Here is a 115,343-nt window from a genome sequence, read left to right on the forward strand (position 1 = left end):
GAGTGCCTTGTTCTGCAATTTCTCCTTTTTGCAAAACAACAATGTGATCTGCATTTTGAATGGTAGACAGACGGTGCGCTATAACAATGGAAGTTCTGTTTTGCATCATGTGCTCTAAGGCGTCTTGCACCAAACGCTCCGATTCAGTGTCTAAGGCCGAGGTGGCCTCATCCATAACCATAATTGGCGGATTCTTTAAAACGGCTCTGGCGATACTCAGGCGTTGTTTTTGCCCTCCGGAAAGTTTATTACCCGCATCGCCAATATTGGTTTCAACACCCAATGGCAGCTCTTTTACGAATTCCCAGGCATTGGCCACTTCAAGCGCACGATGTACTTCTTCATCCGTAGCGTCTGGTTTTCCCAAGAGTAGGTTACTTTTAATAGTATCGTTGAATAAGATCGAGTCTTGTGTGACCAAGCCCATAAGCCCGCGCAGGGAAGCTTTGGTTAAGTCTCTAATATCCGTGTCATCAATGCTGATGTTACCTTTGTTGACGTCGTAGAATCGCGTCACCAAATTGGCAATGGTAGATTTTCCACTTCCGGATTGCCCTACCAAGGCCACGCTTTGCCCTTTTTTAACCTCTAAAGTGAAGTCTTTTAGCACGTATTCGTCCTCATATTTAAAGGAGATATTGTTTATACTGATGCTTTGCTGGAACTCCTCCTTTTCAATAGCGTTGGGTTTGTCTTCCAGTGACGATTCTGTATTTAAAATCTCCAACACACGCTGAGCCGCTGCGTTTCCGCGTTTTACACTGTAACTCGCCTTGCTGATCGCTTTGGCGGGTGTAAGGATATTATAGGCCAATCCCATATAGGCGATAAAATCACTGCCGTCCAAAGTGCCATCGATCAAAACCATACGTCCACCAAACCAAAGCAGAATAGCGATCACAAAGATCCCTAAGAATTCAGAGGTAGGGGAAGCGAAGTTCTGCCTGTTGAGCAATTTGTTAGAAAAGTTGTAAAAGCGAAGGGTAGAGGCCTGAAACTTTTTACTAAAGGCTCCTTCACCGTTAAATCCTTTGATCACTTTCAATCCGCCCAGGGTTTCTTCCACAATAGAGAGAAAGGTTCCTTGCTCTGCCTGAACGCGATCGGACTTTCGTTTTAAGGACTTACCAATTCGGGAAATGATGAATCCCGATATCGGAATGAAAATAAAGACAAAAATGGTCAACTTACCGCTTATGAGCAACATGGTGATTATTGTGAACACTATGGTCAAAGGCTCTCTTACAATCAGCTCTAAAATAGAGAGGAACGAATGCTGGATCTCCTGAACGTCGTTAGAGATCCTGGCAATGGTGTCTCCTTTGCGTTTTTCAGAATAAAAGGCAATCGGCAATCGCGTGATCTTATCAAACAATGCGTTGCGCAGATCCTTTAATACGCCGTTGCGCAAGAAAGTGATGAAATACATCGCCAAATAATTGAAGATATTCTTAAAGAAGAACATCACGATCACCAGACCAATCACCAAGATCAAAGCCTTTGAAGCATCGTCTTGAGCAAATTGGTCCACCTGATAGGCCATATACTGTTTAAAGTAGTCTACCGTGTCTGCAATGCCTGTATACTCGGGTTTTTGAGCTGATCCTGGCTGGCCGTCAACGAGCTCATTTTTGAAGAGCACGTCCAGCATAGGAATCAAGGTGACAAAGGATAAGGCGCTGAATAGGGCGTAAAAGATGTTACACACTATATTCCCAATAGCATAACGCTTGTAGGGACGCGCGAAAGAGATAATCTGTTTAAAATATTGCACTAGCGCAGATTGAATTGAGCTGCAATGCGGTCCATTTTGTCTAGCAATGCGGCTTGCGTTTTACGATAATTGCCTTCCCAGGGCGCATTGGCACTGAGATAGAATTTGATCTTTGGTTCGGTACCACTCGGGCGGGCAGCCACTTTGGTTCCTTGTTCGGTCCAGTAGATCAAAACGTTCGACTTTGGCATGTCGATGGGGGTTTGAGAACCGTCTGGGTGCGTGCTCACGCTGTGTTGATAGTCATCAACACGCACAACGGCTTCTCCAATAATTTCTTTTAAAGGGGTTTCTCTAAGCGACTTCATCATGGCTTGAATCTCTTCTGCACCAGACTTGCCTGGTTTTACAAAGGAGATCAACTCTTCCTGATAAACTCCGTATTTTTTATATAACTCCACGGCGTAATCCAATAAGGTTTCGCCTTTGGCTTTTTGTTGGGCAGCGATCTCACAGGCTAATAAACTTGCGGTCACAGCGTCTTTATCGCGAACAAAATCGCCTATCATAAATCCAAAACTTTCTTCCCCGCCGCCAATTAAATTGCGTTCAGGCATGTCTTTGACCATTTTGGCAATCCATTTGAACCCAGTCAAGCCCAATTCACACGGCATGCCGTAATCTGCAGCCAAAACGCCCATCATGGGAGTAGAAACAATGGTAGAAGCTATATAATCTTCGGACTGAATTCCGCTGCTGGCCGCTTTTTGAGCCAATAAGAAATGTGTTTTGATCACCATGGCTTGATTACCGTTCAAAATGGTCATCTTGCCATTCTCATCACGCACGGCTATTCCTAAACGGTCCGAATCTGGATCGGTCCCAATCACCATGTCTGCTCCAGTATCCTCGGCTATTTGCATGGCCATAGAAAGGGCTTCTGGCTCTTCTGGGTTGGGTGATTTAACCGTTGGGAAATCTCCGTCTGGTGTCGCTTGCGCTTCTACGATCTGCATTTGTGAATAGCCTGCTCGGGTCAGTACTTCTGGGATCACGGTTACCGAAGTTCCGTGTAAAGGGGTAAAGACCACCTTCAGTGCTGCTCGCTGTTCTGGCGTGGTATCTTTCATCCCGTTCGCTAAAGAAGCAGCTATGAAAGCCTCGTCGAGTTCAGTGTCTATATTGTGAATCAAGTCTGCATTACCTTCAAATTGAATGTCGGTATAAGCCAGCTCGTTGATCACTGCAATGATCTCTTTGTCCTGTGGAGGTACTAATTGGCCTCCGTCTTGCCAGTAAACCTTGTACCCGTTGTATTCTGGTGGATTGTGCGATGCTGTCAAAACAATTCCGCAGTGACAGTTCAAATGCTTTACCGCAAAAGAAAGTTCTGGAGTAGGGCGCAGGTCAGAAAACAAAAACACCTCGATCCCGTTCGCAGAAAATACATTGGCTACTTCTGCAGCCAAACTTTTACTGTTGTGACGACAATCATAAGCAATGGCCACTTTTAACGATTCTCCCGGGAATACCTTTTTTAGATACTGTGAAAGTCCTTGAGTATTCTTGCCTAGGGTGTATTTGTTGATCCGGTTGTCACCTGGTCCCATAATTCCACGCATGCCCCCGGTTCCAAAAGCGAGATTCTTGTAAAAGGAATCTTCCAAGCCTTTAGGGTCGTTGGCGATCATCTCTTTGATCTCCTGTTGTGTAGTTTCATCAAAAAACGGAACCAACCATTGGTTCACGCGCTCTAAAATTTCTGGTGCTATGTAAATCATCGCTATGAATTATTAACAAAGGTACAATAATCGCCCTGTTAGGGGCACTTTTTTAGAAAAGCTTAAAACTCTTGTTGGATTGAATTTGGAGGGGTAAATAGAGTAAACGTCTATCGGATTTACCAAAAATAACACATTCCTTCGGTATTTTCGGGTACCAACCTATGAACAATGAAAAAATTGCTATTCCTAATTGTTGGCGGATTGCTATTTGTGCAATGCTCCGATGATGATAAAGCCATTGATCTCGTTTTTGAAGGCGTGACCAATGGTTCTTTTTTGCGTACCGTAGATTTTGTCCAAGCTGACTTTAATATTAACGATCCCGAAAGTCGATTCAATGCTGTTTTGGAACAGCAAGATGTTGAAGATGGCGATTTGCTACGCGAGATCGAGGTGTACGCCCAATATATAGATCGAGATTCAGACAACGGCAATGTGCCTGATACCGAGGTGCTTTTTGATCTCATTAAAAAAGAAGACATAGAAACAGGTCCGGTGGGATTGCCTAGATTTAATCTGGACTACAGTTTAGATGAGGTTTTGACTGCCTTATCTGTGCCACTGTCTGCTACCAGCTGTGGGGATCAGGTTGTTTTACGCCTATTGATTCGCTTAGAGGATGAACGCACTTTTACAGTAGGTAGCGGCGCGTCTTGTATTATTGCTTTTGAGACCTTTTTTAGTTCGCCATATCGGTATTCCATTCCTTTAGTGGAACCTATTGCGCCAGAATTATTTACCGGAACCTATAGATATACCAGTGTGTTGGACGGTCCTTTTGGGCCTACTTTTGGTCCGCCTCATTTGGTAGAAATTACTACGGGAGCCAATCAAAACGTTAGAGAGATCCGTTTTCCTGGGCCGCCAGAATCTCCCACCAACGGACGTCCGCGTGTGTTCTATTTCACGGTAGGTTGTAATGAATCCTTTTTTTGGGAGAATCAATTGCGCAAGCTCAATGCCAACTGCAGCGAGCGCGCAGACGATATCCTTTTGGGACCGGACAGTGTGAATGCGCCTTTAGATCCACTGGAAGATTCTGTATTCGAATTATGGCTTGTGGAAGGCTATTTAGGATTTGACGGCAGTACCGGAGTAGGCACTGTTCCTTCGCGAATCCGCCTTGATAAACAATAAAAAACCAAATCTGATCCTTATATTTAACCAAAAATTGCACCCTTTGAAACGCGTATTATTACTGAGTTTACTTTTACTCGTGAGCCTGGCTCATGGGCAACGTGAAGCCGCCAATTGGTTTTTTGGCAGCAACGCAGGCTTGGATTTCAATTCGGGAGAACCCGTGCCGCGTTTAGACGGTGTTCTCAACACCGTTGAGGGTTGCGAGACCATTTCTACGCCAGAGGGTAGTTTGTTGTTCTATACAGAAGGACGTAATGTTTGGAACCGCATTCATGAGGTCATGCCTAATGGGGAGGATCTCAATGGTAGCTTTTCGGCGACGCAATCGGCTTTAGTGATTCCGCAGCCAGGCAGCACCAACCTCTATTATATTTTTACTTCTGACGTGGTTCAGGCCTATCAAGACGGTGGCGCTGGAAACGGTTTTAACTATTCTGTGGTCGATATGAATTTGGCCGGAGGATTGGGAGATATCTCCGAAAAGAATGTGAATCTGCTTCCTCAAGGTTCTGAAAAGATCACAGGCGTACGCGCAGCAGATGGAGAGAATTACTGGGTGATCACCCATTTTGAAAATCGCTTTTATTCGTATTTCGTGGATGACACCGGCTTGAATCCAACTCCTGTTATTTCAACCATCGGTCCAAACATCAATGATTTCAATAATATCCGTGGAGCCATAAAGGCTTCTCCAGATGGAGATCAATTGGCAGTTGCCCATTCCATATTTCAACCCAACTTTTCGGGACAGTTCCTCCTCTATGATTTCAATACGGAAACAGGAGTGGTGAGCAATGAAGTGGTTTTAGGAACCGATTTGGTGTTTTACGGCGTAGAATTCTCTGCAGATTCTTCCAAGCTTTATGCCAGCGGAAAGACCATTAATGGCGATACCGGAGCTACAGAGAACATCAACATCATTCAATACGATTTGGAAGCGCCAGATGTAGTGGCTTCACGCTTTACAGTAGCGGACATTCCCAATCCTTTCATTAGTGATCTGGCCGGAAGCCTTCAAATTGCTATTGACAAAAAGATCTACCATTCCATTCCGAATAACAATCTTTCGGTGATCCGAACGCCTAACTTTCCACGGCTTGACAGTGACTTTAGGTTGTACGATACCGATCTGGGTGGGCGATCCACCAAATTTGGTCTGCCGCCTTTTATTCAGTCGTTCTTTGAGAGTATTGTAGATATTGAGAATTTCTGTTTGGGAGACGAGACCGCCTTTACCATTACCGCAGACGATCCAATAGTGGCGGTCAATTGGAACTTTGGAGACCCAGCCAGTGGAGCGGCCAATACTTCTACCTTGATCAACCCCACGCATATTTTTAGTGGCCCAGGGGTCTACACGGTGACATTGGATGTAGAATACGAAACACGCCCTACGCAGCGCTACATTGAATTTGTGGAGATTGGTGATGCACCTATTGTCAACAGTGGCGTACAGTTGGTACAATGTGATATAGACGGTGTAGACGATGGAATCTCTCGATTCAACCTCAATGAAGCTTTGACGGAACTCATAGGAGATCCTCGTGGATTTACCGTGAATTTCTTTAGAACCTTAGCAGATGCTGAGAACAATGAAAATGCGCTACCAGAGATTGGTTACGAAAATGAATTTAATGGGCAGGTAGTTTATGTGCGCGTTTTTGAAAATGCGCTCTGTTTTGCCATTGCGCCGGTAACATTGATCGTAGAGCCTATGGCTTATGCTGGGGATGTCACCTTGGTGGCGTGTAATCGCAGTGACAATCCAGATTTTGAAGCTATTGTGGATCTGGTTGACTTTGAAGCACAGCTTTTGGAATTGTATCCAGGAGCAGAAATAAGCTTTTTTGATACTAGAGATGACGCCTTATTAGAGCTGAATCCGTTGGTGGACCAAGTGCAATTCACCGCTTTTGACACGGAATTAGCGGTGTATTATCGTGTAGAATACAACAATGATTGCGCCTTTATTGGACGAATTATTCCAGACATTAGACCGGTTCCAGAAGCACAGGATATTACCCTGGAGATCTGCCCGGATGAGAATGAGATCATTCTTGATCCTGGAGATTACGCGGGTTACTTATGGGATAACGGGGAAACAACACGCACTATAGCTGTTAGCGATCCGGGTGTTTATGTGGTCGATGTTTTCAATGGGGTTGGTTGTAATACAACCGTTACGGTCAATGTAGTTGCCATTCCTGTGCCTGCTTCCATTACCGTAGTTGTGGCTGATTTCCAAGATCGAAACACCGTAACTGTAGAAATTGAGGAAGAAGGTCCCTGGCAGTATCAATTGGATGGCGGCCTCTTGCAATCAGATAATGTGTTTACCGATGTATTGGCTGGTCCAAGACGTGTAGCTGTCTATGCGGAAGATTGTTTGATCTATGAAGAAGATATTTTTGTAGGTGGCGCACCGAATTATTTTACACCCAATGGAGACGGCTTCCACGATCTATGGCATATCTTCAATGCTCGTGAATTCCCAGGAGCCACCATTAAGATCTTTGACCGTTATGGGAAGATCTTAAAAAACCTGAGACACAATCAATTGGGGTGGGACGGTAATTATCGCGGCAATCCTATGCCGTCTAGTGATTATTGGTATTTGATTGAGTTGCCTGATGGAAGAAGCGCTCGTGGGCACTTCTCGTTGATTCGGCGTTAGATCGTCTCGCTGATGTGGTAGCGGTCCTTTCTGTCACGATTACGAAGTACCATTTCTCCTATGAATCCAGCCATAAAAAACTGAGTTCCCATGATCATCGCAGTCAGCGCAAGGTAGAATTGAGGACGCTCGGTGATCAAGCGTCCAGTTTTATTCAGAAAGAGCTTATCAATTCCCAAATACAAACTAAAGAGAAAACCAATCAGCAGCATTAAAGCTCCAATAGCTCCAAAGAAGTGCATTGGGCGTTTGCCAAAGCGGGATAGGAACCAAATAGTGATCAGGTCCAAAAAGCCATTAATGAAACGTTCCATCCCAAATTTGGTGGTACCGTATTTGCGCGCTTGATGCTTCACCACCTTTTCTCCGATCTTGTGAAAGCCGGCATTTTTAGCCAAAACCGGGATGTATCTATGCATTTCACCAGTAACCTCTATGGTTTTGGTGACGCTGCTGCGATAAGCCTTTAGGCCGCAGTTAAAGTCGTGCAGCTTTACCCCAGAGGTTTTACGCGCTGCAAAGTTGAAGAGTTTTGAAGGCAGGTTTTTAGTTACCGTATTGTCATAGCGTTTTTTCTTCCAGCCAGAAACTAGATCGTAACCGCCTTGTTTGATCATGGTAACCAGTTCAGGGATCTCTTCTGGATTATCCTGAAGGTCCGCATCCATAGTGATGACAATGTCACCTGTAGCCGCTTTAAAACCGGCGTGGAGCGCTTGAGACTTGCCGTAGTTCTGCAAAAAGCGAATCCCTTTAACCTGCGGATTCTTTTCTTGCAGTTGTTTGATAGTTTCCCAGGAACCATCCGTACTTCCGTCATCTATAAACAGAAGTTCATAAGAAAAACGATTGGACTGCATCACGGAAGCAATCCAATCGTGTAATTCGGGTAACGATTCTTTCTCGTTAAGTAAAGGTATTACTACCGATAAGGTCATAAAATCTTATTACGCCATTGGGTTATTGCGCTTCATAATCAAACCAGTGATCAAGGAAGTGATGAATCCCATGAAAAGCGTCCCTACAATACTGATAGTTACCATGATCCATGGCTGAGTAAAGTTTCTGGTCATGTCCATGGCTGCGTCCATCTGCTCTTGGGTCATATCTGGCTGACTTTCCAGCATTTGTACCTGAGCATTTTCAACTACTTGGTCAATAAAACCAGGCTCTACCACAGTGATGAATAGATACATCCAAACCGCACCAATAAGCGAGGCGATAAGGGTAACTCCCATCCCGGTCTTAAGGGCTTCCCCTAGACTCATATAACCACCATTTTGTGAGAGAAATGCTCTGTAGGCCATGACAATTGCTCCGATCATGATTGCAACTCCCAATACCGTAGACCACCAAGGTCTATCCATATAGGTGTTGGTGACATAAGTAAGAACGCCAATAATGATTGAACCTAGACCCCAAAGGGCACCGTAGTTCAACGCAATGTTTTTAACCGAAGGTTGAGGATTTTCCATACGAAGAAGTGTTTAGTTTGGTTGGTTAGTACACAAAGATAAGAATTCGTTACATTTCAAATTCTTTTGAAATCGAGATTAAAAAATAAAAAAGAAAGCTTGTACATTGATAAAAGATGATTAAATTTGCAACCTCAAAAATGTGAAGTTTAAGATATAACGAGATGAAAAAAGGAATTCACCCAGAAAACTACAGATTTGTCGCTTTTAAGGACATGTCAAACGATGACGTCTTTATTACCAAGTCTACAGCCAATACCAAAGAAACAATCGAGGTAGACGGAAAAGAGTACCCATTGGTGAAGTTGGAGATTTCTAGAACTTCACATCCTTACTACACTGGTAAGTCTAAATTAGTTGATACTGCTGGTCGTATTGATAAGTTCAAGAACAAATACGCCAAGTACAAGAAATAAACGAAACGTTATTATTTTGCAAGGAGCCTTCGAGAGATCGGAGGCTTTTTTTGTTAGTTTTACTCTCAGAAAAAAGTCTTTATGAACTATATACTCTTTGACGGCTCCGTGCGTGATCAATTATTGCCATTCACCTTTACGCGGCCTGTAGCAGATATACGCGTCGGAATCCTTACGATCCGTGAAAAATGGGAACATGTATTGGGTTATACCACGACAACCGTTACAGAGGATTATTTGTCAGATAAGTTTCCCATGGTGGAGATGGAGGCCAATATTCTGATCAATGGCTCCTTTTTACCCTCAGACAATCTCGCGACTATTGTAAAAGGTTTGCAACCAGGACAAGCTTTATTCTATGATGACGAGCCTTTGGCATTCTTCGCGGCTGAGGGAGAGGAAGTAGATTTTGACGCCGCTGAGGTGATTCAGTATAGCTATGATGATGTGATTCGCATTGCCAACACCTGGGACATCTTTAAGCACAATGGCGCTGCCATAGCCCGAGATTTTGCTTGGCTTACTCAGGATAAGCAATCCCAGGCTTTAGGAGACGGAGTTCATGTTATAGGCGACCCTGATTTGGTATTTGTTGAGGAAGGTGCCAAGGTGTATCTCGCCTCATTGAATACTACTGACGGACCAATTTACATAGGAAAAGACGCAGAGGTCATGGAAGCTTGTGCTATTCGTGGGCCCTTTGCGCTTTGCGAACATGCTACCTTGAAAATGGGGGCTAAGATCTATGGCGGAACCACGGTAGGACCACACTGTAAAGTTGGAGGAGAGGTAAATAATTCTGTTCTCTTTGCTTACAGCAATAAAGGACATGACGGTTTTTTAGGTAATTCCGTTTTAGGAGAATGGTGCAATATGGGTGCAGATTCTAACAACTCCAATTTAAAGAATAACTACGCTCCTGTGCGCCTTTGGGATTACAGTACTGAAGGCTTTGCCAAAACAGGGCTGCAATTTTGTGGCCTGATGATGGGAGATCACTCCAAATGTGGTATCAATACCATGTTTAACACAGGAACTGTCGTAGGAGTTAGTGCTAATATCTATGGCGGAGGTTTTCCGCGTAATTTTATTCCGAGTTACAGCTGGGGCGGTTCTTCAGGCATGGTGACCTACAAGACCAACAAGGCTTTTGAAACTGCTAAAGCCATGATGGGACGTAGAAATGTAGAGTTCACAGAAGCGGACCAAAAGATCATGGAAGAAGTCTTTCAACAGACCGCCAAATGGCGCCGGGATTAGGTTTTTTGCTTACGTAAGCCAACAGGATAATGCTTGGTTATTAGACCATTATACTGCATTTGAATATAATTAGCCATGAGTAGATATTCATTTTTAATAGTACTGTTAATTACGGTTAGTTGCGGTAAAAGAGTTTATCCAGTTTTAGAAAACAAGACTCTTGTCGATATTACGAATGAATTACAAGAAGATGTTTTGCTAGGAGAAAATATTAACTTTTTCTTTCTTAAATGTGAGGATTCTTTTGTTGAAAACTACGGAATAGCGGCTATTTATGCTAATACTTTAAACGACCTAAAAACGGGTGATTATTATATTAATTCACCAATTTATCTTTCATGGATATACAGCTTTCCACCGAGCTATTACTTCATTTATAAAGATAAGCCAGTTCTGGTATATGCCAGAAAGGAGGGTTTTGCTAATCCAAATTTGTACACTCAAGCGCAAACAGAATTATTTGCAAAATATCTTATGGATGATTGGAATTACTATTATCAGTCAACTGAGAAGTCTCAGTATCCTTTAGAGTCTTGGGATGGCTGGTATCGAGGCAATACCGATTTTATTATGAGACACCCAGATAAAGTAAAAGTGAAAAAGAATATTCCACAAGTGATAAAATACTTTGAATTTGACGCTTATGACTATACTCAGCCAAATGAGAATTACAATTTTTATCAAGATCTTAAAATCGAAGAATTAAGACTGAGAAAGGCAGATACTATATTTTTAAAGTAATCAAAGCTAAGAGCAAGTCACCATCTCAATTTAATTTCTAGCGAATTTATAGGGATAAACGGATTTCTTGTATTCAAATAATCACTTCATTGGATTTATAAACACGTGGCAAAAGTTTTTTTAAGGCAGAAATAAATGCACTAATTTTAATTGGGGAGGGGTTGGAAACCCCCGTATTTTTTTTGGTTTCTATTTCAAAACCAAAAGCCGCTATTAACCTTGTTATCATCCAAAAAATGTAAGTCTAGCGCACAAACATCATATAATAGAAAAAGCCTAGAATCACTGAAAAGATCACACTAAAGACAAACAACTGTTTTAAAAATAGCTTTCTGCGAGCTTCTTTGACCTTCTTTGTAAAGGCCTCCATCTGTGCTGGAGTGAATTTTTTATGATCCTCAAACTTGCCGTAGGTGCCGGGCTTATACACCTGTCCGTCATCAAATCGAGACTTGCGTTCCCGTTTGTTGTTTTTCAAAGAGGTAATCATGGCCTGAACGGCACCACCAAAAAAAGCCATAGGCAAGCAATTATATTATCTCAATTCTTTCTAACCCGCTTCAATACTAAGAAGTTCTGCGGGTTGATTCCTAAGCCTTCCACGTCTTTACTGACAAAGCGCAAGGCCATATCGTAATATAAGGGTACTACAGGAGCCTGATTTGTTACAATAGAATCCAGTTTTTTGTAGAGTATCTGCCGATCCGCGATCTCTGGAACATTCAATGCCACTTGATACAAACTGTCAAAAACAACACTCTTAAAGTGGGTGTAATTAGGGCCGTTGGGTGTGAAGTTTTTACTGTAGAAGAGGGAGAGGTAATTTTCGGCATCTGGGTAATCCGCGATCCAACTGGCTCTAAAAATGTTGAGTTCTCCACTGGACTTCATTTGGCGTAGGGTAGAGGGTGGCATCACTTCTATTTTGACACCTATGCCAATTTTCTCCAATTCGCGTTGAATGTATTCACAAAAGTCCAAATACTGGCTGTTAGTTCCAATAGTGATCTTGGGCTGCATATCACCCGTCTCCTTCTTGTATTGCTCCAAAAGCTCCAAAGCCTTTTCTGGGTTGTAGTTGTAGCCTATTGCTTCGTTATAACCTGCAAGACCCTTGGGAATAAAGCCGTGTTCCGCGGGAATACCAACACCATTGCGCAGATAAGTGATCATTTTTTGACGATCAAACCCGTAATTTATCGCCTGTCTAAGCACTTTTGATTGTAATATACTCGTGCTGTCCCCCATGAACAGGCCCAAATATTCCGTATTTAAAAATGGACTCTTCAGCAGGGTAACGCGATCTTCATATTTAGGGCGGAGTTTACCATCAGCAGTGAGGATTTCATCCTTATAGGAATTATCCAAACTGTTCACCATATCCAAATTTCCTTGCACAAACTGTAGGAACTCACTTTGCTTGTCAGGCAAAAAAGTAATGGCCACAGCCTCTAGGTAGGGCAGCTTATTCCCTGTGCTGTCGGTTTCAAAGTAATTCGGGTTTTTACGCAAAACCAATTTCACATTCTCCTCCCAGAGTTTGAAGGTAAAGGGTCCCGTTCCAACCGGATGTTTTCTAAAGTCGTTTTGATAATAGTCTATCGCCTCTTTTGGAACTACTGAAAAGTAGCGCATCCCCAGCATTCCTAAAAAAGGAGGAAAGGCTTCTTTGAGTTTTATATTGACCACTGTATCGTTGATGGCACTGATCTCATCTACAGGGTTCATTACCCAACGCCCTGGAGAGGCGATCGTTGGATCAATGAGTCGATTAAAACTGTAAACAAAGTCTGATGCCACAACCGCTCTGGTCTTTTTTGAGCCAAAAGCGGCATCCTCATGGAAATAAACATCAGATCGCAGTGTAAAGCTATAGGTGAAGGTACTGTCGTTATAGGTCCAAGATTTGGCAATATCCGGTTGAATATTCAAAGCATCATCCAGCTGTATCAACCCATTGAACAATTGGTTAGCGGGCCAAATATTGGCGGGATTCCTTGCAAAAGCAGGATCTAAGGAAGAAATATTGCTGTGCTCGTTGTAGCGAAAAACAAGATGATCACGGTTAGAATCAGCTTCTGAACTGCATCCCAACACACTAAAAATCAGCAGTAAAACACTCAAAACATAAAGTGCAGATATCCCGACCTTTAATTTTAAGTTCCTGTAATTTAGTTGTAATTTTGCCCGCTGAATCTGCATATGCATATGCCGATAAAGATAATAAATAGCCTGTTGATTTGTCTTTAAAAGTTGCACATAAAAAGAAGCCGAAAGTAGCTTTTCACACCCTAGGTTGTAAGTTGAACTTCTCAGAAACCTCGACTATTGCTCGTGGTTTTGTCCAAGAGGGGTTTGAGCGTGTGGACTTTGGTGAATCTGCAGATATCTATGTGATTAATACCTGTTCGGTTACTGAGAATGCAGACAAGCGCTTTAAAACCATTGTCAAGCAAGCTCAGAAATCCAACCCTGAAGCCTTTGTGGCAGCCATAGGTTGTTATGCGCAATTGAAGCCACGAGAATTAGCCGATGTTCACGGTGTAGACTTGGTTCTCGGGGCTACGGAGAAATTCAAACTGTTGGATTATATCAATGATCTCAGCAAGAACGATTACGGTCAAGTGCATTCCTGTGAGATCAACGAGGCAGATTTTTATGTAGGTTCATATGCCATAGGCGATAGAACCCGTGCTTTTCTGAAAGTACAGGACGGCTGTGATTATAAGTGTACCTATTGCACCATTCCTTTAGCAAGAGGGATTTCTAGAAGTGATACCCTTGAAAACGTTTTGAACAATGCTGCGGAGATCGCCTCCAAAGACATTAAAGAAATTGTTTTGACTGGGGTAAACGTCGGTGATTATGGCAAGGGAGAGTTTGGCAATAAGAAGCACGAGCACACCTTTTTGGATCTGGTGAAGGCCTTGGATGAGGTTCCCGGAATTCACCGATTGCGTATTTCTTCCATCGAGCCAAACTTGCTTAAGAACGAGACCATAGACTTTGTGGCGCGTTCTAATAGCTTTGTGCCGCATTTCCACATTCCATTGCAAAGCGGTAGCGATGCGCTTTTAAAACGCATGAAAAGACGTTATCTAACGCCTTTGTATACGGAACGTGTGGCGCGAATTCGCGAGGTGATGCCAGATGCCTGTATTGGGGTGGATGTCATTGTTGGTTTCCCTGGGGAGACTGAGGAGCACTTCTTGGAGACCTACAACTACTTGAATGAGTTAGATATTTCTTATTTGCACGTATTTACTTATTCGGAGCGTGACAATACGGAAGCGGCTAGCATGTCAGATCCAGTGCCGAAAAAGATTCGCTCTAAACGATCACGCATGTTGCGTGGTCTTTCGGTAAAGAAGCGTCGGGCGTTTTATGAATCTCAATTGGGAACTTCTAGAACTGTTTTGTTTGAAGGCGAGAATAAATCAGGCTATATCCACGGTTTTACAGAAAACTACGTAAAGGTCCGCATGCCTTGGGATCCGGCACTAGTCAACACCTTGCATCAGGTTCAGCTGAGCGAGATTGATGAAGAAGGATTTGTGCGTTTTGAGTTACTCCGAGAGGCCGGCGTGGGTTAGATGGATATTCCTACGGGGAGTAGATCTTTGTAGATTCTTCTGTTTTTTCGCATAAAAGATGCGATCTCAGGACTTGTTGGAACCAAGCGGATATTTCGGTCTTCCACTTCTTTAAAAACAGCTTTGATAAAAATATCTCGGAAACCTTGTTCCTCCATATCTTCAGGCATATAGTATTTGGTAAGGAAGATTTTTCTCTCCTGAAGAGAATATTCAATTCTAGCCATATTATCACCAACCTCAAGTTCAAACTGTCTTAAAAATTCATTGTCGTGGATTTCTACGTCTTCAATCATCATTTCAATTTTTTTAGATTACCAGATGGTCTCGCTGAAACTCTCCAGAGATTTCAGTACCGCTTAGTTTAAGTAAAATTTGGGTTGGTTGCAGATCTCACACCGTTTTTCAATTTATCCGCTGATAATTAGCTAGTTAGTTAGTCTGTCGTTTGGTGTTAAATCTGTGGTAAAAGCTAGCAAAACTCATTAGAAATATTACTAATTTTACAGCGCAAAGGTACGAAATATCTTTGTTTCTACCCTGATTTTTAACGAGAAACCGCAGATGCATCAAACGCATATACACGTCTACTTGATCCCTGGTATGGCGGCTGGACCAGAGATCTTTGAAAACATCCATTTGCCAGCAGATCGCTTTAAGGTCACCATTTTGGAGTGGATGATCCCTGAGGATGATGAATCCTTAGAAGCCTATGCCAAGCGTATGGCTGATCGCGTTGATGACCCAGCCGGTTATTTAGTTGGTGTTTCTTTTGGTGGAGTAATGGCACAAGAGATGAAGGCCTTTTTGCCAGATGCCAAGGTGATCATTATATCTAGTGTAAAGTCCAGAGCAGAATTGCCCATGCGATTTTCTTTGGCTAAGAAAAGCAAGATCTATCAGGTGTTACCTACAGGCTTAGTGGTGAACAGCAGGAATTTAAGGCGATTTGCAATTGGTCCACGTTCCAAAAAGCGCCTAGAGCTCTATGATAAGTTCCTCTCTGTAAGAAACAAGCAATACTTAGATTGGGCCATAAAAATGATGATCTGTTGGCCTAGAGAGACCGCAGATCCTGATGTAGCTCATATTCATGGGGATAAGGACATAGTATTCCCTATAAAACACATCGAGGGAGCGGCTGCCATTGCGGGAGGCACGCACGCTATGGTCATTTACAAGGCAAAATCCGTTACAGAACAATTAATTAAGCTGTTAAACAAAGGTGAAGTATTGGGCTAAATGCCGGTATTTGCTATCTTTATTCTGGGAAAATTAGTGAATCATGAAGAAGTATTACAAAGCAATAATGTTGGTGTTGGTGGTCTGCTGTGCAGGTCTTATGATCAATGCAGTTCAAGACGCTCCAACCGATGAGAATTTAGAGGTTAAAATTGTAAACGATTACAATATCTACGCCTTGCCATTGCCCGATAAAATGAGTTTTGCTGGGGAGGAGGTTCCTCTAAGTGATCCCGATATACGCGAGCGTATGGACCGGGAGCTTTTGGTCAATACCTATTGGCAGTCCAACGGGCTCTTGATCATGAAACGCGCCAAGCGCTATTTCCCGGTAATTGAACCCCTATTGAAAAAATACGGTCTTCCGGACGATTTCAAATACCTCGCTGTGGCAGAGAGCGCATTACAAAACAATCGGTCTCCTGCAGGAGCAGCGGGCTTTTGGCACTTTTTGAAATCCACGGGTCGTGAGTACGGTCTGGAGATCAATGATTATGTGGACGAACGCTACAACTTGGAGCTTTCCACCAAAGTTGCCGCAGAGTACTTGAAAAAATCCAAAGAGCGTTTTGGAAGTTGGACCTTGGCTGCTGCTGCGTACAATGCCGGTAATGCGGGGATCAGCAAACAACAAAAGCGTCAAGATGCTTTTGGCAGCTATTACGATCTCTTACTTAATGATGAGACGAGCCGTTATCTGTTTAGAATTTTGGCCTTTAAAGAGATCATGAGTAATCCTAAGAAATACGGATTCAATTTTAGAGAGCAAGACCTGTATCAGCCGATCCCGACTTACGAGGTGGTGATTGATACGGCCATTACAGATATGCCTGCTTTTGCTAAGAAATTCAACATTAATTACAAGATCTTAAAGTTGCACAACCCTTGGCTTAGAGATACTTATCTCAAGAATGCTTCACGAAAGAAGTACACCATCACCATTCCTAAAGAGGGCGTGTACAGTATGGGGCAGTAACCTTAATTCTGACCTAACAATGAGTTTGGGTAAGGAGCTTCCTCTTCAGTGAATAAGAGGGCTATCCCTTTTAAAAAGGAGTCGTAATTCAAGGAGTAGGAGACCTCGTATTCCTCAGAATAAGGATGAAGTACACCGCGACGCACATCTAGAATCTGTTTGTTGGAAGAAATAAAGAAAGAGGTTGGAAAGCCTAAACTGTGCTTCATACTAATGATCACGTGATCGTGGATATTCTCTGTCTCGTCAATGTACACCACGTCCATTTTAGGATGGTATTCTTTGGCCACGGCTTTCACTTGAGCTTTTGTGTTCCAGAATAAGATCACGAAATCAATATAGGGGTGGTATTGTTCCACAACCTTATTGAGTGCTGGGATTTCACCGTTTCCAGGCGTACACCAAGATGCATAGGTCATCAAAAAGACAGGCTTCTCGTAATCGTGAAAGTAAACGGTACGCCCTGACAGTTTCTTGAACTTAAAATTGTCCATATAACTGTTGATCACCACGTGTTTGACCAGAGAATCGAAAAGGAATGCGCCCCGCTCATAGTCTTTGAGTTCGTAGGCATTGTCTGCGTTTATAGCGTATTCTTTGAGCTGTTCTTTAACTTTATAAGAAAATAAGCGTCTTGGGTCTGTCCCTTGAGAGAAGGCCTTTAAACACAATAAAAGAAGCACTAGGTGTATTAGTTTCACCATAGGCAGTTAGGGGTAGATTCGTGGGGCAAATTAAGTAAAATCCCTTGATTACCAAATTTTTAGCCCTAGAAAAGAAGTATTTTTCTTACTTCTAGCGTCTGCGCCCGCCGCGTTGGAACTGCTGTCTAGGCTGTCCGCCTTTCTTCATTTGCTGCTGCATCATCTTGAGTTGATCCCCCAACATATTGTGCTTGTCTAGCTTTTTGGCCTCGGTAAGTAAAGCCTGAGCTTCTCTTCTGCGATTCTTGGTCATCGCAATTCCTGCCAAGTTCATTTTGGCAACCGCCAGATCTGTATCGAGGTTTAGTCCTAGGCTTATGGCCTTCTTGAAATATTTCTCTGCCTCATTCATATTGGTCTGAGAGACCATCATTCCGTTGAGGTAATTATAATATCCTTGTTGCTTTCTAACCAAAGCAGCCTCAGGATTCTTGATCTTATCCAACCATTTTTTTGCGCCGGGAAAATCTTGCTTGCGCAGTCTTAAAAAGGCGAGCAGAATGAGTTCGTTCTTAAAGTAAAGAAATACAAAGACTCCGGCTAAGAGGATCAACATGATCCCATTACCTATGTAGTCTTCAGTCATTTGCCAAACGGCGGCAGCTACAAGAGCACCGGCCAATACGAGTTTGATATACTTATTAAACATTACTTATTAATGGTATAGTCTGTAATAGTTGTGATTGAGGTTGGGATGGCTTCGTCTCCTAAAGCTTCTGCAAAGGATTCTCCATCTGCAGTAGATTCTGAGTGATAACTGGTGATAAAACCGTGTGCTGAGTCTACCACGATCTGTGTAGTCTGTGTCCCTTCACATTGAATCTTAGTGGTTCCTGAATCAATATTCATTTGAATTTCGGCGGTTCCTGCAATGTTTACAATGTTGCGATTAAAGGATTCCAAAGTCCAGACATGCTGCGCCTTTAGATCACCGTCAATTTCGGTTTTCCAAGTGTCTCCTTTAGTTTTTTTAGATTCTGGATAGATATAGGTGAATTGCTCAAATCCAGCTGCGATCTTTTGTCCTCCGTATTCTTTCTCCATGCCTTGACGCATAGCGGCCAATTGCATTTCATCTTCAATACCCGATTTCTTCAACATATTGTCAATCAATGCATCGCCCCCCGTAATGTCAATGATGCGTCCTGTTTTAAGCATCTCAAAGGTCATAGGAACATTGAGTAAACCTCTAAAGATGGTCTGGGTGATATCGGTTTCATCATACTCCTCATTAGCGGTATCTACGGAGAGCATAGGTCCCATAGTTTCGGAACGCATTTCATAGGCGAAATTCGTGAACTCAAATTCAATCATATAGGAATCCTTAGTAACATCCACCACAGTGAGCAAAAACTCCGCTTGGATATCGTTAACGAGCTCTATGTTCATCCCCGTAATACTCTGTTTGATGGTTTGTAGGGATTTTTGGGTTAGGTTGAATTGATCTCCTTTTTTAAGATTGTATCCCAATTTTTGCTGACCAAAGGCTGTAGCGGCCGAAATAAGTAAGAAAAACAGGGTTGTTTTGAAGAATTTCATTACACGAAGTATTAGGGTGCAAAGAAACTAATTTTTTAAGGAAAAAAAGTTTTTCAGCTTGCCTTTGTGAAAGAAAAAAATGATTGTATATTTGCAGCCGACTTTGAGAGAGGTCATAAGAATTCAATTCAAGAAGATACTAAAGTAAACAGACGATGAAAAGAACTTTTCAGCCATCGAAACGTAAAAGAAGAAACAAGCACGGGTTTAGAGAGCGCATGGCGTCTGTAAATGGCCGTAAGGTATTGGCCTCAAGACGTGCTAAAGGCCGTAAGAAATTAACCGTGTCTTCTGAAGCACGTCACAAAAAATAATGTTGATAATCTGTATATAAAAAGGTGTTGTTTCTTTAAACAACACCTTTTTTTTATGCCTACATAGCCGTAATTTTATACGATTTTTAAACCAGCGAGAATTCATGCCAAAAAACGAAAAAATCAAGTCCATCCTTATCATAGGCTCAGGGCCGATTATCATCGGTCAGGCCTGTGAATTTGATTATTCAGGATCACAAGCACTTCGCTCCTTGCGCGAAGACGGAATCGAAACTATTCTGATCAACTCCAACCCGGCAACCATCATGACGGATCCATCCATGGCCGATCATGTGTATCTCTTGCCGCTCAACACAAAATCCATTGTAAAAATACTCAAAGAGCATCCACAGATCGATGCGGTATTGCCAACCATGGGAGGGCAAACTGCATTGAATCTTTGTATTGAGGCAGATGAGAAAGGTATTTGGAAGGATTTTGATGTAGATATCATTGGAGTGAATATTGATGCCATCAATATTACTGAAGACCGTGAGCAGTTCCGTAACCTGATGACTGAGATCGGTGTTGGTATGGCACCGCAAGAGACAGCAACCTCCTTTTTGAGAGGAAAAGAAATTGCCCAGGAGTTTGGATTCCCGCTTTGTATTAGAGCTTCCTTTACCCTTGGTGGAGCAGGAGCTTCTATCGTTTACGATGAAAAGGAATTCGATGAGGCACTCAGTCGCGGTTTGGAGATCTCACCTATCCACGAGGTGATGATTGATAAGGCCATGATGGGCTGGAAGGAATACGAATTGGAGCTGCTTAGAGACAGTAACGACAATGTGGTGATCATCTGTACCATTGAGAATATGGACCCTATGGGAATTCACACAGGTGATTCCATTACTGTGGCTCCAGCCATGACGCTTTCTGATAGGACTTTCCAGAAGATGCGTGATATGGCGATCCACATGATGCGTTCTATTGGAGATTTCGCTGGTGGATGTAATGTGCAGTTTGCCGTTAGCCCAGACGATGAGGAAGAGATCATCGCCATTGAGATCAATCCAAGGGTTTCGCGTTCATCAGCCTTGGCATCTAAAGCGACAGGATATCCTATTGCAAAGATCGCGGCGAAGTTGGCTATGGGTTATCACTTGGATGAATTGGAGAACCAGATCACCAAGACCACTTCGGCTTTGTTTGAGCCAACCTTAGACTACGTGATCGTAAAGATCCCACGTTGGAACTTCGATAAGTTTGAAGGTTCTGACCGTACTTTAGGATTGCAGATGAAAGCCGTTGGAGAAGTGATGGGAATTGGACGTTCGTTCCAAGAAGCCTTGCATAAAGCAACTCAGTCTTTAGAGATCAAAAGAAACGGTCTAGGAGCTGACGGAAAAGGTTACACCAACTACGATCAGATCATCGATAAATTGACGCACGCCAGTTGGGACCGTGTTTTTGTGATCTATGATGCGATTCAGTTGGGGATTCCACTTAAGCGTATTCACGAGATTACGAAGATTGATATGTGGTTCCTCAAGCAATACGAGGAATTGTATCAACTCGAAAAAGAAATTTCAAACTTCACTATTGATTCCTTAAGCAGAGATCTGCTTTTGGAGGCGAAGCAAAAGGGTTATGGAGATCGTCAGATCGCGCATATGCTGGGTTGTTTAGAGAGTGAAGTATACAACAAACGTGAAGAATTGAACATTCGTCGCGTATATAAATTAGTAGATACCTGTGCTGCGGAATTCCAAGCCCAGACACCATACTATTACTCCACCTTTGAGAACACCATGACTTCTCCAGAAGGGGAGACCTATGTAGAGAATGACAGTCCTGCTACAGACAGAAAGAAGATCATTGTACTTGGCTCCGGACCTAACCGTATCGGTCAAGGTATTGAATTTGACTACTGTTGTGTGCACGGAGTATTGGCGGCTGCAGAAGCAGGTTATGAGACCATCATGATCAACTGTAACCCAGAGACGGTATCTACAGACTTTGATGTAGCAGATAAACTTTACTTTGAACCGGTATTCTGGGAGCATATTTATGACATTATTCGTCATGAAAAGCCAGAAGGTGTCATCGTACAGCTAGGAGGGCAAACAGCGCTTAAACTCGCTGAAAAGCTGGATCGCTATGGAATCAAGATCATGGGAACCAGTTATAAGTCACTTGACTTGGCGGAAGATCGCGGAAGCTTCTCTACCTTGCTTAAAGAGAACAATATTCCTTATCCTAAGTTTGGTGTGGCTGAGACTGCTGATGAAGCCCTTGACTTGGCCGATGAATTGGACTTCCCACTATTGGTACGTCCGTCATACGTACTTGGAGGTCAGGGAATGAAGATCGTGATCAACAAGCAAGACCTGGAAGCACACGTAGTAGACCTCTTGCGCAAGATCCCGAACAATAAATTGCTTTTAGACCACTATTTAGATGGAGCTATTGAAGCAGAAGCAGACGCGATCTGTGATGGTGAAAACGTCTACATCATTGGTATTATGGAGCATATTGAGCCTTGTGGAATCCACTCCGGAGACTCCAATGCAACCTTACCACCTTTTAACCTGGGTGAGTTCGTGATGCAGCAGATCAAGGATCACACCAAGAAGATCGCTTTAGCTTTGAATACCGTTGGATTGATCAACATTCAATTCGCCATTAAAGATGATAAAGTTTACATCATTGAGGCCAACCCACGAGCTTCTCGTACGGTTCCTTTCATCGCAAAGGCTTATGGAGAGCCTTATGTGAACTATGCGACCAAACTCATGCTTGGCGATAAAAAACTGTCGGACTTTAAATTCAATCCGCAGCTAGAAGGATACGCTATCAAGCAACCGGTTTTCTCTTTCAACAAATTCCCGAATGTGAATAAACAATTGGGGCCAGAAATGAAGAGTACTGGAGAATCGATTTTGTTCATTGAAAGTCTTAAGGACGATGCGTTCTATGAATTGTATTCACGACGCAAAATGTACCTTACCAAGTAATTCAACCCTGTTCAATAAAAAAGGCGCAGTTAATCTGCGCCTTTTTTATTGTCTTTATAACTGAGCTGTTAAGTAAAGTCTCCTTTGCGATACTCGCGTATCTTTTGAATGGTTATATAGCTTAGCACTGTGGCAATGATCAGGGCAATAATGCCAAAGACGGTCATGGCTCCACCATAAGAGTCAATTACCGATTGCATCTTCTTACCCATTAAGGTGCTGATACCAGCCCACCACATGACTATGCTAAACAAGCCGTAGCCCATGATCTCCATGATCTTAATCAGTTTCATCAGACTCTGCGCGTTTTAGCAAGTTTTCATTGAGGTGCTTGGTTTGTTTGATCCCAAGCTTTTTGATCTTCTCCACACGGGTGATCAAATTGCCGCGTCCTGTCAACTTTTTCATGCTGGTCTCATAAGTGCCCGTGACGGTTTGCAGCTGTTTGCCGACTTTTAATAGATCATCCGTTAAGTTGACAAACTGATCGTAAAGCGCGCCAGCCTGTTTGGCTATTTCCAAGGCATTTTGTTGCTGCTTTTCATTGTTCCACATGCTGTCAATAGTACGTAAAGTAGCCAATAGGGTAGTCGGGGTCACAATGACAATATTCTTTTCAAACGCCCAATTGTAGAGGGTGGGTTCTGCTTGAGTAGCCAGTGCAAATGCGGGTTCTATAGGCACAAAGAGCAATACAAAATCTGGACTCTCTATCTGATACAGGTTTTGATAATTCTTCTCGCTCAGCTGATCCACATGGCGCTTTAGCGATCCAATATGCTCCTTGAGCAATGCTGGACGCTGCGATTCATCTTCTTCACTAGCAAAGCGCTCATAGGCCGTAAGGGTTACTTTAGAGTCTATGATCATCTTCTTGCCTTCCGGCAAATGTATGATCACATCGGGCAGCACGCGTTTGCCGTCTTCTGTAGTGAAACTATTTTGTACCGAATATTCTCGGTCTTTTTCTAGCCCAGATTTCTCCAAAACGCGTTCTAAGACCAATTCCCCCCAGTTCCCTTGCATTTTGCTGTCACCCTTCAAGGCTTTGGTAAGGTTGGTGGCCTCCTTGCTCATTTGCTCGTTGAGCTCCATAAGACCTTTGATTTGCTGCTTGAGTTCGGTGTGCTTTACGATGTTTTCCTTATTGGTATCTTCTACCTTTTTTTCGAAGGTTTTGATCTTTTCTTGTAGTGGATTCAAGATGGTCTCAATGCTCTCTTTGTTTCTATGGGTGAGCTTTTTAGAGTTTTCATCGAAGATCTTGTTGGCGAGATTCTCAAATTCCTTGGCGAATTTCTCCTGAAGTTTTTCTACTTCTTCCTGCTGCTCTTGACTGCGTTGTTTTAAATGATCATAAGCCGCGTTCTGCTTGGTGAGTTCATTGCCTAGGAATTCTTTTTCTTCACGCAAGCTCTCCTTGTCCAGCAAGGCGCGCTTGAACTGTTCGTCCAATTTTTCGATCTGTAAATGCTCTTGATGCAATCGTTCTTCTAAGGCCGCAGTTCTGGCGTTGAATTTAAGTCGTGCCAGTCTATTGCCTATAAATGCACCAAAGACCATGCATAGAATCGCTAATAAAACAAATAAAAATACTTCGCTCGTCATAGTTTGATAAAGATAGGGAAGCCTTTTGAACTTTCTTAGTTTTTAAGCTTCGGATAGGTGGATTTTATAAATCCTTATTTATTGAGAAAGAAGCGCTTGTTAGAGGCATCAAATTTAACGGTCTGTTCTGGAAACAGTTGCCCAATAATACCTGTCTCAACTGCCGATTCAGGAGTGTGCATAACGATCTGAGTCCCTTGAAAGATCAGGAGTTCATCACAGAGGTCCAAGGCCTGCTCTAAATCGTGCGTAGCGTAAATAATGGTCTTGCCTTCTGCCGCCAATTCATCCATCAATTTGAGCATTTTAAACTTGTGATGCATATCTAAATGAGTCGTAGGTTCATCCAGAATGATCAAAGGTGTATGCTGCGCAATGGCACGAGCTAATAAAGCGCGTTGTAACTGCCCGTCGCTAAGCTCAAAACACTTGCGGTCTTTGAGTTCCAACAGATCGGTTTTTAATAGTGCATCTTCTACGGCTTGCTTGTCTTGCTCGCGGAGCACCCCCATCCAATTGGTATACGGATGTCTTCCCAGAGCGATGAGCTCATAACAGCTCAGATTTAAAGAAATCGGAGACTTGGTCAGTACCACACTGAACAGCTTGGCACGCTCCGTCGGGCTTAAGGATTTCAACTGTTGCTTGTCAAACCAGACCTTTCCCTGCAATGGATTCAAGCTCCCATTCAAAGTTTTGATCAAAGTGGATTTACCAGCGCCATTGATCCCTATCAAACCATACAAACCACCGGTTTTAATGGTCAAGTCTATGTCTTTAGCAACTACGGTCTGCGTTTTGCCTTTACCATATCCAATGGATAGATCCTGAAGTGTGATCGCTGCCGACTTTTCCATCAGAATAAAAGTTTGCGTTTACGTACCAACAACCAAATGACCACCGGAGCTCCAAAAAGTGAAGTTACTGCGTTAATGGGTAAGGTAAATTCAGAGTAGGGAAGTTGTGCTATTACATCACAGATCAGCATCAAGATTCCTCCCGTTAAGGCTACTGCGGGTACCAGGACTCTATGATCAGAAGTATTTAAGAACAAACGGGTCAAATGCGGCACCGCCAAACCGATAAAAGCGATCGGTCCTGCAAAAGCGGTGATGGCTCCTGCCAAAATACAAGTAGCCAAAATGATCCAAAGGGTGGCGCGTTTTAATTGGACGCCTATGCTTTGTGCATAATCAGGGCCTAACAAAAGGGCATTTAAAGCTTTAATATTGAACAGGCTCATCACTATACCTATAGCAAAACACAGTCCCAATACACCTACGCTTCCCCAGGAATTTCCGCCCAGACTTCCAAAAGACCAAAAAACATAGCGTTGGAGATCTTCTGCGGGACTAAAAAAGGCCATTACCGCTACCACAGCAGCGGTGAGCGAACCAAACATGAGTCCAATGATCAAGATGGCCATGGTATCTTTTATGCGTGTGGTCACCGTCAATACAGCAAGCAATACTAAGAAACTTCCCAAGCTTGCGGCGGCAACAATGCCCCAGCTTTTAAAAGCCATTGTGGCTAAGCTTCCTCCAAAGATACCGGCACCTAAAACCAGTAATGCCACTCCCAAACTAGCCCCGCTACTAATTCCTAGCACAAAAGGACCGGCCAATGGATTTCTAAAAAGAGTTTGCATCATAAGTCCTGCAATGGCTAATCCACTTCCAACCATTAAAGCGGTGAGGGCTTTGGGCAATCTATAATTTAAAACGATATACTCCCAACTGCTGTTGCTGCTTTCTGCTCCTCCCAAAATGCTCAAAGTTTCACCTAGAGGTATACCTACAGATCCCAAACTGAGATTAAGCACAAAGAAAGCCAGTGTAAGCACGCCGCCTAATAGGAAAAACCGGAGGATGTGCTTTTGACTCATTTTATTTTAGTTGGGTAAAGAAGTAGAGTTTGTGTTCTGGGATTAGTTCAGGATGCAAAATACGAATAAGGTCTTTGAGGACCAGATCGGGTCTGTTGGGAGCCAATTCGTAATAGATCACGCCACCGGTTGGTCCTTTTAGCGTGGTAAAACTAAACACCTTTTGGTTCTTGAAGGCCTCAAATTCTGCATAGGCCGCATTGGCTTGCTCCATTTGATCCAGGGAGGTGAACTGCCCAGGGCCGATCCAAAACTCTGCAGATTGCCCTTTTTCCAGCACAGCCTCTAAACTCAAGGCCAGACTACCTTTGCCGTCTGTGTCTCCGTAGCGGTATTCGGCCTTGGCATCTTTGAGGAATTGTCCCGCCCAACTGGTTCCGTTGGGTAAATACCACACATCCTTATACATGGCACCGCTCAACACAGAAGGTGAATCGGTGGTTTCTTGCGCCAATGCTTTTACTCGGTTGTATTCGGATTCAATTTCTGTAAAAGCCTGTGTTGCCTCGGCATTCTTGCCCAAAAGGGCTCCAAAGAATTTGATCCACTCTGCTTTTCCCAAAGGATCTTGTTCCACCCAATCGCCATTATAAACCACAGGAATCCCAGATTCCTGCACACGATCTAAGGTCTTATTATCTCCATCAACTCCAAAGCCAACCACCACGTCGGGTGCAGCGGCTATGAGCAACTCTAAATTCAAATCTTGTGTACCACCGAGTTCTTTTACTTTACCAGAATCTATCAACGCTCGGGTCTTTGGACTGGAGATATAATCGGTTTGTGGAAAGCCTACGAGTTTGGTTTCTCCGCCTAGCGCTTCCAATGACGGTATATGCGTGGTAGAGGTCACTACCAAACTCTTTACTGGAACCGTTAAAATAGCGTCAAAGTTGTCCTCGGCATCCTGTAAAGGCATAGAGCGTTCTGTGTAGAGCAAGTATCTAAAGGTCTTGTCTGCATCTGGCCAGGGATCATCAACCTCTAAAATACTGTAGTCGGAATACTCAAAAAGGCGGAATCCCTGCGCATGCGTTACTGTGTTATCAACGCTCTGACGCTCAGAGGTGTCGGTAATATTTTCTTCGGAAGAGCTATTCTTGCAGGCTACTAAAGCGAGCAGAGCAAAAACAATAGAGAGGGTTTTACGCATGTTCAAAAATAATATTATTTGTCCTTTACTAAGCTCGCAGGATTTAATTTGTTTAATTTTGCGCCGTATTAGGTGGACATGGCCTTTGCTGGTTATGTTCTTAAAAGGGAATCTTGTGAAAGTCAAGAACTGTTCCCGCAACTGTAAGCGATGCCGTTGGCATTAGGAAGTTGTTAAAGCGCCACTGTTTCTCTAGAAATGGGAAGGCCAGCTTCCGCAGCAAGTCAGGAGACCTGCCTAAAACGATCATTATTAGTTAAACTTTCGGGATAAAAGTTTTGCATGCTGATTCAGTCCACAGAGGACTGAGCATACTTGCCACATCTTTTATTCCAGTAAACATCTTTTAAAATGAAGAAGATTCTTTGTATTACTGGAATGGTGTTGGGTTTTGCCACTGTCGGATTTTCACAGACCGATGGACGTGAGCAGGCCTTAGACACTGTTTTTTTAGATTCCAAAACACCTTTGACCTCTGCCAATAGCGGAAAGATCATCACCACGATCTCTGCGGAGCAGATCGCTCAAGAACCCAACAGTTCTGTAGCACAATTGCTCAATCGCGCGGCGGGGATTGAGATTAACGGAAGTCGTTCTAATGGAGGGCAGAACCTCGGTTATTTTGTTCGCGGCGGTAGAAACCGTCAGGTTGTTGTTTTGATCGATGGCGTTCAAGTGAACGATCCTTCGCAGATCGCCAATGATTTTGATCTGCGTTTGTTGCCTGCCTCGGCCTTTGAAAAAATTGAAGTGCTCAAAGGCGCTTCTAGTGTGCTTTACGGTTCAGGGGCTGCAACAGCAGTGATTTCCTTGACCAGTAAAAAGAATCATGACAAAGTATTTGGCGTGCAAGCCAGTACCAGCTTATCTACAGAAAACTCAAGTGAGAACACCGGTTTTGGAATTCAAACCTTCAATAATTCGGCGCGTTTAGGCGGATCTTATAAAGGTTGGTCGTACCAAATGCAGATTGATCATCAATCACGTACAGGACTTTCTGCGGTAGCTGCGCCAGAAGGGGAGCCAGCTTTTGAGAATGATCCATTCAATTCCTATTCTGCGACTGCAACTGTTGGTTATGCGTTTAATAATGGATTGAGTATTAGCAGAAGCTTTACTAATGCTCGTTTTAAAGCAGCCTTTGACAATTTTGACTATTCCGACGCAAATAATTTAAGCACGACCCAATTGGAACAGTTGCGTGGTAATTTGACCTACCGTTACCAAAAAGGACGTGTAGTGGTAAACGATGCCTACAGTTGGACAGAGCGCGATATTGAGTCTTCTTTTCCATCGCGTTTTGACAGCCGTTTCTTTGCCGTGGATGGTTTTTGGAATCACCAGTGGAGTAAGCAATTTAGCACCGTGGTTGGGGTAAATGCGCAATTCAGTGATTTTAACAGCTTCTCCATTCCATTTGGACAGACCGAGTTTAACCAAGACATCAACGACCAAACTGCAGACTTTGATATCATTGACCCTTATTTGAATGTGGTGTATCAAAGCGATTTTGGATTGAACCTGAATGCGGGAGTGCGTTTAAATACACACAGCAATTATGACAACGCCGTAGTTTATCACATCAATCCTTCTTATAATACCCAGTTAGGAGATCTTAACGCCAAGGTTTTAGCGAGCTATAGCACTGCCTATATTACACCGAGTCTGTTCCAATTGTTTGATCCTAGCTTTGGAAATTTGGAGTTAGATCCTGAGAACAATCGCACTATAGAAGCTGGTTTGGCTGTGGGGAAAGCAGAATCTTTCCAGGTGAGTGTTGTTTATTTTAACCGTTTGGAAGAAGACTTTATTGACTTTGTTACGGTAGATCCAGATCTTTTCATCTTCCAGTATCAAAACATTACGGAGGATTTCACGGCCAGTGGAATTGAAGTAGAGGGACAGTTCACAACAGGTCAATTCCGCTTTAACGCTAATTATACCTACACCAAACCAGACGAACGCTTCAACCTGCGTATTCCGGAGCACAAATTAAATGCGAATCTAAACTACCAATGGACACAGAAGTTCAACACTGGTTTGCAATATCAATACAACGCCGAACGTGAGGATGCCTTTTTCAATTCTGTGAGTTTTGAGAATGAGGCGGTAACCCTAGATGCCTTTGGAATCTTGGATTGGTACGGGCAATATCGCTTAAACGACGCTATTCAATTCACAGCACGCATAAACAACCTACTCAATGAAGAGTACGAGGAATTGTTTCGTTTTCAGACTTTGGGCAGAAACTTCAGCCTGGGAATGAATATTAACTTATAAGCCTATTTAAAGTTACCTGTGAATTTAGGTAAGGGAAGATCGTAGATCATCTCATTAAAAAATGGCAACTGCTCTTTGCGGCCTGAGACTTCTTTAAGTTCTGGGCCGCTTGTTTTTGGCGCAGCGCCAAATCCGGCTCCGGTGATCTGATTCAAGGCCTCTGCCAATAAAGGTTCGTTCACATCTCCTAAGGTCCCCAAATTGCTGTAATCTTCTCTCAGTTCCGTGTCTGGAACCAAGCCGTCAAAATAATCCGTTACGCCATCTGCATTGAGTGATTTTAGGATCAAAGGCTGCATGGCATAAGTGTGATCTGGATTTGCCCCCGTACGCCCAAAGTTCTCCGAGTCATATAGGGTAGTGGAGGCGGTAAACTTTCCAGTAGTGGTCCCGCCGATCTGAACCACATTGATCCACGGATCCAAGCCGTTGATCACCAATTCACTGGCTGAGGCCGATCTGCGGGTGGTCAAAATATAAACGTTGGTCAAGTTCAAGCTGTTCAAGCTCGTTCCGTTACGGGTATCGTTTCTAAAGCGATTCACCAAGCGCTCTGGGTCATTGGCTTCAAAGAAAGCTTGATTGTCATTGTTCCACTGTTCTGTGGTAAAGATCTCTCCGGTGAATTGCCCTGTGATCATGCTGGAAAGACTGATTGCACTTAGCACTGAACCTCCTGGGTTGTAGCGCAGGTCTAAAACCAGGTCAGTAATGCCATTGGCAGCAAACTGTCCAAAGGCATCATTGAGTTGCTCATCAAAATTAGAAGTGAAGCCGTTGTACATCAAGTAGCCGATGTTCTGTCCACTTACATTTAAAGTCTCTGCTACTAGAATAGGGTTCTCCGTATATTCTGCCTTAGTGAGGGTTACTTCTTCTCCGGTTGGTGTAACCGTATCGCCATCAAAAGTGGCTAAACCAATGGTGTAAGTGTCGGCACTAAAAAGACCTCTAAAGTTATCGTTGTTGATCTGCTGCCCGTTGACGGTATTGAAGACTACACCGCGGGTCAAACCTTCTGCTTCTGCGCTAGTCCCTGGCAGCACATAACGCACATAGCCAAAGATCTCAAATTCGCTATCTGGGTAGAAAACCAAACCGAACTCCATGCCGTTATTCTTGGTGATCCCTTGAAACTGCTGTTCTAAAGCGATATAATCATCCACTAAAAAGCTAAATCGATCTACAGTCCCAGGTTGAAATAACAGATCGTCAAAAATGGCTTCTGGACTTGGGTATGAGGCTGTAAAGGCTGATTTCTCTTCAACGGTTGCAAAACGATCGTTGGCCAGATTAGGCACATCATCCTTATAGAGATAAAAGGCATTGAGGCCATTCCAAATAAAGTCGTTTATGGTAAAGGCAACGTTTCCGTTAATATTGGTCAGGTTATCGTCTTGATCTTCAAAACAGGCAACGGTAGTAAATACCAAGAGCACCGCCGCGCTAAGTAGGGATAATTTTCGCATAGCTTTTTTTAATAAAGGCAACATGAACTGTGCCATTTCCTATTGAGTCGATAAAACTTTTAGTTCCTTGCTAGACAGGGCTAAAACACAGCTTCCTTGCGAATTTAAACTTTTTTTGTAACAAAAAATTGCCTGGTTCGTCCTAACTTCAGAAGCGCATAATTGCCAACCATCAGAAAATGAAACAACAGGAGTTCTTAAACATAGTATTGCCCTTTAGGGATAAGATGTATCGTTTAGCGCGAAGAATCCTAGTTTCTTCTGATGAGGCAGAAGATGCGGTTCAGGAAGTTCTTTTAAAGTTGTGGAAGGGAAAAGAACGCATGAGCAACTATAATAATCCAGAGGCTTTTGCGATGACCATGACCAAAAACTATTGTTTGGACCGATTGAAATCCAAACAAGCCGGGCACTTGAAGATCGTGCACAGCAACTACCAATCACCTCACGCCAGATTGCAAGATCAGGTAGAGGCCAATGACGGAGTTCGCATGGTCTTTGAGATCATGGAAACCTTACCCGAGCAACAAAAGATGATTATTCAGCTGCGTGATGTAGAACAATATGAATTTGATGAGATCGCAGAAATATTAGGAATGAAACCCACTGCCATTCGTGTGGCCTTGAGCCGAGCGCGTAAAACAGTACGGGAAGCATTGATAAAAAAATACAATTATGGAGTTAGCTAAGATAGAATCCCTATTGGAGCAGTATTTTGAGGGAAACACCACCCTAGAGCAAGAAGCTCAATTACAGCAGTACTTTGCTACTGCAGACCTGCCGGACCATTTGGCCCCGTACAAAGACCTCTTTGCAGGCTTTGGGTATATGCGTCAGCAGAAATCAGAAACAGAATTCGTGGTGCCACAAGTCAAAAGACGCAATCCAATTTGGGGTTATGCCGCCGCAGCACTAATTGGAGTGTTATTGAGTGTTGGAGTCTTTATGAACAACAACGCAGACGACGCACCGACCTTGACCGCCGAACAACAAGAGGCTTTGGAAGCCTTTGAAGAAGCTAAGAAGGCCTTGCAAATGTTGTCTGGGAATCTCAATGACGGAATTGAGGGGATGGCCTACCTGAATGAATTTGACAAGGCCGCAGAACAGATTTTTAAGTAAGATTAATCAATCAAAAAACAACGTATGAATTGAGCGTAGTTTTCTTTGGAAGACTATGTCAAAACAAGACGGAACCAGATAAAGTGTTGAAGGAACCGCTTGTTTAACCTAAATCACAAATTAAGAAAGATGAAACGAGTTATAATTTTAGTAATGGCATTTGTAGTAACGGCAACCGGATTTGCTCAAGATGTTTTTGACAAATACGAGACCAACGGAAAAGTAACTTCCTTTGTTGCTACCGCCAAGATGTTTAAGTTGATCAGAGATATCGACTTTGAAACCGATGATCCAGAAGCGCAAGCTTACAAAGACCTTATTGACAATATTGACAATATCCGTGTTTTTGTAACAGAAGATGAAGCCACCCGTAACGATATGAACACAACGGTGACTAATTACCTAAAGAGCAATTCCAAACTGGAAGAGTTGATGCGCGTAAGCAGTGACGGAAAGCGTGTTCGTTTTTATTCTCAAGACGGAGAGAGTGAAGGTTTTGTAAAAGAACTTCTCATGCACGTTACCGGTGATATTGACGGCAAGCAAATGTCCGTGATCATGAGCCTTACTGGAGATTTGAACTTGAGTCAGATCTCGCAACTCACTAAAGATTTAAAGTTGCCAGGTAGCGAAGAGCTCAAGAACATCGATAACAAAAACTAACCCTATTGAAACATTTATTAGCATTATTTAGCTTAAGTATTCTCCTCGCTGCAACCTTAGTAAGTTGCAACGAGGAGCCTACTTTACAGTCCTACTTTGTAGACAAACAAGAAGACAGCCGTTTTGTGAAATTTGATCTGCCTTCCAGCCTGATCACAGAAGACAGCGATCTGCTCAACGCAGAACAAAAAGAAGTGATGCAGTCTGTGCGTAAGCTGAACATTATGGCTTATCCTATTAAAGAAGGAGATTCTTTGAAGGCAGAGTATCAGATCGAAAAGCAAAACGTGATTGATATCTTGGCTAGAGAACAGTATCAGACCTTGATCAGTTTTGGTTCTCCAACCCAAGGTGCTTCTTTGAAGTTTGTTGGTGAGACGGACGCCATTGACGAATTGGTGATCTTTGCCAGCGATGAAGAACGCGGTTTTGCAATCTTTAGACTGACTGGGAACGATATGGATCCGGAGAAGTTTGTCAATATGATGCGTTCCATAGAAACCGGAGATCTAGATGTGAGCCAAATGAACGGATTGGGACAACTCTTTGATACCAGTGAAGAAGACTATGACGATTCTTGGGAAGACCAAGAAGGTTGGGTAGACGACGAGCAAAATCAAACCCAATTGGATTCCATCATCGACGAGATCGAGGACTAAGCAAGATTAAAACATTATGGGATATTAAATCCCCGTATAGGATGCTGGTGTAATAGCCAGCATTTCTTGTTTTAAGGCGTCAGATACATCCAAAGATTTAATAAAAGCGGCCATGGTCTGCTGGGTAATGGCTTCATTGGTCCGCGTAAGTCCTTTTAAGGCCTCATACGGATTTGGGTAGGCTTCGCGACGCAGAATCGTCTGAACCGCCTCAGCAACTACTGCCCAATTGTTTTCAAGATCATCAGCGAGGGCTTGCTCATTCAATAATAGTTTGCCCAAACCTTTGAGCGTGGCTTGCATGGCAATTACCGTATGCGCTAACGGCACTCCGATATTTCGCATCACCGTAGAATCCGTGAGGTCACGTTGCAATCGGCTTACAGGAAGCTTTGCAGCCAAATGTTCAAACAAGGCATTGGCAATTCCCAAATTCCCTTCTGAATTCTCGAAGTCAATAGGGTTCACTTTATGTGGCATAGCCGATGAACCTACTTCACCTTTTTTGATCTTCTGCTTGAAGTAATCCATAGAGATGTACGTCCAAAAATCACGATCCATATCCAGGATGATCGTATTGATGCGCTTTAGGCCATCAAATAGTGCAGCCATGTGGTCGTAATGCTCAATTTGTGTGGTTGGGAAGGAGTGGTGAAGTCCGAGTTTTTCCTGCACGAAATCCGTAGCAAAACCTTTCCAATCAATTTGTGGATAGGCCACTTGATGTGCGTTGAAGTTACCCGTAGCTCCTCCAAACTTAGCAGCACTTTTTACATCATTCAAAAGGTCTAATTGCTCCTTTAAACGAACCACATAAACATCGATCTCTTTCCCCAAACGGGTAGGAGAGGCCGGTTGTCCGTGCGTACGCGCTAACATAGGAATGTCCTTCCAGGCTTCAACAAGACTTTCTAATTTCTGGATCAGCTCTAAAAAGACAGGAATGTATACATCATTTACAGCTTCTTTTAAAGACAAAGGCACTGCCGTGTTGTTGATGTCTTGAGAGGTGAGTCCAAAGTGAATGAATTCCTTTTGAGCGCCAATTCCCAAACGATCAAATCCTTCTTTGATGAAATACTCCACGGCTTTTACATCGTGGTTGGTAACCCCTTCAATTTCTTTGACGCGCTGGGCGTCTTCTGAACTGAAGTCGGTATAGATCTTTCGCAGAGCATCGAATTGGCTGTGGTCAAAATCAGCGAGCTGAGGCAAGGGCAATTCACACAAGGCAATGAAGTATTCCACTTCTACCTGAATGCGGTATTTGATCAAGGCTTCTTCCGAAAAATAATCGGCTAAGGCACTTGTTTTACTCGCGTAGCGTCCATCAATGGGTGAAATTGCACGAAGGGCCGTATTGCTCATCTTGGCTGATTTTTAAGAAAGGGCTAAGATACGTTTTAAAACGAAATTTTAAGGGGTCTTTCCAGCCTGAAATTTCTCGATCTTGGCCAAAAAGGTTCGGGTGCGGGCTTTGTAGCCTGCGGAGTGTTTGGCGTAACCTTCTTGCAGGATCATTTGTAGCTCTGGGTGGACCCAATCGAACTCAGTTCCCAAATAATACAAACTTTGGATGCTATAGGCCTTGCAAGCTACCTTTTCTTCATTGATGACCCAGTCAAAACAAGCTGCAGTCAAGGCTTCCCGATGTTCTCGATTTAAAGAAGATCGCACGGCGTCATTAATATCTTTGTAGTATGCCAGACAAAGCAGTTCTGTGATCTTGGCAAAAGGTCTTTTAGCTTGATCTTTTTTGAGCTCGGGAACAATAGTACAGTACAGATCCAAATGCGGCAGTAAGAGTTCCATACGCGCCTTACAGACAAATTCCAATACCCAGGCAGCCTTGTGAGAACGATCGGTTGACTCGTCTGCACAGAATTTCAAGAGGTCCTCAAAGGAGTCTGGATTTTTCAGGACCCAATCTGCCGCCTGCTGCCTACTAGCTCGGTAGGCCTTAGCGTAATTTAACGTTTCTTCAAGAGCTTCTCGCGACAATTTGTTATACTTTGATCGTTCAACTAACTGGGACATGAAGATACTTAAAAAAGTCCTCACCTTGGCTTTGGTAGCCTTTGTGGTGATGCAGTTCTTTCGCGTAGAGAAGAACGAGGCACAAGGAGATTATTTAGAAGCATTTGTTGCAGAGACCAATCCGCCTACTGAAGTCATGGAAACGCTTAAAACGGCCTGTTTGGATTGTCACAGTAATAATACGCGTTACCCTTGGTACGCTGAGATCGCTCCGATCTCCTTTTGGTTGGATGATCACATTCGTCACGGCAAAGGCGAACTAAACTTCTCGGAATGGGGAAGCTATGCTAAAGGCCGTAAAGATCATAAGATGCAAGAGATCATTGAGCAGGTAGAGAACCGTTGGATGCCCATGACCTCTTACACCAAGGTGCATAAAGATGCTATTTTGACTGAGGAGCAGATCACAAGTATAGTGTCTTGGGCCGGGCAATATCGGGCTCTGATCAACTTAGGAGATCGACCACAGTAGGGATGCCTTTTGTAGCGGTCTGATCGATTACCTGAATGCGCCCTCCAGAAGCAATAGCGGGATTGGGGTCTACAAAAAAGATAGGCGTATCCACAGGTGCATAATTTAAAAGCCCAGCTGCAGGATACACTTGCATAGAGGTGCCCACAATGATCAGCGCCTCACAGCGGCTTACCATTTCTACTGCTTTTGGGATCAGTGGGACGTCTTCTCCAAACCACACAATATGCGGCCTGAGCTGATGTCCGTTTTTACTTAAGTCTCCCAGATTTACATCTTTTTTCCAAAGCTTGATATCATCATGGTATTTGCTGCAACGAACCTTTAAGAGTTCGCCGTGTAGGTGCATCACCATGGAACTCCCGCCGCGTTCGTGAAGATCATCCACATTTTGGGTGATGATATCAACCTCATGACTAGCTTCAAGAGCAGCAAGAGCCTTGTGGGCAGTGTTGGGTTCAACCTCTAAAAGTTGTCTTCTGCGCTGGTTGTAAAAATCAAGAACCAGTTCTGGATTGGCCCGCCATCCCTGCGGAGAGGCTACTTCCATAACATCGTGACCTTCCCAAAGGCCATTGGAATCTCTAAAGGTTTTTAATCCACTTTCTGCGCTGATACCAGCACCACTGAGTACGGTGATCTTCATTTGATTGGTGAGCTTGAGAATATTTACTAATTTACAAATTATGGACGCCGATCTATTTGCTTATTTAGAGGATTTTTTAACCCCGAGAAGGCGGGAATTGTTCAAGGATATCCTCGCCCGTAGAACCAAACACATTACGGTAGTTACAGAAGGGGTTTACCAGCTTCATAATACATCTGCCGTGGTGCGTAGCTGTGATATTTTTGGTATTCAGGAGTTACACGTCATTGAAGAGATAGAAGGCCGTCGTATTGATAAAGAGATCGCTATGGGTGCTCAGAAATGGGTGGATGTGATTCGCTATGATTCTGTGGAGTCGTGTATTGCGACCTTACGTGATCAAGGATATAAGATCATTGCAACCACACCTCATGGAGAGGCCGTGGGGCCTAAAAAGCTCAACATTACCCAAAAGATCGCCTTGTTCTTTGGCAAAGAAGGTGACGGCCTGAGTGACTATGTGATGCAGCACGCCGACGCACATTTGACCATACCGATGTATGGTTTTACCGAGAGTTTGAATATTTCTGTAGCGGCTGCTATTAGCCTTTATGAATTGTCGGGCAGACTTCGGTCAGAGGGTATCAATTGGGAACTAACTGCTGATGAGATCAAGCAAAAGCGCATTGATTGGACGCTTAAAAGCATAAAGAATGCGGATCAGATTATAGATCGGTTTTTAGAAGATCGAAATAATGGTTAGCTTTAATGACTAACTAAACTTCTTTCGATATGATTGTCCTCTATATTTTAGGCGGACTGGTAGCGCTTATAGCCCTATTGGCCCTTATCGCCCCAAAGAGTTATCACGTAGAACGTACTATCGTTATCAATAAGCCCAAAGATGAGGTTTTTGAGTATTTGAAGTACATTAAGAATCAAGACCATTGGTCGCCTTGGAAGGCCAAAGACCCGAATATGAAGCAAGAATTCGTAGGTGAAGACGCTACGGTCGGTTTTATTTCTAAATGGGAAGGTAACAAAGATGTGGGTGTCGGGGAACAGGAGATCAAAAAGATCGATGAGGGCCACCGTTTGGACACTGAGCTTAGATTCTTCAAACCTTGGAAGTCACAAAGCGATGCCTACATTCAAACTGAGGATCACCAGGACGGGACTAAAGTCAGCTGGGGGTTTACAGGAAATAACCCGGTGCCCATGAATATCATGATGCTCTTTTTCAATTTTGATAAGGCGGTCGGGAAAGATTTTGAAGAAGGCTTGAGTAAACTCAAAAGCATTTTGGAATCATGAGCAGTGTTGTAGCCAATTGGTTTGAGATTCCCACTACAGATATTAATCGAGCCAAGTCTTTTTATGAGTCTATCTTGCAGTGTGAGATGCAGCTGGTCAATACAGGCGGATTTGATATGTGTTTTTTTCCAGGCGATGGAGCCCAAGGCGCTACTGGAGCTTTGATCAATCATGAACAATATACGCCCAGTCATGCAGGAACTTTGGTCTATTTAATGACTCAGGATGTTGCTGAGCCGCTGATTCGCGTGGTGGAGGCTGGTGGTAAGATATTGCGAGAAAAGACCTTGATCGCTCCAGAGCACGGTTATATGGGAGTGTTTGAAGATACTGAAGGCAACCGCGTAGCACTTCATTCCAATCAATAAAAAAACCGCGCCAGAGGCACGGTTTGTCGTAAAAGTGTATGTCTTAGATCAATTTGAATTAAGCCAAGCGAACATTAACTGCGTTCATACCTTTTTTTCCTTCTTTTAATTCAAATGATACTTTATCGCCTTCTTTAACTTCATCAGCTAGTCCGGAAATGTGAACAAAGTAATCCGTGTTTGAATCATCTTCAGTGATAAAGCCATAGCCTTTATCATCGATGAAGAACTTTACGGTTCCGTGTAACATAAAAAATAATTAATAATACTTAGTTGCAAAGGTAAGGCTTAATACAAGGCGGAATTCAATAAAACTGAATTAATCCACAGAAATTGTTAAAATTAATTTAGCGGTAACACTCTCTTAGCTTTGTAATGACAGATAAACAGCGAAGAAATGACAGATTGTTCCTCCTAAAACAAAGACGTGAAATATTGCGTGATTGAACCTCAAATTGGGTAAACTGTACAAAACTGCGCCTACAGTGTAGGAAATTCCTCCTGCTAAGAGGTACCACAGTGAGACGGAATCCAAATTGTTGATCATGGGTTTTACTGCAAATATGACCATCCATCCCATAGCTACATAGAGTATGGTAGACAGCTTATCGTAGCGCCCGGTAAAAAAGAGTTTAAGTACAACTCCGCCTATGGCCAGTCCCCAAGTAATCCCAAACAAAATCCAGCCAACAGTGCCGTTCAAGGTGGTGAGTGTAAACGGAGTATAGGTGCCCGCGATCAATAAATAGATCGCGGCATGATCAAAAATTCTAAAGCGCCTCCTTAGTTTAGGTTTTTTGCTCCAGTGATATAAGGTAGACGCCGCGTATAGAATGATCATACTCCCTCCAAATACACTCCAACTCACAATATGCCATGTAGAACCTTGGGTGCTGGCCTTTACTACCAATAGGGGTAGTGCCGCCACAGCCAAGAGAAATCCAATTCCGTGTGACCAGATATTGAGCTTTTCCTCCATAGCGGAGTAGGTAACCAGATCGTGATGTTGGGGCGCGGAATCTTCCATATCAATATTTAGCTGACTTGCCTTTGTTGGTCGTTTTTAAAATAAAGGCACGCAGATCATTATTAGCTGCCTCAAGGTCTTGTCGGCGTAGATACATCATGTGTCCCGAGCGATATCCTTTAAATTCAAAACGGTCTTTCATACGTCCGCTTGGGTCAATTTGCCACATGGTATACTTAGCATTGAAATAGGTAGTGGCGCCGTCGTAATAACCCGATTGCACCAAAACGTTCAAATAAGGATTCTCTGCCATGGCGGCACGCAAATCGTCGCGAACATTGTTATTTCTATTGTCCCAAGGTCTCACAGGGCCGAACATATTGTATTTCAAATCGGTTTTAAAGTTGAGGTGTTCTCTTATGTAGTAATTGATCGCAGGAGTAAACGAGTGCAGCCAAGAGGTGATCTCAGAATTGTAATCTGGTCTTTCTCCAGCGATGGTCTTATCCAAACCTAAATAACGAGAATCCAAGCGGCCAACCGTATACCCGCTGCGTTCACGTAAGAGATCTTTCCAAAAATAATCCGTTGGTACGTCTAAATTCAAGTCTAGGATCGTCTTTTTACTAAGCCCTGAATAATAACTCATTTTGGTCGCAATGGCATCTTTCTCAGCATCCGAAATAAATCCGCCTTTAGCTAAGGCAGGCATGAGTTCATCAACGGCAAAAGCTTCTGCTTCTGGCAATACCTCTAAAAGGTCTTTGCTCTGCAAATCTGCAGGCAATACCTTGTGATGCCAAGCGGTAGCCGTGTAATAGGGGAGGTTTAGTGCAGATTCTACGGGTACATCACTATTGAAAACCAAATAGTCTGCCGGGGATACCATGATCACCCCGTTTAAATACATCCATTGAGCTCCTTGAAGCTCCTTGGCCAAGCCCATCACGCGCGTTCCACCATAGCTCTCTCCAATGATATATTTTGGAGATCGCCAACGGTTGTTGCGAGTCACAAAGGTATTGAGCCATTCGGCCAGGTATTCAATATCGGCATTGATCCCAAAGAACTTGGATTTGTCTACCTCTTTGCCCATGGCAGGAATGGTTCTGGAATATCCCGTATTGGCAGGATTTATAAATACAATATCAGCCACATCCAAGATAGAGAAGGGATTCTCTTGTACTCCATAAGGCTGTACGGGATAGCCTTCATCATCAATCTTCAAGGTTTTTGGCCCTGTATAGGCCACATGCATCCAAACAGAAGCAGAACCCGGTCCGCCGTTAAAGGACATGATCAAAGGTCGCGCTTCTTTACTGCCCACATCTGTGCGTTGGTAGTAGGTGTAGAACAAACTTGCAATGGGGTTCCCGTTTTCATCCCAAACGGGTTGTGTTCCCGTAGTTGCAGAATAGCTTACTGCTTTGCCCATGATCGTGGTCTTGTGATTGGTGACCACTGTAGTGTCAATGGGGAGTTCTACTTGTTGTGCGAATCCCACACTTGATAAAAATACCGCTACTAGTGCTACAAAGAAATGTTTGGTTGTTTGCATGATTTAAAGGTTGGTTTGGTTTTTAGCGTATAAAAGTTACTAATTCTGCGAGGATTACAGATTTGAAAAATCATTTTTATAGGCCAAAGCTTGTTTGATATGTCCTAAGTGATGGCGGCAATGCCAGTCATAATGCCCCAATGCTTCCCCTAGCGGGACCAAGGCTTGCTGATCCGGATGAAAGTAAGGCCGCTCAAAATCCCGAGGGGTCAACTTACTCACACAGGTGAACCAACGCGCGTGGATGCCCTCTAGCATCTTAATACTTGGGGTGAGATCGTTATCCGTCGCGTCCGCAAATTCTGCCCAAAGTGCCTCTTTATAAGGTTTGATCACCGGGTTTTCTTCTGTTAAGGCCAATTTGAAGCGAGTAAGCGCATTCATATGCGAATCTGCGCAATGGTGCACCACTTGTTTGATGTTCCATCCTTCAGGGCGATAGATATAACTCAATTCTGCTGAATTCAAGTCGTCTACCAACTCCTTGAGGAGCCAAGGGAAATCGCGAATGGTAGCGATCCACTCGGCATAATTCATCATATTGATCTTTTCCGGAAGTTGATCCTTTCCGATGGGATATCGAAGTTCGTCTAAAGTCATTCTTTAGGAATTTAAAGCTTCTTTATAAGTGCTAATTGCGCGCTCTCGTGCCATTTTGTGCTCTACCATGGGTTCGGGATAATCATCCGATTGATATTCGGGCACCCAGGTATCGAGATATTCACGTTGCTTGTCAAACTTATCGATCTGGGTGGTGGGGTTAAATACTCTAAAGTAGGGAGCAGCGTCACAGCCTGTTCCCGCAGCCCATTGCCAGTTCCCGTTGTTGCTGGCCAATTCATAATCCAGAAGTTTCTCGGCAAAATAGGCTTCCCCCCAACGCCAATCGATCAGTAAGTGTTTACACAAAAATCCTGCGGTGATCATGCGCACTCTGTTGTGCATATAACCCGTATTGTTGAGTTCTCTCATTCCGGCATCTACCATAGGGTAACCGGTATTGCCCTCACACCACTTTTTAAAATCCTCTTTATTGTTGCGCCAAGGCACAGCATCGTATTTTTCTCTGAAGTTATTATTGACCACTTTGGGGAAATGATAGAGGATCTGCATAAAGAATTCACGCCAAATGAGTTCGCTCAAAAAAGTGCCCTCCTCATCTTTTACTTTCTGTACCAACTTCCGGATCCCAACCGTTCCAAAGCGCAAATGAGGTCCCAAGCGACTCGTCCCGTCTTTTGCTGGGAAGTTTCTGGTGTCTTTGTAATTTGGGACTACATCTAAGTCATATTCCGGAACTTTGATCTCAGATTCTTTAAATCCGAGTTGATCCATGCTTGGAAATTCCTCAGAGGATGCGGCAAATGCTTCAACACCTACCTCAGGATAGGGCTGGTGTTCATTCGGATTAAAGTGTTCCAACCACTTGTTCTTAAAAGGCGTGTACACCACATAGGGGTCACCGTCATCCTTGAGTACTTCTTGCGGTTCAAAGATCACCTGATCTTTGTAACGGTTAAAAACAATATCTTCTGATTTGGCCCATTTTGCAACGCTCTTGTCGCGTTTACGGGCATAAGGTTCGTAATCGCGATTGGTGTGAATGGCCGCAATCTTATATTGTTTAGCCAATTCTTTAAGGACCTCCAAAGGTTTTCCTTTACGAATACAAAAGCCAGCATTTCCTTCTTTTAAAGTTTGCTGCATTTTAGACAGGCTGTCATAAATAAAATTAACCCGCGCATCATCTGCTGGCAATTCATCCAGTATATTCTCATCGAAAATAAATAGCGGGAGGATCTTGTATTCCCCATCGGCAGCTGCATAAAGCCCAGCATTGTCATGAAGTCTCAGGTCTCTTCGAAACCAAAATACTGCAATTTCTTCGTTCTCTTTCATAGCGTAATCTTATTGCTTGGTGCACTTTAAGGCATACACCAATGGAATTTTATTATCAAAGGGTTTGAGTTGAAACTTTTCAGGGGCAACTTCCACCGTGTGGGCAAAACAATCGTAAGGCGAATAGTCAAATTCTTGAAAAACCGCAAGGCTAAGCTTTTGGTCCAAGAGGGCAGTCAGTACTTCACTCAAAGGGTGGTTCCAAGTCACATAATCTGCTTCAAAATCGTGATCGGTGTCGGTATAACTTCCCGATGAGGTCTCTTTAATAGGACCGTCATTGAAGTAATTGTAGATCACGCCTTTAAAATCGTCATCGTACATCCATACCACAGGATGAAACTCCGCCATAATAAATTCACCACCAGGTTTTAAAAATCTATTGACAACACTTGCCCAGCGATCCAAGTTTGGAAGCCAGCCAATGGTGCCGTAGCTAGTAAAGACAATATCATACTGCTTATTCAAATGCTCGGGTAGTTCATAAAGATCACAACAAATAAATTCGGCATCTAAACCCAAAGAGCTGTTGAGCTCTCGTGCCTTGTCAATAGCAGCGTCTGAGAGGTCTACGCCAGTTACTTTAGCACCCATGCGCGCCAAGGAAAGACTGTCTTGTCCAAAGTGACATTGTAAATGCAAAATTGACTTTGATTTTACCTCACCAAGCAGCTCTAATTCTATGCTGTTTAATGAATTCTTCCCTTTTAAGAATCCGGGAAGGTCGTAAAACTCCGAGGTGACATGAGCCGCCGTGCGCGTGTTCCAACTGGCTTTATTTATTGCTTTGTAATCCATCTTTAAGCGACTTCATGGCCTAATTTTGCCTCGTAAATTCTAAACCAGTGCTCGTCGCTTAGATTAATTTCTTGGGCACGGACGGCAGCTTTTAAACGTTCAATTTTTCCACTTCCAACTATAGGCATGATCCCAACAGGATGCTTAAGCAGCCAGGCGTACATGATCGTGGCAATGTCTGTATTGAGTTCTCCTGCAATGTTGTGGATCACTTCGAGCAAGGGCACACGGTCCTTGTTGGCAGCGGAGAAGAGTTTCCCTCCTGCCAAAGGCGACCACGCCATAGGATGCATGCGCTTTTCCAGCAGATAATCAATATTGCCGTTGTCAAAATGTTCTAAACAGTTCACAGAGATCTCAATTTGATTGGTGATCAAATCTTGGTCCAAGTAAGACTGTAAGGTTTGCGTTTGTTGCGGGGTGAAGTTAGACACTCCAAAGTAGCGAACCTTTCCGCTTTGCTTTAAATGATCAAAGGCACGAGCAACTTCACCCGGATCATAGAGTGGCGAAGGCCTGTGCAAAAGCAAAACGTCCAAATAATCTGTTTGCAAGTTTTTCAAGGATTGCTCCGTGCTACCCACAATGTGATCATAGCTCAGGTCATAAGATTTCACAGAGCGCTCCGGATATTTTTCAGAAAGCAATTTGATGCCACATTTGCTGACCAGTTCCAATTGGCTTCTTAAGCTTGATTTGTTCGCCAAGGCCTTGCCAAAAAGGGTTTCACACTCGTAGTCTCCATAAATATCAGCGTGGTCAATGGTAGTTATTCCCAGGTCCAATCCTTGTTGGAGCAAATTCAAAATTTCGTCTTGAGAATACTCCCAATCTTTCAAGCGCCAATAGCCGTGAATGAAGGTGGAGAAGCTGAGGTCTTTAGTGAGTTGTTTTCTGCCGGATTGCATACTTAGAATTTAATGGTTCTTATGTTCGTAACGCCTTGTTTTAAAAGGTCAGCGATCTTTAAGGCGCGATCGATCTGTTTGTCTGTATTGTTTACTGCGGCCACTGTTGCTAAAATGCTTCGTTGCCCGCCAGGAGTGAGTTTTTCAAAGATGGCTTCTGCCTCCGGGTCTGTCCGGATCACCTCTGCAAAGGTCTCAGGTACTTCAAATTGGTACTTGGTATCGTCTATTTTTACCGTGGCCTGTACTTCGCTGCCCAATTCCAGATCAAGGGCCTTCATATGCTTTTTGCTCAGCATGATAAAATGTCCAAAGGCTTTTCTAAAAAGTATGGCCGCGTGCACTTTATAATCTTTACTCAGGTGAACAATTACGCGTTTGTTTCCGCCTTCCTTTAAAGCGTCAATATGCGCCTCAGGCAAGGGCAGGTAGCAAGACCAGCCTTTCCCTTGCTGTTTAACGGTGGTTGTATAGGAATAGCTTGCTGCCAATTATTTCAATCCTAAGGTGTCTCTTAAAACACTGTCGCTATTGCTATTTCTGCGCCAGTAATCAGAACGAATGCTCTTGATCAAGGTTCCAGTAGTAGTGATCGTATCACTGCTGCCAAAGCCTTTGGGGTGACTTTCTTCCCAGCCTAAAATTTTATGTGGAAAAGCGGTTTGAAAATCAATTTTAATGGTGCGCTTTAGTTCAGGGTACTTTAGGGTATAACTGCTGATACTATCTGCGCTGCTTAACTCCGCTACGGCCTTATACGCCTGCGCTTTTACATGTTTTAATCTCAGATAGAAAAAGCTCGGGATCATTTCTAGATCTCCTTGCGGTAAATTATCGTTTTGTAGTCGAATCATAGACCAGAGGTCATCTTCTAACAAGGACTTGCTCAAACGCAATCCTTCTTGGCCCTCTCCTTGAAAGTAGGAGTTAATGTCTATCTCAAACTGATCTGTATTTTTGAGCTCCATATAAACATGACCGCACCATTCTTGTACAGAAGTGGCGATCTTTAAACTGTGCTGTCCATCCTCAAAAGGGAAGAAGCTAGAATTGATCATGGAATAAGGATAGATCCCAGTATTGAAATTCTTGGTGAAATTCAGTTTAAGCACCGACGGATCTGCCGCTGTGGGATTATCTGCCTTAGTGAAGCTGCTTTTCGAGAAAGGCTCGGTCACAAAGATCATTGCCGCTTGGCCTTCTCTCAATTCTCCGTAACGCGCTTGAGAAAGGGCATAACTAGAAATTTCTGCCGTTCCGTTGAACCAGTAATCCTTGTGTTGTTGCGAAGGGGTGTATTTGAAATCGTTCGCTGAGGATTCCTGCGGACTTACTGCTCCGATCTCCGTTGTTTCTTTACAACTGATCACTGTCAGCATTAAAAAAAGAATAGTGAATAAGTTTCTCATCGCTAAATGCCTTTAGGTCTGAGGTGCTTTTCTGGTCTTAGATCCTTCCTTTTTCTGCCAATTCGTTAAGCATTTTGGTGTGCACCTCGTGTATTCCTTCAAAGGTACGAATGCATAAGCGGTTGTCAAAGAGAGATTCGCCTCTTTCCTTTTGATCTTTTAGTTTTTCTGGAGTGATGTATTGATCTTTATCGCCATAGATATAATAGACAGGAGTTGCCGGATCTAAATAGTCAAAATCAGCTTTGGTCAATTCTACAGGAATGCCACCTGAATGCAAAACCAGCATTTTGGGTTGAATCTTTCTGCTAGCCATCCAACGGCAAACTACAGATACACCTTGAGAATAACCCATCAGAATCAATTTAGAAAGGTCCAAGGATTCTGCCTCAAAGACCGCATCTATATAGTTGAGCACGTTTTGAGTTTCTGCAGCAGTGTCCTCCCGAGTGAGCCAACTTGCCCCTACGTGTTTAAAATCAGGGCCTTGATAGTATTTGCTCGGCGCTTGCGGTGCAACAATATAATTGGACAGTGGATCCATGGCTTTGAAATACTTCAAAAAGTATCGGCTCAAATAGCCCATTCCGTGAAAGGCAAACCATAGATTTTGATCAGTCCCCTGGCGTTCGTTTAGGGTTTCATAGCTGTTTGAGTTTTGATAAATAACCCGTTTTGTAGTCATAAATGCTGCGGCCTAATTTTGTATATTTACAAAGTAAACGATTCAAATGGAGTATACCAAAGAAGAACTTTTAGCGCGTTGCAATCAGATGTGCAAAAACACACTAATGGAAACGCTCAATATTGAATTTGTTGACTTTAATGATCATTCTATCACTGCAAAAATGCCCGTGAACTCTAGAGTCCATCAACCCGATGGCGTGCTTCACGGAGGCGCTTCGGTGGCACTGGCAGAAAGTGTAGGGAGCGCAGCGGCCTTTATCTTTCTCGGAAAGAAAGATGTACAGGTCAGGGGAATTGAAATTGCAGCCAATCACGTAAAATCCATTCGGGAAGGAGCGGTTTTCGCCAAGGCGGAGATCATGCACAAGGGAAGAACCACACAACTTTGGCAGATCCGAATTACCGATGAACAAAATAACTTAATCTCACTCGTAAAACTAACAACACTAACGCTCTATAAGGAACAACCATGACACTCTTAGATTTTACTCCCCAAGTTGAATCGCATTTTAAAAACAACCTTCCTTTTGTAATTTATAACGAACCCAACAGCCTCAATGTCCATGCTTTATTGCAGCATAGTGACAAGCAACATCTGGTCAAAAATCTCACGCGAACCGGTTTTGTGTTTATGCCTTATTCCAGTAAGAATCGGGCTATTTTGATTCCCGATGAGCATGCTGATGCCTTAACTGTAGCTTTGGATGCCGATTATTTTCGCGATCTGGACCCTCGGGTTGCTGCAACGGATGTGCCTATTGTTGGGGTCAATTACGAGCAGATGCTGAGTGAGGCTATTGAGCAGATCAGCAAAGGAAACCTGCTTAAAGTGGTTTGCAGTAGAAAAGACGTAGTGCCGGGTAGTTTTGACCCGATAGCACTTTTTCTAGCTACCTTAAAACATTATAAAGATGCCTTTGTGTATGCCTTTTATCACCCTAAAGTTGGATTTTGGATCGGAGCAACTCCAGAGACCTTCATCAAGGTAGATGGAACCACTTTTAAAACGATGGCCTTGGCTGGCACCCAAAAAGTATATCCCGATGTAAAGCCGCAGTGGACACCTAAAGAGGTCAATGAACAGAGTTTTGTCACTAAGGCCATAACCGAAAGCCTAGAGTCCTTAGCCAAGGTTATTGTTGTCTCTAAAACCTACAACAAACAAGCCGGGACCTTATGGCACATCTGCAATGATATTTCGGGAACCCTAAAGAACAAAAAAGAAATGCTACATCGCGTTTTGGAAGCTTTGCATCCAACTCCTGCAGTTTGTGGTTTGCCGCGTACAAAGGCCAAGAATTTCATCAGCAAACACGAAAATTACGATCGTGAGTACTATACCGGTTATTTAGGTAGGGTAACTGCTGGTTTAAATACACAACTATACGTAAATTTGCGTTGTATGAAAATTACGGACAAAGCGGCCGAGATTTTTGTCGGTGGAGGTGTTACAGAGGGCTCTAACATTTTTGATGAATGGGTAGAGACCGTCAACAAAGCCGAAACCATGAAGCAAATTTTGCGCTTGCCGGTTCCGTCATAGCACAATGGCCCAAAACCTAGAAGAGAAGACATATTCCAGTATACCTTTAGCGCAACTTGCTGTTGCTGCTTGCAAGGCACATGGAATCTCTCGGGTAATTATTTCTCCGGGTTCCAGAAACGCTCCCCTTACTTTAGGTTTTACCAATGACCCGTATTTTGCTTGCTATTCTATAGTAGATGAACGCGTAGCGGCATTCTTTGGTCTGGGAATGAGTCAGTTCGATGGAGTGCCGACAGTCTTGATCTGTACTTCTGGCTCTGCGGTCTTAAATTATTTCCCTGCTATAGCCGAAGCCTATTACAGCAGGATCCCCTTGGTAGTGCTTTCTGCGGATCGTCCCGCACACAAGATCGATATCGGAGATGGTCAGACCATTAAGCAGCAGGGTGTTTTTGGAGATCACGTGAGCTTTTCGGCCCAGTGTATTGAGGACTGCGGAGCAGATTCTGTCAATCATCAATATTTTCAGCGGGCGCTGAATACTGCTATTAAGCAGAAGCGCCCAGTGCATCTCAACCTACCCTTTGAAGAACCCTTGTATCAATTGGTGGATGGTCCTTCAGTTCACTACATGGCAGAGACCCTAGTAGAGGAGAAAGCAGCTTTTGAACTACCTCTTGACTTTTTGGAGGATTTTGATCGCGCAAAACGAATCATGGTCATTGCCGGTGTAATGCCTCCAGGTGCGGTAGAAACGCAAGCGCTCGACAAACTGCTCAATGATCCTCGAGTTTTGATGCTCACAGAGACGACCTCTAATTTGCATCACTCCAAACTTGTCAGTGGTATTGATCAATTGATAGCAGCTTTAGATCCTGAGGAGTTAGCCGCTTTAAAGCCTGATCTTTTGATCTCCTTTGGCGGCATGGTGGTATCCAAGAAGATCAAAGCCTTTTTGAGGGGTCATGCACCCAAATGGCATTGGCACATAGATCCTTTAGAAGCCAATGACACTTACTTTGCCTTAAAGGGGCATTTAGAGACAACCGTTACAGATTTCTTAGAGCGATTGCCAGAATCTAAATGGAAGCAGGAAGCTTCTTATCAAAAGGATTGGTTGCAGTTGCGTGATGCTTTTAGAAAGAACCACCACCGCTATTTAGCAGCCATTCCCTTTTCTGACCTCAAAGCTTACGGTGTCGTTTTTGATGCACTGCCTGCGGGAATTACAATACAGGTTGCCAACAGTGCTGCCATACGCTATGCACAGTTGTTTGAATTGCCCGAAAGTGTTGCGGTTTATTGCAACAGAGGTACTAGTGGTATAGACGGTTCTACCAGTACGGCCTTGGGACATGCTGTGGTTTGTGATGATCCGGTGCTATTTGTAACAGGAGATCTGAGTTTCTTCTATGACAGCAACGCCCTTTGGAACAATCACACTCCGGCTAACTTTAGAATCATTTTGATCAATAATTCGGGCGGCGGAATCTTTAGAATCCTACCTGGAGACAAATCAAAAGACAATTTTACCACCTATTTTGAGACGGTGCACGGGCTCAATGCTTCCTCTTTAGCAGAAATGTACGGATGGGATTACAGCAGTGTAACTTCATTTTCCGATCTACATCAGCATTTGGAGGAATCTTTTTGGCAAGGTGATAAACCAGCAATATTAGAGGTCTTCACGCCTAGAGAAGAAAACGATCAGCTTCTTTTGGACTATTTCAAAGCGGTTAAGCAGGGTCTATAATAGACTTACTCCATTCATTAGCACTTTTAATATCGTCAAAAACAGCGAAGGCTTTAGTGAAGAATTTTGATTCCAACATGGCATTTGCCGCGCTCACAGAGTCCTTGGCAACAATAGCGATTCCCTTTAGGTTGGGTACGCGTTCTAGATATTTATAGTCGTTGGGCTGCACGGAATAACTGTTGATCCTGTTGGAGATCATAGTAAAAGGCTTAGGGCCAATATATTTCAGACACTCCATGAGCAATTGAATACCCGTGACGTAAGAGATGTTCACGCCCTCGTTAAATTCAGTAATGACTATTTGATCATAGAAATAGATATTCCCTAGTGCGGAATACTGCACATGTCTCGGCGATCTGCCGTCATCAAAATGGGTGTGGGGAGTGAGGTTCATAAGGAAGGCCTAAAATACTCAAACCCGCCCACCCTCACAAATTAAAAACAGTTGTTTTTAGCATCACTCTAAGTTGTACATTTGCCGCATGGAATTGGGTCAATACAATACACTTACCATCTTAAGGGAGACAGATCCTGGACTTTACTTAGGAGATACCGAAGAAAATGAGGTTTTACTTCCCCACAAATACAAACCCCAGCAATACGCCATTGGTGACGCTATAGAGGTTTTTGTTTACCGGGATAATGAAGCGCGACTGATCGCTACAACCTTAATACCCAAAGCAGTTGTGGGTGAATTTGCTTATTTGCGCTGTTCTCAGCAAACCCCTCACGGTGCTTTTATGGAATGGGGAATTGAGAAGGACTTATTTGTGCCTTTTAAAGAACAAGCCCGAAAAATGACCCCGGGAAGTTGGTATACCGTGTACATCTACATAGATCCTAAGACAGAGCGCTTGGTAGGTTCATCTAAAACTAAGAAATACCTCTCCAACGATAACATCACCTTGAAGAAATACGACAAGGTGGATATTTTGATCACCCACATTACCGAGCGCGGCGCAAACGCTATTGTAAACGGTCAGCATGATGGATTGATTTACATTGAGAATATCTTTGAGGATATCAGAAGCGGGGACAGATTGCCTGCTTACGTTAAAAAGATACGCCCGGACAACAAGATAGATCTACTACTACAGCAAGAAGGCTATCGCAGCATTGAACCCAATGCAGAATTCCTCCTGGAAGAACTAGAGATGGCTGGCGGCTTTTTAGGGGTCACGGATAAAAGTGATCCGGATACCATCAAAGAATTGCTCGGAATGAGCAAAAAGAGTTTTAAAAAGGCTTTAGGATCCTTGTATAAGGCCAGAAAGGTAAAGATAGAAGACGACGGAATCAGTCTTATCTAAAAAAACGATTCCCACTGTAGGGTGAGCAACGCCAGCAAAAACCTCTTGTTGTTAGCGGGTCAAAGAATTGCAAACCGCGCATTTCTGTGTAAACCGTATTGGTCACCTTAGACTGTTTGTCATTGGCGTAAGGGCTTTGCACGGTAAACCCTAAGGATTTTACCCGAATCGGTCTAATAGACATAGCGCGTACCCGGTCTTGATTGGTTTTATTAATTGCTGCCGACATGTCCACAGGCTCCCAAAAAGAACCTGCCTCTGTGTTGAAACTGATCGGGGTTAATGGATACGACCCGATGTAGACAAAGTTGTACTCCTCAGAAAATATATCCGGTTCATCCTCCAAAACAAAAGCGCCAAAATCAATAGTGAAAGTGTCTGGCTCTTGCGCCCAAATAGACACCGACCCGATCATCAGCAGTAACAGGATATAAATTCTTGGCCTTCTCATAGCTGTAGCTAAAATAGCAAAAATCGCACCAAAAATATACTAGTAGTATGTTAACGCTTGTATTTGGAAATGCGATGCTGAGGCAATAAAAGCGCATCTAGAGCCTGAATCAATTGCTCGTGTGCAACGATGGGGATGGGGGCGAAAAGCGACTCAAGTTCTAGATGACTTTTGCTTGGACTTTCATAAAACACAACGTGATAGGACTGCATGGCCGGAAAGAGTTCTAAAAACCATTTGAGATCAACGGGATTGATGCTGTAATCGTGTATGCGATTGGAAATATAATGGAACGGCTTATCCTCAGGATAGAAATTGGAGATCGCAAATATGATGCTGTAGGCTGCATCTCGGTCATAAACTGAGGCTTCATGCATCTGCGAGATCACAAAATCATCAAAAAAGAACAGATCGGTGCATTCTAAATTGACTTCTTTCTTGCAAAATTTATAGATAACTGAACGTTCAACTCTCATCCCCTAGAATTTTTGTACAAAGCTAGGGGTGGTATATGAGAAGCGATTCAAATCACTCTTCTGAAAATCAGTGTTTTAGACAAACGGACAATAAACTCGATAAACGACCCTAAGCCTTAGAGATTCAGTTTCTTAGCTGTGTTTTTTGGCACTGCATCCTTATGTACCATAATGCTGATGCTCTTCAGGCGCATATAAGCCTCGGAGAAATAAACGTAACCGCCAAAGGCAGTTCGGTCTTCTGCCGTGCCCCAGCTGTTCTTTACCTTGTAGTAGCGATTGCCCTGCTGATCTTTAACGATACCAGTAATATGCATCAAGTGATCGTCTGTAGTACTAAAGCTTTCAAAACGCTCTTGACGTAAATCTTGATCTACCGTGAGTTCTGGATAGATCGCAGTCCAGGCCTTTGGAGTGAGACTCGCATCTTCAGGAACTACAGCCACTCCATTTTTAGAAGAGAATCCGCGCTCGCTGACATCACAGTCCAGCTCTACGGTGTAACCATTTTCTAAGGCATTATCAATGGTTTGCATCAGCTCGTCCAAGGAGACATTGTAAAAACTCCCGTTAGAGAAATTATCTGGAATGTCTAATATACTTTGAGCGTACATCGGCATGTGGGAGAAAGAAGTAATGCTGACATAAGCATCCGGATCCAAGCCCGTCATTTTTAAAAAGGACTGCGGCGTATAGCTCTTCCCCTCGTATTTGAACTGCTCTGGAATGCTCCCTAAATACACATCCAAAACGCCCGCAACAGCCATTTGCCAATTGGCACTCAAATTGCGCCCTGGATTTTCAATATAGGTGTTGAGCATGGATTTGATCACAGCCACCATTTCTGCATGGTTGTGCCTGTCAGCTCCTGCTTCCAAACCAGTATAGACGCTATTGGGTACCAAACCGTAATCACGCACCGAGTTGATCACATCATGGGCTAATCCACCCTCACTGAATTGTGCCTTTCCTTGGCGCATCATGTAATTCCACGCCTTTTTAGGATAGGTCATTCGCACATTATACATCTCAGATAGATCGATCTGTTGTCCTGAGATCCGCATGATCTCAGACTCTAAAAAAGAAGAGGTTGAAAAGCTCCAGCAAGTTCCCGTTACGCCTTGGCTAATTACAGGTGTTGCTTCAAGATCAATTAGGGTTGTGAATTGATAGGGTTCCTGTGCTTGGTTGGTAAAAACAAAGGAGAATAAGAGTGTCAGAGTGGTGACAATACGACGCATAACTGGATGAGTTTAAGAGTGGCTCAGCTAAAAAAGCCTTATTTTTACACGAAAATAGTGAATATGTCTCAAGCAAATTGGATCACCGCCAAAACCTATACCGATATCACCTATAAAAAGTGTGATGGAGTGGCGCGTATTGCCTTCAACAGACCGGAAGTGCGCAACGCGTTCCGCCCAAAGACGACCAGCGAATTACTCGATGCCTTTCACGATGCCCAAGAAGACACCTCGATAGGTGTGGTGCTTTTAAGCGCTGAGGGGCCTTCACCCAAGGATGGTGTTTACAGTTTTTGTAGTGGAGGAGATCAAAAGGCGCGAGGCCATCAGGGATACGTTGGTGAAGACGGATACCACCGCTTGAATATCTTGGAAGTTCAGCGCTTGATCCGTTTTATGCCTAAGGCTGTCATAGCTGTGGTACCTGGATGGGCCGTAGGGGGTGGACACAGTCTGCACGTAGTTTGTGATATGACCTTGGCCAGTAAAGAGCATGCTATTTTTAAACAGACCGACGCTGATGTGACCAGTTTTGACGGCGGATATGGATCGGCCTACCTCGCTAAGATGGTTGGGCAGAAAAAGGCTAGAGAGATTTTCTTCTTGGGTCGAAATTACTCTGCCGATGAGGCTTTTCAGATGGGAATGGTCAATGCTGTTGTCCCGCATGATGAATTAGAGGACACGGCCTTTGAGTGGGCTCAAGAGGTATTGGCTAAGTCTCCAACCTCTATCAAGATGCTCAAGTTCGCCATGAACCTGACCGATGATGGTATGGTAGGCCAGCAAGTATTTGCGGGTGAAGCTACACGCTTAGCCTATATGACCGATGAAGCCAAAGAAGGAAGGGATGCCTTTTTAGAGAAGCGCAAACCCAACTTTGACAAAAAATGGCTCCCATAATTCAACTAAGGGCATTTCAATCGCTTTTTTAACGCTTTTATTGCGAATATCATATCTACTAAAACGATTTCGTTGCGAATATCGCATTGAAAAATATGCAGTATTTGGTGCTTATTGCGGTTTTAAATTATGGAATCCGCAGGCACAGCACAATCTGTTGCAAGATTGATAATCCTTTTCAACTTATTCCTTTTTGCCCTTGTTGGCCTGTCTAAATTGTCCATTTTTAGAGCTTAAATTTTTTTGAAAAATGCGAGCATACATCAAGGGAACAGGTTCTTATACCCCAGACAAGGTAGTCCCCAACAGTTTTTTTGAAGCCGTTGGATCATCAGATGAGTGGATCCACAACCGATTAGGAATAAAAGAGCGACGCGTAGTGACCGATCAAACCACCAGCGATCTTGCTGCAGAAGCAGCAAAACGCGCTTTGGCAGATGCTGAGCTCTCGCCAAGCGATATTCAACTCATAGTGGTTGCAACCGCAACTCCAGATAGGCCAGCGCCTTCATGCGCTTGTTTTGTGCAAGAAAAGCTCGGAGCCTTTAATGCAGTGGCTTTTGATATCTCTGCAGTTTGTTCTGGAGCTCTGTTTGCCTTGGCCACAGGAGCGCAATACATCAGCTCAGGCATGTTCAAAAGAGTTATGGTCATCGGGGCCGATACCTTCTCCAACATTACTGATTGGAATCGTAGAGATTCGGTTTTCTTTGGCGATGGAGCAGGGGCTATTGTATTAGAGGCAACGGAGGAAGACAAAGGTTTTGTTGACTTTTTGTTGCATACGGACGGTCGCGGAAAAGATGGTTTCACCGTTTATGCTGGAGGATCAGAGCAACCTGCATCCGAAGAAACACTCAGTAATGGCGGACATTATTTTACCATGGATGGTAAAGCTGTCTATGAGACCGCTACGGCTGTGGTACCCAAAAGCATCAATGCTTTACTTGAGCGCAACACCACCAGCGTTGATCAGCTAAAGTTTATGCTTCCACATCAACCGAGCATTGGTATTCTCAAAACCATTGCAGAAAAAATTGGTTTGCCTTTTGAAAAGGTAAAAACCAATATGGACAAATATGCCAATACCTCGGGTGGAACCATCCCCATCGTATTGGATGAAACTTTGAAAAACGAACCTCCAACTCCGGGTGATCTGTTGTTGTTTGCAGCAGTAGGTGCCGGATGGACATGGGGGACAGCCTTATATAAATGGTAAATCAAACAGCTATGTTAGCAGGTAAGACATTTTTGATCACAGGAATAGCAGATGAACAATCTTTGGCCATGTATACAGCCAAAGAGATCATTAAAATGGGTGGACAGGTAGTCTGTACTGCCTTAGGAGTAAGTAGTCATCACGGTGACTTGTCAGACAGAGCAAAAGCCTATTTGAACAAGAACTTTGAAGATTTTCAGCAAGCTGTAGAAAGCGCTTTGGGAAAGGACGTTAAGACAGCGGTGCTTGATGTAACCTTAGAGGAGAACGTGGCCGATTTTGCCAAAGGATTAAAAGAAGAAGGAATTGAATTAGACGGTCTTTTACACGCTATTGCCATGGATAAGACCATTAGGAACAAGCAAGTGAAGCCCTTATTGGAGGTTACGCGTGATGAGTTCTGTGACACCTTAGATGTTTCTGCCTATTCTTTAATTCGATTGACACATCACTTGCTGCATGCTGAGGTCTTGCAGCGCGGAGCTTCCATTTGCTCGATCAGCTATATCGCAGCAGAAAAGGTAACTTTCCATCCATACAGAAACATGAGTATCGCTAAAGCTGCTTTGGAACGTATTACTGTAGAATTGGCCGACGAGCTAGGGCGCAGTCATGCCATGCGCGTGAATGCCGTTCGATTCTCCCCTTATATGGGAAGTAAAGCGGGAACGGCAACATTAATGCCAGAAGACGTGACCACCTCAGATAAAATGAGTCCCCTAGGGAATGCTACCCCAGAGGACTTGGCTAAAGAGATTGTTCATCTGTTTCGTCCAGATGTCCGCATCACGGGTGAGATCAGACATGTGGATGGCGGTTATCACGTGACGGGCTAGTAGGCCTGTTCGTGTACATTGGCTACCGCGCGACCGCTCGGGTCGTTCTGGTTTTTAAAACTTTCATCCCATTCTAAGGCTACTGGTGAGCTACAAGCTACTGACGGCACAGAAGGAACGCTCCATGCGGCAGTTTCGCTAGGGAAGTGCTCTTCAAAAATGCTGCGGTAGTAAAACTCTTCTTTAGAAGTTGGTGGTTGCACCGGAAATCTAAAGTGGGCATTGGCCAATTGTTCATCGCTGACCAATTCTTCTACTTGTGCTTTAAGCGTGTCGATCCAATTGTAGCCTACACCATCACTGAATTGTTCTTTTTGTCTCCAAGCTACTTCTTCCGGTAACATATCTTCAAAGGCCTTGCGCAAGATCCATTTTTCAATTCGGCCTTCTTTGATCATTTTGTCTTCTGGGTTGAGGCGCATAGCCACATCCATGAATTCTTTATCCAAGAAAGGCACACGCCCTTCAATGCCCCAAGCCGCTAAGGACTTGTTGGCTCTTAAGCAATCGTATTGGTGCAAGGTGCTCAGCTTGCGAACAGTCTCTTTGTGGAATTCTTCAGCGCTAGGCGCTTTGTGGAAGTACAAATAACCGCCAAAGATCTCGTCACTACCTTCTCCAGATAGCACCATTTTGATTCCCATAGCTTTGATAGCTCGAGCCATCAGATACATAGGGGTAGAGGCACGCACTGTAGTAATATCATAGGTTTCCAAATGATAAATTACGTCGCGAATAGCATCGAGTCCTTCTTGAATGGTAAATTTTACCTCGTGATGCACCGTGTCTAAATGATCGGCAACTTTTTGGGCTGCAGCCAGGTCTGGTGAGCCTTCTAAACCAATAGCAAAGGAGTGCAGCTGCGGCCACCAAGCCGATTCCTTATCTCCAGATTCAATCCTTTTGTCTGCGTAACGCTTCGCTAGAGCAGAAGTGACAGAAGAATCCAATCCGCCAGAAAGTAATACTCCATAAGGCACATCAGACATCAATTGACGCTTGACTGCTGCATCTAATGCTTCACGAAGTTCCTCAACACTACTTTCGTTGTCCTTCACAGCTTCATAATCCATCCAGTCTCTGCTGTACCATTTTTTGAGCTCCTCATCTTTACTGTAGAGGTAATGCCCCGGAGGAAACAACTCGATCTTGGTGCAGACGCCTTCCAGTGCTTTAAGTTCTGAGGCCACATAAAAAGTACCGTCCTTATCCCAGCCCATATACAAAGGGATTATTCCCATATGGTCTCTGGCAATCAGATAGGCGTCCTGCTCCACGTCATACAACGCAAAACCAAACATACCGTTCAGATCATCAATGAAATCGGCTCCTTTTTCCTTATACAATGCCAAAATCACTTCACAGTCTGATTTAGTCTGAAAATTATAGCTGCCTTCAAATTGTTTGCGCCAATATTGATGATTGTAAATCTCTCCATTTGCAGCCAATACTAAATTCCCATCCTCACTAAAAAGCGGTTGTTTTCCAGAAGTAGGATCAACGATCGCCAAACGCTCATGCGCCAAGATCGCTTTGGGGTGATCAAAGATTCCGCTCCAATCGGGTCCGCGATGCCTGAGGCATTTAGCCATGGTTAATAATTGAGGTCGCAACTGCTGAGCAGGCTGCTTAAGGTCAAAGGCGCATACAATTCCACACATAATTTTGTTGTTTAGTTTAAATCAAAAAAAAAGCCCGTCAAGTACAAAAACCTGACGGGCAATATCTTAGCGACAAGTTTCTGCTAGGGCATCCTGTTATTATTATTGTTATTGAAATTGAAAGTAGCCATATTGTCTAACTTAACTTGTCTGTTGTTATCTGGTGTAAATGTTCGAATTATTTTTTTAATATCAAAATCCGAATTGAAAAAATCGCACAGGAAAAACCCTCTAAAGTGTTGGGAAGTCCTGTGGATTCGCCTCATGCATGATACTGTAAACTTTTTCAAAAATATCTTCAACAGACGGTTTTGAGAAGTAATCTCCATCAGATCCGTAAGCTGGACGGTGTGGTTGAGCCGATAGTGTTTGTGGTTTACTGTCCAAATGCTGCCATACGTTTTGCTTCTCCAAGATCTCTTGCAATAAATAGGCTGAAGTTCCACCAGGCATATCCTCATCGATCACTAAAAGACGATTGGTCTTAGCCACACTTTTAGCTACGTCTTGACTGAGGTCAAAAGGCAATAATGACTGCGCATCGATCACCTCGGCATCAATACCAACCTGTAACAAAGATTTTGCAGCTTGTTCTACCAATCGCAGGGTAGAGCCGTAAGAAACAAGCGTGATGTCACTCCCTTCCTTCACGGTTTCTACAACACCAATCGGCGTTCTGAATTCCCCTAAATTGCTCGGCATTTTTTCTTTTAGACGATAACCATTCAAGCACTCTACAATGAGTCCGGGTTCGTCACTTTCTAGGAGTGTATTGTAAAAACCGGCGGCTTTGGTCATGTTGCGCGGTACTAAGATGTACATGCCTCGCAGCAGGTGAATTAAGGCGGCCATTTGAGATCCGCTGTGCCAAATTCCTTCTAAACGGTGTCCACGAGTTCTAACAATAAGCGGTGCTTTTTGCATGCCGTGGGTTCGGTAACGCACGGTAGCCAAATCATCACTCATGATCTGAATACAGTATAGGATGTAGTCCAAATACTGGATCTCTGCAATAGGGCGTAGCCCGCGCATAGCCATTCCGATTCCTTGTCCAAGAATAGTGGCTTCACGAATTCCCGCATCAGCAACACGTAAATCACCAAACTTTTCCTGAAGACCTTCTAAACCTTGGTTAACGTCTCCAATTTTACCAGAATCTTCCCCAAAGATCAAGGTCTCTGGTTTGGTTCTAAAAATGTGTTCAAAGTTGTCACGAACCACAACGCGTCCGTCAACTTCTTCCGCGCTGTTGTCATAAACTGGCAGCACCTCTGCAATGGCAGTGGCTTTTCCATCGTGCTCACTGTATAGATGAGCGCTGTATTTAGGTTGGATACGCGCTTTATAGCTGGCGATCCATTGGTGCAGTTTTGTTTTTGCTTCGGATTTTTCTCCGACCAAGTAGGGCAATACGGAGCGTGTGGCCTTTAATATGTCGCTTCTAAACGGTTCTGTATTGGCTGCTAAATTCTCACGGATAGGCTTAATGAAACTACCGTTAGCGCTAGCTGCTTCTACCTCCGCTAACAACTGAAGTGCTTCTTTTTGTTCTTGCAACTGCCCGCTTAAATAAGCATTCCAGGCTGCTTTCTTGCCTTCACGAACTTCCTTTTTGATGCCTTTCTCAAGAGTAACGAGGTCTTCTTCTGTGGCGATATTGTTTGCCAACATCCACTCGCGCATCTTGAGGTTGCAATCGTGCTCTTGTTCCCACTGTAAGCGCTCTGGAGATTTGTAACGCTCGTGTGAACCACTGGTAGAGTGACCTTGAGGTTGGGTGAGCTCTTGAACGTGGATCAAGACCGGTACATGTTCTTCACGAGCCAAACGTCCGGCTTGTTGATAGGTATTGATCAGTGTGGCGTAATCCCAACCTTTCACGGTCATGATCTCATAACCGTCTTCTTCGCTATTGCGTTGGAATCCGCTGAGTACAGCAGAGATGTTCTCTTTAGTGGTCTGGTCTTTGGCGTGTACAGAGATTCCGTATTCGTCGTCCCAAACACTCACTACCATTGGTACTTGCAAAACTCCGGCGGCATTGATGGTCTCCCAAAAGTGTCCTTCACTGGTTGAAGCGTTTCCTATGGTTCCCCATGCAACTTCATCACCACCTTTGGAGAATTGTGTATGTCCTGAGAGTTCCTTGACATTTCTAAAGATCTTAGAGGCTTGTGCTAAACCTAAGAGCCTAGGCATTTGACTCGCCGTAGGAGAGACGTCAGAGCTGCTGTTCTTTTGGTCCGTTAGGCGTTTCCATTGTCCATTGGCGTCAACACTGTGTGTGGCAAAGTGTCCACCCATTTGACGTCCGGCAGACATTGGGTCGTGTTCTAGGTCTGTATGCGCATAAAGCCCCGCAAAGAACTGTTGAATGTTCAAAGCGCCTATGGCCATCATAAAAGTCTGGTCACGGTAGTATCCGCTGCGCCAATCTCCGTTTTTGAAGGCCTTTGCCCAAGCGAGTTGAGGCACTTCTTTTCCGTCGCCAAAAATCCCAAACTTGGCTTTTCCGGTAAGTACTTCACGACGTCCCAATAAACTGCATTCGCGACTGGTCACGGCTATGCGATAATCATTAAGTACTTGAGCCTTAAAATCTTCGAAACTGATCTCGGTTTCTGATTGCGGATGTGTTTGCATAGTGGGATACTTTTTGCGCGAACACAAAATTAGCGAAAATCGTCGGATTGGGCAATAGTGCTATGGGACGAAATATTAACAAATTCACATCTAATGTCTGTTTTGATTGCGAATAATTAAATTAAAACCGCTAATCTGGAATTCTGTTAAATATTTATCAATGAAAATGCAGAACCTAGTACCACTCTCTGGTAAAGAGCCTAAAGAGGGTTTGTGGGCTTAGCGTTACGATAAATCGGATGCGTTGATCGTAGTTGCCCAAGCTCGGTTCCCAACCCAAATTGGAGTAGAGCGGAAGGAAGACCTCAAAATAATCAGCTACCAAACTCAGACGAATTCCAGAGTCAAAAACGGCCTGAGTACCTCGATCTCTGTTGTGGATCAGCCCGGCGTCGCCATAAGCATAGATCCACTTCCAAATATTGGTGCTGGCATTGACGGTGGCTATCCAACTGTTGGAGAATGCAGGTTCTAGCTGAGATTTAAATCCACCTTCAGCAATAATGATCTGTTGAGAGAAGATCCCAGAATCGTCACTACGGCCGTAGTAATCGTAATCAAAGAGGTAATCTGTAGGGCGGTCCAAGGCAAAACTGAAGAAGTCATCATCCCTCGGGGTATCGTTAAAGAGAAAGACTCCCGCAAAGAATCGCAGGTTCAACTGCCTGTTACTCAAAAACAGCTTGCGGTATTCCAACGTAGTGGTCACCTTGCTGAACTGATCAGAAAGTTCATAACTGAAGGTTCCCTTATAAAAGTCGATCAGGTTGTTGTCTGAATAGGTGTATTGCAGGTTGAATACACTGTAGTTCGGCGTCTCCAAAGGAACATTGGGATCCTCATCACGGTCAATATTGATGTTTCTCAAACTGATGGTCTGGCGCATATTGCTGCGCAAATTGTCCGGATCTCTAAACGAGAAGGTGATAAACGGCGTGTAGCGTCTAAAATTCAATCCGACGTTATACGAACTCGTTCCTCCAGAGAACCCATAACGCATCGCATATAAGGAGCGGTTTTGTATAAAGTCTGTATAAACCACAGAAGCACTACCTACAATTTGATTCGACTTTAGGGCATAACGCGGCTGAATGCGGTAATTCCAATTTTTAGGAAGCACCGTTTTATTGTAGAGTTTAGGCCCAATAGAAAGTCCGTCATAGACATTAAAATCAAAGACAGGCATGACAAAACTCTGATTGTATTGCGGATCCTCAACATCTAAAAACAGTCGGAATTCTATGGGCTTGTTAAAGATCCCTTTGAGGTTTTTATAGTTGTTTCTGTTGTTGATCTCTGGCACTACGCGGTTGTAGTTCAAAGCCAATTGTCTGATCCCTTCACGAGGAATAGTGATCGTGGTCAAACTGTCTACTGGTGCTAACCATTTGGTGTAAACAATAGAATCTTTATGCAGGCCGTACAAGGGAACCGGTACCTTAACCCCAGTTTTATTTTTGATGGTCACGCGCAGGGAATCTCCCATGCGCTTCACCCGTTTAATCTTAAAGTCGATAGGGACGTTGGTCTCCACATACTCATCAAAGAACCAATCCACAGGCAATTCTGCATTTTCCTTCACCAAGTCTGCAAAGGCCTCAGAGGTAGTTGGTTTCAACACGTTTTGCTCATAGAAACTGCGGATGGATTCGTCTAAAGCATCAGAATCCAAATAGTCCTTTAAAAACTTAAAACCGACCCCGGCTTTATAACTGGAGGCAATATTCTTATTGAACTTTACCAAAGAATCTTTAGATGTGGTCAGGGATTGATCCAAGTTTCTACGAACCATGTTCATATACAACAGTTCGTACTGATCGTTGAACTCCAGATCACTGGCATGAGACCATTTGATCACCCAAAGGTTACTCAGACTCCCAATGATCTTCATGTCTGGATAGTACAGATCGGTATACTTCATCATCAGATACACTTGAATCCCTCCATAAAGCCAATGATCCTTACGCGGATCCAGCATCAAGGTATTCTTGAGGTATTTGGCCGTGATGGTCTTGAGTTGTTCAATATCGTATTGGAAACCGTCGGGAAAAGGACTGATGAAATCCGGCAACTGATTCAAACCGTAAACAGGACTCATTTTGTAATCCTCTCTAGAGATGATCATCTTTTCCAGCGGATAGGGACCGAGTTCCTTTTTCAAGAATTGAATGATCCGATCAATATTCAAAGCCTTCAGCGGCGGACTGATCTTGTTGTCGTCTAGATTAGTAATTACTTCGAATTCGTCAGTGATAACAGATTCGAAATCAAAGTTCTTGGTAATATAAAGCGGTATCTCCGTCCGATTGTCACCCGTAAGCACTGTAGTAGTGACCTCTGCGGTATTTCGTGATGAGATGGTGTTGAGGTTGCTGATCACTTTGTAATTCGTCGGAGCAGTGAAATTCACCTTGACGTGGAAAGGATCTGTGTAAAAATCGTTGAGATTTTTGTTGCTGTAGGCTTTCCAGCCCTTATTGTAGACGGCAGGAGCCATGTACCAATAGCGCAACTTTAGGTTGTTGTCATTATCATAACCAAAACGCGTAAAGCGGTCATTGGGCAAAAGGATACGGTAACTGAGTTTAAGTTTTTTGCTGTCCCCGGGAGCCAAGCCTTGCGGCAAAGCAATTTGGATCAAATCTACCTTGGGTCGTGTGTATTCTAAAGTGGAATCAGCCTCGTCGGTCAGCGAATTGAGTTGGGTCTTTCCGCGGTTCTTATCCTGTTCAAAATAAAAGCGGTTGTTGAAATTCTCCGCAAAGCGTATCCCGAGGTCTGAAGTCTTGGTAGAAAAACTATTGGCCCAGTCCAAAAGATAGATCTCGTGGAGGGTATCTTCACTGCTGTTGTAGTAAATGATCTCTTGCTCAACGTCTATATAGTGTCCAACAGGATCTGCCTCCGCCTTAATGAGCAACTGATTGGTTTGCCCGAAACCGAGACTGCTCAGCAATGCGCTAAGCAAGAAAGCTATGCCAATGCCACGATGCATTAACGTTTGATGAATTTGAGAGTTTCGCCCTTTTCAGAACGCAAAAGATAAAGACCGCTGGGTAAATTCTCCGTTGGAATTTCCAAGGTGCTTCCTGTTTCAAAATTATAATGACCTAAGAATTGCCCAAGACTATTGTAAAGTCCCAAACGTTGATTATCGGTTGTTATGCTTCCTGCCACATATATACGAGAGCTAACGATGTTTCCATTCGGGAAATAAAGGTCATTATTGGCGCTAAACTCATTTACGCTGAGCAAGGGCTCATCAGTCTCTATGGTGATGCTTAAAGGCAGGTGATCACTTATGTTCCAAAGGGCATCGCGGAGTTCCTCGCTGTAAAACCCATCACATAAACTGTTATTAACACTGCGGTTATAGCAGTTTCCGTTGTTTCCTATGGTAAGGTAAGAGTCTTCTACATAGCGCAAAGTGCTGCTAGCGTCTAAAAGGTTCTCAGAGACTAGGATATGGTCAAAACGATCATCCATTCCTCCACCGGCACCGGCCCCTCCAAAAGGGGCAGAGCTACTGCGTGTGCTTTGCGTAAAGAGATCTTCGTAGGCTGTATTGTTGCTCCAGTTTCCGCTGCGGTTCAGAGGATCTTTAAAGACGATGGGATTAGAAACGGCCGTCAGCTCTAAGTAGGCCAGTTCCGCACCCGTATATAAATTGAGATCTCCGGCAAAGACTACAAAGGAGTCCGGGTCTAAATCGTCTAAAGTGTCTGTAAAGGCTTGGATCATCTCAAAGCGTTTGAGCTCATTAGCACTTCCTGTACTGGCTTTTAAGTGTGATGAATAAACTAAAAGCGTAATTGGGTCCGTATCTTGATTGGCTGTTTTAAGCACCAATTCATAACCGTTAATATCGCGCACTGTGGTTGGAATAACCGTAAAATCTAAGAGTTCAAATTTATCTGCACGGTAGTATACCAATTGCTGCAAATTGGCTGTACTTGAGGTGTTGAACACAAATTCAGCTGCTTCATACAAGGCTTCATCTGCGTTGAGCACATTGTCCAGCAGGTTGTCTGCTCCGCTTGGAGATTCCAATTCACAAACTAAAAGGATATCCGGAGGATAGGTTTCAAAAAGGGTTTGCAAATGACTGTCTCTGTCTGCAGGAGGCGCTGATGGATAATCAAGTAGGTTGTAGAACATTACGGTAAAGTCATTTTGACCAAACGCAATTCCGCTCAGCAACAATAGCAATAGGGTGCAATATTGTTTCAACATAGGGGTAGGAGTAGTTCAGCAGAACTTAGAAGTTCGGGCTTAAATTGTATTTCGAATAGAAGTTATTAAGAATTTCCAATACCTCGTCTTCTGTATCCACAATGTGGAACAGGTCAATGTCTTCCGGGCTAATATTCCCGTTGTCTTCCAAAAGCGTCTGTTTGATCCAATCGATGAGTCCAGACCAGAAGCTGCTGCCCACCAAAATGATTGGGAAACGCTCTATTTTGTGGGTTTGGATCAAGGTCATCGCTTCAAAAAGCTCATCCAAAGTTCCAAATCCGCCAGGCATAACCACAAAACCTTGAGAGTACTTTACAAACATCACTTTTCGTACAAAAAAGTAATCAAAGTTGATGCTCTTGTCGCTGTCAATGTATGGGTTGTCGTGCTGTTCAAAAGGTAGGTCAATATTCAGACCCACAGAAGTTCCGCCGGCGATATGCGCTCCTTTGTTACCCGCTTCCATAATACCTGGACCACCACCGGTGATGACTCCGTAACCGTGGTCGGTGATCTTTTGGGCAATGCGCTCCGCAAGCTTGTAATACGGATGGTCCGGTTTGGTTCGTGCAGATCCGAAGATAGAAACACAGGGTCCAATAAGACTCAGTTTCTCATAACCGTTGACAAACTCTCCCATGATCTTAAAGATCGCCCAGGAGTCGTTGGTCTTTACTTCATTCCAACCTTTTGGATTGTTATTAGCTTTCATTTATTTGATAATTTTTTTAGGCTGTTAATCAAGCAAATAAAAATTATCTGCATAAATCAACCGCTTCGCTTTCGCACAAAAAATTTAATTATTTCAATGGCATGATTCTAATTAAATTTCTTTGTGCTCATTTCATTTACATTTTTATTTCTTTACCGTTTCCAGTTCGCGCTTTAAAAAAGCTGCGGTATGGCTCGATTTTACTTTCACAATTTCTTCTGGGGTTCCTTCGGCGACAACTTTTCCTCCGCCTTTACCACCTTCTGGTCCTATGTCTATCAAATAGTCTACCATTTTTACAACATCGAGGTTGTGTTCAATGATCAGAACCGTATTTCCTTTGTCTACCAATTTGTTCAAAACCAACATCAAAACCCGAATATCTTCAAAATGCAAACCAGTAGTGGGCTCATCTAAGATATAAAAAGTGTTGCCGGTATCACGCTTGGAAAGCTCTGTTGCCAGTTTAATTCGCTGGGCTTCTCCTCCGGAAAGGGTTGTTGATTGTTGCCCTAGGGTGATGTACCCGAGGCCTACATCTCTGATAGTCTTGAGCTTGCGATAGATCTTTGGAATGTGTTCAAAGAAATCACAGGCCTCATTGATGGTCATTTCAAGAACATCAAAAATGGATTTCCCCTTATAGCGAATCTCTAAAGTTTCACGATTGAAGCGTTTTCCTTGGCAGGTTTCACATTCTACATAAACATCCGGAAGGAAGTTCATCTCAATGACTTTTAGACCGCCTCCTTTACAGGTTTCGCAACGTCCACCGGCCACGTTGAAGCTAAATCGTCCCGGTTTGTAACCGCGAATAGCCGCCTCTGGAACCTTCGCGAAAAGCGAACGTATTTCTGAAAACACTCCGGTATAAGTTGCAGGATTGGAACGCGGAGTGCGCCCAATTGGACTTTGATTGATGTCGATCACCTTGTCAATATGCTCCAAACCGCTGATCTTCTTATACGGTAGCGGTTTTTTAACACCGTTGAAAAAGTGCGCATTCAAAATAGGATACAGGGTTTCATTGATCAAAGTGGACTTTCCACTACCCGATACTCCGGTAACCCCAATCATTTTACCCAGCGGCAGATCAATGCTAACGTTCTTTAAGTTGTGCCCTGTGGCTCCAGTAAGGCTTAAGGTTTTGCCGTTACCTTCACGGCGTTTGGCCGGCACTTCGATCATTTTGGTGCCTTTGAGATACTCCGCCGTTAGTGTCGGATGTTCCAAGATCTCTTCGGGAGCACCTTTAGAAACGATCTCTCCTCCGTGCTTTCCAGCGGCAGGACCTATGTCGATCACATAATCTGCGTGCTCTATCATGTCCTTGTCGTGCTCCACAACCAAGACGGAATTTCCAAGCTCTTTGAGTTTTACCAGAGAGTCTATTAGTTTCGCATTGTCTCTTTGGTGGAGTCCAATACTCGGTTCGTCCAAGATATAGAGTACTCCAACTAACTGAGAACCGATCTGTGTTGCCAGGCGGATGCGTTGGGCTTCCCCACCGGAGAGGGATTTAGAACTGCGGTTCAGGGAGAGGTAGGTAAGGCCTACATCCACCAAGAATTGCAAACGCGCTTTAATTTCTTTGATCACTTCTGAGGCGATCTTCTTTTGCGACTCGCTGAGTTTGTCGTCAATGGAGGAGAACCACTCCAAGAGTTCTACCACGTCCATTTTAGCGAGATCTGCAATACTTTTCTCAGCTACTTTAAAGTAAAGCGATTCTTTTCTCAAGCGGGATCCCCCACAATCCGGACATTCCACATGGTCCATATATTCTTTGGCCCAGCGCTGCAAAGAAGCCGAGTCGTTGTTGTGGTAGGTATTCTCTATAAAGTTCGCGATCCCTTCAAAATCGATCTTATATGTACGAGTTATTCCCAATGTTTTAGAAGCGACTTCGAACTTTTCGTTTCCACCGTAAAGAATGATATCCACGGCTTCCTTCGGAATATCTTCAAAAGGATCACTGAGTTTAAAGTTATAGCGTTCTGCAATTAACTCCAGTTGTTTAAAGATCCAGTTGGATTTCTGCGGACCTTGCGGGGCTAGCGCTCCTTGTTTGATGGACATCTTTTTGTCCGGAACAATCTTATCCACATTGATCTCATACATATGCCCCAAACCTTTACAGCTCGGGCACATACCCTTAGGAGAGTTGAACGAGAAGTTGTTAGGCTCCGGGTTCGGATAAGAAATACCGCTGGTAGGACACATGAGCGTTCTACTAAAGTAACGCGTGTCTCCAGTCTCGTTGTCAATGACCATCAACACGTCATCTCCGTGGTACATGGCGGTTTTAATGGTCTCTGCCAAGCGGTTGTCCAAAAGGGCAGAGGCGTCTACCAAAAGACGGTCAATCACAATTTCAATATCGTGGATCTTGTATCGATCCACTTTCATTCCGCTTACCAGATCCAGGATCTCGCCGTCTACGCGTACTTTAATAAAGCCTTGTTTACCGATCTGTTCAAAGAGTTCGCGGTAATGACCTTTTCTGGAACGAATCACGGGAGAAAGCACAGAAACTTTGCGGCCTTCAAATTCTTTTAGGATCAACTCCTGAATTTGCTCATCGCTGTAAGAGACCATTTTTTCACCCGTTTCATAGCTGTAGGCGTCACTGGCGCGGGCGTAAAGCAGACGTAAAAAGTCGTAGATCTCCGTGATGGTTCCCACGGTAGAGCGCGGAGATTTGCTCGTAGTTTTTTGTTCAATGGCAATTACAGGAGACAGACCGTCTATTTTGTCCACATCGGGGCGTTCCAATCCTCCCAGGAATTGTCGGGCATAAGCCGAGAAGGTCTCTATGTAGCGACGTTGTCCTTCCGCATAAATAGTATCAAAAGCTAGGGATGATTTTCCACTGCCAGAAAGTCCTGTGATCACCACTAGATTTTCCCTAGGAATACGAACATCTATATTCTTGAGATTGTGCACTCGAGCCCCTAAAACTTCGATAAAATCGTCCTGATTTGCCATAGTTTGCAAAGGTACTGATTTGACCGCTAAAAACTCAGGGACTTAAGAAGCTTTTATCAACCTTGCATACGGGTGGATTCGCTTATCAGAAATTGGTACAAGGAAGTAGCGATAAAAAACACCAAGGCGATGATCACCGATACACTAACTATGCTAAAAATCATAGATAGTTGCAGCAAGGAAGCCACTATAGGTAGTAGCACTCCAAAAATGATTAGCACAGCAAAAATGGCGTATAGGTAACGAACCATCCTTGGCAGTTTTTTATCGAATCCTTCCTGAAATTGATAGAGCTTGGGCAGAATCTCATTAGACATATATTCTCCAAGCTTAGAGAGGAATACTTCATTGAATGAAGAGTCCTCAAAGGCCTCGTTATCAATAGACAAGGCCAGTTTCATTATTTTATCCTGATGGCGCTCATAAACATTGTTCAAATTGAGCGCTTCTTTGTAGGTACTGTATTTGTATCCGAAGTAATACCAAAGCCCTGACCCACATTTATGTTCCAGCCAACGCTCTAATAAACGCTTGTCATAGATCTTCGGATGGGTAACATTCTCATTGATGCGTTTGTCTCGAGCAGAATTGTAGAGCAGTGATTTAAGCTCTAAATACAGGTTCTCTGTGTCTTCATAGTTGTGCGATTCCTGCAAGAACTCAATGGCTAGCTTGGACTTTCCTTTGTAGAATTCCTTTACCTCAAAGAAGGTGAGGCCTTCATACTCATCGTCTATATATTCTTTAAGACCAGGAAGCCACATCTTAGAGCGCAAAAGCAGCTCTACGATCTCTCTAAAATTGTTCATCTTATCGGTAACTCGACGCAATTCTGAGAGCAAATTATTGCGATTGGTTTTAACCGTAAGCACATTGGCGGCCAGATACACCATTATCACAGCGCCAAAGATGGCACTGATGTAAGTTAGCGTGGTGTTGATGTTTTGCAGCAGGGGAGCGAACTCCGGGTCGGTCTGGCTTTTTTGCCACAAGAGAAAAAACAGGCCAATACAAAGCAGCCCACTGAAGATCAGCGGTATTATATTGAGTATATCCTTTTTATAGGATTTGGCCATATTTTGCACTTTTGATAGCGCTATGGCAGCAGGTCAAGCACGTTTTTAGACCCGAACACAGCTAAGTGTGCAACGGCCCAGAAACGGCGTTGTAGATTCGTTTTAAAGTAAATTTAAACTATAAGTATCTAAAAATCAATTAAATATAATAGCCCCAAGTATAAAAATTTGTAGCTCCTGCTGCAACATAGAGTTACCTAATCTGCCGTAAAAATAGAAAAATATCTTAAAATGTAGTACAAATCTTACTTTTTGTAAGAAAATACATCGTGTAAGTACCTAGTAACCAACGGCAGTATCATCGCCTCTTCGGTCAGCTCCGCCTTCCAATCTACCGTCAGGTAAAACCAGAATTCCGTCCACTTTACCGATGATGGGTGAGTTGTTAGAATTGGGCAAATAGCCTTTAGTTTTTAGACTGTCCAAAACCGCTTGATCAAAACCTTCCGGCTCAAACAAGATCACGTCTGGCAGCCATTGATGATGGAAACGCGGTGCATTAACGGCTTCCTGCATACTCATATCAAACTCATATACATTGAGCACGGTTTGTAAAACTGAGGTAATGATCGTAGAACCACCGGGGGTTCCCACGGTCATCCAGAATTCGCCGTCCTTTTCAATAAGGGTTGGGGTCATGGAGCTGAGCATACGCTTTTGCGGAGCGATGGAGTTGGCTTCGGCACCTATGAGTCCGAACATATTAGGTACGCCGGGCTTGGCACTAAAGTCATCCATTTCATTGTTCAGAAAGAATCCGAGCTCTGGGACATAAAGTTTAGAACCATAAGCTCCGTTGAGTGTTGTGGTGACTGCAATAGCGTTTCCAAAGGCGTCTACAATAGAGTAGTGGGTAGTTTCCATAGATTCTACAACCTCTACTTCTCCGTAGTTGATGCTTGATGAAGGCGTGGCCGCATCAAAACTAAAATCACTCATACGACCGCTCAGGTAAGAGTCGCTGGTTAAAATCTCCGTTGGAATATCCACAAAGTCAGGATCACCGAGATAATAACTTCTATCGGCATAAGCACGGCGTTCCGCCTCGGTGATGACTTGAATGGCTTTTAAACTATTGTGCCCATAACTGCTGAGATCATAGGGTTCAATCATTTTCATGATCTGCGCCAAACAAATTCCTCCAGATGACGGTGGTGACATAGAAATGACTCGTAAATCTTTATAATCGAATACTACCGGTTCACGCCACTGGGCTTCGTAAGCTTTTAAGTCTTCTATGGTGATGATTCCATCGTGCTTGTTGAGGTAACTTACCAATTGCTCTCCCAGAACGCCGCCGTAAAACGCAGAGCGCCCTTCCGTTTGTAAGGTCTTTAAACTATAGGCGAGTGCTGGATTCTTCACCGTATCTCCTGCCTTAAAACCTTGACTGTAAAGTGTTTTTTGCTTGTTGATAGAATCAAAGAGGGCTGCGTAATGGTCAAAACGCGCTTGTTGCTTTTCGGTCACCACATAACCGCGCTCGGCCAATTGAATTACAGGCTCCAACAAGGTTTCCATGGGTAGAGAACCCAATTTTTCATGTACTGCAAAAATACCGGCCACAGTGCCGGGAACCCCTACTGCCAGTCCACCGATCTTGCTCTTCGCAGAAATCACGTCGCCATTTTCATCCAAATACATGTCCTTAAAAGCAGCCATGGGCGCTTTTTCACGATAATCCAAGCCGCCTAATTCTCCGTATTTGGTGCGGTACACCATAAAACCTCCACCGCCTAAATTCCCGGCAAAGGGATAACTCACGGCTAGCGCCATCTCCGTGGCGATCATAGCGTCAAAGGCGTTCCCACCCATTTTTAGAATTTCCGTTCCGATACGGGAGGCCTCTTCTCTGGCAGAGACCACCATGGCCTTTTCGGTAATTAATCCTTGCTTAGACGGAGCTGCTACTGCAGTAGTCTCGGGTTCATTCTTGCAACTTACAAGCAGTAGAATTGCAAACAGGCTGGCTAGTGTTTTGGTCATAGGGTTTTTAGTTTTTCAGCGCTGTAGGTCATGAGTTCGGCAAAAAAAGTGGTGAACTCTTCATAGAATTCCTCATAATGCGCTTCGAGCTCTAAGATAGCGAAATTCATCTTGGATCGGTTCTTGGTTCTGCGGTTCATTTGGAAGAGGATCTTGCCAATTCCTTCCACCGTGGCATAACTCAAGAGCCAATTGTTGGCAAACATAATCGGCATGATCTTTTGAATGCGCTCCGGTACAATGTCATGATGCGCTTCTAATAAGTGGTAAAAGTCTTGAACATATTGATCCAGCGGTTGGTCGCTGTAATCGCTCCAATTGGCTGCAAGGAAGTGATCGTAGAGAATGTCTACAATGACTCCGCTATAATGCCCGTATTTTTTGTGCAGGCGTTTGCTGCTCTGTTTTACAATGGGGTGACTATCGGTAAAGGTGTCTATGGCGCGGTGTAGAATGATGCCTCTTTGAATACCTTCGGAATAATTCAGGTAGTTTTTTCCTTTGACGGCATCGGCCATAAAGTTGCCCACGGTTACTTCCGGATCACCTCCGGAGAGATAAATATGAGCGAGATAATTCATGTCTCGAATTTACAAAATCTACGGACTAGAGCCTCTGAAGAAATGCTATCTTTGCCAAAATTTATTGAGCATGACCCTAATCAAATCTATTTCTGGAATTCGAGGAACTATCGGCGGAAGCGCCGGGGATAATTTAACTCCTATTGATGCAGTGACCTATGCAGCAGCCTATGGCACTTGGATCAAGCAGCAACGTGAAAAGACCAACTACAAAGTGGTGGTGGGTCGCGATGCGCGAATTTCAGGACCGATGATCCAAGAGTTGGTCATGCAGACTTTAATCGGCATGGGGATCAATGTTGTGGATTTGGAACTCTCTACCACACCAACTGTTGAGGTAGCTGTTCCTATGGAGCATGCGGACGGAGGCATTATCCTTACGGCTAGTCACAATCCCAAACAATGGAATGCCTTAAAACTCCTAAATGCCAAAGGAGAATTCTTAGATGCTGCGGCCGGACAGGAGATCTTAGACATTGCCAGCAATCAAGATTTTGATTTTGCAGCAGTTGATGATCTGGGCGAGATCAATAAGAACCAAGCCTATATGGATCTGCATATTGATGAGATCCTTGATTTGGATCTGGTAGATGCCGAGGCTATCAAAAAAGCAGGCTTTAAAGTGGTTGTTGACGGCGTGAATTCTAGTGGAGGAGTGGCTGTTCCTTTGTTATTAGACCGTTTGGGTGTACAAACTGTAAAATTATTCTGCGAGCCGACCGGGCATTTCCCACACAATCCAGAGCCGCTAAAGGAGCACTTAGGAGATATTATGAAAGCCGTTATTGACGAGCGTGCTGATTTTGGTATCGTTGTGGACCCCGATGTAGACCGATTGGCTTTTATCTCAGAAGACGGCAGCATGTTTGGGGAGGAGTACACCCTGGTTGCTGTTGCGGATTATATTTTGAGCAGAGTTCCTGGAAATACGGTTTCTAATTTATCATCTTCTCGAGCTTTGCGCGATATCACTGAAAAGCACGGCGGACAGTATTTTGCCAGCGCAGTAGGCGAGGTCAATGTCGTGACCATGATGAAAGAGAAGAACGCCGTTATTGGCGGTGAAGGTAATGGTGGAATCATCTATCCAGAGCTGCATTACGGGCGTGATTCCTTAGTAGGAATCGCTTTGTTCTTGACCCATTTGGCCTATCAAACCAAAACGGTGAGCGAGCTTCGCGCGAGCTATCCGAGTTACTTTATGAGTAAAAAGAAAATTCAATTGACTCCGGAATTGGACGTCGATGGTATCTTGGCTGGAATCCACAGCAAATACGCTGCAGAGAACCCATCGACCATTGATGGGGTAAAGATCGACTTCGCAGATTCTTGGGTTCATTTACGCAAATCGAATACAGAACCGATCATTCGTATTTACACAGAAGCTCCGTCCGCTGAGGCTGCAGATGCTCTTGCAGATCGATTTATTGGGGAGCTAAGCGAGTTGGCCGGGCTCTAAGCCTCTTTGCGATACTTCCAACGTTTGTGGGACCAGAGGTAGAATTCTGGCGCTTGTTTGATCTGTGATTCCAGAGCATTCAAAAAGCTACGGGTGATTGGATATTCATTCGCCTCAGCAGGATGTAAAGGAACCAGAGTAGCCTCGTAATAGCCGCGTTTTACCTTTTCCACATGCAAATAAAGATGAACCAAATCTAACCTGCGACCGAGTTCTTCTCCACCAGTAAATACGGGTACTTCTATGCCCATAAAGGGTTCCCAGTGTTTAGCCACGGTAGGTCTTGGGGTTTGATCGCTCAGCATCAATGTCATGGAAGCAATGCCTTCTTTTTTGTTTCTGAAGAGGGTAGAAACGATCTGTTTATTGTTCACAATGATGCCGCCAAATCGCCCGCGTATCTTGCGTACCATGGCGTCAAAAGATGGGTCCTCTAACTTTTTATAGACTGCGTAACCTTGAACAGGGATGGACTTTTGTAAAATTCCACTCCATTCCCAAGAAGCGTAATGGCCACACCACAAAAGCACCGATCGGTTATTGTTGAATACGGGTTTAAGGATCTCGACGTTCTTATAGACGAAGCGTTTCTCAGCCTGCTCTTGACTTATGGTGTAACTTTTTATGGTCTCCAAAACAAAGTCACAGAAGTGACGGTAGAATGCTTTTCGGGTCTTTTTGATCTTTGTTTCATCCCAATCCGGGAATGCGAGTTGAAGGTTGTAGTAAACGACCTTTTTTCTGTAGCCAATGAGGTAATAGGTCAGCAGGAATAGAAAATCGGCTAAGGCGTAAAGCGCCCAGAACGGGAGTTTAGAGATGGCCCAGACCAGTGATTTAACTAGAAAATAAACTGCTTTACGCATCAAAAAAATTTAAGCAAAACTAACTAAAATTAATTCATTAATTTGGTCTTCAAAGCGCAATTATGTTAGATATAGCCCCGGTTACCATACTGCTTATTGGAGCCAACATTCTGTTTTCCTCCAAAGGATTCCAGGACTTTTCATTTTTTGAGAAATACAAATTCAACGTCGGCGCGATTCGTCGCGGAGAATACATACGTTATTTATCCTCTGGATTTCTGCATGCAGATTGGACGCATTTGTTGGTCAATATGCTAACCCTTTACTTTTTTGCCGGAGCCATTATGAACCGCTTGGGCTTGTTTCCTTTTTTGATCATTTACTTTGCGAGTCTGCTGGTTGGGAATTTCTTGTCGTATGCTTTTCATAAGAATGAATATCACTACAGCGCCATTGGTGCCAGTGGTGCAGTCTCTGGAGTGGTTTTTGCCTTTGTGCTGTTGTATCCAAATCAAAACTTGTATCTCTTCTTTGCGATACCTATAAAGGCGTGGCTTTTTGGAATACTATACTTGGTTTATTCCATCTACGGCATGCGAAACCAATTGGGTAATATTGGTCATGACGCTCACTTTGGTGGCGCAGTAGCGGGATATGCGCTAACCCTTTTATTTGAACCTTATCTGCTGGAATCTCGCACGGAAATAGTTGTGCTGATGGCGGTTCCAATTGTGGCACTGTTTGTGCTTATCAAACAAAAACGAATATGAGAACACTTTTTTTATTTATCAGTCTAACTATTATGAGTACAAGCATATATGCCCAAACAGAGGCTTTTCCTTCCCGCGTTGATGTTACAGGAACTGGGATGGTCAAGATCACGCCAGATCAGGTTTTAATAAGTCTGCGTGTGGAGAATACGGGACAGGAGGCTGCTACCGTGAAGAAACAAAATGATCAGGTAGTCGCAGCTGTGTTACGCTTTTTAAAGGATTCAGGAATCCCAGATGCCGACGTGCAAACGGAATATATCAGACTCAATAAGAATTACAACTACAATTCCAAGACTTACAATTATCAGGCGAATCAAGCCATTAATGTATTGCTCAAAGATCTCAGCAAGTATGAATCAGTAATGAATGGCTTGATCAGTTCTGGAGTCAACCGCATTGACAATATCACCTTTGGGAGTTCACAGCGAGTCAGCTTAGAAGCCGAGGCGCGCAAGAAAGCGGTACAGCACGCGCAACAAAAAGCACGTGAATATGCCGGTGCCTTAGGACAAGAGATCGGTAGGGCGGTAAAGATCAGTGAACAAACGGCAACGGTTATGCCTGCGGTGAACATGCGGTCTTTTGCAGTAGCAGACGCTGCGGAAAGTGAACCGACAATTGCTCCAGGAGAACTAGAGATCCGTGTTAATGTGCAAGTGAGTTTTCTGCTTTTGGCAGACGATTAATTGTCAAATAACTGAGCCAGTTTAGCTTCTAGCTGCGGTCCTCTCAGGTTTTTGGCAATGATCACTCCGTTTTCATCTAAAAGAAATGAGGCAGGAATAGCGTGTACATTGTACATACGCGCAATAGGATCTTGCCAGAATTGCAAATTAGAGATCTGTGGCCAAGGCAGGCCGTCGTCTTCGATGGCTTTGATCCAACGGGCCTTTCCGTTAGGTTGATCCAGTGAAACTCCAATGATGTTGAAGCCTTTGTCGTGGTAGGCTTCATAGGCTTTTACCAAGTTAGGGTTTTCAACACGGCAAGGCTTACACCAAGAGGCCCAAAAGTCAATAAGGGTGACTTTTCCTTTGACATCTTTTAGAGAAACAACCTCTCCCGCTGGATTCGGCGCTTCAAACTTTGGAGCGATACCACCGATCTCCACGTTCTTCATGGCTTCTAAGGATTCCTTCACGGTTTTTCCGATCAGGGTGTTTAATACCTCTGGACTAGTGTTCTCAACGATCTCACGAGCTTCATCTGCAGTGATGTCCTTTTTGTTGATCAATTCAGAAAGGATGATCATGGTAAAGAGCGAGTTCGGATTCTCTTGCACGAACTGCTTTTTAAAAGCGCGTTCTGCAGACATGAGTTCTTTGTTCTCTTCTTGTAAGATGTTGATCATAATACCATCCTGCTCTTGACGCGCCTGCTTATAAGCCTCGGCTTTCTCCTTTTTTAGGACCGCGTATTGGCGCAGGGTTTGGTTGTATTCTGCATAAAGATCATTGCTGCGTCCTCCGCTGGCGCGAGAGGCTTGCATGCTGTCCTTGTACATGGTGATCTTAATGTCTTGGTTTTCATTAAAGACAATCATATTCTTACGCCCAACAGGTTCTGTGATCAAACGCAGTTCTGCTCCTTCTACAGATTCCAAGTCAATACTGACCTTTCCACCTTGAACGATAAGGGTGTCCAAAATGACCGGTTGGTTATTCTCATCGATGCTTTGCCAATAGAGTTTGGTGCCTTCGGCAAAACCCAAAGCAGTTCCGGTTAATTTTTTTTGTCCGCTATCGCCTCCACAGGCTGTTAAAATTGCGGCGATTGCCGTAACGAATAATAATCTCATACGTCTAAAGAGTGTAAAGGGCAAAAATAGCGATTCGCGGCAATAAATTTTGTTAAGATTATATTATTGTATCTTTGCAATACAAGCCGGTCAGAAGGCTTCTAAGTAATTGATTTCTAGGAATGAACCTGAGTGACGACAACTTTCCATTAACCATAAAAATTGGCTTTGGAAAACTCTTTGAACACTACAAAGAGCATATTAATAGCACGGACTCCTTAGTTCAAGAGCGCGCAAAGGCGGTACTTGAATTGGCGGAGAAGCATCCGGAGTTGACCACTGGTTTGGAATCTCCAGAAGATGTGGAGCGTTTTAAACCACAGATCGACTTTATTTTGAGCGATCTGTTCTCTCCTGTATTGCAACGCAATGAGATCAAGATTGCGACCATTCCTTTTAGAGATTATATCTTTAAATCGACCCAGCGCTTTGAGAACATTCTCAAGAATGCGGAGGGGAATTACGACCTGAGTTTTACCAATTTTACCGACGACGAGTTTTACGTGATGGCGTGTAGTGTGATCTTAGGAGCGCATTACGGCAAGCGTATGGACTTTAGACGTCCGTTCCACTTTGCTATTCCGGATACCAATAAAATCACCAGAAACTACCGCGTGCTTTACAATGGAGATTTCATTGAGATGAAACCTACAGAAAGAGCTTTAGAACTCACCGAGGAAGACATCGCGGAGCTCATAGATAATTACGACAATATTGAACTTTGGAAATCTAAGTTCCCTCCACAGAGCTGGGAATTCAACGGTTTTGTGATCGGCAATATGTACGACGCAACAGTTGATGTAGCCTTGTCTGACCTAAAAGCGACCTTACTGCGTCAAAACGACGAGAAGGTAGATGAGGACATTGAGGAGTTCCAAACCATCCTGCAGGCTATCTTTAATCTGCCTGAGATCAAAATGGGATTCGCGGTTTACAACGAAGAGGATCATCGGTTTGAGCCCATCCCGCAAGGAAAGAATATCCACAGTTATATCTTAAACGGACAGATGGCTGCCTCATGCGACAAGGCTTTATGCCCGCATTCTTACGAGGCGCTTTTTATCTCTAACGAATACTATTGCGTCTCAGACGTAGCGCGATTCCACAAGATGTATCCGAAGAATCCGCTGTACAAAAAATTAAACGATCAGAAGGCGGGAAGCGCAATTTTGGCGGCAGTACGCGATGAGGGTAAAGTGCTGGGTGTCTTGGAGTTGATCTCTCCAAATCCTCAGGAACTCAACTCCATCAACGCCAACAAACTCAATGATATGATGCCTTATATCATTGACTCGGTGCGCAGCTCCAAGCGCAGAGAAGAAAATGAGATCGAACTTTTGATTCAGCATGAGTGTACTTCTATCCACCCCAGTGTGCACTGGAAGTTTGTTCAAGAATCCAAACGAGTTTTAGCCAAGCGATATGCAGGAGAGGATGTAGGTTTTAGAGAGATCGTTTTTGACAATGTTTATCCGCTCTTTGGGCAGATCGACATCAAAGGGTCTTCTGTGGCGCGTAATCACGCCATTCAGGCCGATCTAATTTTGCAGTTAGCAGCGATCAAAGATGTGATAAAACTCGGCTTAGAGACCGAACCCATGCCCATTTACGAGCAATACATCCATCGAATTGATACCTATCTGGAAGTGATTCACAAAGACCTAAAGGTAGACAGCGAGCAAAAGATCCGCTCCTTTATCAAGGACAATATAAAACCGCTGTTTGTTCATTTCAATAAGTTGTCACCAGAGCTAGCAACAGCGATAAAGGGCTATCGCGAACAGTTGGATCCAAACCTGAACTTGATCTACAAGCACAGAAAGGATTACGACAATTCCATCACCCTGATCAATAAAAAGATGTCAGAACTGCTGGATAAAAAGCAGGCTAAGGCCCAAGCGATGTATCCGCATTATTTTGAACGCTTCAAAACCGATGGGGTAGAGCACAATATGTATATCGGAGAATCCATTACCAAACAGGACAGCTTTAACAAGGTATACCTTTACAATTTGCGTCTGTGGCAATTGCAGGTCATGTGTGAGATGGAGAACGCCTATTACAATATGAAGCCTAAGCTTCCTTTGGATTTGGACGTGGCTTCCATGATCTTGGTGTTCAACGCTGCGCTATCTGTGCGTTTCCGTATGGATGAAAAGCGTTTTGATGTTGATGGTACTTACAACGCCCGTTATGAGGTAGTTAAAAAGCGTGTGGATAAAGCCTATATTAAAGGCACTAACAAACGCGTTACCGAAAAGGGAAAGATCACCATAGTTTATTCTCAGCGCAGTGATGAACAAGAATACCTGCGTTATATCAAGTTCTTACAGTCTAAAAACGTGCTCAGTGATAACGTAGAGGTTGTGGAATTGGAGGATCTACAAGGCGTAACAGGTCTAAAAGCGATCCGTGTGGACGTGCTTTACAAGACCAAAAAGAACGATAAGCAGTTCTATACCTATGAAGATCTGATGAAAGAGATCAAGAATTAAGTTCCCATTGCTTCGCGAATGCCGGCAGACCATTGAAAAGCAATGGCAAAGGCAATCACCGAAACTATTATGCCTACAATGAATACCGTATAGGTCAAACGGAGGATCTTGTATTTTCTGTCCAGAACAATCCCTAGGAAATAAAGGTCTTTGGTCATGGCAGAGTAGATATAGTCTTTATCGTTGAGCATTTGATTGATCGCCCAATCAAATTCCTTGTATTCCATTTTGTGGAAATTTCCAAAGAACAAGAGGTTCACACGTTTTTGCTCCACGTCTTCTCGAGTGAACTTTCCGCGCGTCACATTTGGGCGTGTTGCGAGTACCGATAAGATCATCGACGCTACGCTAAAGATCACAAACACCACCGTTGGAATGATCAAATAGGCGTTTGACGGATTGTCCAATTTTGGAATTAAGTTGGATAAGGCCAGAGAAATGATGATCGCGTTTACAGAAAGCAAAATATTCGCTTTGGTATCGGCAATATCACTGAGTTTGATGTGATTCCTCAAGGTGACACGATACATGGACTGAATGGCCTTTTCAGGACTTTCATCCTTGAGCTTTGCTTTGAGTTTAGCGAGCTTGGCCTTCTTTTTCTTTTCTTTCTGAGCGGCGCTTTCTTCCTTGAGCATCTTGAGGTTCAGCTTCTTCTGAGGCTGCCATTGCTCTTTGGCATAGTCCGTATACCACTCATGGGTCTTGGAAAACATATCAATATTCACCAAGGTCCATTTGCGCGCGGAATAATCGTGAATTCCCAAATTCTTTAATTCTTCTCGCAGATACTCAGAAGCTTCTAAATAGTAGTCCTTGGCAAAATGAGAAGCATCTGCATCTCTAATGATAAATTCCAATTCATCCTCGGGAGTGTATTCCATTTTGGTGGCCAAAATGCATCGCTTCACCGTGTCAATCTGCTCTTGTGGAACCTCTTGAGAAGCCAAATACTCTTGAGCCATGTTCGCGCTGATCTCCTCATGACCGTCCCATTGCTCTATATAGCCCACGTCATGGAGCAAAGCGGCAAGCTGAAGTGCCTCGGCATCTTTCTCGCTTACGGAACTGTGTTCCAAAATTTCTTTCGTACTTTTAAATACGCGTTTGGTATGGAGTAGATTGTGGTAGACGATCTCGGGAGGTAGTTTCTCTTCTAAGAGTTTAGAAACGTACTCGTGAGTATTTTGGATAAGGGAATTCATCTGTTCGATTATTACGCCAAATTACTAAATTATCATTACTTCTTATGTCGAAATTTAAACTCGTCCTTTCTTTGGCGCTCGCTTTTATTGTTCTGAGTTGTGCTACCTACTCAACCAAGATCGCTGAAGACTCGACCTACACCCAACCCCCGTCGACAGCAAAAAAGACACATTCTATTTTTCTTTTAGGCGATGCTGGATTTGCCAGCCAAGATCCAGACAAGTACTCTATTGCAGGCTTTAAGGATATTTTAGAAGCCGAAGGCCAAGAGGATGATATTGCCATTTTCTTGGGCGATAATATCTACCCCAAAGGCTTGCCGCCAAAGTCCAATAAGGGGTACGAGGCGGCTAAGGGGTATTTAGATGCCCAAGTTGCTGCTATTGCCAACTTTAAAGGAAAGTCCTATTTCATTCCTGGGAATCACGATTGGTACAGCCGCGGACTACCGGGCCTAAAAAGGCAAGAAGATTATCTGGAGAAGGTCACCGATAACAATGAGATTTTCCAGCCAGAGAAAGGCTGTCCTATTAGAACCAAGTCTATCAATGATGATTTGGAGATCATTTTTATTGACACCCAATGGTTTTTAGTGGATTGGGACAAACATCCAACCATGAATGACGATTGTGACATCAAGTCGAGAAACGATTTTTTCTTGGAACTAGAAGGGGAGCTTAAAAAGAATAATGAAAAGACCATCATCATCGCAACGCATCACCCCGCAATGACCTATGGTCCTCACGGTGGTTATTTTTCAGCACGTCAACACCTTTTTCCATCAGGCAGTAAGATTCCACTGCCCATTTTAGGATCCTTTGTAGCCTTAGCGCGCTCTCAAGGTGGAGTGACCAATCAAGACCGCTACAACATGCGCTACGATGAGCTTATGGATCGCTTGACTACTATGGTGACCGCTTCAGACCGCGCCATCATTGTCTCTGGGCATGAGCATACCTTACAGTTTATCGATTTAGATAATATCAAGCAGATCGTCTCTGGAGCAGGGTCTAAGAAGAGTCCTGTTGCGATGGGGCCGGGAGCACAATTCGTATCGAGCTCTAGAGGATTTGCAGTATTGGACCTCTATGATGATCGTTCTAGTAAGGTGCGTTTTTATACTATGGAGGGAGCTGAAGCAACCTTAGTACACACTGCGGATGTCCATCCGGCAGAAGCACCTTACGATACCTCTGGGCTAGCGAGTAGTTTTGAAGATACTACCAATGCGAAAGCCTATACAGAAGGGACTGATAGAACTGACGGCTATCGCTGGTTTTGGGGAGATCACTACCGCTATATCTATGGGACGGATATCAAGGTGCCTGTGGTCACTCTAGATGAGTTCATGGGAGGCTTTACCATTGAACGAAAAGGGGGAGGTCACCAGACCCGATCTTTGCGTCTCATTGACAGTCAGGGAAGGAATTTTGCCCTTAGAGCTGTGAAAAAGAGTGCCGTGCAATTCCTTCAAACAGTGGCGTTTAAAGATAATTATGTAGAAAAAGACTTTAAGGAGACCCTCACAGAAGATGTATTGCTTGACTTCTACACTTCTAGCCATCCTTTTGCCAGCTTTACGGTAGGGCCGCTTTCTGATGCCATCGGACTATTTCATACCAATCCGCAATTGGTTTATATGCCTAAACACCCTTATTTGGGCAAGTATAATGAAGAGTTTGGAGATGAGCTTTACATCATTGAAGAGCGCCCAGATGACGGTTTTCTAGATGTGGTTTCCTTTGGAACTCCGGATGATATTGAAAGCACCTCAGACATGTTAGCCAACTTGCGCGCCGATGAAAAATATCAAATTGATGAGGCCAGCTATATTAAGGCGCGCTTGTTTGATATGTTGGTGGGAGATTGGGATCGCCACCAGGATCAATGGCGTTGGTCTCGTTTTGATATTTCTGACGACCAGAAGATCTACCGACCCATTCCGCGGGATCGAGATCAAGTATACTCCAACTATGACGGCGCACTTTTAGATTTCTTAAAGGCGATCATACCTTCGACCCGTCAATTCCAAGAATTTGACTACGAGCAAAAAGACATCAAATGGATCAACTCCGCAGGGATTAAATTAGATCGAGCCCTTACCCAAGACAGCAACTTGAATGTTTGGTTGGAGCAGGCTGCCTATATCCGTCAGCAGATCACCGATGAGGTCATTGATGATGCTTTTTCTAAACTGCCTCCAGAAATTCAGGATGAAACTGCAGAAGAGATCAAAGCCAAACTCAAGGCTCGCCTTTTGGATCTGGATGAATTAGCGCAACGCTATTATACCTATTTGAGCAAGTTAGTGATCATCACGGCCACAGATAAGGACGATTTGATCAACATTGAACGCGGCCGCGGAGAAACGCGAATCACTGTGAGTCGTATCAAAGACGGAGTGGCGCAAGCACCCTTTAAAACAAGAACGGTAAAGAGCTCAGAAACCAAAGAGGTTTGGATCTATGCCTTAGATGACGATGATAGAATTACCGCTAGTGGAGGCGGAAAAAACCCCGTGTTCATCCGTGTTATTGGAGGACAGAACAACGACATCTATGACCTGGAGGACGGGAGGCAGATAAAGATTTATGATCATGCCTCTAAACCGAACACCGTGGTAAATACCGGTGGCGCAGAACTGCGTTTAAAGGATATCTATTCCAACAATGTTTACGACTTCGATAAATACATCAACCGTATCAATATGATCGTGCCGACCATCGGATTTAATCCCGATGATGGCATTAAGATTGGTGCGACCAATACGTATACGGTAAAAGGCTTTAAGAATGATCCCTATCACAGAAAGCACGTGGTTAGCGCAGGTTATTTCTTTGCGACCCAAGGCTTTGATTTGAAATATCAAGGAAATTTTGCCAACACCTTTGGCAATTGGGATCTGGTTGCGGGAGCGCGATTCACCAGTGAGAATTTCGCTTTGAATTTCTTCGGATTCGGAAACGATACGGAAAATTTTGATGATGACCTCGGCTTGGATTTCAATAGAGTGAAAACAGGAATCCTTCAAGGGTCTATTGGCGTTCAGAAGATAGGAGATGCGGGGAGTAGTTTTGCAGTTTCGCTTCGGGCAGAGCGCATTGAAGTGGATCCTACAGCAGATCGATTCGTCACCCAGTTTTTTGATCCGAATGATCCGATACTTACAGATTCCAAGACTTTTGGAACTGTTTTGTTTCATTACAATTATACAGGAGCGGATAACAGAGCCTATCCCACTCGTGGAATTTTCTTTGATTTTTCTGCAGGAGCAACAGCCAATCTAAAAGAAAGTGATAGGAACTTCGCCTTTGTGAAACCCTCTCTGGAATTTTACAGCGCCTTGATCGGAACTCGTAAACTCGTTCTGCGCACACAGATTCAAGGACAGTTCAATATTGGAGATAATTTTGAGTTTTATCAGGGAGCCGTTTTAGGCGCCAATACAGGACTGAGAGGCTATCGTTTGCAGCGATTCACGGGCGAGAGTGCTCTGGCAATGTCTGCAGATTTACGCCTGCAACTCACAAAATTTAAAACAGGATTATTGCCTTTAAAACTCGGTGTTTTTGGCGGATATGATTTGGGACGTGTATGGGTGGATGGAGAAGACTCAAACACTTGGCACGACAGTGTCGGCGGAGGTTTATTGCTGACTGCGGTAGATGCGATCTCCGGTCAATTTGGCCTGTTTAACAGTGATGACGGCTTGCGATTCTCCTTCGGATTTGGAATTTCACTCTAAGATCTAGTCTCTTAGTTTTAAGGAGTAGAGCCATTGACGGCCTTTGTTGCGTTCTTCGCTGATCAACAACTCATCAGCATTTATAAAGCAGATTCCCTCTTTTTGAGACTCGTCGTCAAATTCGTAACGTTTTAGCGTAATAGAATCAAGTGCATTCGGGTCAAAATCTGGGATCAACCAAACGTTCTTATGACTGAGTAAGGCCAATTGACCGCTGGATTGGTGAAAGGCAGCACCGGTGATCTTACAATTGTCTTCCTTGCCACACAACGGAATGAATCCGCAGAAACGAGCTGTTTGTGTTCCGTTTTTTGCAGCAACTTCAAACACGGCCGTTCGATCTTTGAACTTATTGCGAAAGGTCTTGGTGAATAAATAAAAAGACCCGTTGCGGTAGATTAAAGCCTCTACATCATATTTGATCTTGCCCTTTTTAGTGGTATAATCCTCAGGAAACTCAATGGTAGTGGTCAATACGTTTTCTGGGCTATTGGGATCTGGAATCACGCCATAAATAGTCACGCTTTTACGGGAAAAATCATTGTTTCCAGTATCGCTGATGTAGACAATACCGTCATCGCCAATGGCCAGATCTTCCCAATCTTCATTATAGGTCCCCGGAGGAAAGACTTTTTTAGTGATGGTCCCGTCATTAGTGTCAATGCCATAAAGAACATCTCTATTGCCACTGTCGTTATGCGTCCACAGAACTGCTCCATCAAAGGCTAAGCCGCTAGATTCACTAACCTCATTAGACAGTTGAGTCAGTCCTTTTAGCTGCCCGAACGTTAAAGCCGGGATTATCAATAAAACGAAGGTAAAGGTAAATTTGAATTTTCTCACCCTGTAAAGTTACGAAGAAGTATGCTTTTTGGTACTCTTGATAGGTAGATTCCCACCGTGTTCATTTCTCCCAAAGACTTGCGGAAAAACTAGTGTTATTGGCTATATTTTATATATTTGCGCAAGTTTTGAGGGCGGCTTTTTTGAGTCCTTGAGAATATCAATTTATCGACCACATGATTACATTTAAGTTTGTGAAGCAAATATCTCTAATCGCAATGTTTTTGTTTGCATTAGGGATTCAACAAACAACAGCTCAGGGCACAGTGTCTGGAGGCGATCTTAGCAACCTGACAGATTCCGAACTTTTGGAATACTGGGAGCAACTCCACGCTCAGGGTTATACCATTGATCAAGTTAAAGCAGTTGCTCGGGCTAGAGGAATCTCTCCACAGCAAATCGCGGCCTTAGAAGAACGACTTATGTTGCTCGATGGTCAGACGGCTTCTGATGTTTACGATACTACCGCGAACCCCTTGACTTTAAGCACACCTGCTACTACAACTACAGCCGGTACGTGGGGAAGAGCAGTGGTTAAGGATTCCCTCTTCGGGTTTGATTTCTTCGCCAATGACAATATCTCTTTTGCGCCAAACCAAAACCTAGCTACTCCAGAATCTTATGTTTTGGGGCCTGGAGATGAATTGGTGATCAGTGTCTGGGGAGCGGCAGAAAGTAATTATCTGGTTGAAGTTGATCGTGAAGGTGCCTTGCGCATTCCGAACATCGGCCCAATCTATGTCAGCGGCATGGCAATTAAAGATGCCAAACTAAAAATTAGAAGCGCATTAAAGCGCGTTTATGCAGGACTCTCTGCGCCAGCGAGCAGTCCTTATCGAGTAAACCTAGATATTGCCATCTCCAACGTTCGTACCGTTCAGGTCAATATAATCGGAGAGGTTAAAGTTCCGGGTAGTTATAATTTGAGCGCGCTCTCTACAGTACTCAATGCCCTTTACGCGAGTGGAGGACCTACACGAGAAGGTACTTTTAGAAATATTAAGTTGGTTCGCAACGGGGAAGACGTTGCTGTTTTTGACGTTTACCAATACTTAGTTCGCGGTGCCCAAGACGGAAACTTGACCTTACGTGACGGAGACGTCCTTTTGGTTGGTCCTTATGAGACGCGAGTGACTGTGAGCGGCCCTGTAAAGCGACCTGGGATCTATGAGTTGAAAGAAAATGAAACGTTTGCAGATCTTTTTGTGTATACAAGCGGATTTAAGAGCAATGCCTATAAAGAACTCGTTGTTTTAGAGCGTATTGAGAACGATCGCCGCAAAGTAGTGGAGATTCCACTTTCTGAAATGCGAAGCGCCCAACCTAAGGATGGAGACCGCATTCGTGTTCAAGGAATCATCAATAAATTTGAGAATGCCGTAAGCATTGAAGGAGCTGTATACCGACCAGGTACTTATGAGTTTCAAGACGGTCTTACTTTAAAAGGATTAATTGAAAAGGCGAGCGGTGTGGATGAAACCGCATTTATGCAACGAGGTATTTTGATCAGCAGCATTGATGGAGTTCAAAAGACTTCCCGATCATTTTCAGTAGCGGAGGTGATCAATGGACAAAACGATATTAGCTTACAGCCCAATGATGAGGTTCGCATTTACAATAAATACAGTCTTACGGAGCAACCAACCTTAACGATTGATGGCGCGGTGAATAATCCGGACAGCTATCCTTTCATAGAGAATCTAACGGTAGAGGATCTTATTTTAATTGCCGGTGGATTACGTGCAGGAGCTAATCCTATGGTTATTGACGTTTACCGCAGGATCAATGACGACAGTTTTGAAACCTTGACCGAAAGCTTTTCTGTAAGTGCCGATGAAACCCTTAGTCAAAGTACAGGTGGTTTTGTTTTACAACCTTTTGATCGTGTAGCGGTCCGTTATATGCAAGGGTATGGAGATTACAAAACAGTACAAATTGGCGGAGAGATTATTCGTCCTGGATCTTACAGCTTAGCTCAGAAAGACGAGCGTATTTCAGATCTAGTGGATCGTTCTGGTGGGGTATCTCCCTACGCCTTTGTGGAAGGGGCTTATTTGATCAGAAAGAATCCTTACTACAATGAAGAGATTCAAAATGCAGTGCGCGTGGATCTACAGGACAGCACAGCAACTAACCTAGATTTGCGCAATCGCAGTGAATTCAAGGTGGGTATTGATCTTCAAAAAATATTGAGCGCAGACGGAAGAGGTTCTAAATACGATCTCATTTTGGAAAACGGAGATGAGCTTTTTATCCCATCCACTAAACAAACCATCAAAGTAGAAGGAGAAGTACTTTCTCCGAGCATGGTTCGTTTTGATGAGAACTATACACTTTTAGATTATATCAACCGTTCGGGTGGTTTTTCTACTAATGCCAAGCAGGGTAAAGTTTATGTGGTCTACGCCAACGGTGATATTGCATCGACCAAACGATTTTTGTTCTTTAGATCATTCCCGAAATTAAAACCGGGGGCTATTATTTTGGTGCCGGCTAAACCAGACAGACGTCCATTAACGGTACAAGAAGGAGTGGGTATTACCACAGGATTGGTAACCGTAGGGCTTTTAATTGATAGACTTCTAAGATAAGCGATCATGAGTAGCATCAATTTATTTGAACTTTTAGGATTAATCTGGAAGAAAAGACGCTTCGTGATCAAGGTCATGGTTGTCTTTTTGATCTTTGGGGCGTTGATCGCCGTTTTTTCTCCGAAGCAGTTTTCATCCAAAACCATCATTCTTCCTCAAATTAGCGGGAGTCAAGGTTTAGGGAAGAAGCTTGGTGGATTTGCAAAGCTTGTAGGGCTTAATTTAGACGATAACGGAAAGAATGAGATCTTTCCAACACTCTATCCAATCATCGCCACGAGTATTCCTTTTCAGAAAGAAATACTGAGTGCGCCCATCAAGGATGAGAAAACAGGGGAAATGATCCCGCTGACGGAGTATTTAAACTCGATTGATCTCAAGGAGCCCACAGATTATGTCAAAGAGTATACGGTAGGTTTACCTGGAAAAGTGATTGGACTTTTTAGAAGCGGAGAGGAGAAATCGTATCAGCTGCAAGACACCACCATTGTTGTGCTTTCCAGAGCAGAAAAGGAGCAGATCGCGTATTTGGAGAATCACGTTAAGGTGGCCTTCAACGATTTGGAAGGATTCGTAGAGGTCTCAGCCACGCTTCCGGACCCATCGGTTTCAGCTCAGCTTACCAAGCACGTGCAAATTTTATTGCAGGACTACATCATCGAGTTCAATATCTCTAAGGCTCAAGAAGAATTGGAATATCTCATGGAAAGACATGAAGAGGCCCGTGAGATCTATGAGGAGAAAAGAAATCGTTTAGGGCAGTTCCGAGACCGAAACAAGAACTACATCAGTTCAATCAGTGAAAACCGTTACGAACAACTCAAGACCGAGAATGACTTGGCCTTCAATGTCTATTCTCAGCTGGCAAATCAGCTAGAATCTGCCAAACTACAGGTTAAGAGAGATACACCGGTCTTTACCATTTTAAAACCAGTTTCTATTCCATTAGAGCCTGCAGGACCCAGTAAGATCGGGATCATTATTCTGTACGTATTCTTCGGATTGATCCTAGGTACTTTTATAGTATTGGCACGAAAGTTCATTCCTGAACTCAAAGAGCTGATCACTGCTCCAAAGACTCAATAGCCCTTAATCATGGAAAACAATAAGCACTTGTTAACGGCTGTAAAAGCAGCTTTAGATGCAGGACGAGTCATCATGGAGGTTTATGAAGCTCCTTTTGATGTCGAAATCAAAGATGATAATTCACCTTTGACCATTGCAGACAAAAAGGCAAACGATGTCATCAACAGCTACCTGCAGCCAACAGGCATTCCCATCATCAGTGAAGAGAACAAGCAATTGGATTATTCAGAGCGTAAGCATTGGGAGCAGTGTTGGATCGTTGATCCTTTAGACGGGACCAAGGAGTTTATTAAGCGCAATGGAGAATTTACCGTTAATATTGCTTTGACGCATTTGGGAGTTCCCAAGTTAGGCGTGATCTATGCGCCCTATACAAGAGAGTTGTATTTTGCTCAAACTGAAGCAGAGAAGGCCTATAAGGTAGTGGTTCCTGAAAATGAGCAACACCAGGCCGAAGCATTGATGGAAGCCGCCCAGCCCATCCATCCAAGTCCTGATGAAAAGCAAATGCGCATTGTCGGATCTCGATCCCATTTGAACGATGATACTAAGGCCTATATTGACGGTCTTACAACAGCAAAGGAGAAAGAAATTGTCTCTAAAGGAAGTTCCTTGAAGTTTTGTTTGGTTGCGGAAGGTAAAGCGGATGTTTATCCGAGATTTGCCCCTACAATGGAGTGGGACACTGCTGCCGGACAAGCGATCTGTGAAGCCGTTGGAGTTCATGTTGTCGCCTTACCTGCCAACAGTCCGATGCGTTATAATCGAGAAGATCTTTTGAATCCTTGGTTCTTGGTAACCAAGGAAATTTAAGTCATGCCGAATTTTAAACAAGAGTCTCATTACCGAAGCCTGATTAAAGGAATCACTTGGCGTATAGTGGCTACAACAGACACTATCCTGGTGGTTTTGCTGGTGACCTGTTTGGCAGATCAATGCAGCCTTGAGGATGGATTGAAGATCGGATTTATTGAGTTCTTCTTGAAATTGGGGATCTACTACGTACACGAAAGAATTTGGCAAAAGATCCTTTTTGGTCAACGCATTACCAAAAAACGGACCTTATTTAAAACCTTGTCCTGGCGTTTAGTAGCCACAACAACGACCTTCATCATTGCCGGTGCAGTGTTGAATGAGTTTGATGAAATTGCACTATACATTGCTTTGACGGAATTGTTTACAAAATTCATCTTGTACTATTTTCACGAGCGCATGTGGTTAAAACTGCCATTGGGACGCGTACGGAACTACCTTAAAAACTTAAAGAAATAGGCATGCAGGAAAACGTAATTCCACACCAATTCGGCGTAAACAGAGAAAACCGCGAATCGCTCAATGGGCATAAAAGTTTCTTGATCTGGTTCACGGGGCTTTCTGGTTCTGGAAAATCTACGGTGGCTAATGCGGTAGAGGAAGCGCTTCACAAGCAAGGCGTGCATACCTACACCTTAGATGGGGATAATATCAGAAAAGGAATCAATTCCGATCTGACTTTTGCTCCAGAGGATCGATCCGAAAACATTCGCAGAATAGCAGAGATCGCCAACTTGTTTGTCGATGCCGGAACCGTTGTGCTGGCCGCCTTTGTTTCGCCTTACAAAAAGGACCGAGAAATGGTGAAAAGTGTGGTTAAAGATTATAACTTTGTCGAAGTTTTTGTGGACACCTCTATTGAGGAGTGTGAACGCCGAGATGTCAAAGGTTTATACGCCAAAGCGCGTCAAGGTTTGATCAAAGATTTTACAGGTGTAAATGCACCTTATGAAGCTCCGGAAAATCCGGATTTGCGTATCGATACTACGCAGACCGATATTAATGAATCTGCTGCCCTTGTTTTACAAGCGGTGGCGTCGAAGTTAGAACTCAACAACTAGCATGAGCAAATATTATTTAAACTATCTAGACGAGTTAGAATCAGAAGCGATTTTTATCCTGCGCGAAGTTTGGGCGCAGTTTCAAAATCCGGTAATTCTATTCTCAGGAGGGAAAGATTCCATCGTGGTGACCCATTTGGCAAAGAAAGCATTTCATCCTGCCAAGATCCCATTTCCTTTAATGCACGTAGATACCGGACACAACTTTCCGGAGACCATTGCCTTTAGAGATTCTTTGGTGAAAGAATTTGGAGCTCAACTTTTGGTTGGCTCTGTTCAGGAATCAATTGATCAGGGGCGCGTAGCGGAAGAGCGCGGAAAGAACGCCACGCGAAACGCTTTGCAGATCACTACCTTGCTCGATGCTATTGAAACACACAAAGTGGATTGTGCTATTGGTGGAGGTCGCCGTGATGAAGAGAAAGCCCGTGCAAAAGAGCGTTTCTTCTCACACCGTGATGACTTTGGTCAATGGGATCCTAAAAACCAGCGCCCGGAGTTGTGGAACATTTTAAACGGCCGCCATTTTGAAGGGGAGCACTTTAGAGCATTCCCGATCAGTAACTGGACAGAAATGGACGTTTGGAATTACATCCAAAGAGAAAATATTCAAATTCCTTCCTTGTACTTTGCACACGAACGCGAAGTTGTTTGGAGAAGCAATTCATGGATTCCGGTTTCTGAATTCTTGAAATTGGAGGAAGGTGAAAAGATCGAAAAGAAAAAGATCCGATTCAGAACGCTTGGAGATATTACCATCACTGGTGGTATTGAATCCGACGCAGACACCGTTGAAAAGATCGCAATGGAAGTTTCTGCAATGAAACAGACAGAACGCGGAAATCGCTCCGACGACAAACGAAGCGAAACGGCTATGGAAGATCGTAAACGTCAAGGATACTTTTAATCAGAAAGAACTTATGGAAATCAGCAACAATCAACTGCTAAGATTTACAACAGCCGGTAGTGTAGACGATGGTAAAAGTACCTTAATTGGACGTCTGCTCTACGATAGTAAGGCAATTTTTGAAGACCAATTGGAAGCGGTGAGCAACACCAGTAAGCGCAAGGGACACGAAGGTGTAGACTTGGCTTTATTCACAGACGGTCTTCGCGATGAGCGTGAACAAGGGATCACCATTGACGTGGCCTATCGTTATTTTACCACACCTAAGCGTAAATTCATCATTGCAGATACTCCAGGGCACATTCAATACACCAGAAACATGGTGACTGGAGCTTCTACCGCCAATGCTGCCTTGATTTTGATCGATGCACGCCACGGAGTTATAGAGCAAACCAAAAGACACGCCTTTATCGCTTCTTTATTGCAAATTCCACACGTGATCGTTTGTGTGAATAAGATGGATCTTGTGGAGTACAAAGAAGAGACCTTTACCAAAATCATCAGTCAGTTTGAGGAGTTCTCCTCTAAATTACTAGTAAAGGATATTCGTTTTATCCCAATCAGTGCCTTGAATGGTGACAATGTGGTGAATCGCAGCGAGAATATGGATTGGTACAAGGGAGCACCTTTGCTTCACGTATTGGAGAACATGCATATTTCTAGTGATCTCAATAAGATCGATGCGAGATTCCCTGTACAGACCGTAATCCGTCCGCAGCGTGACGGGTTTATCGACTACAGAGGATACGCCGGACGTGTTGCCAGCGGTATTTTAAGACCAGGTGATGAAGTAACAGTAATGCCTTCTGGTTTTACTTCTAAGATCAAATCTATAGATACGTTCAACGGAGCGGTGGATGAGGCCTTTGCGCCCATGTCTGTTACCGTGACCTTGGAGGATGATATTGACGTGAGTCGTGGGGACATGATCGTAAAAACTAACAACAAGCCAGAATCCAAGCAGGAATTTGACGCGATGATCTGTTGGTTGCACAACAATCCGGCAAGACCGCGCACCAAATATACCTTGATGCATACCTCTAACGAGCCTAAAGCGATGATCAAGAACGTATTGTATAAGATCGATATCAATACTTACAATCGCGAGGAAGAGGACAAAGAGCTCAAAATGAATGATATTGGCCGTATTACCATCCGTACAACACGACCGATCATGTTGGATGAGTATCGAGACAATCGCATCACAGGAAGTTTTGTGTTAATTGACGATGCAACTCATGAGACCGTTGCAGCTGGAATGATATTATAAAACGACTTGAGTCAAGACAGTGAAAATATAACTTATGACCTTCTGGTCATTGGCGCTGGAATCGTAGGATTGGCCTCAGCTTATACCTTTTTGCAAAAGTATCCCAATAAAAAGGTGCTTGTGTTGGAAAAGGAACAAGCGGTGGGTAAACACCAATCTGGGAATAACAGCGGTGTAATTCACAGTGGGGTTTATTACAAACCGGGAAGCAGTAAGGCGATCAATTGCCGAAAAGGCTATAAAATGCTGTTGGAGTTTGCCCAGGAGCATAACATCAAGCATGAGGTTTGCGGTAAGATCATTGTGGCTGTGAAGCAAGAGGAACTGCCTTTGTTAGATACCATTTATCAACGCGGTGTTGAAAATGGTTTGGAAGGATTGCGTTTTTTGAACTCGGAAGAAATCAAAGAGATCGAACCTCATGTACGAGGCATTAAAGCTATACACGTGCCACAAGCGGGAATCATAGATTACCCAGGGATGTGTATTAAACTGGAAGAATTGATCCGCGAGAAGGGCGGAAGCTTGCTTTTTGAGCAGCAAGTACAAAATATAACTCCCGCTGGGGATCAGGTAAGGGTCGATACCGCTAACGAAAGTTATACCGCCACAAAGGTGGTTTCTTGCGCGGGCTTGTTTTCCGATCGTGTTTCTAATATGACCAGTGAAGAAGAAGATCTTCGGATCATTCCATTCCGCGGGGAATATTACAAACTTAAGCCGGAAAGCCAAGGCCTGGTCAAACACTTGATCTATCCGGTGCCGGATCCTAATTTCCCATTCCTCGGTGTACATTTTACACGAATGATCGAGGGGGGAATTGAAGCTGGTCCTAATGCTGTACTCGCTTTTAAGCGTGAGGGCTATAAATTCTTTGACGTGAATCTAAAGGATCTCGCAGCCACCTTGCGTTGGCCAGGTTTTTGGAAAATAGTCGGGAAATATGGTAAAACGGGTACTAAAGAAATGTACCGATCGCTATCCAAGCGTCAATTCACTAAGGCTTTACAGGGGTTGATCCCAGAAGTGAAGATGAGTGATCTGGAGCCTGGAGGCGCTGGTGTACGAGCCCAAGCTTGTGATCGTGAGGGCAAATTGCTGGATGATTTTGATATTAAACGGCAAGGAAATGTGATGCATGTGCGCAATGCGCCATCTCCTGCAGCAACCTCCTCTTTGGCGATTGGGGATTATATTATAAACGAACTAATTAGTGAAAATTAAAGGATAATGGAACAAATAAGATTTGGTTTAGTGGGATGCGGACGAATCGCAAACAGACATGCCGAGCATATTTCAAATAATGGAAAACTCGTTGCAGTCTGCGATATTGTAAAAGAGAAGGCCGATACCCTTGGAGGTCAATACGACGCCAAAGCCTACTATTCCATCGAAGAGTTGATAGAGAACCACAAAGACGATATTGACGTTCTTGCTATTTGTTCTCCTAACGGACTGCACGCACAACACTCTATTCAAGGTTTGAAAGGTGGATATCACGTGCTTTGTGAGAAGCCAATGGCTATCAATGTACACGACTGTGGAGAGATGATCAAGACCGCAGAGGCCATGAACAAGCGTCTGTTTGCTATTAAGCAGAATCGTTTCAATCCACCGGTAGCAGAAGTAAAGAAGCTTATTGATCAAGGTGTTTTAGGAAAGATCTACAGCGTTCAATTGAGTTGTTTCTGGAACCGTAACTTTGATTACTATAAAAACTCTTGGAAGGGTACTAAAGACTTGGACGGAGGAACACTTTACACCCAGTTCAGTCACTTTGTAGATTTGCTGTATTGGATGATCGGTGATGTAAAAGCTGCCAAAGGAATGTCCAACAACTATGCACATGAAGGTGTTATTGAATTTGAAGATACTGGAGTAGTGGCCTTGGAATTCTACAACGGAGCCATTGGAACCATTAACTACACCGTGAACAGCTATGGACAGAACATGGAAGGCTCACTGACCATCTTCGCAGAGAAAGGTACCGTAAAGATCGGTGGACAGTATCTCAATGAGATGGAGTATCAAAACATTGAGGGATATAAGATCGAAAACCTTCCAGAAGGCAATTCCGCAAATAACTACGGAAAGTACACCGGGTCTATGTCCAACCACGACAAGGTTTATGAAAACCTCATTGATGTATTGAAGAATGGAAGTTCTATCAATACCAGTTCCTTTGAAGGATTAAAGACCGTGGAGATCATTGATAAGATCTACCGCTCATTCGAATAAAATGAACAAGAACGAACCCATAATTTTTGAAGCGGGCATCAAGGATGTTGATTTTGGCGAAAATGTCAAAGTAGTCCATCCGTCCAATATCTACGGCTGTAAAATAGGAGACAACTCCTTCATTGGTCCCTTTGTAGAGATTCAAAAAGATGTGACCATCGGTGCGCAAACCAAGATCCAATCCCACAGTTTTATCTGTGAGTTGGTGGATATTGGCGACCGTTGTTTTATTGGTCACGGGGTGATGTTCATCAACGATTTGTTTGCCAAAGGCGGACCTGCTCAGGGCGACAAAAGCCTTTGGAAATCCACCAAAATAGGAAACAACGTTTCTATTGGTAGCAACGCGACCATCTTGCCTGTATCCATCTGTGATAAAGTAGTTATAGGCGCAGGCGCCGTGGTAACTAAAGACATTACCAAATCCGGAGTATATGCCGGTAACCCCGCAAAATTTTTAAAAGACTTTGAACAATGAACATACCTTTTGTAGACTTAAAGGCCCAGTACTTAACCATTAAGGATGAGGTTAAGGAAGGCATCGACTATGTATTAGAAAACACCATGTTCATTGGTGGTAAGCCTGTGGATGATTTTAAGCGTGGTTTTGAAGAGCTTTACGGCGTGGATCATTGTGTTCCTTGCGCGAACGGTACCGATGCCATTTTTATCGTGATGAAAATGATGGGTATAGGAGCAGGAGATGAAGTGATCACCACAGCTTCTTCTTGGATCAGTACGTCTGAGACCATCACTCAAACTGGCGCGAAGCCCGTTTTTGTTGACATTGATGATTATTACACCATTGATACTTCAAAGATAGAAGCGGCCATTACACCAAACACCAAGGCGATCATTCCCGTTCACCTTTACGGGCAAATGGCAGACATGCCAGCCATCATGGAGATCGCAAAGAAGCACAACCTCAAGGTAATTGAAGACTGCGCGCAGTCACACTTCTCAGAGATTGATGGAAAACGCGCCGGGCTTTATGGAGACGCTGCTACTTTCAGTTTCTATCCTGGAAAGAATTTAGGTGCCTATGGAGACTCCGGATGCATCATTACCAATGATGGAGATCTGGCCGAAAAATGCACCATGTACGCCAAGCACGGAGCCTTGGTAAAGCACCACCACATCATTGAAGGAATTAACAGTAGGTTAGACACCATCCAGGCAGCAGTTTTAAATGTAAAGCTGAAGTATATTCTAGATTGGACTGCCTCTAGACAACGTATTGCTGCACGTTATGATGCTGCTTTACAAGGAGTAGGAGATTTGGTAACACCTAAATTGAGAGCTAACGGAAAGCATACCTATCACGTTTATGCCATTAGAACAGCCAGACGTGATGAATTGAAGGAATATTTAAAAGGCCGCGGAGTGAACACACAAATTCACTATCCGAATGCCATGCCTTTTATGCCAGCATATGATTACTTGAACTTGGATAAGAGCCAATACGCAATGGCTAAAGCGCATCAAGAGCAAGAATTATCCTTGCCGATCTATCCAGAAATGACGGATGAGCAAGTGGATTATACGGTAAGCTGTCTAAAAGATTTCTTTGAAGCTTAAGCCTAACCGGTTTGACTTTAGATTGGGGGGAATTCAGTTGTGAGCCCCCGCCAGCTGCTTGAATTGCTTTAAGTAAGTTTTGTACCCTTCATATTTTTTGGAGGTAGATCATAGTGAATGAAGTTTCCTTTAAAAAATACAAACACCAAGAATGTTTTCTTGCTTATTGGGAGTATAGTTCTCAGTAAGGGCTTGGTGCTGATTTGTACACCCTTCATCACCCGTTTATACGATCCTTATCTTTTTGGTATACTCGCATTTATCTTGAGTTTTGGAAGAATTTTAGGAGTCATTTTCTCCATGCGCTACGAGTTGAAGTTTTTGAATGTAGACAACGAGAACCGCTTTGACCTTCTCAAATTCTTGAACGCACATGTGTACAGGCTCTTTTTATTATCTGCAGCCGTCACCTTTTTAATTGTCTTTGGGTTGGATCTACCCAAACAGTATTTACTCATTCCGTTTTTTGCCTTGCTGACCTGTTTGTATGAGGTAAACCGAATGTATAATGTTGCAGATAAGAAGTTCAATCAAATCGCCGTATCAGAAGTAGTACGTGGGATCAACCAAGGTCTGGTGCCGCTCATTGCGTTTTTTTCTGCCTTATTTGTGCCTATCGGACTAGTGGTTTCTGAGTTGAGTGCGTTGATCGGATCCATTTTTTCAATGGCGGGACTCAAAAGACTTACATCACTGCAAAGTTTTACCCAATACAAGACCTCTTTAAAGGGAGCTTATCGAGAAATGATGCTCACAGGGCCTGCAAAACTGATGAATGTCTCTACCAATGAGATCATCCCGTTGGGCATAGGGTTTTTATACAATAATGAACTTTTAGGACTTTATTTTGTCGCGCGCAAGATCATGGCCGTACCCTTGAGTTTTATCACTAAAGCCCTGGGTGATGTACTAAACAATTCTTTGAGTGAGCTCTTTTTAAAGTCAGGTGTAGCTCGTGCGAGAACTTACCTTTTTAAACAATTCAGATTATTGCTTGTCGCTGGTTTGGTTTTTGGAGCTGGAGTTTATCTTTTGATCGATTGGGCTATTGACATCTTCTTGGATGAGAGTTATGAGCGCGTCAGTCAGATCATCAAATTGAGCTTACTGTACTACTGCAGTTTACTCATTGTAGTGCCTGTAAGTAACTATTTCAATATCATTGGTCGCTTCAGTGTCAACCTGATGTGGGACGCTATCCGCTTTGGATTGGTGCTTTTATCCTTTGCAATTGGATGGTTTTTTGATTTCGATTTTGATAGTTTTATCTTATTGCTTTCCTCTTGCCTTTTCCTCGGGTACTTGGTTTTCGTACTTTTGCTCGTGTTTTATAGAAAAGAATGAACCTAGAAGTTCTACTTCATATCATCAATGGCCTTATTTTGTTAAACGTCTCCAGACGTTTTTCACTCTATCATCCGGTTAAGGTTTGGATGTTGTTTCAGGTGCTTTTCTATTTTGGAACCATCTACATTACAGATTTTACCCGTGAAGTAGAGGTGAGCCACCTGCGGATGTATGCCGTTTTTGCTTTGGTCACCTATCTCACGGCGCTCTTATTACCTAAGGATAAGGAAGATTTTAAAGTACAGATCACAGATGTTCATATTCGGTTTGTCTACATTTCCTTTTATGTTTCCATCATTATGTGTTCCATATATTTTACGCTCGCTGGAGGTAATTTATTTGTGCAGAATATTAAGTCTTTGGTCAGTCTGGGGTCTACTTTAGATTTCGTCGGTAGTCGTCGTTTGGAATTCTATGCGGGTCAGAATTATTATGCCCCAGGATTTTTTAACCTCTTTAAGAACTTCTTATTACCGGCTTCCTTTTACGCCCTCTTGTTTTTGCACATCAAAGGATATAAGCGCCGTCCTAAATGGTTTATCGCTGGCGCATTGGTAGCTTATTTGATCTTTATATTAGGAACAGGACAACGCGGTGCGCTTGTCTTGTCTATCTTATTTGGTGTGGTGTATTGCTACCATTTTCTGGGTAAGAAAAGAACCTATCGCATCGGCTTATACGGCGGAGTTGGCTTTTTTGTCCTTTTTGTGGTCGCTACCTTTTTTCTGAGCCGCGCAAAACTTCAAGGCCTCAATTCACTAGATGATTATCTACTCTTAGTTGAGGTGTCCATGGAACGATTCTTTGTGACCAATCAGCGCGCGGGTCTGATTGCCTATCAGTATATTTTAACTTATGAAGAGATCACTTATGGCTATGACTGGCTGATGAGTTTGGAACAGTTCCTTCCTGGACAATCCACCCACATTAACTTAGCCAATAAGGTATTCGCCTATAGATACGGCTCTACCCGGGGAACCTCTCCACCGACACTGATGGTGAGTGTGTTCTACAACTTTGGTTATTTTGGAGTGGTGGTTTTTCCAATTTTATTCCTAGGCTTTTTACAAGGCTTATACAGCTATTTTAGGTCGCGTTATAAAGGATTCCTAGACCTTTTTGTGTATTCCTTTTTGTATTTTGGTTTGGCTACATGGGCAACAGGTTCTTTGAGCTTTCCTATTCTTAACGGAGGCTTATTGTTTATACTGCTTTATTTCATCAAGAAAGTCAAGATTTGAAAAAGATCGTTTACATAAGACCGGGAGATATCTACGTAACGCCTGCCTTTAGTCGAATCGTGGAGGCGAGTCAATTGTTGGATGATCCTTCGGTGAAGATTTATGTGATTCAATGGCTCAATGACGAGCAGTCAAAATCGGAAGATGGAATTACCTATTTGAATTTTACCAAGAAACGCGGTGCTTTAGGAATGCTTGGGTGGTTTTGGTTCATTCTTAGCAAGCTCTTGAGCATTGCACCCCGTTATGTACATAATTTTTCGTTTCACAGTTGGACGCCAATTCTGATCTATAAAATCTTTTATCCCAAACGGATTGATCTTTTCTATGATTGTCGAGATTACTTCGGATGGAGTTTTTCCCTGAGCCCACTGACCAAAAGGTTCTCCATTTGGGCCGATCGCAGAATTGCACGAATCTGCAAACAGATCATTTTTCCCGATCGCAATGGGTTTGTGTATTTCAACACGCAAGCAGATAAGTATACTGCTATTCCCAATACCGTGACTGATTTTTTGGCTGGCCAAGAAATTAATCGTCCAGACACTGGGAAGAATATTCGCCTGTTCTATGCAGGTTATCTGTCTAATGATAGAAACATTAAGGCCATCATTGAGGCCGTAAAGACTTATCAGCATTTAGAGCTGCACATTGCGGCCAATTTCATTTCTAATCAGTTTGATCAATCGCTCTTAGAGGATCCTCGTTTTGTCTATCACGGAAAACTCTCCCATCAACGGGTGATTGAACTTATGTTGGAGTGTGATTATTGTTTGATCATGTATAATGCTGCTCTTGAGAACTACAGGTTGATCCAACCTACAAAGTTTTACGACTCCCTAATGAGCAACACGCCATATATCTGTGCAGAAGGAATGACCGCCTTAAAGGAGAACTGTGGTCCAGAGTGGCCCAATTTATGCCTTGCCTATAACAGTGTTGAGGCTTTTGCCGATCTAAAGAAACCCGTGCTGAACAACAAGAACAGAAGTCTGTATACCAGTACTTATGAGTACACTAAGGTATTGGGTGATATCGCGAAGGTTTATGATAAATATTTAACACCCTAGTATGCGTTTAAGGCTGTGGTTTGCTTTATTTCTATTGATGAACGCGGTTGTTGGTTTGGCCCAAGAGGTTCCCAATGCCAGTTTTGATCTAGAAACTTCAACCAATCCCAGTCTACCCGCAAATTACCGAGCACGCGCCACCACATTGGCTTATCACGGGATAGATAAGACCGTCGGGAATGAAAGCCTAGGGGCAGGGGTTTTCAATACTTTGGGTAAAGAAAACGCAACGGGATACTTTTACGGATGCTACGATCAGAATGGAAAAAACCCCAACTACTTAAAGGTCAACCCAGGGGAGGTTTATGAGTTTTCGGTTCATTATCGAATGGACGCCGCATTTCACCAAAGTAAGGGAAGTGCTGTTTATTTGCAGGCTTTGTTCTTTGATGGTGCCCAGGAGATTCGGCCACTGGCGCAAATAGACTCCAAACGCAGTGCTGAGTTCGACCCAAAAAGGCCAGAAGAATGGTATGAGCTGCGCTACAGCTTTGAAGTTCCTAAAGAGGTCTCTCACCTTGGAACTGCGGTCTATTTTAAGGGTAATGGAAAGGTCTGGGTAGATGACCTGAATCTCAAACAAGCAGGTGATGATCAGATCACGGATTCAAACCTCACAAAAGATTATGCCATTGATCAGGTTCCGTTTTCACCTTTTGTGCAAATTGTTTCTAATCAACAAGGGCGATTGCAAGAAGCTGTTGCCAACTATGAGATGCTCAACAAAGCCAACAACAGCAGGCTAAAGGATAGTTTATGGACACTGCGGGAGGCCAACTGCCATCCTCAACTAAGGCTAACTGCCAATATTGCTTCGGCTATTTTAAACAGTAGATCTTTATACCCACCTGAGAGTTATATGCATCAAAAGGCCTTGAATGCATTAGACTGGTTGATCAGCACGCAACAAGAAGACGGTGCGTTCTACTGGTATCCTGCGCAACCCTGTGATACTCCAGTGAAAGATGCGGGGTCCACCATGTATGAAGGCAGCATAGTGATGATCGCCCTGCGCGATGGATATCTGCGAGCCACTGATCCTCAACGCAAGAATGCCTATTACCAGGCCGCTAAACGTTTTTGTGACTATTTGCTCAAAAGCAAACCACAGGCCAATACCAACTTCAATGGATTTACCCTTTGGGCTCTGAGTAACTTTATTACCCTCAATCCGGACGCTCAAAATCGAGTGGTCTATGCTGAGAAAGCCTGGGAGTTTTTCCGCCACATAGAAAAGCAACAGACCAAGACCGGTAATTGGCCGGATTTTCACAATAAGCATGTTTATTATCACGCCATCATAACAAGGGGTATTTCTAGTTTGTACTTGGCTCAAAGTAAAATGAAGCTTTACGATACTAAACGAGAATTACAATTACAAAGATCTGCTTACCGAGCGCTTAATTATTTGCTAGCTCAGATCACCTCTGCAAAAGGAGATCTGCTCAAACACCCGGAGCTTGATACCCAAACCGTAAAAAGTCCTTTTGCTTTAGAAGTTGTACTTTTAGCTTCAAAGTTTCCGGAGTTGAACCCGGCAGAACAGCGTCATTTAGAAGCTTTATCTGGACTTTTGACCAATTTTGAGATCATGGGGACTCAAGGTCATCAAATCGCTGCTCTGGGGCGATATCTGTATTTTAAAGACAACTAGCTTGAGTAAAAAAGTACTCATCACATCTATTGGCAGAACGGCTACTTTGAGTCTTACTCAATGGTTAAATCAAATCTCTGGAGTACAGGCGTATCACGAAAGAGGCAAAGAAGATCCCTTTTTTTTGTACTTATCACAGTTCAAGGCTTACACTGAATTTACGCAGCAGTATTTATCTCAGCGCGACGCTTTGAGTGAGCAGTCAGCAGAAGAAATCTATGTGGAAGTCAATCCATACTTTCGTTTTGCAGATCGAGATTTCTTGAAAGACCTGGGCTGGATCAAGCTCTTTTTGGTCAGACACCCGAGGACTTATTTAGAAAGTGTATATCGGCGCAAGCTTTTTACGACTGCGGATACCTCATTTCAGAAACTCCCAGAGCCCAATGATGATATGTATAAACAGTGGAAAGAGTCCAGTCGGTTTCAAAAACTCTGTTGGTACTATACGCAGGTGCATCAGTACGTTCTAAAGGAGCAATACACTTATTTTAGAAGTGAAGCCCTTATTAAGAATAGACCTGTGCAAGAGGAATTCTTGAATGCCATTGGTCTAGAACATCAAACGGAAATTCCCGATTTTCCGCATCTCAACCAATCAAACTCTGGGATGCGTGGAGAGACCTTGGATTGGAGCGCTTTGACTTCTAATGATCTGGAAACCTATGAAGAGCTTTGTAAGCCATTAATCGTTAAATTGGGCTATGAACTTTCGTGATTCAGCACTATATCAACGCTTGTATTTACCACGGATTCGTAAAAGACTTCTGAATCGATACTTAGATGATATTCGTCAAGACAAGAAGCCCGTTTTTATCCATATCAACAAAACGGCGGGTTCATCTATAGCGCAAAGTCTTGGGATCACTGCAGGTCATTATACTTTGAATGAATTAGAATTGGCTTATCAAAACCGATTCAAAGAACTGCTACCTCGTGAAGTTCCTGTGTATACAGTGATTCGCAATCCCTTTGATAAGGTTGTTTCTCAGTACAGCTATCGTAAACAGACCAATCAGAACAATCTAGCCACAAATCCATTGAGTTTTCGGGATTGGGTAGAAGCAGCCTTTGAACGTAAAGACCCAGCGTATAGAGATCGGGAACTCATGTTCATTCCACAGACAGAATGGGTGCAGTCAGAACGTTTCAAAGAGATCAATTATATCCGTTTTGAACACTTGCAGGAGCAGGTTCAACCTTTGCTTGAAAAATACGGCAACCAAGGCTTGGAGTGGAAAAAACGCTCCGATCATGCACATTACAGAACGTATTACGATCAATTCACGCAAGAAGTTATTCAGCAGGAATTCGCGAGTGATTTAAAAACATTTAATTACGAGTTCTAATGCTGATCCCAGAACATAAAGGCCTATTTATCCACATTCCAAAAACGGCGGGTCAATCCGTGGAGGACTATTTTCTCAATACAATGGGTAGGGATCGAACGGAGGATAATTCCAAGTATTTGCTGGGGATCAATACCAATCAAGAAGGGCCGAGGAGATTGGCGCATTTGACTGCAAAAGAGCACGTAGCGCTAGGCCATATAGATAGCCAAGACTTTGAGAGTTATTTCAAATTCAGTTTTGTTCGTAACCCATGGGAACGATTGGTTTCCTTGTATCGCTTTCGCGGATTTTCCAGTGTCTGCAGTTTTGCGGTCTTTGTGGATCGTTATTTGGAGTACTACTTAGCGCATGAAAATTGGTTTTTTAAGCCACAGGTAGATTTTATCTATGATGAAAATGACCACTTGCTTTGTGATTTTGTTGGTCGCATGGAAAACTTGCAGCAAGACTTTGATACGATTTTAGCGCGTTTATCACTGCCGCAGGGAATGTTACCGCATCACAATAAGTCTAAAGAAAAATGGCTGTCAGTAAAGACTTTCAAGCTTTATCTAAAACATCCGTCTTTGCTATATCAAGGCCAACGGCCGCCGCGAGTGCGTGATTATCGCGATCATTATTCGGCCAAGACACTAGCACAGGTGCATCGTCTTTATGAGCGAGACATCAGATTGTTGAATTATCAATTTTAGCTGCGCTTTGATCATTTCACATAAACATAAATTCGTCTTCATTAAAACCCGTAAAACAGCGGGTACGGCCTTGGAAATTGCCCTGAGCTCCATTTGCGGACCGGATGATGTCTTAACCCCGTTATCTGGTGAAGATGAGAACCTGCGCAGGCAGCTTAGTGGTAGATCTGCTCAAAATTATCGCCTTCCATGGGGGCAATACACAGTGCAGGATTACTTCAGAATGATAAAAAAGGGAAGTAGACTAGCGTATAAAAATCACCAAAGCGCAAAATTAATTCAGGAGCGATTAGGGCCCAGCATTTGGGATAACTACTTCACCTTCTGTGTAGAACGCGCTCCAGAAGCTAAACTGATCTCTCATTACCAATGGTTAAAGATGCAGGGAGCCTGTAAAAACCCATTGGATTATATAGAAAAAAACTATTTTCGCAAAATCCTAGGAAGTTTGGCTTATGCTGATTCCTCCGGATCGATTTTAGTGGACAAGGTCTATAAAATGGAACAACTGCCTGAAGCAATTCAGGAACTCAGCGATCGTTTTGACCTTTCTACAGACGCACTGCAACTTCCCCACAACAGTGTGAAAAAAAGCGCTCCGGTATCAACCGCAGAACAAGAACACCTTCTTGAATTGTATCAAGAGAGGTTGCTGGACTTTTTTGGTCTGGAAAGAGCATTTTACGAAGATTAAATGTTCGTTTTTATCGAAGAACGTTGTGATTTACGGCCTTTGATAAAATTTAATTCGGTTTTTCAGGAATTAGTCTTAATTTTCAATTAGAACTGACCAATTTCTGCCTGATATTATCATAAGTGACAGAGAAGTTAAACAAATCCATAAGTTATAAGGCCCTCCAAACAGTAGGATTCACCTTGTATTCTATGTTGCTTATTCCCTTACTGATTCGGTTCTGGGACAAAGAGACTTACGGTACCTGGATTGCCATTTATGCCTTATACAATTTGGTTCAGGTTGTGGAGTTTGGTCATAACACCTTTGTGGGTAATGCCTTCAACGCGATGGTTCATACCGATAAGGAAGGAGCCAAATCCTTATTGGGTTCCGCATTTAGAATTAATTTTCTATCGGGGCTCATTCAAATGTCGGTCATTGGAATCATTTACAAGCTGGGGGCTTTTAGTTTTTTCATAACCAATGACATGCCCGATGGTGACATTGCCATCATTTTATTCATACTATTCCTTTATCGCCTACTTATTGGTTCCTATAGAGGCCTTTTAGTTAAGATCCTAAATCCTTTTGGGTACATCTATAAATCCTATCAGTTCTCCATCTTTGAACGCCTTATAGAGTTTACGGTTTTGGTGGCCGCAGCGGTTTACGGTATTTCACTGATCAATATGGCGCTCCTGTGGTTGATCTTTAAGAGTTGTTATTCCCTGGGGATTCTTTTTTACCTCAGAAAACTACTGCCAGAATATTTTCCGTGGTGGCAAAAGGGCAGTCTGGCCTTGGGTTGGCAGAACTACAAGAAATCTTTGCCCTACATAGGTAGTTCGCTGCTTGATAGGACTGCTTCTGACGGGGTTGTTCTTTTGATCTCGGTGCTATTAGGCTCTACTTTCTTGCCCTTATTCATCGCTATCCGAACCTTGGTAAACTTCGGAACCAAAGTATCAGATATTTTCTTAAGCCCCATAACTCCAGAACTGATCAATCTGTATGCGAAGCAGCAAAAAGAACGTTTATTGCAAGTCATTGGTTCGTATTGGTTGATCACAGGAGGTATTCTGATCATTGGTTTCATGCTGTCCATTTGGTTGATTGAACCCATTTTTGAGATCTGGACCAACGGCAGATTGACCTTTAGGCCTCTGGTGTATTACGGCTTGATCTTGGTAATGATCACCCAAAACGTCGGCAGTATTATGGACGCCTTTTTACGAGGGATCAACAGGACCAATTTGGTCTTTCAGACCTCTTTTATTCGCACGGCCATGATCCTCATTGGTATTTACGTCTTTTATACGATGAGCATTAAAGGGGTTATTCTGGCCCTGGGAATAGCAGAGTTCTTTAAAAGTATCATTTGGTTGCCCTATTGGTGTTCTAAGGAGCTTTCTGCGGATTTCAAAAAGGTCGGGATGCTTTGGCTCAACCCGCTGCTTATTGGGCTGAGTGTCTTGTTTTATTTCATCGAATTCCGTGAGCCACCCATATGGGTGCTGCTAGGGATCATCGTATTGGTTTTCCTACTATTGTTGTGGCAATACCGACAAATGTCGCCAGCTGTGCTGCGCCTTTTACAGCGCAAATATGCCTTTTTAGGACTCATTGCAAAAAAGAATAAGAATGGGTAAGCAACCGGTATATCTGGTCTTTAGAAAAGCGAACCCAGGCAATTTCAGCATTGAATCGATTTATCGCGGTTTGCTCAACTTTTGGAGGCAGTCCAAGCAGACTCAATTCGATTTTAAAACCATAAGCCTAAATCACAATTTTGATCTTTTCAATTTTGTAAAATATTTTCTGCGGAGCCTATTTGTGCGAGGGCAGATCATTCATGTGACCGGAGGAGTCAATTATATGATCATGGCCTTTCCATTTCAGAAACGGGTATTGACCATTCATGATTTTTATTATTTAAAGGCTGAGAAAAAATCAGCGGTCTATCGTTGGCTTTACTATCAATTGCCTTTGCGCTATGCAACCAAGGTTGTTGTGGTTTCTAAGGCGACAAAATCCGACTTGCAACAGTTGTTCCCATCCGCAACGGATAAAGCCGTTGTGATAAACAATCCTTTGACGGTTCCGCTTGCGGCTCCTGAGATCGCCTTAAACCGAACGCCATCCAAGCCTATACACATTCTGCAAATAGGGGGTAAAGCGTTGAAAAACTACGATCGTCTTTTAGAGGCTTGCCGCGAATTAGAAGTAAAACTGACCTTGGTTCACGCGCGCCCCCATGGTTTAGAAGAAAAGCTAAAGGCTTGTGGATTGACGGCTCGCGCTCGGGTTTTGTCTACAATAAGTTCTGAGCAGTTACAAGAGCTTTATCAGCAGGCAGATCTGCTGTATTTTGCCTCATTAGAGGAAGGATTTGGCTTGCCTATTTTGGAAGCTCAAGCAAACGGTTTGCCCATATTGACCTCCAATCGTTCACCCATGAAGGATCTTGCGCCAGAGGCTTTCTTGGTAGATCCTTTAGATACTGCTGCGATCCGTGCGGCAATCCTCCAATTTATCAAAGAAGGTTACAGTCGTGAAAAACGAGTATCGGCTTATGAACGTCTGGACCAGTTTTCCTATGAGCACATTGCGCAGCAATACAGCGCGCTATATGCCGAATTATAGCCTGTAATTGCTAAATATTTAGTTTCTTTGCCAGCGCTGGGAAAGCCCTAAAATTCCAGCATTAGATGCACTAATGGTAATTGTTGTTACTCCACAAATTCGATCAGTTTCTGTTCAAGACGGACCCAATAAGTCCTTGGTTGGAATTTGCTCTCTTCTGGAGTCTCATGAGATTCCTTATAAGGTTTTGGCTTTGACAGATCCACTGGGAGCTCAACAGAGCAATACAGCAATAAATCCCAAGGTGGATTATATGGATGGGGTGTCCGCAGCCGATCTAAAAAAGAGGTTTGAAGGCGGAACAGTCATTTGGCTGAACACCTTGTACAACTGGAATTTTACCGTTAAGCCGCTGCTGGCGCTTCGCAAACGTCCAGACCTTAAGGTCATTGTCAGTCCTAGAGGGCAACTGCTCAAAGGCGCTTTAAACCTTAAAAAGCGTCTTTACTTAAAGCTTTTGACCCTTTATTTGAAGAGTCTGAAGAACAAGGTGTGGATCCATTATGCCAATACTCAAGAAAAGGCGGCCTCTTTGGCTCTTTTTGAAGGATATCCAGAATTGATCTTCAACAATCCTATTTCTGGAACGATCCAAGCTGCTCAGCGTCCTGCTGGCAGAGAAGAATTTGTGCTTGGATATTTTGGGAGAGTGTCCCCAATTAAGAACATTGAATTTGTGATCAAACAATTGCCAAAACTTCCCAAAGAGGTGCGATTGGAAATACACGGAACCATTGTGGATCCCATCTATCAGCAAAAGTTAATGGCGCTGATTGAAAAACTGCAATTAAAAGCGCGCGTAGGTTTTCACGATACCTACAATAATTTTAATTTCGCAAAGAAATCTGCGGGAGTGGATCTGGTGATCATTCCGTCGCGATCTGAAAGCTTTTGCCATGTTTTTTTTGAAGCCATTGAAGCTGGAAAATTGGTCTTGGCAAGCACCGGCTTACCTTGGGAAAAGGTAAATGCCTCAGTGCCCAAGACGCTTTTGCCTCTTAAAGGAAAGCAGTGGAGACAACGGATTACAGAAGTGCTAGAAATGACCGATGCTGGTTACGATCAGCAACACAAAGAACTTGTAAATTACTATAACAACATATACACCGAGTCCAATACCAATATTGTAAGGGCGGTAAAAACAGTTTTAGACCATGAAACTCAAGAATAAAAAACTACTCATCACCGGAGGAACCGGATCATTCGGAAACGCCGTATTGGCGAGATTTCTGGACACAGATCATTTCTCGGAGATCCGTATTTTTTCACGTGATGAAAAAAAGCAAGACGATCTCAGAAGAAAGTTGTCCAATCCAAAGGTCAAATTCTACATTGGTGACGTACGCGATTACACTGCTGTTTTCAACGCCATGCGCGGTGTGGATTATGTGTTCCATGCGGCAGCTTTAAAGCAAGTTCCATCTTGTGAGTTTTTCCCGGTTGAAGCTGTAAAGACCAATGTCTTGGGTACAGAGAATGTATTAGAGGCAGCTATTTCTAACAATGTAGCTAACGTGGTAGTGTTGAGTACCGATAAGGCAGTTTACCCGATCAACGCCATGGGAATTTCTAAAGCCATGATGGAAAAGGTTTTGGTAGCAAAATCCAGAAATGCGGGTAATACCGTGATCAGTGGAACGCGCTACGGAAACGTAATGGCGTCAAGAGGTTCTGTGATTCCATTATTTGTGGAGCAGATCCAGCAGGGCGCTCCTTTGACCCTTACCGATCCCAACATGACCCGTTTTATGATGACCTTAGAAGATGCAGTAGACCTTGTGCTCTTTGCATTCAACAATGCGCGTCCTGGAGATATGTTTGTACAAAAGGCTCCAGCAGCTACCATAGAAGTATTGGCCAAGGCGGTTAAGGAACTTTATAAAAGTGATTCAGAGATCAAGGTTATTGGAACGCGTCACGGAGAAAAACTCTACGAATCGCTGCTTACCCGAGAAGAGGTGATCAAGGCAGAGGATCTTGGGGAATATTACCGCATTCCGGCAGACAATCGTGATCTCAACTACGCCAACTATTTCTCTAAAGGAGAGGTTGATATGAGTAAAGTGGAGGATTATCATTCGCACAATACAGATCGTCTGGATGTTGAGGGCATGAAGCAGTTGTTACTCAAATTGGAGTTCATAAGAGAAGACGTTGCTAATCAGTAAATATTATGATTCGAGTTGGTATTACCGGGCAAGCCGGTTTCATTGGGCAGCATCTGTACAACTTCTTAGGAACCAAAGCGGAGCAAGTAAGTCGTAGCGATTTTCAGCGTGATATGTTTGATAACCCGGAGGCTCTTACAGATTGGGTAGCGAGCTGTGATGTGATCGTTCACATAGCTGCGATGAATCGACACGAAGATCCGCAGGTCATTTATGATACTAATGTCGGTCTTGTTCAAAAGTTGATCGATGCCTGTAAATCCGCTGCAGTAACACCAAAGATCATTTTTAGTTCTTCCACGCAAGAAGAGCAGGACAATCTCTACGGACAGTCCAAACGCGACGGTAGACAACTCCTAGAAACCTGGGCCCAAGAGGAGGGAGGCAGCGTGACCTCACTATTGATCCCGAATGTCTTTGGACCTTTTGGAAAGCCCTTCTACAATTCATTTATAGCGACCTTTTGTCACCTTTTGAATACTGGTGGCGCTCCAGAAGTGCATCAAGATGCTGAAGTTTCTTTGATCTACGTAAATGCTTTGGTAGCACATTTTTATGCGGCCATCATAAGCGAGGAGTCAGGTGTGGTCTTTAAAGCCATTGAAGCTCCGTATAAAGCCAAGGTGACCGAAGTATTACAAAAGCTAGAGCACTTCAAGACAAGCTATGTGGAACAAGGTCAAGTCCCTGATATTAGTCAGGCTTTTGATATTGACCTATTCAACACTTTTACATCTTACATACCTAAGGACTATTTTCCTAGAAAGTTTGTGAAGCACACAGACAATCGCGGAGCATTTGTAGAGATCATGCGTGCTGGGACATCAGGACAATCTTCGTATTCCACCACAGTGCCTGGAATCACTCGCGGAAACCACTACCACACGCGTAAAGTGGAGCGTTTTGCTGTGATCAGTGGTAAGGCGTCCATCAAACTGAGAAAAGTTAATACCGATAAGGTCTATGAGTATATTCTCGATGGCAGCGAGCCTGCTTATGTAGACATGCCTATTTGGTACACTCACAACATCACCAATATAGGTGATGAGGAATTGATCACCCTGTTTTGGATCAATGAACCCTATGATCCGGCAGACCCAGATACCTATTTCGAATCTGTAGATTAATTGCTACAAATTGTAAAGATTAACCGCTATTTTTGCCACAGAAAAACCAACAGCGATGAAGCAGCTCAAAGTAGTAACCGTAGTAGGCACAAGGCCAGAGATCATCAGGCTTGCCTGTGTAATGAAAGCCTTAGATGCCAATCCCGCCATAGAACACATCTTGGTGCATACTGGTCAAAATTACGATTACGAACTCAACGAGATCTTCTTTGAGGATTTAGGCATTAGAAAGCCGGATCACTTTTTAGGAGCTGCCGGAAAGAACGCCACAGAAACTGTTGGACGAATTTTAATTGGGATAGACCCACTTTTAGAAGAAATTCAGCCCGACGCCTTTTTAGTCTTGGGTGATACGAACTCTTGCCTTTGTGCAATTCCAGCGAAAAAGCGTAAGATCCCTGTATTCCACATGGAAGCCGGTAACCGTTGTTTTGATCAGCGCGTTCCAGAAGAAACCAACAGAAAGATCGTAGATCATGTTGCCGATATTAACATGACCTACAGTGATATTGCCAGAGAGTATTTGTTGCGTGAGGGATTGTCTCCAGATCGTGTCATCAAGACGGGAAGCCCCATGTTTGAGGTTCTGAATCAATTTGAGGCCAAAATAGCGGCTTCTGATGTTTTAGATCGATTGGAACTTAAGAAACACGAATACTTCGTGGTTTCTGCACACCGTGAGGAAAACATCAGCAATCCAAGGAATTTTGAAGGACTGATCACTTCTTTGAATACCATCGCAGAGCAATACGATTACCCGGTAATTGTATCAACCCACCCGAGAACCCGCAATATGCTAGAGGCTAAAGAGGTTAAGGCGCACAAGAACATTCAGTTTTTAAAGCCCTTAGGGTTTAGTGACTACAATGCCTTACAGGTAAACTCCTTTGCGGTGCTATCAGATAGTGGAACGATCTCTGAAGAGTCTTCCATTTTAAACTTTCACGCCTTGAACATTCGTGAAGCGCACGAGCGCCCTGAGGCTATGGAAGAAGCATCCGTAATGATGGTTGGTTTGCAGCCGGAGCGAATTTTGCAAGGGTTGGCAGCTTTAAGTGTTCAAAAACGAGCTCCAGAGCGCAATTTTAGGCCCGTTGCCGATTACAGCATGCCTAATGTCTCTGAAAAAGTAGTGCGAATCATCATATCCTACACGGACTATATCAACCGGGTAGTTTGGTCTAAGTGATCGCCATGCGTATCCTAATTGTAAAACAACTCTTTAATCCGGAACCCACTGCTAAGAGCCTTGATTTTGCCAAAGAATTGGTATGGCGCGGCCATGAGGTAGAGGTGTTGACCGGGTTTCCTTCCTATCCGATAGGAAAAATATATCCTGGCTTTAAACAGCGCTTGTACAAACGCGAACAAATGGAAGGGGTGAACTTGATCCGTGTGCCAATCTATCCCGATCACAGTGCATCTGGGTTCAAACGTTTTTTGCACTATTTGAGCTATGCGCTTAGCGCGACTTTTATTGGACTGTGGCTCGTTAAAAAGCCCGATGTCTGTTTTGTGTACCAAGGGGCTATCCCGGTAGCTGTTCCCGCAATTGTGCTCAAAAAGTTGCGCGGGGTACGTTTTGTATATGATATCAACGACCTCTGGCCAGAGACTGTTGCCACCTCAGGCATGCTTACCAATCCTAAAGCACTGAAGATTATCAACGCATGGTGTAATTGGAATTACCGCAATGCAGGCTTCATTACCGTTTGTACCCCGGGTTTCAAGAAAAAATTGACCGCCAAAGGCGTACCGGCAGAGAAAATGCAATTTGTGAGTAATTGGTCTCGTGATCGTATTGATGATACTCCTTTGGACAAGCAACGTTACGAACAGTATTTTAAGACAGATGCTGTGAATCTGCTCTATGCAGGTAACTTAGGAATCGTACAGGCTTTAGATGTGGTTTTAGAAGCTGCGAAGGTCTTTCAAGATAAAGGCGATAAACGCATAAACTTTATCCTGTTGGGCGGAGGAGCTGATGAAACGCGCCTCAAAGAAAAAGCTACGAGCATGGGCTTAAATAATTTGCAGTTCATCCCTCGGGTACAATCTGAAGAGGTGAGTATGTTCTTAAATGCTGCGGATGTACTTTTGGTTCACTTAAAAAAGGACCCACTCTTTGAGATCACCATTCCATCTAAGATATTGGCCTATTTAAAATCAGGAAAACCTATTCTGATGGGCTTAAAAGGAGATGCCAAAGAGATCTTAGAAGCCGCTGATGCAGGTTTTGCCTTTGAACCCGATAGCACCGAGGACTTTATACGCGCTATTCACGCCTTTTTAGATTTGGATGCCGATAAACGAAAAGCGCTTGGAGTACAAGGCGCGGCTTATTATCGAAAAGCACTGTCGCTAGAATCTAGTGTTGATGCTATAGAAGAAAAACTCAAAATGTTATGCCAAAAGAATTAAACCATACACCAGTAATTATCATTGGTGCTGGTAGAACCGGAACCAATATGCTGCGCGATGTGATCTGTTCCATCGATGGTTTTGGAACCTGGGATTGTGACGAGATCAATCCGGTTTGGAGGTATGGCAATCGTTTTAAGCCTACCGATATTTTGAGTCCAGAATTGGCTCGTCCCAAGGTTAAGAACTACATTCGAGGGCGATTCAATCAGCTCAAGAAAGTACAGAACTTGGAATATGTAGTGGAGAAGACCTGCGCAAACTCCTTGCGATTGGCCTTTGTTCACGAGGTTTTTCCAGAGGCCAAATACATTTTGATCAACAGAGATGGGCGCGATGTGGCACCAAGTGCTAAGATCCGTTGGACGGCTCCCTTCGAACTCAATTACACCTTAAAAAAGCTCAAGCAAACGCCTTTGCGCGATCTGCCGTATTATATCTGGAAGTTTGGAATTAATCGTTTAAAACAAGCTTTTGGCGCGGATAGACTTTCTTTTTGGGGTCCTGTATATCCGGGAATTGATGCGGATTTCAAAAACAAGAGCCTTTTGGAGGTTTGTGCCCTGCAATGGCAAGCCTGCGTCCAGGCTACTCAAGCCGATAAGGACAAATTAGCCGCTGATCAATTCATTGAGGTGAAATACGAGCGATTTGTCAACAATCCGCAGGATGAACTAAAAACCATTCTAGATTTTTTAGGGAAGAATGGAGCCAAGTCAGAAGAAATTGCCAAGGCCGTTGCAAGGGTCTCTAATCGCAGCGTTGGCTCGCACAAAAAGCTCAGCGCAGAAGAGCAAGAGGCTTTGAATGAAATTTGTGAACCAACCTTACTAGCCTTAAATTACAGCAATGTCTCCAGCCAATAAGTTTATTAAACGTGTCTTTGATCTGCTGGTCTCAACCATTGGGCTCGTGCTTTTTGGTTGGTTGATCTTGATCTGTGCCGTTTTGGCCAGATTAGATACGGGTTTATCCGGCTTTTTTAAACAAACACGGGTGGGTAAAGATGCTAAACTCTTTAAAGTATATAAACTACGTTCCATGCGCAATATCGAAGGCGTAACCACAACGGTGAGCACCAGCAAAGACCCGCGTATTACCAAGATGGGAGCTTTTTGGAGAAAATCTAAGTTGGATGAATTGCCACAGTTGATCAATGTTTTTAAAGGCGAGATGAGCTTTGTAGGGCCACGTCCTGATGTTCCCGGTTTTATGGATAAACTAGAAGGAGAAGACCGCGTTTTACTCGATATCCGACCGGGTATCACGGGTCCCGCTTCTATTTACTTTAAAGACGAAGAAGCCCTTTTAGCAGCCCAAGACGATCCAGAAAAATACAATGCTGAGGTGATCTGGCCAAAAAAGGTCGAACTGAACAAAGAATACATAGAGAACTACAGTATCTTTAAAGATATTGGCTATATCATAAAAACTGTTTTATGAGCGAACTACCCAAAATATGGCTGTCTTCTCCGCACATGGGAGGAACAGAACAGAATTATGTCAACGAGGCCTTTGCCCAGAATTGGATTGCTCCTTTGGGACCCAACGTAAATGGTTTTGAACAGGCGATTGAAGATTATTTAGGTCCTGGAAATCACGCGGCCTGTTTATCATCAGGTACTGCTGCAATTCACTTGGCGCTATTGCATGCTGGCGTTGGAGCAGGAGATGAAGTGCTCTGCCAATCGTTCACCTTCTGCGGTACGTCAAACCCTATCATTTATCAAGGGGCAACCCCTGTATTTGTAGATTCAGAGGCCACGACTTGGAATATGAGTCCGGAACATTTGGAGACCGCCATTAAGGCAAGGATGGCAGCGGGTGTCAAGCCCAAGGCAGTATTGATGGTGCACCTTTACGGGATGCCGGCTCAAATTGATAAGATCGAGGCCATCTGTAAGCAGTACGGCATCTTTTTGATAGAAGATGCTGCAGAGGCACTAGGTTCTAGTTATAAGGGTCGCAAGTGCGGTACTTTTGGGGATCTTTCCATTTTATCATTCAACGGAAACAAGATCATCACTACCTCTGGTGGAGGCGCTTTAGTGTGCCGTACAGAAGCGCAAAAGCAAAAAACTGTGTTCTGGGCCACTCAAGCCAGAGATCAAGCACCGCATTATCAACACTCGGAGATCGGCTATAATTACCGCATGAGTAATATCGTTGCGGGTATTGGTAGAGGGCAGATGGAGGTTTTGGACAAACACGTTGCCTTGCGCAGAAAGAACAACGAATTTTACCGCGATCTGTTCAAAGATTCAGACTTGGTGGAAGTCCTGGAGGAATCCTCAGAAGATGCCTACAGCAACCACTGGTTGTCCGCTATAATCTTTAAAAAATCCGATGAT

The 115,343-nt window shown here is 43.6% G+C and carries 106 protein-coding genes and 1 riboswitch (1 of these 107 only partly in view); of the genes, 60 read left to right on the forward strand and 46 right to left on the reverse strand.

The features are described 5' to 3' along the window. On the reverse strand, nt 1–1,774 hold a 1,774-nt coding region (locus tag POW22_RS13500; protein WP_272833286.1), incomplete at its 3' end, for an ABC transporter ATP-binding protein. Next, a complete protein-coding gene (locus tag POW22_RS13505) occupies nt 1,774–3,495 on the reverse strand; it encodes a phospho-sugar mutase (protein WP_272833287.1) in 1,722 nt (573 codons plus the stop codon). The genes POW22_RS13505 and POW22_RS13500, both read right to left, overlap by 1 nt. 171 nt (nt 3,496–3,666) lie before the next feature. On the opposite strand from POW22_RS13505, the gene POW22_RS13510 reads away from it, so the two are divergent. Together POW22_RS13510 and POW22_RS13515 are read left to right on the forward strand one after the other, a co-directional pair. Next, nucleotides 3,667–4,635 carry a hypothetical protein gene (locus tag POW22_RS13510; protein WP_272833288.1) on the forward strand — a complete coding sequence of 323 codons (969 nt, stop codon included), beginning with the start codon at nt 3,667–3,669 and terminating at the stop codon, nt 4,633–4,635. Between the two features lie 43 nt (nt 4,636–4,678). Continuing rightward, nucleotides 4,679–7,312: a T9SS type B sorting domain-containing protein gene (locus tag POW22_RS13515; protein WP_272833289.1), complete on the forward strand. Its 2,634-nt coding sequence runs from the start codon at nt 4,679–4,681 to the stop codon at nt 7,310–7,312. Here POW22_RS13515 and POW22_RS13520 read toward each other — a convergent pair. After that, nucleotides 7,309–8,250 (reverse strand): glycosyltransferase family 2 protein, encoded by a 942-nt coding sequence (locus POW22_RS13520; protein WP_272833290.1) that lies wholly within the window; start codon nt 8,248–8,250, stop codon nt 7,309–7,311. The two genes, POW22_RS13515 and POW22_RS13520, sit on opposite strands and share 4 nt — an antisense overlap. A 9-nt stretch (nt 8,251–8,259) precedes the next feature. After that, a complete protein-coding gene (locus POW22_RS13525; protein ID WP_272833291.1) occupies nt 8,260–8,787 on the reverse strand; it encodes a DUF4199 domain-containing protein in 528 nt (175 codons plus the stop codon). Between the two features lie 164 nt (nt 8,788–8,951). On the opposite strand from POW22_RS13525, the gene POW22_RS13530 reads away from it, so the two are divergent. From POW22_RS13530 to POW22_RS13540, 3 genes are all read left to right on the forward strand, one after another. Further along, entirely contained in the window at nt 8,952–9,203 is a 252-nt protein-coding gene (locus tag POW22_RS13530) for a type B 50S ribosomal protein L31 (RefSeq protein ID WP_272833292.1), read from the forward strand. Nucleotides 9,204–9,284: 81 nt separating this feature from the next. Beyond that, on the forward strand, nt 9,285–10,463 hold the full coding sequence (locus tag POW22_RS13535) for a GlmU family protein (RefSeq protein WP_272833293.1): 1,179 nt from the start codon (nt 9,285–9,287) through the stop codon (nt 10,461–10,463). A gap of 75 nt (nt 10,464–10,538) precedes the next feature. Continuing rightward, on the forward strand, nt 10,539–11,204 hold the full coding sequence (locus tag POW22_RS13540) for a hypothetical protein (RefSeq protein WP_272833294.1): 666 nt from the start codon (nt 10,539–10,541) through the stop codon (nt 11,202–11,204). 244 nt (nt 11,205–11,448) lie between these two features. Here the strand turns inward: POW22_RS13540 and POW22_RS13545 are convergent, their stop codons facing one another. Continuing rightward, nucleotides 11,449–11,724, reverse strand: coding sequence for a hypothetical protein (locus POW22_RS13545; RefSeq protein ID WP_272833295.1), 276 nt, complete (start codon nt 11,722–11,724; stop codon nt 11,449–11,451). Between the two features lie 20 nt (nt 11,725–11,744). Beyond that, nucleotides 11,745–13,328 carry an ABC transporter substrate-binding protein gene (locus POW22_RS13550; RefSeq protein ID WP_419181003.1) on the reverse strand — a complete coding sequence of 528 codons (1,584 nt, stop codon included), beginning with the start codon at nt 13,326–13,328 and terminating at the stop codon, nt 11,745–11,747. A 116-nt stretch (nt 13,329–13,444) separates the two neighbouring features. Here POW22_RS13550 and mtaB point away from each other — a divergent pair, with 116 nt between their 5' ends. Continuing rightward, nucleotides 13,445–14,797: a tRNA (N(6)-L-threonylcarbamoyladenosine(37)-C(2))-methylthiotransferase MtaB gene (gene mtaB / locus POW22_RS13555; protein ID WP_272833296.1), complete on the forward strand. Its 1,353-nt coding sequence runs from the start codon at nt 13,445–13,447 to the stop codon at nt 14,795–14,797. Here the strand turns inward: mtaB and POW22_RS13560 are convergent. Next, on the reverse strand, nt 14,794–15,093 hold the full coding sequence (locus POW22_RS13560; protein WP_272833426.1) for a GNAT family N-acetyltransferase: 300 nt from the start codon (nt 15,091–15,093) through the stop codon (nt 14,794–14,796). The genes mtaB and POW22_RS13560 overlap by 4 nt on opposite strands. 268 nt (nt 15,094–15,361) lie before the next feature. Between POW22_RS13560 and POW22_RS13565 the strand changes: the two genes are divergently transcribed. Together POW22_RS13565 and POW22_RS13570 are read left to right on the forward strand one after the other, a co-directional pair. Beyond that, on the forward strand, nt 15,362–16,039 hold the full coding sequence (locus POW22_RS13565) for an alpha/beta hydrolase family protein (RefSeq protein ID WP_272833297.1): 678 nt from the start codon (nt 15,362–15,364) through the stop codon (nt 16,037–16,039). Nucleotides 16,040–16,082: 43 nt separating this feature from the next. Then, nucleotides 16,083–17,015: a lytic transglycosylase domain-containing protein gene (locus tag POW22_RS13570; RefSeq protein WP_272833298.1), complete on the forward strand. Its 933-nt coding sequence runs from the start codon at nt 16,083–16,085 to the stop codon at nt 17,013–17,015. Between the two features lie 2 nt (nt 17,016–17,017). Here the strand turns inward: POW22_RS13570 and POW22_RS13575 are convergent, their stop codons facing one another. The 3 genes from POW22_RS13575 to POW22_RS13585 form a co-directional block, all read right to left on the reverse strand. Then, nucleotides 17,018–17,719, reverse strand: a complete 702-nt coding sequence (locus tag POW22_RS13575) for a TlpA family protein disulfide reductase (protein ID WP_272833299.1) — start codon at nt 17,717–17,719, stop codon at nt 17,018–17,020. 91 nt (nt 17,720–17,810) lie between these two features. Next, nucleotides 17,811–18,368 carry a DUF2892 domain-containing protein gene (locus POW22_RS13580; RefSeq protein WP_272833300.1) on the reverse strand — a complete coding sequence of 186 codons (558 nt, stop codon included), beginning with the start codon at nt 18,366–18,368 and terminating at the stop codon, nt 17,811–17,813. Further along, nucleotides 18,368–19,258, reverse strand: coding sequence for a DUF6263 family protein (locus POW22_RS13585; protein WP_272833301.1), 891 nt, complete (start codon nt 19,256–19,258; stop codon nt 18,368–18,370). The genes POW22_RS13580 and POW22_RS13585 overlap by 1 nt, the downstream gene beginning before the upstream one ends. A gap of 155 nt (nt 19,259–19,413) precedes the next feature. On the opposite strand from POW22_RS13585, the gene rpmH reads away from it, so the two are divergent. Then, the gene (rpmH, locus tag POW22_RS13590) at nt 19,414–19,572 is read left to right on the forward strand and encodes a 50S ribosomal protein L34 (RefSeq protein ID WP_272833302.1); all 159 of its coding nucleotides are present in this window, start codon (nt 19,414–19,416) and stop codon (nt 19,570–19,572) included. Between the two features lie 104 nt (nt 19,573–19,676). Beyond that, nucleotides 19,677–22,529, forward strand: coding sequence for a carbamoyl-phosphate synthase large subunit (gene carB, locus POW22_RS13595; RefSeq protein WP_272833303.1), 2,853 nt, complete (start codon nt 19,677–19,679; stop codon nt 22,527–22,529). 68 nt (nt 22,530–22,597) lie between these two features. On the opposite strand, the gene POW22_RS13600 is transcribed toward carB, so the two are convergent. From POW22_RS13600 to POW22_RS13620, 5 genes are all read right to left on the reverse strand, one after another. Next, nucleotides 22,598–22,822, reverse strand: a complete 225-nt coding sequence (locus POW22_RS13600; RefSeq protein ID WP_272833304.1) for a hypothetical protein — start codon at nt 22,820–22,822, stop codon at nt 22,598–22,600. After that, on the reverse strand, nt 22,809–24,137 hold the full coding sequence (locus POW22_RS13605; RefSeq protein WP_272833305.1) for a DNA recombination protein RmuC: 1,329 nt from the start codon (nt 24,135–24,137) through the stop codon (nt 22,809–22,811). The genes POW22_RS13600 and POW22_RS13605 overlap by 14 nt, the downstream gene beginning before the upstream one ends. A 74-nt stretch (nt 24,138–24,211) precedes the next feature. Continuing rightward, on the reverse strand, nt 24,212–24,994 hold the full coding sequence (locus POW22_RS13610; protein WP_272833306.1) for an ABC transporter ATP-binding protein: 783 nt from the start codon (nt 24,992–24,994) through the stop codon (nt 24,212–24,214). Beyond that, on the reverse strand, nt 24,994–26,022 hold the full coding sequence (locus tag POW22_RS13615; RefSeq protein WP_272833307.1) for a FecCD family ABC transporter permease: 1,029 nt from the start codon (nt 26,020–26,022) through the stop codon (nt 24,994–24,996). Before POW22_RS13615 ends, POW22_RS13610 begins: the two co-directional genes overlap by 1 nt. Before the next feature lies 1 nt (nt 26,023). Continuing rightward, entirely contained in the window at nt 26,024–27,175 is a 1,152-nt protein-coding gene (locus POW22_RS13620) for an ABC transporter substrate-binding protein (protein WP_272833308.1), read from the reverse strand. 53 nt (nt 27,176–27,228) lie between these two features. Next, nucleotides 27,229–27,430: riboswitch (cobalamin riboswitch) on the forward strand. A 96-nt stretch (nt 27,431–27,526) separates the two neighbouring features. Between POW22_RS13620 and POW22_RS13625 the strand changes: the two genes are divergently transcribed. Further along, entirely contained in the window at nt 27,527–29,455 is a 1,929-nt protein-coding gene (locus tag POW22_RS13625) for a TonB-dependent receptor plug domain-containing protein (RefSeq protein ID WP_272833309.1), read from the forward strand. Nucleotides 29,456–29,457: 2 nt separating this feature from the next. On the opposite strand, the gene POW22_RS13630 is transcribed toward POW22_RS13625, so the two are convergent. Further along, nucleotides 29,458–30,924 (reverse strand): S41 family peptidase, encoded by a 1,467-nt coding sequence (locus POW22_RS13630; protein WP_272833310.1) that lies wholly within the window; start codon nt 30,922–30,924, stop codon nt 29,458–29,460. Between the two features lie 179 nt (nt 30,925–31,103). Between POW22_RS13630 and POW22_RS13635 the strand changes: the two genes are divergently transcribed. The 4 genes from POW22_RS13635 to POW22_RS13650 all read left to right on the forward strand — a co-directional run bounded on the left by POW22_RS13635 (nt 31,104) and on the right by POW22_RS13650 (nt 33,368). Next, entirely contained in the window at nt 31,104–31,613 is a 510-nt protein-coding gene (locus tag POW22_RS13635; protein WP_272833311.1) for an RNA polymerase sigma factor, read from the forward strand. Continuing rightward, nucleotides 31,600–32,046 (forward strand): hypothetical protein, encoded by a 447-nt coding sequence (locus POW22_RS13640; protein WP_272833312.1) that lies wholly within the window; start codon nt 31,600–31,602, stop codon nt 32,044–32,046. The genes POW22_RS13635 and POW22_RS13640 overlap by 14 nt, the downstream gene beginning before the upstream one ends. A gap of 129 nt (nt 32,047–32,175) precedes the next feature. Further along, a complete protein-coding gene (locus POW22_RS13645) occupies nt 32,176–32,709 on the forward strand; it encodes a DUF4252 domain-containing protein (protein ID WP_272833313.1) in 534 nt (177 codons plus the stop codon). A gap of 5 nt (nt 32,710–32,714) precedes the next feature. Beyond that, nucleotides 32,715–33,368, forward strand: a complete 654-nt coding sequence (locus POW22_RS13650; protein WP_272833314.1) for a DUF4252 domain-containing protein — start codon at nt 32,715–32,717, stop codon at nt 33,366–33,368. 24 nt (nt 33,369–33,392) lie between these two features. Here the strand turns inward: POW22_RS13650 and purB are convergent, their stop codons facing one another. After that, nucleotides 33,393–34,736 carry an adenylosuccinate lyase gene (gene purB, locus POW22_RS13655; protein WP_272833315.1) on the reverse strand — a complete coding sequence of 448 codons (1,344 nt, stop codon included), beginning with the start codon at nt 34,734–34,736 and terminating at the stop codon, nt 33,393–33,395. Nucleotides 34,737–34,784: 48 nt separating this feature from the next. Further along, entirely contained in the window at nt 34,785–35,405 is a 621-nt protein-coding gene (locus POW22_RS13660) for an adenylosuccinate lyase (protein WP_272833316.1), read from the reverse strand. Here POW22_RS13660 and POW22_RS13665 point away from each other — a divergent pair. After that, nucleotides 35,404–35,877, forward strand: coding sequence for a heme-binding domain-containing protein (locus POW22_RS13665; RefSeq protein ID WP_272833317.1), 474 nt, complete (start codon nt 35,404–35,406; stop codon nt 35,875–35,877). The genes POW22_RS13660 and POW22_RS13665 overlap by 2 nt on opposite strands. Here POW22_RS13665 and POW22_RS13670 read toward each other — a convergent pair. Next, nucleotides 35,852–36,523 carry a Sir2 family NAD-dependent protein deacetylase gene (locus tag POW22_RS13670; protein ID WP_272833318.1) on the reverse strand — a complete coding sequence of 224 codons (672 nt, stop codon included), beginning with the start codon at nt 36,521–36,523 and terminating at the stop codon, nt 35,852–35,854. The two genes, POW22_RS13665 and POW22_RS13670, sit on opposite strands and share 26 nt — an antisense overlap. Nucleotides 36,524–36,560: 37 nt before the next feature. Here POW22_RS13670 and POW22_RS13675 point away from each other — a divergent pair, with 37 nt between their 5' ends. The 3 genes from POW22_RS13675 to POW22_RS13685 are packed head-to-tail and all read left to right on the forward strand — an operon-like array spanning nt 36,561 to nt 38,145. After that, nucleotides 36,561–37,226 (forward strand): TrmH family RNA methyltransferase, encoded by a 666-nt coding sequence (locus POW22_RS13675; RefSeq protein ID WP_419181005.1) that lies wholly within the window; start codon nt 36,561–36,563, stop codon nt 37,224–37,226. 29 nt (nt 37,227–37,255) lie between these two features. Then, nucleotides 37,256–37,777: an SRPBCC family protein gene (locus POW22_RS13680; RefSeq protein WP_272833320.1), complete on the forward strand. Its 522-nt coding sequence runs from the start codon at nt 37,256–37,258 to the stop codon at nt 37,775–37,777. After that, complete coding sequence (locus POW22_RS13685) at nt 37,774–38,145, forward strand: VOC family protein (RefSeq protein WP_272833321.1); 372 nt, start codon at nt 37,774–37,776, stop codon at nt 38,143–38,145. The genes POW22_RS13680 and POW22_RS13685 overlap by 4 nt, the downstream gene beginning before the upstream one ends. A 58-nt stretch (nt 38,146–38,203) precedes the next feature. Here the strand turns inward: POW22_RS13685 and POW22_RS13690 are convergent, their stop codons facing one another. From POW22_RS13690 to POW22_RS13735, 10 genes are all read right to left on the reverse strand, one after another. Then, nucleotides 38,204–38,395: a cold-shock protein gene (locus POW22_RS13690; RefSeq protein ID WP_272833322.1), complete on the reverse strand. Its 192-nt coding sequence runs from the start codon at nt 38,393–38,395 to the stop codon at nt 38,204–38,206. 114 nt (nt 38,396–38,509) lie between these two features. Then, on the reverse strand, nt 38,510–39,172 hold the full coding sequence (gene trhA / locus POW22_RS13695; protein ID WP_272833323.1) for a PAQR family membrane homeostasis protein TrhA: 663 nt from the start codon (nt 39,170–39,172) through the stop codon (nt 38,510–38,512). 1 nt (nt 39,173) lies between these two features. After that, on the reverse strand, nt 39,174–40,670 hold the full coding sequence (locus POW22_RS13700; protein ID WP_272833324.1) for a S10 family peptidase: 1,497 nt from the start codon (nt 40,668–40,670) through the stop codon (nt 39,174–39,176). Nucleotides 40,671–40,724: 54 nt separating this feature from the next. After that, a complete protein-coding gene (locus POW22_RS13705) occupies nt 40,725–41,270 on the reverse strand; it encodes a YfiT family bacillithiol transferase (protein ID WP_272833325.1) in 546 nt (181 codons plus the stop codon). A 3-nt stretch (nt 41,271–41,273) separates the two neighbouring features. Further along, on the reverse strand, nt 41,274–42,569 hold the full coding sequence (locus POW22_RS13710) for a cryptochrome/photolyase family protein (protein WP_272833326.1): 1,296 nt from the start codon (nt 42,567–42,569) through the stop codon (nt 41,274–41,276). Nucleotides 42,570–42,578: 9 nt separating this feature from the next. Continuing rightward, entirely contained in the window at nt 42,579–43,367 is a 789-nt protein-coding gene (locus POW22_RS13715; protein ID WP_272833327.1) for a class I SAM-dependent methyltransferase, read from the reverse strand. Nucleotides 43,368–43,369: 2 nt separating this feature from the next. After that, nucleotides 43,370–44,275 carry an aldo/keto reductase gene (locus POW22_RS13720; RefSeq protein ID WP_272833328.1) on the reverse strand — a complete coding sequence of 302 codons (906 nt, stop codon included), beginning with the start codon at nt 44,273–44,275 and terminating at the stop codon, nt 43,370–43,372. 2 nt (nt 44,276–44,277) lie between these two features. After that, nucleotides 44,278–44,766, reverse strand: a complete 489-nt coding sequence (locus POW22_RS13725) for a YdeI/OmpD-associated family protein (RefSeq protein WP_272833329.1) — start codon at nt 44,764–44,766, stop codon at nt 44,278–44,280. Beyond that, nucleotides 44,767–45,684, reverse strand: a complete 918-nt coding sequence (locus POW22_RS13730) for a septum formation inhibitor Maf (RefSeq protein WP_272833330.1) — start codon at nt 45,682–45,684, stop codon at nt 44,767–44,769. A gap of 37 nt (nt 45,685–45,721) precedes the next feature. Continuing rightward, nucleotides 45,722–46,369 carry an alpha/beta hydrolase gene (locus tag POW22_RS13735; RefSeq protein ID WP_272833331.1) on the reverse strand — a complete coding sequence of 216 codons (648 nt, stop codon included), beginning with the start codon at nt 46,367–46,369 and terminating at the stop codon, nt 45,722–45,724. Nucleotides 46,370–46,415: 46 nt separating this feature from the next. On the opposite strand from POW22_RS13735, the gene POW22_RS13740 reads away from it, so the two are divergent. Genes POW22_RS13740 through menD form a run of 3 tightly spaced genes read left to right on the forward strand, consistent with a single transcriptional unit; the run spans nt 46,416 to nt 49,610 of the window. After that, nucleotides 46,416–46,844 carry a PaaI family thioesterase gene (locus tag POW22_RS13740; RefSeq protein ID WP_272833332.1) on the forward strand — a complete coding sequence of 143 codons (429 nt, stop codon included), beginning with the start codon at nt 46,416–46,418 and terminating at the stop codon, nt 46,842–46,844. After that, on the forward strand, nt 46,841–47,914 hold the full coding sequence (locus POW22_RS13745) for an isochorismate synthase (RefSeq protein WP_272833333.1): 1,074 nt from the start codon (nt 46,841–46,843) through the stop codon (nt 47,912–47,914). The genes POW22_RS13740 and POW22_RS13745 overlap by 4 nt, the downstream gene beginning before the upstream one ends. A gap of 4 nt (nt 47,915–47,918) precedes the next feature. Further along, nucleotides 47,919–49,610 carry a 2-succinyl-5-enolpyruvyl-6-hydroxy-3-cyclohexene-1-carboxylic-acid synthase gene (gene menD / locus POW22_RS13750; protein WP_272833334.1) on the forward strand — a complete coding sequence of 564 codons (1,692 nt, stop codon included), beginning with the start codon at nt 47,919–47,921 and terminating at the stop codon, nt 49,608–49,610. Here the strand turns inward: menD and POW22_RS13755 are convergent. Continuing rightward, a complete protein-coding gene (locus tag POW22_RS13755) occupies nt 49,594–50,007 on the reverse strand; it encodes a hypothetical protein (protein WP_272833335.1) in 414 nt (137 codons plus the stop codon). The two genes, menD and POW22_RS13755, sit on opposite strands and share 17 nt — an antisense overlap. Nucleotides 50,008–50,095: 88 nt before the next feature. Here POW22_RS13755 and POW22_RS13760 point away from each other — a divergent pair, with 88 nt between their 5' ends. After that, nucleotides 50,096–50,923: a CvfB family protein gene (locus POW22_RS13760; RefSeq protein ID WP_272833336.1), complete on the forward strand. Its 828-nt coding sequence runs from the start codon at nt 50,096–50,098 to the stop codon at nt 50,921–50,923. Here the strand turns inward: POW22_RS13760 and POW22_RS13765 are convergent. From POW22_RS13765 to POW22_RS13775, 3 genes are all read right to left on the reverse strand, one after another. After that, nucleotides 50,916–51,374 (reverse strand): hypothetical protein, encoded by a 459-nt coding sequence (locus POW22_RS13765; protein ID WP_272833337.1) that lies wholly within the window; start codon nt 51,372–51,374, stop codon nt 50,916–50,918. The two genes, POW22_RS13760 and POW22_RS13765, sit on opposite strands and share 8 nt — an antisense overlap. A gap of 50 nt (nt 51,375–51,424) precedes the next feature. Then, a complete protein-coding gene (locus tag POW22_RS13770; RefSeq protein WP_272833338.1) occupies nt 51,425–51,850 on the reverse strand; it encodes a hypothetical protein in 426 nt (141 codons plus the stop codon). A 116-nt stretch (nt 51,851–51,966) separates the two neighbouring features. Then, a complete protein-coding gene (locus POW22_RS13775; protein WP_272833339.1) occupies nt 51,967–53,091 on the reverse strand; it encodes a C1 family peptidase in 1,125 nt (374 codons plus the stop codon). Nucleotides 53,092–53,154: 63 nt separating this feature from the next. Between POW22_RS13775 and POW22_RS13780 the strand changes: the two genes are divergently transcribed. From POW22_RS13780 to POW22_RS13790, 3 genes are all read left to right on the forward strand, one after another. Further along, entirely contained in the window at nt 53,155–53,994 is an 840-nt protein-coding gene (locus tag POW22_RS13780; RefSeq protein WP_272833340.1) for a 1,4-dihydroxy-2-naphthoyl-CoA synthase, read from the forward strand. 250 nt (nt 53,995–54,244) lie between these two features. Then, entirely contained in the window at nt 54,245–55,213 is a 969-nt protein-coding gene (locus POW22_RS13785) for a 3-oxoacyl-ACP synthase III family protein (RefSeq protein WP_272833341.1), read from the forward strand. An 11-nt stretch (nt 55,214–55,224) separates the two neighbouring features. Then, nucleotides 55,225–56,049 carry an SDR family oxidoreductase gene (locus POW22_RS13790; protein WP_272833342.1) on the forward strand — a complete coding sequence of 275 codons (825 nt, stop codon included), beginning with the start codon at nt 55,225–55,227 and terminating at the stop codon, nt 56,047–56,049. On the opposite strand, the gene asnB is transcribed toward POW22_RS13790, so the two are convergent. The 9 genes from asnB to POW22_RS13835 all read right to left on the reverse strand — a co-directional run bounded on the left by asnB (nt 56,046) and on the right by POW22_RS13835 (nt 71,932). After that, nucleotides 56,046–57,710, reverse strand: a complete 1,665-nt coding sequence (asnB, locus tag POW22_RS13795) for an asparagine synthase B (protein WP_272833343.1) — start codon at nt 57,708–57,710, stop codon at nt 56,046–56,048. The genes POW22_RS13790 and asnB overlap by 4 nt on opposite strands. Nucleotides 57,711–57,941: 231 nt before the next feature. Next, on the reverse strand, nt 57,942–60,353 hold the full coding sequence (locus POW22_RS13800) for an alpha-ketoacid dehydrogenase subunit alpha/beta (protein ID WP_272833344.1): 2,412 nt from the start codon (nt 60,351–60,353) through the stop codon (nt 57,942–57,944). Between the two features lie 175 nt (nt 60,354–60,528). After that, on the reverse strand, nt 60,529–63,348 hold the full coding sequence (locus tag POW22_RS13805; RefSeq protein ID WP_272833345.1) for a gluzincin family metallopeptidase: 2,820 nt from the start codon (nt 63,346–63,348) through the stop codon (nt 60,529–60,531). Next, nucleotides 63,348–64,586 carry a T9SS type A sorting domain-containing protein gene (locus tag POW22_RS13810; RefSeq protein ID WP_272833346.1) on the reverse strand — a complete coding sequence of 413 codons (1,239 nt, stop codon included), beginning with the start codon at nt 64,584–64,586 and terminating at the stop codon, nt 63,348–63,350. Before POW22_RS13810 ends, POW22_RS13805 begins: the two co-directional genes overlap by 1 nt. A gap of 25 nt (nt 64,587–64,611) precedes the next feature. Next, nucleotides 64,612–65,301 carry an LOG family protein gene (locus POW22_RS13815; protein ID WP_272833347.1) on the reverse strand — a complete coding sequence of 230 codons (690 nt, stop codon included), beginning with the start codon at nt 65,299–65,301 and terminating at the stop codon, nt 64,612–64,614. Between the two features lie 144 nt (nt 65,302–65,445). After that, nucleotides 65,446–68,289, reverse strand: a complete 2,844-nt coding sequence (gene uvrA, locus POW22_RS13820) for an excinuclease ABC subunit UvrA (RefSeq protein WP_272833348.1) — start codon at nt 68,287–68,289, stop codon at nt 65,446–65,448. Between the two features lie 56 nt (nt 68,290–68,345). Further along, the gene (locus POW22_RS13825; RefSeq protein WP_272833349.1) at nt 68,346–69,365 is read right to left on the reverse strand and encodes a hypothetical protein; all 1,020 of its coding nucleotides are present in this window, start codon (nt 69,363–69,365) and stop codon (nt 68,346–68,348) included. Between the two features lie 279 nt (nt 69,366–69,644). After that, nucleotides 69,645–71,351, reverse strand: a complete 1,707-nt coding sequence (ggt, locus tag POW22_RS13830; RefSeq protein ID WP_272833350.1) for a gamma-glutamyltransferase — start codon at nt 71,349–71,351, stop codon at nt 69,645–69,647. Beyond that, nucleotides 71,348–71,932, reverse strand: coding sequence for an acyl carrier protein phosphodiesterase (locus tag POW22_RS13835; RefSeq protein WP_272833351.1), 585 nt, complete (start codon nt 71,930–71,932; stop codon nt 71,348–71,350). Before POW22_RS13835 ends, ggt begins: the two co-directional genes overlap by 4 nt. Nucleotides 71,933–72,002: 70 nt before the next feature. On the opposite strand from POW22_RS13835, the gene glmM reads away from it, so the two are divergent. Beyond that, a complete protein-coding gene (gene glmM / locus POW22_RS13840) occupies nt 72,003–73,391 on the forward strand; it encodes a phosphoglucosamine mutase (RefSeq protein ID WP_272833352.1) in 1,389 nt (462 codons plus the stop codon). Here glmM and POW22_RS13845 read toward each other — a convergent pair. Further along, nucleotides 73,388–74,257 (reverse strand): lysophospholipid acyltransferase family protein, encoded by an 870-nt coding sequence (locus POW22_RS13845; protein ID WP_272833353.1) that lies wholly within the window; start codon nt 74,255–74,257, stop codon nt 73,388–73,390. The two genes, glmM and POW22_RS13845, sit on opposite strands and share 4 nt — an antisense overlap. A 62-nt stretch (nt 74,258–74,319) precedes the next feature. Between POW22_RS13845 and POW22_RS13850 the strand changes: the two genes are divergently transcribed. Together POW22_RS13850 and POW22_RS13855 are read left to right on the forward strand one after the other, a co-directional pair. Further along, nucleotides 74,320–74,967 carry a rhomboid family intramembrane serine protease gene (locus tag POW22_RS13850; RefSeq protein WP_272833354.1) on the forward strand — a complete coding sequence of 216 codons (648 nt, stop codon included), beginning with the start codon at nt 74,320–74,322 and terminating at the stop codon, nt 74,965–74,967. Between the two features lie 32 nt (nt 74,968–74,999). Next, nucleotides 75,000–75,656: an SIMPL domain-containing protein gene (locus POW22_RS13855; protein WP_272833355.1), complete on the forward strand. Its 657-nt coding sequence runs from the start codon at nt 75,000–75,002 to the stop codon at nt 75,654–75,656. Here POW22_RS13855 and POW22_RS13860 read toward each other — a convergent pair. Then, nucleotides 75,653–76,768 (reverse strand): TlpA disulfide reductase family protein, encoded by a 1,116-nt coding sequence (locus POW22_RS13860; protein WP_272833356.1) that lies wholly within the window; start codon nt 76,766–76,768, stop codon nt 75,653–75,655. The genes POW22_RS13855 and POW22_RS13860 overlap by 4 nt on opposite strands. Nucleotides 76,769–76,890: 122 nt before the next feature. On the opposite strand from POW22_RS13860, the gene POW22_RS13865 reads away from it, so the two are divergent. Then, nucleotides 76,891–79,263 (forward strand): GAF domain-containing protein, encoded by a 2,373-nt coding sequence (locus tag POW22_RS13865; protein ID WP_272833357.1) that lies wholly within the window; start codon nt 76,891–76,893, stop codon nt 79,261–79,263. Here the strand turns inward: POW22_RS13865 and POW22_RS13870 are convergent. Continuing rightward, complete coding sequence (locus POW22_RS13870; RefSeq protein ID WP_272833358.1) at nt 79,260–80,468, reverse strand: Pycsar system effector family protein; 1,209 nt, start codon at nt 80,466–80,468, stop codon at nt 79,260–79,262. The genes POW22_RS13865 and POW22_RS13870 overlap by 4 nt on opposite strands. Before the next feature lie 44 nt (nt 80,469–80,512). Between POW22_RS13870 and POW22_RS13875 the strand changes: the two genes are divergently transcribed. Next, a complete protein-coding gene (locus POW22_RS13875) occupies nt 80,513–84,214 on the forward strand; it encodes a metallophosphoesterase (protein ID WP_272833359.1) in 3,702 nt (1,233 codons plus the stop codon). A 3-nt stretch (nt 84,215–84,217) separates the two neighbouring features. Here POW22_RS13875 and POW22_RS13880 read toward each other — a convergent pair whose 3' ends face one another. After that, nucleotides 84,218–85,057 carry a hypothetical protein gene (locus tag POW22_RS13880; protein WP_272833360.1) on the reverse strand — a complete coding sequence of 280 codons (840 nt, stop codon included), beginning with the start codon at nt 85,055–85,057 and terminating at the stop codon, nt 84,218–84,220. A 218-nt stretch (nt 85,058–85,275) separates the two neighbouring features. Between POW22_RS13880 and POW22_RS13885 the strand changes: the two genes are divergently transcribed. The 29 genes from POW22_RS13885 to POW22_RS14025 all read left to right on the forward strand — a co-directional run. Then, nucleotides 85,276–87,648, forward strand: coding sequence for an SLBB domain-containing protein (locus POW22_RS13885; protein WP_272833361.1), 2,373 nt, complete (start codon nt 85,276–85,278; stop codon nt 87,646–87,648). A 6-nt stretch (nt 87,649–87,654) separates the two neighbouring features. Further along, nucleotides 87,655–88,734, forward strand: coding sequence for a Wzz/FepE/Etk N-terminal domain-containing protein (locus tag POW22_RS13890; protein WP_272833362.1), 1,080 nt, complete (start codon nt 87,655–87,657; stop codon nt 88,732–88,734). 9 nt (nt 88,735–88,743) lie between these two features. Continuing rightward, entirely contained in the window at nt 88,744–89,547 is an 804-nt protein-coding gene (gene cysQ / locus POW22_RS13895) for a 3'(2'),5'-bisphosphate nucleotidase CysQ (RefSeq protein WP_272833363.1), read from the forward strand. A 3-nt stretch (nt 89,548–89,550) separates the two neighbouring features. After that, nucleotides 89,551–90,006, forward strand: coding sequence for a DUF2061 domain-containing protein (locus POW22_RS13900; RefSeq protein WP_272833364.1), 456 nt, complete (start codon nt 89,551–89,553; stop codon nt 90,004–90,006). 2 nt (nt 90,007–90,008) lie between these two features. Then, on the forward strand, nt 90,009–90,608 hold the full coding sequence (gene cysC / locus POW22_RS13905; RefSeq protein WP_272833365.1) for an adenylyl-sulfate kinase: 600 nt from the start codon (nt 90,009–90,011) through the stop codon (nt 90,606–90,608). A 1-nt stretch (nt 90,609) separates the two neighbouring features. Further along, complete coding sequence (gene cysD / locus POW22_RS13910; protein WP_272833366.1) at nt 90,610–91,515, forward strand: sulfate adenylyltransferase subunit CysD; 906 nt, start codon at nt 90,610–90,612, stop codon at nt 91,513–91,515. A 13-nt stretch (nt 91,516–91,528) separates the two neighbouring features. After that, on the forward strand, nt 91,529–92,785 hold the full coding sequence (cysN, locus tag POW22_RS13915) for a sulfate adenylyltransferase subunit CysN (RefSeq protein ID WP_272833367.1): 1,257 nt from the start codon (nt 91,529–91,531) through the stop codon (nt 92,783–92,785). Between the two features lie 6 nt (nt 92,786–92,791). After that, a complete protein-coding gene (gene lhgO / locus POW22_RS13920; protein WP_272833368.1) occupies nt 92,792–94,009 on the forward strand; it encodes an L-2-hydroxyglutarate oxidase in 1,218 nt (405 codons plus the stop codon). Nucleotides 94,010–94,015: 6 nt separating this feature from the next. Beyond that, nucleotides 94,016–95,023 carry a Gfo/Idh/MocA family protein gene (locus tag POW22_RS13925; protein ID WP_272833369.1) on the forward strand — a complete coding sequence of 336 codons (1,008 nt, stop codon included), beginning with the start codon at nt 94,016–94,018 and terminating at the stop codon, nt 95,021–95,023. 1 nt (nt 95,024) lies between these two features. Next, nucleotides 95,025–95,501, forward strand: coding sequence for an acyltransferase (locus POW22_RS13930; RefSeq protein WP_272833370.1), 477 nt, complete (start codon nt 95,025–95,027; stop codon nt 95,499–95,501). Beyond that, a complete protein-coding gene (locus tag POW22_RS13935) occupies nt 95,498–96,601 on the forward strand; it encodes a DegT/DnrJ/EryC1/StrS family aminotransferase (protein WP_272833371.1) in 1,104 nt (367 codons plus the stop codon). Before POW22_RS13930 ends, POW22_RS13935 begins: the two co-directional genes overlap by 4 nt. Nucleotides 96,602–96,718: 117 nt before the next feature. Then, on the forward strand, nt 96,719–97,945 hold the full coding sequence (locus POW22_RS13940) for a lipopolysaccharide biosynthesis protein (RefSeq protein ID WP_272833372.1): 1,227 nt from the start codon (nt 96,719–96,721) through the stop codon (nt 97,943–97,945). Further along, nucleotides 97,942–99,189: an O-antigen polymerase gene (locus POW22_RS13945; RefSeq protein WP_272833373.1), complete on the forward strand. Its 1,248-nt coding sequence runs from the start codon at nt 97,942–97,944 to the stop codon at nt 99,187–99,189. The genes POW22_RS13940 and POW22_RS13945 overlap by 4 nt, the downstream gene beginning before the upstream one ends. After that, nucleotides 99,186–100,259 (forward strand): glycosyltransferase family protein, encoded by a 1,074-nt coding sequence (locus tag POW22_RS13950; RefSeq protein ID WP_272833374.1) that lies wholly within the window; start codon nt 99,186–99,188, stop codon nt 100,257–100,259. The genes POW22_RS13945 and POW22_RS13950 overlap by 4 nt, the downstream gene beginning before the upstream one ends. Before the next feature lies 1 nt (nt 100,260). After that, complete coding sequence (locus POW22_RS13955; protein WP_272833375.1) at nt 100,261–101,913, forward strand: hypothetical protein; 1,653 nt, start codon at nt 100,261–100,263, stop codon at nt 101,911–101,913. A gap of 1 nt (nt 101,914) precedes the next feature. Further along, complete coding sequence (locus POW22_RS13960) at nt 101,915–102,631, forward strand: hypothetical protein (protein ID WP_272833376.1); 717 nt, start codon at nt 101,915–101,917, stop codon at nt 102,629–102,631. Next, nucleotides 102,618–103,262 carry a sulfotransferase family 2 domain-containing protein gene (locus POW22_RS13965; protein WP_272833377.1) on the forward strand — a complete coding sequence of 215 codons (645 nt, stop codon included), beginning with the start codon at nt 102,618–102,620 and terminating at the stop codon, nt 103,260–103,262. Before POW22_RS13960 ends, POW22_RS13965 begins: the two co-directional genes overlap by 14 nt. Next, nucleotides 103,262–103,957 carry a sulfotransferase family 2 domain-containing protein gene (locus POW22_RS13970; RefSeq protein ID WP_272833378.1) on the forward strand — a complete coding sequence of 232 codons (696 nt, stop codon included), beginning with the start codon at nt 103,262–103,264 and terminating at the stop codon, nt 103,955–103,957. The genes POW22_RS13965 and POW22_RS13970 overlap by 1 nt, the downstream gene beginning before the upstream one ends. A gap of 70 nt (nt 103,958–104,027) precedes the next feature. Continuing rightward, a complete protein-coding gene (locus POW22_RS13975; protein WP_272833379.1) occupies nt 104,028–104,651 on the forward strand; it encodes a hypothetical protein in 624 nt (207 codons plus the stop codon). Between the two features lie 122 nt (nt 104,652–104,773). Then, nucleotides 104,774–106,282, forward strand: coding sequence for a lipopolysaccharide biosynthesis protein (locus tag POW22_RS13980; RefSeq protein ID WP_272833380.1), 1,509 nt, complete (start codon nt 104,774–104,776; stop codon nt 106,280–106,282). Further along, the gene (locus POW22_RS13985) at nt 106,275–107,276 is read left to right on the forward strand and encodes a glycosyltransferase family 4 protein (protein ID WP_272833381.1); all 1,002 of its coding nucleotides are present in this window, start codon (nt 106,275–106,277) and stop codon (nt 107,274–107,276) included. Before POW22_RS13980 ends, POW22_RS13985 begins: the two co-directional genes overlap by 8 nt. Before the next feature lie 73 nt (nt 107,277–107,349). Next, nucleotides 107,350–108,447, forward strand: coding sequence for a glycosyltransferase (locus POW22_RS13990; protein ID WP_272833382.1), 1,098 nt, complete (start codon nt 107,350–107,352; stop codon nt 108,445–108,447). Further along, nucleotides 108,431–109,444, forward strand: a complete 1,014-nt coding sequence (locus POW22_RS13995; RefSeq protein ID WP_272833383.1) for a polysaccharide biosynthesis protein — start codon at nt 108,431–108,433, stop codon at nt 109,442–109,444. Before POW22_RS13990 ends, POW22_RS13995 begins: the two co-directional genes overlap by 17 nt. A gap of 5 nt (nt 109,445–109,449) precedes the next feature. Next, entirely contained in the window at nt 109,450–110,571 is a 1,122-nt protein-coding gene (locus POW22_RS14000) for a polysaccharide biosynthesis C-terminal domain-containing protein (protein ID WP_272833384.1), read from the forward strand. A 55-nt stretch (nt 110,572–110,626) separates the two neighbouring features. After that, nucleotides 110,627–111,760: a non-hydrolyzing UDP-N-acetylglucosamine 2-epimerase gene (gene wecB, locus POW22_RS14005; RefSeq protein ID WP_272833385.1), complete on the forward strand. Its 1,134-nt coding sequence runs from the start codon at nt 110,627–110,629 to the stop codon at nt 111,758–111,760. A 5-nt stretch (nt 111,761–111,765) separates the two neighbouring features. Further along, a complete protein-coding gene (locus POW22_RS14010; protein WP_272833386.1) occupies nt 111,766–112,992 on the forward strand; it encodes a glycosyltransferase family 4 protein in 1,227 nt (408 codons plus the stop codon). Further along, complete coding sequence (locus POW22_RS14015) at nt 112,977–113,858, forward strand: sulfotransferase family protein (protein ID WP_272833387.1); 882 nt, start codon at nt 112,977–112,979, stop codon at nt 113,856–113,858. The genes POW22_RS14010 and POW22_RS14015 overlap by 16 nt, the downstream gene beginning before the upstream one ends. Beyond that, nucleotides 113,842–114,435, forward strand: a complete 594-nt coding sequence (locus POW22_RS14020; RefSeq protein ID WP_272833388.1) for a sugar transferase — start codon at nt 113,842–113,844, stop codon at nt 114,433–114,435. The genes POW22_RS14015 and POW22_RS14020 overlap by 17 nt, the downstream gene beginning before the upstream one ends. Further along, nucleotides 114,432–115,343, forward strand: the 5' portion of a protein-coding gene (locus tag POW22_RS14025; protein ID WP_272833389.1) for a DegT/DnrJ/EryC1/StrS family aminotransferase. It continues 228 nt past the right edge of the window; the window shows 912 of its 1,140 coding nt (coding positions 1–912); it begins with the start codon at nt 114,432–114,434; the stop codon falls past the right edge of the window. Before POW22_RS14020 ends, POW22_RS14025 begins: the two co-directional genes overlap by 4 nt.

It is taken from the genome of Gilvibacter sediminis (assembly GCF_028561565.1).
GTDB classification, from domain to species: domain Bacteria; phylum Bacteroidota; class Bacteroidia; order Flavobacteriales; family Flavobacteriaceae; genus Gilvibacter; species Gilvibacter sediminis.

Coding starts and splice junctions, on each gene's coding strand:
- POW22_RS13505 (WP_272833287.1), bottom strand. CDS start 3,495: ATGATTTACATAGCACCAGAAATTTTAGAGCGCGTGAACCAATGGTTG.
- POW22_RS13510 (WP_272833288.1), top strand. CDS start 3,667: ATGAAAAAATTGCTATTCCTAATTGTTGGCGGATTGCTATTTGTGCAA.
- POW22_RS13520 (WP_272833290.1), bottom strand. CDS start 8,250: ATGACCTTATCGGTAGTAATACCTTTACTTAACGAGAAAGAATCGTTA.
- POW22_RS13525 (WP_272833291.1), bottom strand. CDS start 8,787: ATGGAAAATCCTCAACCTTCGGTTAAAAACATTGCGTTGAACTACGGT.
- POW22_RS13530 (WP_272833292.1), top strand. CDS start 8,952: ATGAAAAAAGGAATTCACCCAGAAAACTACAGATTTGTCGCTTTTAAG.
- POW22_RS13535 (WP_272833293.1), top strand. CDS start 9,285: ATGAACTATATACTCTTTGACGGCTCCGTGCGTGATCAATTATTGCCA.
- POW22_RS13540 (WP_272833294.1), top strand. CDS start 10,539: ATGAGTAGATATTCATTTTTAATAGTACTGTTAATTACGGTTAGTTGC.
- POW22_RS13545 (WP_272833295.1), bottom strand. CDS start 11,724: ATGGCTTTTTTTGGTGGTGCCGTTCAGGCCATGATTACCTCTTTGAAA.
- POW22_RS13560 (WP_272833426.1), bottom strand. CDS start 15,093: ATGATTGAAGACGTAGAAATCCACGACAATGAATTTTTAAGACAGTTT.
- POW22_RS13565 (WP_272833297.1), top strand. CDS start 15,362: ATGCATCAAACGCATATACACGTCTACTTGATCCCTGGTATGGCGGCT.
- POW22_RS13570 (WP_272833298.1), top strand. CDS start 16,083: ATGAAGAAGTATTACAAAGCAATAATGTTGGTGTTGGTGGTCTGCTGT.
- POW22_RS13575 (WP_272833299.1), bottom strand. CDS start 17,719: ATGGTGAAACTAATACACCTAGTGCTTCTTTTATTGTGTTTAAAGGCC.
- POW22_RS13580 (WP_272833300.1), bottom strand. CDS start 18,368: ATGTTTAATAAGTATATCAAACTCGTATTGGCCGGTGCTCTTGTAGCT.
- POW22_RS13585 (WP_272833301.1), bottom strand. CDS start 19,258: ATGAAATTCTTCAAAACAACCCTGTTTTTCTTACTTATTTCGGCCGCT.
- rpmH (WP_272833302.1), top strand. CDS start 19,414: ATGAAAAGAACTTTTCAGCCATCGAAACGTAAAAGAAGAAACAAGCAC.
- carB (WP_272833303.1), top strand. CDS start 19,677: ATGCCAAAAAACGAAAAAATCAAGTCCATCCTTATCATAGGCTCAGGG.
- POW22_RS13600 (WP_272833304.1), bottom strand. CDS start 22,822: ATGAAACTGATTAAGATCATGGAGATCATGGGCTACGGCTTGTTTAGC.
- POW22_RS13605 (WP_272833305.1), bottom strand. CDS start 24,137: ATGACGAGCGAAGTATTTTTATTTGTTTTATTAGCGATTCTATGCATG.
- POW22_RS13610 (WP_272833306.1), bottom strand. CDS start 24,994: ATGGAAAAGTCGGCAGCGATCACACTTCAGGATCTATCCATTGGATAT.
- POW22_RS13615 (WP_272833307.1), bottom strand. CDS start 26,022: ATGAGTCAAAAGCACATCCTCCGGTTTTTCCTATTAGGCGGCGTGCTT.
- POW22_RS13620 (WP_272833308.1), bottom strand. CDS start 27,175: ATGCGTAAAACCCTCTCTATTGTTTTTGCTCTGCTCGCTTTAGTAGCC.
- POW22_RS13625 (WP_272833309.1), top strand. CDS start 27,527: ATGAAGAAGATTCTTTGTATTACTGGAATGGTGTTGGGTTTTGCCACT.
- POW22_RS13630 (WP_272833310.1), bottom strand. CDS start 30,924: ATGCGAAAATTATCCCTACTTAGCGCGGCGGTGCTCTTGGTATTTACT.
- POW22_RS13635 (WP_272833311.1), top strand. CDS start 31,104: ATGAAACAACAGGAGTTCTTAAACATAGTATTGCCCTTTAGGGATAAG.
- POW22_RS13640 (WP_272833312.1), top strand. CDS start 31,600: ATGGAGTTAGCTAAGATAGAATCCCTATTGGAGCAGTATTTTGAGGGA.
- POW22_RS13645 (WP_272833313.1), top strand. CDS start 32,176: ATGAAACGAGTTATAATTTTAGTAATGGCATTTGTAGTAACGGCAACC.
- purB (WP_272833315.1), bottom strand. CDS start 34,736: ATGAGCAATACGGCCCTTCGTGCAATTTCACCCATTGATGGACGCTAC.
- POW22_RS13665 (WP_272833317.1), top strand. CDS start 35,404: ATGAAGATACTTAAAAAAGTCCTCACCTTGGCTTTGGTAGCCTTTGTG.
- POW22_RS13660 (WP_272833316.1), bottom strand. CDS start 35,405: ATGTCCCAGTTAGTTGAACGATCAAAGTATAACAAATTGTCGCGAGAA.
- POW22_RS13670 (WP_272833318.1), bottom strand. CDS start 36,523: ATGAAGATCACCGTACTCAGTGGTGCTGGTATCAGCGCAGAAAGTGGA.
- POW22_RS13680 (WP_272833320.1), top strand. CDS start 37,256: ATGATTGTCCTCTATATTTTAGGCGGACTGGTAGCGCTTATAGCCCTA.
- POW22_RS13685 (WP_272833321.1), top strand. CDS start 37,774: ATGAGCAGTGTTGTAGCCAATTGGTTTGAGATTCCCACTACAGATATT.
- POW22_RS13690 (WP_272833322.1), bottom strand. CDS start 38,395: ATGTTACACGGAACCGTAAAGTTCTTCATCGATGATAAAGGCTATGGC.
- trhA (WP_272833323.1), bottom strand. CDS start 39,172: ATGGAAGATTCCGCGCCCCAACATCACGATCTGGTTACCTACTCCGCT.
- POW22_RS13700 (WP_272833324.1), bottom strand. CDS start 40,670: ATGCAAACAACCAAACATTTCTTTGTAGCACTAGTAGCGGTATTTTTA.
- POW22_RS13705 (WP_272833325.1), bottom strand. CDS start 41,270: ATGACTTTAGACGAACTTCGATATCCCATCGGAAAGGATCAACTTCCG.
- POW22_RS13710 (WP_272833326.1), bottom strand. CDS start 42,569: ATGAAAGAGAACGAAGAAATTGCAGTATTTTGGTTTCGAAGAGACCTG.
- POW22_RS13715 (WP_272833327.1), bottom strand. CDS start 43,367: ATGGATTACAAAGCAATAAATAAAGCCAGTTGGAACACGCGCACGGCG.
- POW22_RS13720 (WP_272833328.1), bottom strand. CDS start 44,275: ATGCAATCCGGCAGAAAACAACTCACTAAAGACCTCAGCTTCTCCACC.
- POW22_RS13730 (WP_272833330.1), bottom strand. CDS start 45,684: ATGAGAAACTTATTCACTATTCTTTTTTTAATGCTGACAGTGATCAGT.
- POW22_RS13735 (WP_272833331.1), bottom strand. CDS start 46,369: ATGACTACAAAACGGGTTATTTATCAAAACTCAAACAGCTATGAAACC.
- POW22_RS13740 (WP_272833332.1), top strand. CDS start 46,416: ATGGAGTATACCAAAGAAGAACTTTTAGCGCGTTGCAATCAGATGTGC.
- POW22_RS13745 (WP_272833333.1), top strand. CDS start 46,841: ATGACACTCTTAGATTTTACTCCCCAAGTTGAATCGCATTTTAAAAAC.
- menD (WP_272833334.1), top strand. CDS start 47,919: ATGGCCCAAAACCTAGAAGAGAAGACATATTCCAGTATACCTTTAGCG.
- POW22_RS13755 (WP_272833335.1), bottom strand. CDS start 50,007: ATGAACCTCACTCCCCACACCCATTTTGATGACGGCAGATCGCCGAGA.
- POW22_RS13760 (WP_272833336.1), top strand. CDS start 50,096: ATGGAATTGGGTCAATACAATACACTTACCATCTTAAGGGAGACAGAT.
- POW22_RS13765 (WP_272833337.1), bottom strand. CDS start 51,374: ATGAGAAGGCCAAGAATTTATATCCTGTTACTGCTGATGATCGGGTCG.
- POW22_RS13770 (WP_272833338.1), bottom strand. CDS start 51,850: ATGAGAGTTGAACGTTCAGTTATCTATAAATTTTGCAAGAAAGAAGTC.
- POW22_RS13775 (WP_272833339.1), bottom strand. CDS start 53,091: ATGCGTCGTATTGTCACCACTCTGACACTCTTATTCTCCTTTGTTTTT.
- POW22_RS13780 (WP_272833340.1), top strand. CDS start 53,155: ATGTCTCAAGCAAATTGGATCACCGCCAAAACCTATACCGATATCACC.
- POW22_RS13785 (WP_272833341.1), top strand. CDS start 54,245: ATGCGAGCATACATCAAGGGAACAGGTTCTTATACCCCAGACAAGGTA.
- POW22_RS13790 (WP_272833342.1), top strand. CDS start 55,225: ATGTTAGCAGGTAAGACATTTTTGATCACAGGAATAGCAGATGAACAA.
- asnB (WP_272833343.1), bottom strand. CDS start 57,710: ATGTGTGGAATTGTATGCGCCTTTGACCTTAAGCAGCCTGCTCAGCAG.
- POW22_RS13800 (WP_272833344.1), bottom strand. CDS start 60,353: ATGCAAACACATCCGCAATCAGAAACCGAGATCAGTTTCGAAGATTTT.
- POW22_RS13805 (WP_272833345.1), bottom strand. CDS start 63,348: ATGCATCGTGGCATTGGCATAGCTTTCTTGCTTAGCGCATTGCTGAGC.
- POW22_RS13810 (WP_272833346.1), bottom strand. CDS start 64,586: ATGTTGAAACAATATTGCACCCTATTGCTATTGTTGCTGAGCGGAATT.
- POW22_RS13815 (WP_272833347.1), bottom strand. CDS start 65,301: ATGAAAGCTAATAACAATCCAAAAGGTTGGAATGAAGTAAAGACCAAC.
- uvrA (WP_272833348.1), bottom strand. CDS start 68,289: ATGGCAAATCAGGACGATTTTATCGAAGTTTTAGGGGCTCGAGTGCAC.
- POW22_RS13825 (WP_272833349.1), bottom strand. CDS start 69,365: ATGGCCAAATCCTATAAAAAGGATATACTCAATATAATACCGCTGATC.
- ggt (WP_272833350.1), bottom strand. CDS start 71,351: ATGACCAAAACACTAGCCAGCCTGTTTGCAATTCTACTGCTTGTAAGT.
- POW22_RS13835 (WP_272833351.1), bottom strand. CDS start 71,932: ATGAATTATCTCGCTCATATTTATCTCTCCGGAGGTGATCCGGAAGTA.
- glmM (WP_272833352.1), top strand. CDS start 72,003: ATGACCCTAATCAAATCTATTTCTGGAATTCGAGGAACTATCGGCGGA.
- POW22_RS13845 (WP_272833353.1), bottom strand. CDS start 74,257: ATGCGTAAAGCAGTTTATTTTCTAGTTAAATCACTGGTCTGGGCCATC.
- POW22_RS13850 (WP_272833354.1), top strand. CDS start 74,320: ATGTTAGATATAGCCCCGGTTACCATACTGCTTATTGGAGCCAACATT.
- POW22_RS13855 (WP_272833355.1), top strand. CDS start 75,000: ATGAGTACAAGCATATATGCCCAAACAGAGGCTTTTCCTTCCCGCGTT.
- POW22_RS13860 (WP_272833356.1), bottom strand. CDS start 76,768: ATGAGATTATTATTCGTTACGGCAATCGCCGCAATTTTAACAGCCTGT.
- POW22_RS13865 (WP_272833357.1), top strand. CDS start 76,891: ATGAACCTGAGTGACGACAACTTTCCATTAACCATAAAAATTGGCTTT.
- POW22_RS13870 (WP_272833358.1), bottom strand. CDS start 80,468: ATGAATTCCCTTATCCAAAATACTCACGAGTACGTTTCTAAACTCTTA.
- POW22_RS13875 (WP_272833359.1), top strand. CDS start 80,513: ATGTCGAAATTTAAACTCGTCCTTTCTTTGGCGCTCGCTTTTATTGTT.
- POW22_RS13885 (WP_272833361.1), top strand. CDS start 85,276: ATGTTTTTGTTTGCATTAGGGATTCAACAAACAACAGCTCAGGGCACA.
- POW22_RS13890 (WP_272833362.1), top strand. CDS start 87,655: ATGAGTAGCATCAATTTATTTGAACTTTTAGGATTAATCTGGAAGAAA.
- cysQ (WP_272833363.1), top strand. CDS start 88,744: ATGGAAAACAATAAGCACTTGTTAACGGCTGTAAAAGCAGCTTTAGAT.
- POW22_RS13900 (WP_272833364.1), top strand. CDS start 89,551: ATGCCGAATTTTAAACAAGAGTCTCATTACCGAAGCCTGATTAAAGGA.
- cysC (WP_272833365.1), top strand. CDS start 90,009: ATGCAGGAAAACGTAATTCCACACCAATTCGGCGTAAACAGAGAAAAC.
- cysD (WP_272833366.1), top strand. CDS start 90,610: ATGAGCAAATATTATTTAAACTATCTAGACGAGTTAGAATCAGAAGCG.
- cysN (WP_272833367.1), top strand. CDS start 91,529: ATGGAAATCAGCAACAATCAACTGCTAAGATTTACAACAGCCGGTAGT.
- POW22_RS13925 (WP_272833369.1), top strand. CDS start 94,016: ATGGAACAAATAAGATTTGGTTTAGTGGGATGCGGACGAATCGCAAAC.
- POW22_RS13930 (WP_272833370.1), top strand. CDS start 95,025: ATGAACAAGAACGAACCCATAATTTTTGAAGCGGGCATCAAGGATGTT.
- POW22_RS13935 (WP_272833371.1), top strand. CDS start 95,498: ATGAACATACCTTTTGTAGACTTAAAGGCCCAGTACTTAACCATTAAG.
- POW22_RS13940 (WP_272833372.1), top strand. CDS start 96,719: ATGAAGTTTCCTTTAAAAAATACAAACACCAAGAATGTTTTCTTGCTT.
- POW22_RS13945 (WP_272833373.1), top strand. CDS start 97,942: ATGAACCTAGAAGTTCTACTTCATATCATCAATGGCCTTATTTTGTTA.
- POW22_RS13955 (WP_272833375.1), top strand. CDS start 100,261: ATGCGTTTAAGGCTGTGGTTTGCTTTATTTCTATTGATGAACGCGGTT.
- POW22_RS13965 (WP_272833377.1), top strand. CDS start 102,618: ATGAACTTTCGTGATTCAGCACTATATCAACGCTTGTATTTACCACGG.
- POW22_RS13970 (WP_272833378.1), top strand. CDS start 103,262: ATGCTGATCCCAGAACATAAAGGCCTATTTATCCACATTCCAAAAACG.
- POW22_RS13985 (WP_272833381.1), top strand. CDS start 106,275: ATGGGTAAGCAACCGGTATATCTGGTCTTTAGAAAAGCGAACCCAGGC.
- POW22_RS13990 (WP_272833382.1), top strand. CDS start 107,350: ATGGTAATTGTTGTTACTCCACAAATTCGATCAGTTTCTGTTCAAGAC.
- POW22_RS13995 (WP_272833383.1), top strand. CDS start 108,431: ATGAAACTCAAGAATAAAAAACTACTCATCACCGGAGGAACCGGATCA.
- POW22_RS14000 (WP_272833384.1), top strand. CDS start 109,450: ATGATTCGAGTTGGTATTACCGGGCAAGCCGGTTTCATTGGGCAGCAT.
- wecB (WP_272833385.1), top strand. CDS start 110,627: ATGAAGCAGCTCAAAGTAGTAACCGTAGTAGGCACAAGGCCAGAGATC.
- POW22_RS14010 (WP_272833386.1), top strand. CDS start 111,766: ATGCGTATCCTAATTGTAAAACAACTCTTTAATCCGGAACCCACTGCT.
- POW22_RS14015 (WP_272833387.1), top strand. CDS start 112,977: ATGCCAAAAGAATTAAACCATACACCAGTAATTATCATTGGTGCTGGT.
- POW22_RS14020 (WP_272833388.1), top strand. CDS start 113,842: ATGTCTCCAGCCAATAAGTTTATTAAACGTGTCTTTGATCTGCTGGTC.